General features: G+C 67.6%; 79 protein-coding genes (1 of these 79 only partly in view). 56 read left to right on the forward strand and 23 right to left on the reverse strand.

Going from position 1 to position 84,786, the window contains the following annotated elements:
- Together fdhA and ACSHSS_RS07220 are read left to right on the forward strand one after the other, a co-directional pair.
- On the forward strand, positions 1 to 427 hold the final stretch of the coding sequence (gene fdhA, locus ACSHSS_RS07215; protein WP_006396349.1) for a formaldehyde dehydrogenase, glutathione-independent. 770 nt of this gene lie to the left of the window's left edge; 427 of the gene's 1,197 nt are visible here — the last part of the coding sequence; its start codon lies beyond the left edge, outside the window; it ends in the stop codon at positions 425 to 427.
- Between the two features lie 183 nt (positions 428 to 610).
- A complete protein-coding gene (locus ACSHSS_RS07220) occupies positions 611 to 1,543 on the forward strand; it encodes a LysR substrate-binding domain-containing protein (RefSeq protein WP_006396350.1) in 933 nt (310 codons plus the stop codon).
- Here the strand turns inward: ACSHSS_RS07220 and ACSHSS_RS07225 are convergent.
- The 3 genes from ACSHSS_RS07225 to ACSHSS_RS07235 all read right to left on the reverse strand — a co-directional run bounded on the left by ACSHSS_RS07225 (position 1,532) and on the right by ACSHSS_RS07235 (position 4,891).
- Complete coding sequence (locus ACSHSS_RS07225) at positions 1,532 to 2,419, reverse strand: DMT family transporter (protein WP_060181445.1); 888 nt, start codon at positions 2,417 to 2,419, stop codon at positions 1,532 to 1,534. The genes ACSHSS_RS07220 and ACSHSS_RS07225 overlap by 12 nt on opposite strands.
- 179 nt (positions 2,420 to 2,598) lie before the next feature.
- Positions 2,599 to 3,462, reverse strand: coding sequence for a hypothetical protein (locus ACSHSS_RS07230; protein WP_175795047.1), 864 nt, complete (start codon positions 3,460 to 3,462; stop codon positions 2,599 to 2,601).
- Between the two features lie 7 nt (positions 3,463 to 3,469).
- Complete coding sequence (locus ACSHSS_RS07235; RefSeq protein ID WP_175795049.1) at positions 3,470 to 4,891, reverse strand: aminotransferase-like domain-containing protein; 1,422 nt, start codon at positions 4,889 to 4,891, stop codon at positions 3,470 to 3,472.
- Between the two features lie 258 nt (positions 4,892 to 5,149).
- On the opposite strand from ACSHSS_RS07235, the gene ACSHSS_RS07240 reads away from it, so the two are divergent.
- The gene (locus ACSHSS_RS07240) at positions 5,150 to 6,565 is read left to right on the forward strand and encodes a discoidin domain-containing protein (RefSeq protein ID WP_006417011.1); all 1,416 of its coding nucleotides are present in this window, start codon (positions 5,150 to 5,152) and stop codon (positions 6,563 to 6,565) included.
- Positions 6,566 to 6,650: 85 nt separating this feature from the next.
- Here the strand turns inward: ACSHSS_RS07240 and ACSHSS_RS07245 are convergent, their stop codons facing one another.
- Together ACSHSS_RS07245 and ACSHSS_RS07250 are read right to left on the reverse strand one after the other, a co-directional pair.
- The gene (locus ACSHSS_RS07245; RefSeq protein ID WP_006417027.1) at positions 6,651 to 7,676 is read right to left on the reverse strand and encodes a GlxA family transcriptional regulator; all 1,026 of its coding nucleotides are present in this window, start codon (positions 7,674 to 7,676) and stop codon (positions 6,651 to 6,653) included.
- 230 nt (positions 7,677 to 7,906) lie between these two features.
- A complete protein-coding gene (locus ACSHSS_RS07250) occupies positions 7,907 to 8,113 on the reverse strand; it encodes a hypothetical protein (protein ID WP_223852685.1) in 207 nt (68 codons plus the stop codon).
- A 9-nt stretch (positions 8,114 to 8,122) separates the two neighbouring features.
- Between ACSHSS_RS07250 and ACSHSS_RS07255 the strand changes: the two genes are divergently transcribed.
- From ACSHSS_RS07255 to ACSHSS_RS07305, 11 genes are all read left to right on the forward strand, one after another.
- Complete coding sequence (locus ACSHSS_RS07255) at positions 8,123 to 9,397, forward strand: serine hydroxymethyltransferase (RefSeq protein ID WP_006417023.1); 1,275 nt, start codon at positions 8,123 to 8,125, stop codon at positions 9,395 to 9,397.
- Positions 9,398 to 9,431: 34 nt separating this feature from the next.
- A complete protein-coding gene (locus tag ACSHSS_RS07260; RefSeq protein WP_006396360.1) occupies positions 9,432 to 10,403 on the forward strand; it encodes a dipeptidase in 972 nt (323 codons plus the stop codon).
- Between the two features lie 140 nt (positions 10,404 to 10,543).
- Positions 10,544 to 11,077 carry a DUF5943 domain-containing protein gene (locus ACSHSS_RS07265; protein ID WP_006396361.1) on the forward strand — a complete coding sequence of 178 codons (534 nt, stop codon included), beginning with the start codon at positions 10,544 to 10,546 and terminating at the stop codon, positions 11,075 to 11,077.
- 60 nt (positions 11,078 to 11,137) lie between these two features.
- Entirely contained in the window at positions 11,138 to 13,201 is a 2,064-nt protein-coding gene (locus tag ACSHSS_RS07270) for an NADH:flavin oxidoreductase (RefSeq protein ID WP_006396362.1), read from the forward strand.
- A 2-nt stretch (positions 13,202 to 13,203) separates the two neighbouring features.
- Positions 13,204 to 15,129 carry a (Fe-S)-binding protein gene (locus ACSHSS_RS07275; RefSeq protein WP_006409141.1) on the forward strand — a complete coding sequence of 642 codons (1,926 nt, stop codon included), beginning with the start codon at positions 13,204 to 13,206 and terminating at the stop codon, positions 15,127 to 15,129.
- 4 nt (positions 15,130 to 15,133) lie between these two features.
- Entirely contained in the window at positions 15,134 to 16,303 is a 1,170-nt protein-coding gene (locus ACSHSS_RS07280; protein ID WP_445544773.1) for an electron transfer flavoprotein subunit alpha/FixB family protein, read from the forward strand.
- Positions 16,300 to 17,085, forward strand: coding sequence for an electron transfer flavoprotein subunit beta/FixA family protein (locus ACSHSS_RS07285; protein WP_059842704.1), 786 nt, complete (start codon positions 16,300 to 16,302; stop codon positions 17,083 to 17,085). Before ACSHSS_RS07280 ends, ACSHSS_RS07285 begins: the two co-directional genes overlap by 4 nt.
- Positions 17,086 to 17,130: 45 nt before the next feature.
- Complete coding sequence (locus ACSHSS_RS07290) at positions 17,131 to 18,372, forward strand: aromatic ring-hydroxylating oxygenase subunit alpha (protein WP_006396366.1); 1,242 nt, start codon at positions 17,131 to 17,133, stop codon at positions 18,370 to 18,372.
- 29 nt (positions 18,373 to 18,401) lie between these two features.
- Positions 18,402 to 19,550, forward strand: coding sequence for a hybrid-cluster NAD(P)-dependent oxidoreductase (locus ACSHSS_RS07295; RefSeq protein ID WP_035955563.1), 1,149 nt, complete (start codon positions 18,402 to 18,404; stop codon positions 19,548 to 19,550).
- Positions 19,551 to 19,681: 131 nt separating this feature from the next.
- On the forward strand, positions 19,682 to 20,545 hold the full coding sequence (locus tag ACSHSS_RS07300) for a glycine betaine ABC transporter substrate-binding protein (protein WP_006417001.1): 864 nt from the start codon (positions 19,682 to 19,684) through the stop codon (positions 20,543 to 20,545).
- A 178-nt stretch (positions 20,546 to 20,723) separates the two neighbouring features.
- A complete protein-coding gene (locus ACSHSS_RS07305; protein ID WP_035955561.1) occupies positions 20,724 to 22,379 on the forward strand; it encodes an APC family permease in 1,656 nt (551 codons plus the stop codon).
- Positions 22,380 to 22,486: 107 nt separating this feature from the next.
- Here ACSHSS_RS07305 and ACSHSS_RS07310 read toward each other — a convergent pair whose 3' ends face one another.
- On the reverse strand, positions 22,487 to 23,551 hold the full coding sequence (locus ACSHSS_RS07310; protein ID WP_175795051.1) for a LacI family DNA-binding transcriptional regulator: 1,065 nt from the start codon (positions 23,549 to 23,551) through the stop codon (positions 22,487 to 22,489).
- Positions 23,552 to 23,758: 207 nt separating this feature from the next.
- On the opposite strand from ACSHSS_RS07310, the gene ACSHSS_RS07315 reads away from it, so the two are divergent.
- The 6 genes from ACSHSS_RS07315 to ACSHSS_RS07340 are packed head-to-tail and all read left to right on the forward strand — an operon-like array spanning position 23,759 to position 29,965.
- Entirely contained in the window at positions 23,759 to 24,751 is a 993-nt protein-coding gene (locus ACSHSS_RS07315) for a substrate-binding domain-containing protein (RefSeq protein ID WP_006396372.1), read from the forward strand.
- A gap of 52 nt (positions 24,752 to 24,803) precedes the next feature.
- Positions 24,804 to 26,366, forward strand: a complete 1,563-nt coding sequence (locus ACSHSS_RS07320; RefSeq protein WP_175795053.1) for a sugar ABC transporter ATP-binding protein — start codon at positions 24,804 to 24,806, stop codon at positions 26,364 to 26,366.
- A complete protein-coding gene (locus ACSHSS_RS07325) occupies positions 26,359 to 27,372 on the forward strand; it encodes an ABC transporter permease (RefSeq protein ID WP_060095318.1) in 1,014 nt (337 codons plus the stop codon). The genes ACSHSS_RS07320 and ACSHSS_RS07325 overlap by 8 nt, the downstream gene beginning before the upstream one ends.
- Positions 27,369 to 28,421, forward strand: a complete 1,053-nt coding sequence (locus ACSHSS_RS07330; protein ID WP_105855522.1) for an ABC transporter permease — start codon at positions 27,369 to 27,371, stop codon at positions 28,419 to 28,421. Before ACSHSS_RS07325 ends, ACSHSS_RS07330 begins: the two co-directional genes overlap by 4 nt.
- Entirely contained in the window at positions 28,422 to 29,315 is an 894-nt protein-coding gene (locus ACSHSS_RS07335) for a sugar phosphate isomerase/epimerase family protein (RefSeq protein ID WP_060095315.1), read from the forward strand.
- Positions 29,312 to 29,965: a nucleoside/nucleotide kinase family protein gene (locus tag ACSHSS_RS07340; RefSeq protein WP_105855521.1), complete on the forward strand. Its 654-nt coding sequence runs from the start codon at positions 29,312 to 29,314 to the stop codon at positions 29,963 to 29,965. Before ACSHSS_RS07335 ends, ACSHSS_RS07340 begins: the two co-directional genes overlap by 4 nt.
- Positions 29,966 to 30,022: 57 nt before the next feature.
- On the opposite strand, the gene purU is transcribed toward ACSHSS_RS07340, so the two are convergent.
- From purU to ACSHSS_RS07355, 3 genes are all read right to left on the reverse strand, one after another.
- On the reverse strand, positions 30,023 to 30,907 hold the full coding sequence (gene purU, locus ACSHSS_RS07345; RefSeq protein ID WP_105855520.1) for a formyltetrahydrofolate deformylase: 885 nt from the start codon (positions 30,905 to 30,907) through the stop codon (positions 30,023 to 30,025).
- A gap of 161 nt (positions 30,908 to 31,068) precedes the next feature.
- A complete protein-coding gene (locus tag ACSHSS_RS07350) occupies positions 31,069 to 31,986 on the reverse strand; it encodes a choline sulfate utilization transcriptional regulator (protein ID WP_006396379.1) in 918 nt (305 codons plus the stop codon).
- An 8-nt stretch (positions 31,987 to 31,994) separates the two neighbouring features.
- Positions 31,995 to 32,186 carry a hypothetical protein gene (locus ACSHSS_RS07355; RefSeq protein ID WP_230938493.1) on the reverse strand — a complete coding sequence of 64 codons (192 nt, stop codon included), beginning with the start codon at positions 32,184 to 32,186 and terminating at the stop codon, positions 31,995 to 31,997.
- Positions 32,187 to 32,214: 28 nt separating this feature from the next.
- Here ACSHSS_RS07355 and betC point away from each other — a divergent pair, with 28 nt between their 5' ends.
- From betC to ACSHSS_RS07390, 7 genes are all read left to right on the forward strand, one after another.
- Entirely contained in the window at positions 32,215 to 33,750 is a 1,536-nt protein-coding gene (gene betC / locus ACSHSS_RS07360) for a choline-sulfatase (RefSeq protein WP_445544774.1), read from the forward strand.
- 45 nt (positions 33,751 to 33,795) lie between these two features.
- Positions 33,796 to 34,758 (forward strand): choline ABC transporter substrate-binding protein, encoded by a 963-nt coding sequence (gene choX, locus ACSHSS_RS07365; RefSeq protein ID WP_006406042.1) that lies wholly within the window; start codon positions 33,796 to 33,798, stop codon positions 34,756 to 34,758.
- A gap of 264 nt (positions 34,759 to 35,022) precedes the next feature.
- Entirely contained in the window at positions 35,023 to 36,162 is a 1,140-nt protein-coding gene (locus ACSHSS_RS07370) for a porin (RefSeq protein ID WP_006396383.1), read from the forward strand.
- A gap of 202 nt (positions 36,163 to 36,364) precedes the next feature.
- Positions 36,365 to 37,615 (forward strand): MFS transporter, encoded by a 1,251-nt coding sequence (locus ACSHSS_RS07375; protein ID WP_105855515.1) that lies wholly within the window; start codon positions 36,365 to 36,367, stop codon positions 37,613 to 37,615.
- Between the two features lie 572 nt (positions 37,616 to 38,187).
- The gene (locus ACSHSS_RS07380) at positions 38,188 to 40,392 is read left to right on the forward strand and encodes a TonB-dependent receptor (RefSeq protein ID WP_105855514.1); all 2,205 of its coding nucleotides are present in this window, start codon (positions 38,188 to 38,190) and stop codon (positions 40,390 to 40,392) included.
- A 45-nt stretch (positions 40,393 to 40,437) separates the two neighbouring features.
- A complete protein-coding gene (locus ACSHSS_RS07385) occupies positions 40,438 to 41,121 on the forward strand; it encodes a Fe2+-dependent dioxygenase (RefSeq protein WP_006396388.1) in 684 nt (227 codons plus the stop codon).
- Complete coding sequence (locus tag ACSHSS_RS07390; protein WP_012216481.1) at positions 41,118 to 41,819, forward strand: PepSY-associated TM helix domain-containing protein; 702 nt, start codon at positions 41,118 to 41,120, stop codon at positions 41,817 to 41,819. The genes ACSHSS_RS07385 and ACSHSS_RS07390 overlap by 4 nt, the downstream gene beginning before the upstream one ends.
- A gap of 33 nt (positions 41,820 to 41,852) precedes the next feature.
- On the opposite strand, the gene ACSHSS_RS07395 is transcribed toward ACSHSS_RS07390, so the two are convergent.
- The 3 genes from ACSHSS_RS07395 to ACSHSS_RS07405 form a co-directional block, all read right to left on the reverse strand.
- A complete protein-coding gene (locus ACSHSS_RS07395; protein WP_006396390.1) occupies positions 41,853 to 42,221 on the reverse strand; it encodes a YbjQ family protein in 369 nt (122 codons plus the stop codon).
- A gap of 112 nt (positions 42,222 to 42,333) precedes the next feature.
- Complete coding sequence (locus tag ACSHSS_RS07400) at positions 42,334 to 43,278, reverse strand: GlxA family transcriptional regulator (RefSeq protein WP_105855513.1); 945 nt, start codon at positions 43,276 to 43,278, stop codon at positions 42,334 to 42,336.
- Between the two features lie 82 nt (positions 43,279 to 43,360).
- A complete protein-coding gene (locus ACSHSS_RS07405) occupies positions 43,361 to 44,323 on the reverse strand; it encodes a helix-turn-helix domain-containing protein (RefSeq protein ID WP_175795055.1) in 963 nt (320 codons plus the stop codon).
- 242 nt (positions 44,324 to 44,565) lie between these two features.
- Between ACSHSS_RS07405 and ACSHSS_RS07410 the strand changes: the two genes are divergently transcribed.
- The 13 genes from ACSHSS_RS07410 to ACSHSS_RS07470 all read left to right on the forward strand — a co-directional run bounded on the left by ACSHSS_RS07410 (position 44,566) and on the right by ACSHSS_RS07470 (position 56,290).
- A complete protein-coding gene (locus tag ACSHSS_RS07410; protein ID WP_175795057.1) occupies positions 44,566 to 45,723 on the forward strand; it encodes an amine dehydrogenase large subunit in 1,158 nt (385 codons plus the stop codon).
- 7 nt (positions 45,724 to 45,730) lie between these two features.
- Complete coding sequence (locus ACSHSS_RS07415; protein WP_035955539.1) at positions 45,731 to 46,327, forward strand: MauE/DoxX family redox-associated membrane protein; 597 nt, start codon at positions 45,731 to 45,733, stop codon at positions 46,325 to 46,327.
- Positions 46,324 to 46,959, forward strand: a complete 636-nt coding sequence (gene mauD / locus ACSHSS_RS07420; RefSeq protein WP_006416715.1) for a methylamine dehydrogenase accessory protein MauD — start codon at positions 46,324 to 46,326, stop codon at positions 46,957 to 46,959. The genes ACSHSS_RS07415 and mauD overlap by 4 nt, the downstream gene beginning before the upstream one ends.
- 39 nt (positions 46,960 to 46,998) lie before the next feature.
- Complete coding sequence (locus ACSHSS_RS07425; RefSeq protein ID WP_175795058.1) at positions 46,999 to 47,544, forward strand: methylamine dehydrogenase light chain; 546 nt, start codon at positions 46,999 to 47,001, stop codon at positions 47,542 to 47,544.
- Positions 47,541 to 48,041: a c-type cytochrome gene (locus ACSHSS_RS07430; RefSeq protein ID WP_105855510.1), complete on the forward strand. Its 501-nt coding sequence runs from the start codon at positions 47,541 to 47,543 to the stop codon at positions 48,039 to 48,041. The genes ACSHSS_RS07425 and ACSHSS_RS07430 overlap by 4 nt, the downstream gene beginning before the upstream one ends.
- Positions 48,038 to 48,550 carry a c-type cytochrome gene (locus tag ACSHSS_RS07435; RefSeq protein WP_105855509.1) on the forward strand — a complete coding sequence of 171 codons (513 nt, stop codon included), beginning with the start codon at positions 48,038 to 48,040 and terminating at the stop codon, positions 48,548 to 48,550. The genes ACSHSS_RS07430 and ACSHSS_RS07435 overlap by 4 nt, the downstream gene beginning before the upstream one ends.
- A 36-nt stretch (positions 48,551 to 48,586) precedes the next feature.
- Positions 48,587 to 50,092, forward strand: a complete 1,506-nt coding sequence (locus ACSHSS_RS07440) for an aldehyde dehydrogenase family protein (RefSeq protein ID WP_105855508.1) — start codon at positions 48,587 to 48,589, stop codon at positions 50,090 to 50,092.
- 111 nt (positions 50,093 to 50,203) lie between these two features.
- Entirely contained in the window at positions 50,204 to 51,427 is a 1,224-nt protein-coding gene (locus ACSHSS_RS07445) for a porin (protein WP_175795060.1), read from the forward strand.
- A gap of 362 nt (positions 51,428 to 51,789) precedes the next feature.
- Positions 51,790 to 52,743 (forward strand): choline ABC transporter substrate-binding protein, encoded by a 954-nt coding sequence (locus ACSHSS_RS07450; protein WP_006396402.1) that lies wholly within the window; start codon positions 51,790 to 51,792, stop codon positions 52,741 to 52,743.
- 73 nt (positions 52,744 to 52,816) lie between these two features.
- The gene (locus ACSHSS_RS07455; protein ID WP_006396403.1) at positions 52,817 to 53,746 is read left to right on the forward strand and encodes a BKACE family enzyme; all 930 of its coding nucleotides are present in this window, start codon (positions 52,817 to 52,819) and stop codon (positions 53,744 to 53,746) included.
- Positions 53,747 to 53,831: 85 nt separating this feature from the next.
- Positions 53,832 to 54,797, forward strand: coding sequence for an L-carnitine dehydrogenase (locus ACSHSS_RS07460; RefSeq protein ID WP_006406063.1), 966 nt, complete (start codon positions 53,832 to 53,834; stop codon positions 54,795 to 54,797).
- A 6-nt stretch (positions 54,798 to 54,803) separates the two neighbouring features.
- Entirely contained in the window at positions 54,804 to 55,292 is a 489-nt protein-coding gene (locus ACSHSS_RS07465; RefSeq protein ID WP_006416717.1) for a thioesterase family protein, read from the forward strand.
- A gap of 17 nt (positions 55,293 to 55,309) precedes the next feature.
- Positions 55,310 to 56,290, forward strand: coding sequence for an alpha/beta hydrolase (locus tag ACSHSS_RS07470; protein WP_175795062.1), 981 nt, complete (start codon positions 55,310 to 55,312; stop codon positions 56,288 to 56,290).
- Positions 56,291 to 56,480: 190 nt separating this feature from the next.
- On the opposite strand, the gene ACSHSS_RS07475 is transcribed toward ACSHSS_RS07470, so the two are convergent.
- Both ACSHSS_RS07475 and ACSHSS_RS07480 read right to left on the reverse strand, forming a co-directional pair.
- Positions 56,481 to 56,780, reverse strand: a complete 300-nt coding sequence (locus ACSHSS_RS07475; protein WP_006396407.1) for a DUF4148 domain-containing protein — start codon at positions 56,778 to 56,780, stop codon at positions 56,481 to 56,483.
- A 256-nt stretch (positions 56,781 to 57,036) separates the two neighbouring features.
- Positions 57,037 to 57,327 carry a DUF3331 domain-containing protein gene (locus ACSHSS_RS07480; RefSeq protein ID WP_006396408.1) on the reverse strand — a complete coding sequence of 97 codons (291 nt, stop codon included), beginning with the start codon at positions 57,325 to 57,327 and terminating at the stop codon, positions 57,037 to 57,039.
- Positions 57,328 to 57,998: 671 nt separating this feature from the next.
- Here ACSHSS_RS07480 and ACSHSS_RS07485 point away from each other — a divergent pair.
- From ACSHSS_RS07485 to ACSHSS_RS07525, 9 genes are all read left to right on the forward strand, one after another.
- Positions 57,999 to 58,763 carry an SDR family oxidoreductase gene (locus tag ACSHSS_RS07485; protein ID WP_105855506.1) on the forward strand — a complete coding sequence of 255 codons (765 nt, stop codon included), beginning with the start codon at positions 57,999 to 58,001 and terminating at the stop codon, positions 58,761 to 58,763.
- Between the two features lie 32 nt (positions 58,764 to 58,795).
- Positions 58,796 to 59,638, forward strand: a complete 843-nt coding sequence (locus ACSHSS_RS07490) for an ureidoglycolate lyase (RefSeq protein WP_006414023.1) — start codon at positions 58,796 to 58,798, stop codon at positions 59,636 to 59,638.
- 22 nt (positions 59,639 to 59,660) lie between these two features.
- Entirely contained in the window at positions 59,661 to 60,938 is a 1,278-nt protein-coding gene (locus tag ACSHSS_RS07495) for an L-fuconate dehydratase (protein ID WP_035955527.1), read from the forward strand.
- A 58-nt stretch (positions 60,939 to 60,996) separates the two neighbouring features.
- The gene (locus ACSHSS_RS07500) at positions 60,997 to 61,773 is read left to right on the forward strand and encodes an SDR family oxidoreductase (RefSeq protein WP_012216495.1); all 777 of its coding nucleotides are present in this window, start codon (positions 60,997 to 60,999) and stop codon (positions 61,771 to 61,773) included.
- An 18-nt stretch (positions 61,774 to 61,791) separates the two neighbouring features.
- Positions 61,792 to 63,330, forward strand: a complete 1,539-nt coding sequence (locus ACSHSS_RS07505) for a sugar ABC transporter ATP-binding protein (protein WP_175795064.1) — start codon at positions 61,792 to 61,794, stop codon at positions 63,328 to 63,330.
- A 21-nt stretch (positions 63,331 to 63,351) separates the two neighbouring features.
- The gene (locus ACSHSS_RS07510) at positions 63,352 to 64,389 is read left to right on the forward strand and encodes an ABC transporter permease (RefSeq protein WP_006414032.1); all 1,038 of its coding nucleotides are present in this window, start codon (positions 63,352 to 63,354) and stop codon (positions 64,387 to 64,389) included.
- A 68-nt stretch (positions 64,390 to 64,457) separates the two neighbouring features.
- Positions 64,458 to 65,399: an ABC transporter substrate-binding protein gene (locus ACSHSS_RS07515; protein WP_006406073.1), complete on the forward strand. Its 942-nt coding sequence runs from the start codon at positions 64,458 to 64,460 to the stop codon at positions 65,397 to 65,399.
- A gap of 72 nt (positions 65,400 to 65,471) precedes the next feature.
- Positions 65,472 to 66,362 (forward strand): amidohydrolase family protein, encoded by an 891-nt coding sequence (locus ACSHSS_RS07520; RefSeq protein WP_105855503.1) that lies wholly within the window; start codon positions 65,472 to 65,474, stop codon positions 66,360 to 66,362.
- Between the two features lie 68 nt (positions 66,363 to 66,430).
- Positions 66,431 to 67,192 carry a FadR/GntR family transcriptional regulator gene (locus ACSHSS_RS07525; RefSeq protein WP_105855502.1) on the forward strand — a complete coding sequence of 254 codons (762 nt, stop codon included), beginning with the start codon at positions 66,431 to 66,433 and terminating at the stop codon, positions 67,190 to 67,192.
- Positions 67,193 to 67,228: 36 nt separating this feature from the next.
- On the opposite strand, the gene ACSHSS_RS07530 is transcribed toward ACSHSS_RS07525, so the two are convergent.
- Positions 67,229 to 68,470, reverse strand: coding sequence for an NAD(P)/FAD-dependent oxidoreductase (locus tag ACSHSS_RS07530; protein WP_006396418.1), 1,242 nt, complete (start codon positions 68,468 to 68,470; stop codon positions 67,229 to 67,231).
- Positions 68,471 to 68,680: 210 nt separating this feature from the next.
- Here ACSHSS_RS07530 and ACSHSS_RS07535 point away from each other — a divergent pair, with 210 nt between their 5' ends.
- Positions 68,681 to 68,851, forward strand: a complete 171-nt coding sequence (locus ACSHSS_RS07535) for a hypothetical protein (protein ID WP_200117137.1) — start codon at positions 68,681 to 68,683, stop codon at positions 68,849 to 68,851.
- Positions 68,852 to 68,977: 126 nt separating this feature from the next.
- Here ACSHSS_RS07535 and ACSHSS_RS07540 read toward each other — a convergent pair whose 3' ends face one another.
- The 7 genes from ACSHSS_RS07540 to ACSHSS_RS07570 all read right to left on the reverse strand — a co-directional run bounded on the left by ACSHSS_RS07540 (position 68,978) and on the right by ACSHSS_RS07570 (position 76,967).
- A complete protein-coding gene (locus ACSHSS_RS07540; RefSeq protein ID WP_105855500.1) occupies positions 68,978 to 70,360 on the reverse strand; it encodes an amidohydrolase family protein in 1,383 nt (460 codons plus the stop codon).
- A gap of 112 nt (positions 70,361 to 70,472) precedes the next feature.
- A complete protein-coding gene (locus ACSHSS_RS07545; protein WP_060181406.1) occupies positions 70,473 to 71,846 on the reverse strand; it encodes a nucleobase:cation symporter-2 family protein in 1,374 nt (457 codons plus the stop codon).
- 60 nt (positions 71,847 to 71,906) lie between these two features.
- Positions 71,907 to 73,058: a CobW family GTP-binding protein gene (locus ACSHSS_RS07550; RefSeq protein ID WP_105855499.1), complete on the reverse strand. Its 1,152-nt coding sequence runs from the start codon at positions 73,056 to 73,058 to the stop codon at positions 71,907 to 71,909.
- On the reverse strand, positions 73,055 to 73,657 hold the full coding sequence (locus ACSHSS_RS07555) for a UbiX family flavin prenyltransferase (RefSeq protein WP_059875375.1): 603 nt from the start codon (positions 73,655 to 73,657) through the stop codon (positions 73,055 to 73,057). Before ACSHSS_RS07555 ends, ACSHSS_RS07550 begins: the two co-directional genes overlap by 4 nt.
- Positions 73,654 to 75,048, reverse strand: coding sequence for a UbiD family decarboxylase (locus ACSHSS_RS07560; protein WP_175795065.1), 1,395 nt, complete (start codon positions 75,046 to 75,048; stop codon positions 73,654 to 73,656). The genes ACSHSS_RS07555 and ACSHSS_RS07560 overlap by 4 nt, the downstream gene beginning before the upstream one ends.
- 76 nt (positions 75,049 to 75,124) lie before the next feature.
- Positions 75,125 to 76,030 carry an amidohydrolase family protein gene (locus ACSHSS_RS07565; protein ID WP_006396425.1) on the reverse strand — a complete coding sequence of 302 codons (906 nt, stop codon included), beginning with the start codon at positions 76,028 to 76,030 and terminating at the stop codon, positions 75,125 to 75,127.
- A 34-nt stretch (positions 76,031 to 76,064) separates the two neighbouring features.
- Complete coding sequence (locus tag ACSHSS_RS07570; RefSeq protein WP_105855497.1) at positions 76,065 to 76,967, reverse strand: amidohydrolase family protein; 903 nt, start codon at positions 76,965 to 76,967, stop codon at positions 76,065 to 76,067.
- 242 nt (positions 76,968 to 77,209) lie between these two features.
- On the opposite strand from ACSHSS_RS07570, the gene ACSHSS_RS07575 reads away from it, so the two are divergent.
- Positions 77,210 to 78,100 carry a LysR substrate-binding domain-containing protein gene (locus ACSHSS_RS07575; RefSeq protein ID WP_105855496.1) on the forward strand — a complete coding sequence of 297 codons (891 nt, stop codon included), beginning with the start codon at positions 77,210 to 77,212 and terminating at the stop codon, positions 78,098 to 78,100.
- A gap of 1 nt (position 78,101) precedes the next feature.
- Here the strand turns inward: ACSHSS_RS07575 and ACSHSS_RS07580 are convergent, their stop codons facing one another.
- Positions 78,102 to 78,995, reverse strand: a complete 894-nt coding sequence (locus ACSHSS_RS07580) for a LysR substrate-binding domain-containing protein (protein WP_105855495.1) — start codon at positions 78,993 to 78,995, stop codon at positions 78,102 to 78,104.
- A 123-nt stretch (positions 78,996 to 79,118) separates the two neighbouring features.
- On the opposite strand from ACSHSS_RS07580, the gene ACSHSS_RS07585 reads away from it, so the two are divergent.
- The 5 genes from ACSHSS_RS07585 (at position 79,119) to ACSHSS_RS07605 (ending at position 84,704) form a co-directional block, all read left to right on the forward strand.
- Positions 79,119 to 79,613, forward strand: coding sequence for a (2Fe-2S)-binding protein (locus ACSHSS_RS07585; RefSeq protein WP_105855494.1), 495 nt, complete (start codon positions 79,119 to 79,121; stop codon positions 79,611 to 79,613).
- Position 79,614: 1 nt separating this feature from the next.
- On the forward strand, positions 79,615 to 81,864 hold the full coding sequence (locus tag ACSHSS_RS07590) for a xanthine dehydrogenase family protein molybdopterin-binding subunit (RefSeq protein WP_175795067.1): 2,250 nt from the start codon (positions 79,615 to 79,617) through the stop codon (positions 81,862 to 81,864).
- A gap of 301 nt (positions 81,865 to 82,165) precedes the next feature.
- The gene (locus tag ACSHSS_RS07595) at positions 82,166 to 82,882 is read left to right on the forward strand and encodes a YfiR family protein (RefSeq protein WP_175795068.1); all 717 of its coding nucleotides are present in this window, start codon (positions 82,166 to 82,168) and stop codon (positions 82,880 to 82,882) included.
- Positions 82,879 to 84,147: a diguanylate cyclase domain-containing protein gene (locus ACSHSS_RS07600; RefSeq protein ID WP_105855491.1), complete on the forward strand. Its 1,269-nt coding sequence runs from the start codon at positions 82,879 to 82,881 to the stop codon at positions 84,145 to 84,147. Before ACSHSS_RS07595 ends, ACSHSS_RS07600 begins: the two co-directional genes overlap by 4 nt.
- Before the next feature lie 44 nt (positions 84,148 to 84,191).
- On the forward strand, positions 84,192 to 84,704 hold the full coding sequence (locus tag ACSHSS_RS07605) for an OmpA family protein (protein ID WP_175795079.1): 513 nt from the start codon (positions 84,192 to 84,194) through the stop codon (positions 84,702 to 84,704).
- The last annotated feature ends 82 nt before the right edge of the window (positions 84,705 to 84,786 follow it).

Raw genomic sequence — 84,786 nt, forward strand, 5'->3', positions numbered from 1 at the left:
CTGCGCGGTCGACTGCGTCGGCTTCGAGGCGCACGGCCACGGCTCGTCGGGCCATGCTGAGGAAGCGCCCGCGACGGTGCTGAACTCGCTGATGGAAATCACGCGGCCGGCCGGTGCGATCGGCATTCCGGGCTTGTACGTGACGGACGATCCGGGCGCGCAGGACAAGGCCGCGCAGCACGGCAGCCTGAGCATCCGCTTCGGTCTCGGCTGGGCGAAGTCGCATTCGTTCTTCACGGGCCAGACGCCGGTGCTGAAGTACAACCGCAACCTGATGCAGGCGATCCTGTACGACCGCCTGCCGATCGCGAAGATCGTCAACGTGACGGTGATCTCGCTCGACGACGCGCCCGAAGGCTACAAGAAGTTCGACGGCGGCGCGCCGCGCAAATTCGTGATCGATCCGCACGGGCTGCTCGCGGCCTGACGCGCAGCGCACGTACGCACCCACGACGCGGGCGGCACCGGAAACGGGCCGCCCGTTTGTTCTGTGGCGGCCGCTACGCTGCGCGGCCGCGCGTTTTACGGCGCGCCATCGCGCGCGCGATTGCTGCGATAATCGACGCCCAGTTCCCGAACCTTCTTGCGGCGGCCCGCAGCCGATACCCGGATGGCCAAGTCGATTCCCCTTGCAGCGCTGCACACGTTCGTCGAAGTCGCACGCTGCGGCAGCATGAAGCAGGCGGCCGATCTGCTCTGCCTGTCGCCCGGCGCGGTGAGCCAGCACGTGCGCCATCTCGAGGATCGCCTCGCGGTCCGGCTGTTCGAACGCAACGGCCGCGAGCTCGAACTGACCGGCACCGGCCGCGCGCTGTTCGACGCACTCGCCGGCGGTTTCCGCGAGATCGAAAGCGCATGGGCAAACCTGCACGGCGCGAACCGGCGCGTGGTGCGCCTGACCGTGACGACGACCGCGTCGTTCGCGAACACCTGGCTCGTCCAGCGGCTCGGCGCATTCAACGCGCACTATCCGGAAATCGAAATCACGATCGACACGCGGCCGCAACTGGTCGACCTGCGCCGCGACTACGTCGACGTCGCGATCCGGCACGGGCTCGGCCAATATCCGGGACACGCGTCGTTCCGCATCTGGACGCCCGAGCTGTGGCCGGTATGCAGCCCGCAACTGCTCGATCCGGCGCGGCCGATCGCGCAGCCGGCCGACTGTCTCGCGTATCCGCTGCTGCAGGATGCGGACCGCGCGGACTGGGTGCTGTGGCTGCGCGCGCAGGGCATCGAGGATCCGCGCGCGCAGCGCGGCGCGAGCTTCAGCGACGACGCGCTGCTGATCAAGGCCGCTGTCGCGTCGCAGGGCATCGCGCTCGTGCGCGACATCTATGCGCGCGACGAAATCGCGGCCGGGCGCCTCGTACGCGTGCTCGCGCGGCCGTGGCCGACGGAGCTGTCGTATTACGTCGTCTGCAACGAAGCGCGTCGCGACGAGTGGAAGATCGTCGCGTTTCGCGACTGGCTCGCGCGCGAAATCGGCGACGGCGCCGGCGAGCCGGCAGGCCGCGATACGCGCGACACGCTAGCGCCGTGACGCGCGCGCGGCCGCGGTCGCGAACCCGCTGAGCTTGCCGGTCGCGAGCGCGGTGCCGAGCAGGATGATCGCGCAGCCGGCGAGCGTCTGCGCGGTGATCGTCTCATGCAGAAACACCGCGCCCCACACGACGCCGAACACCGGAATCAGGAACGTGACCGACGCCGCATACTGCGCGCCCGCGTTGCGGATCAAGCGGAAATACAGCAGATACGCGATCGCGGTGCAGACCGCGCCGAGCAATACGACCGCAATCCAGGCGGACGCGTGAACGTCGCCGCGCGGCCATAGCGGCGCGGCGAGCGGCGCGAGCACGACGGCGGCGAACAGCTGGCTCCCGAAGGCCGACACGAAGGGCCGCACGTTCGCGAGCTTGCGTTTCGAGTAATGGGCGGCGAAACCGTACGACAGCGTCGCGAGCATCGCGGCCGCGATCGCGCCCGGCGTGCCGGCCGCGCCGGCGCCGACCGCCGAACCGGCGAGCACGACCACGCCGGCGAAGCCGACCGCGAGCCCGAGCGTCTGCGGTTTCGTCAAAGGCGTGCGCAGCCAGACGTAGGCGACGAGCGCGGTCCACAACGGCGTCGTCGCGTTCAGGATCGAATCGGTGCCGGCCGTGACGAACAGCGCCGCATACGTCAGCAGACAGAACGGCAGCGCCGAATTCGCGACGCCGACGACGAACAGCGGCCACGCATGCGTGCGGAATTCGCGCCGTGCGCTCGCGTCGCGCAGCACCGGCGACAGCAGCACGGCGGCGATCGCGACGCGCAGCGCGATCAGCGGGATCACGCCGAATTCGGGCGCGCCCATGCGCATGAACAGAAACGACGCGCCCCAGATAGCCGCCAGGGTGACGAGCTGCAATGCATTCATCGAACGGACTCCGTGGATGGTTCGGACAGCCGGCCGGCACGCTCGCGCGCCGGCGCGGCCGGGAGACCTATTGAACGTCACGGAGTGCGCGCCGCACAAACGACTTTTTGCAGCCCACGGTTTAGAAAAATGAATCGGCCGGCGCGCACGCCGGCCGAGACGCGCGACGCACGCGGGGCTCAGTGGCCGCGGTAGAGCAGCGCCATTTGTTCCTCGGTCGCCGCCGCGCGTCGCACGTGGCGCACGTGTGTGCTGACGCGGCGGACCGCCCGCGCGCGATGCGCGGAATCGCGGCCGCCGTGCCAGACGGCCGTGCGCACCGACGGCGGCGCAGCGCGCGCACAGCCGCTCGCGCTGCGCGACGCGCAGGCGCGCATGCCGCCCGATGCGCGGTTCGGCGCGACGGTTTGCGCGACCTGTGCGGTGGCGGGCGGCGACGATTGCACTCCCGCATCGACGCTGCGCGCCGCGCGGCGCGGATCGGAGGCGAGCTGCGTCGCGTCGCCCGTATGAAACGGATAGACGGGCACGGGCAGCACGGGAAGCGCGGGCTCGGCGGCCGCCGTCGCGTCGTCCGACGCCTGCGCAAGCACATGGCTCGCACGCGCACCGGTGTCGCGCGCGTCGGGCGCACGGCAGGCCGGATCGGCCTTGCACATCCGGTCGGACAGCACGTAGCCGCCGACCAGCAGCACGAGCGTCAGGATGCTCAGCAGCGGCGCGGTCGACGCACGCGGTCGTCGGAAGGCGGCGGCGCGCAGCGCGGCGGCGATCCGCGCGGCCCAGCGCTCGACGCGGCATGACGGCGCCGCCTCGACGGCTTCGTACGCGTTCGCGCCCGCGTTCGCGCTCGCGCGCGCATGCAGCGGTTCGAACGGCCAGCTTTCACGCCCGCAAGCGGGGCAGCGCTGCAGTGGATGAAAGGCGACGAACCCGCATTGCCGGCAACGGCAGACGACGTTGCGTCGTCCGGCCGCGCGTGCCTGCGTGACGCCGCGCAGCGTGTCGCGTGCATGAAGGGTCCGGTTCGGCAGGATGTGCATGGCGGTGCTACTCCGGGTGTCGTTGTCGCGCGGCGAGCGTGCCGATCGTCTGCATCGCGTTCTCGACGGCCGGCGTCCACGGCCGGCCGTAGTTGAGGCGCACGTAGCGACGGAAGCCGCCGGTTGCGGAGAAGATGGGGCCCGGCGCGATGCTGATGCCGTTTTCGAGCGCGGCGCCGAACAGGCGCAATGCGTCGACGCGCTTCGGCAATTCGATCCACAGGAAATAGCCGCCGCCGGGCGCGAACACTTCGGTTCCCTGCGGAAAATACGCGTGCACGGCGGCGACCATCTGCGCCTGGTGCGCGGCGAGATTGCGCCGCAGCTTGCGCAGGAAGCGGTCGTAGCCGCCGTGCCGAAGATAGCTGGAGATCGCGAGCTGCGCGGGCACGTCGGCCGACGGCGTGCCCATGCAGTTCGCCTGGCGGATCTGCCGCGCATAGCGGCCGGCCGCGACCCAGCCGATGCGGAAGCCGGGCGCGAGGCATTTCGAAAACGATCCGCAATGCAGCACGAGGCCGCTGTCGTCGTACACCTTCGCGGGCCGCGCGGGCGTGGGGCCGAACTGCAGCTCGCCGTATACGTCGTCTTCGATCAGCGGCACGCGGTGCGCCGCGAGCAGCTCGATCAGGGCGCGCTTGCGTTCGTCGGACAGCGTCGCGCCGGTCGGATTGTGCAGCGACGTCATGAACCAGCACGCGCGCACCGGGTGCGTGTCGAGCGCCTCGGCGAGCGCATCGAGGTCGAGGCCCGTGTGCGGATCGACCGGAATTTCGACCGCCTTCAGATGCAGCCGCTGCACGGCCTGCAGCGCCGCGGGAAACGCCGGTCGTTCGATCGCGACCACTTCGCCCGGACGCGTGAGCGCCTGCAGGCTCAGCATCAGCGCGTCGAGCGCGCCGGTCGTCACGATGATCTCGTCCATCGGCAGTGCCGCGCCGGCCGTCAGATAGCGCAGCGCGATCTGGCGACGCAGCCCGTCTTCGCCGGGCGGCAGGCCGGACAGCATCGTCACGCGGTCCATGTTGCGCGTCGCGGACTGCACGTAGCGCCACAGGCTGCTCATCGGAAACAGCGAATAGTTCGCGAACGCGGAGCCGAGCGGGACGACGTCGCCGTGTTTCAGCGAGTCGAGCAGCCGACACAGCGCGGTCTCGGCGACGTGCGGCGCGGCGGCCGGCTTGCGCAGCGGATCGAGCGTCGAGCGCAGCCGCGACGCGTCGAGATTCGCGACGAAATAGCCCGAGCGCGGGCGCGCCACGATCAGACCCTCGCTCTCGAGCTGGTAGTAAGCGCGAAACACCGTCGACGGACTGACGCGATACGCGCGGCACGCGGCGCGCACGGTCGGAATGCGCTCGCCGGGTGCCAGATCGCCTCGCCGAATCGAATCGGCAATCGTCTGCGCCAGCGCCGCATATCGTTTCATGCCCTCACTCCGGTGCATTGCTGAAAAAAAAAGAGTAGCACGCGCGCCATGCCGCGCAACCGCACGCCGCGCCCTGATCCGTACGTTTTTAACGGGCTCTGATCCTTTTCTTCCCGTCTGCGCGAAGGCATCCTTGCGCAATTTTCGTTCCCGCCCCGACCGCCCCGCGTTCCCGCCGCCGGATGCCCGCGCCGCGCGGCGTGCGCGCGTGCACGGACGCGGCTCGGCGGCCTTTCCACGTCACTCCGAAAACGCTCTGTGAAATTGAAGACCCTTGCGGCCGGCATCGCGGCCGCCGCCCTCGTTCACCTTTTTTCCGTCGGCACCGCCGACGCCGCCTGCATCAGCAATCCGCCTGCCCAGTCGAGCGCATCGTTTCCGTCCGCGCTGACCGGCAAGCTCGTGTACCACAGCTACGTCAAGTACGGCGACGGCACGAGCCAGCTTTTCCTGTACGACTTTTCCGCACACACGCTCACGCAGCTCAGCAAGAGCACGTGGGGCATCACCGATCCGATGAACGGCGTGTTCAGCCCGGACGGCAAGTGGCTCGCGTTCATGGGCATCCGCAACGGCGCCTGGAACGTGTTCATGCTGCAGCTCGGCGCCGGCACGCCGCCCGTCGACATGACGCACAGCACGGGCGCGACGCGCAACGAGGATCCGAAGTTCAGCCCCGACGGCAAGACGCTCGTATTCAAACAGAACGGCGACGTGAAGCAGGGCACGCTGTCGTTCACGAGTGCGGGGCCGGTCTTCACGTCGGTCGTGAGCCTGACCAACGCGCCGTCGGGCGCCGAATATTCGATGCCGTATCTGTCGCCGGACGCGACCGCCGTCTACTACGCGACCGGCGCCGGCGCGAACATGGGGCTGATGAAGCGCACGATCGCGACGGGCGCGACCGCCACGTTCGATCATCCGGCCGGACTGCAGACCTACTATCCGATGGTGCGCGCGGACGGCATGGTGTTCTACGCACGCTGGAAGGACAGCGGCGGGCTCGACCAGATCTATGCGAAGAGCGCCGACCCGTCGTCGACGCCGAGCGCACTGTCGATCAACGACTGCGTGAGCAACAACTCCGATCCGGCGCCCGTGAACGGCACGAACTACCTGTTCTTCTCGTCGACGACGGCCGGCGGCTATCAGCTCTACGTCGGCGACGTGACGACCGGCAAGCGCTGGAGTTTGTCGCCGTTCGGCGTGAACGCCGATTCGACGAAGGCGAAGCTCGGCGCGAACTACTACGGCGGCCCGGCCGCGGCGCAGCCGACGCTGCTGTCGCAAGGGCGACCGGCCGCGGCATCGGCGAGCTACAACGCGCAGATGACGCCGGACAAGGCGTTCGACGGCAACACGACGAGCACGCGCTGGGATTCGCCGGAAGGCACGGGCGTCGACCCGCAGTGGATCTCGGTCGATCTCGGCGCGGTGAAGACGATCAACAGCGTCGACCTGTACTGGGACGCGGGCGCGCTCGCCTACCAGATCCAGACGTCGAACGACAACGTGAACTGGACGACGATCTACTCGACGACCAACGGCGTGTCGTACCAGCACGTGACCTTGCCGAACCTCAACGGCCGCGGCCGCTACGTGCGGATGCTCGGCACGAAGCGCGCGACGCAGTGGGGCTACTCGCTGTATCAGATGCAGGTGTGGGGTTCGTGACCCGTGCAGTGCCGGCGCGGCGCGCCGGCAGCCGATGAAAAAAGCGACCTCGGTCGCTTTTTCTACGTCGCGATGCGCGGTTACGTCATGCGTGAATCGCCAGCGTCGGCAGCGCCGGGCCGCCGGGAGGTGTGCCTTGCGCGAGCGGCGCGACCTGCTTGCGGCGCTCGCGCGTCGGGGCGACGCCGAACGCATCGCGATAGCTCTTGCTGAAATGGCACGCGGACTGGAAGCCGCAGGCCATCGTGATGTGCATGATCGACATGTCGGTCTGCAACAGCAGCTCGCGCGCGCGGCGCAGCCGCAGCGTCAGATAGTAGTGCGTCGGCGTCATGCCGAGGTGCTCGCGGAACAGCCGCTGCAGCTGCCGCTGCGACATGTTCGCGAGCCGCGCGAGCTCCTCGCGCGACAGCGGTTCCTCGATATTGTTTTCCATCAGCGAGATCACTTCGAACAGCGACTTGTTCGCCGAGCCGAGGCGCGCGACGAGCGGCATCCGCTGCTGTGCGCTCGTGTCGCGCACGTGTTCGACGATGAACTGCTCGGCGATCTGCGTGACGCGCGCGGTGCCGACGCGTGCGGCGATCAGGTTCAGCATCATGTCGAGCGGCGCGACGCCGCCCGTGCAGGTGATGCGGTCGCGATCGATGACGAACAGTTCCTTCAGGAAGCGCGTGTCGGGAAACTCTTCCTTCAGCGCCGACATGTTTTCCCAGTGAATCGCGCACGCGTAGCCGGCAAGCAGGCCCGACTTCGCGAGCGCATAGGTGCCCGTGCACAGGCTGCCGAGCGGAATGCCGGCACGCGCGAAACGGCGCAGCGCCGACAGATGCGCGGGCGTCGTCGCGCGCTGCACGTCGACGCCGCCGCATACGAACACGATGTCGGGCTGGCCCGCGCATTCGGCCGGACCGGTGTCGACCGTCAGGCCGTTGCTCGCCGTGACCGGACCGCCGTCGGGGCTGATCACCGACCATCGGTACAGAGGCTGACCGCTCAGGTAGTTCGCCATCCGAAGCACCTCGATCGCATTCGTGAACGCGATCATCGTGAAGTTCGGTAAAGGCATGAACGCGAAGTGGGACAGCGACGCTGTACGGTCGGGCGACATGGGGAGCGTTCCTTGAATCTCTAATAGCTTCTGCCCGAGGCACGAATCGGGCTGCAGTATTGTGTGAGCGAGCGCAACAAGCGTGCCATACGGCTAAACCCTAGCTCCATACGTTGTCTGCGTTAAAGCGCGTTGCTGCACTGCACCGAAAGCGTGACGGCGCGCACTGCCGATGCGCGCGCCCGGCACCAGCGGCGTGCCTGTTCATAGGTGAACGGCGAACGTGCTTTTTATTGGCCATCCGAAAAAGCACGACCGATCACTTGTGTAAAACGGACGCGCATGGCGGAAAAGGCAAAGAACGCGTCTAAATTCATCAATCCGCCGAAAATCCGAACGACAAGAATAGAGCCGTCGGCAACCTTGTCTGCAACACGCTTCAAAGCCAGGCAGGGCGGGCCCTTGAGCATCGGTTGCAGCCCTTTATTCTTCGTCACGGACGCACTATGTCGAACACCCAGTCTTTCTTTTCGCAGCCCCTTGCAGAGCGCGACGCGCCGGTGCGCAGCGCCATCCTGAAGGAACTCGAGCGTCAGCAGTCGCAGGTCGAACTGATCGCGTCGGAAAACATCGTGTCGCGCGCCGTGCTCGAGGCGCAAGGCTCGGTGCTCACGAACAAGTATGCGGAAGGCTATCCGGGCAAGCGCTATTACGGTGGCTGCGAGTTCGCGGATGAAGTCGAGGCGCTCGCGATCGACCGCGTGAAGAAGATCTTCAACGCCGGCTATGCGAACGTGCAGCCGCACTCGGGCGCGCAGGCGAACGGCTCGGTGATGCTCGCGCTCGCCAAGCCGGGCGACACGGTGCTCGGGATGTCGCTCGACGCGGGCGGCCACCTGACGCACGGCGCGAAGCCGGCGCTGTCGGGCAAGTGGTTCAACGCGGTCCAGTACGGCGTGAACCGCGACACGATGCGCATCGACTACGACCAGGTCGAGGAACTCGCCCAGCAGCACAAGCCGAGCCTCATCATCGCGGGCTTCTCCGCGTATCCGCGCGCGCTCGACTTCGCGCGCTTCCGTGCGATCGCCGACAGCGTCGGCGCGAAGCTGATGGTCGACATGGCGCACATCGCGGGCGTGATCGCCGCCGGCCGCCATGCGAACCCGGTCGAACACGCGCACGTCGTCACGTCGACCACGCACAAGACGCTGCGCGGCCCGCGCGGCGGCTTCGTGCTGACCAACGACGAAGAGATCGCGAAGAAGATCAACTCGGCCGTGTTCCCCGGCCTGCAGGGCGGCCCGCTGATGCACGTGATCGCCGGCAAGGCGGTCGCGTTCGGCGAAGTGCTGCAGCCGGACTTCAAGACGTACATCGACAACGTGCTCGCCAACGCGCAGGCGCTCGGCGAAGTGCTGAAGGCGGGCGGCGTCGATCTCGTCACGGGCGGCACCGACAACCATCTGCTGCTCGTCGACCTGCGCCCGAAGGGGCTGAAGGGCGCGCAGGTCGAGCAGGCGCTCGAACGTGCCGGCATCACCTGCAACAAGAACGGCATTCCGTTCGACACCGAGAAGCCGACGATCACGTCGGGCATCCGTCTCGGCACGCCGGCCGGCACGACGCGCGGCTTCGGCGTCGCGGAGTTCCGCGAGATCGGCCGCCTGATCCTCGAGGTGTTCGACGCACTGCGCGCGAACCCGGAGGGCGACGCCGCGACCGAGCAGCGCGTGCGCCGCGAAATCTTCGCGCTCTGCGAGCGCTTCCCGATTTACTGACCCACACCGGACGAGACTGGAGCGAGAGACGGATATGAGCACGCTGCATGACGACAGCATCATCATCGACGGCCTGAACATTTCGAAGTTCGAGAAGCCGGTGTTCGAGGACATGCGCAAGGGCGGCATCACGGCCGCGAACTGCACGGTGTCGGTGTGGGAAAACTTCGCGAAGACCGTCGACAACATCGGCGTGATGAAGAAGAAGATCCGCGACAACAGCGAGCTGCTGACGCTGGTGCGCACGACCGACGACATCTTCCGCGCGAAGAAGGAAGGCAAGACGGGGATCATCCTCGGCTTCCAGAACGCGCATGCGTTCGAGGACAACATCGGCTACATCGAGGCGTTCGCCGACATGGGCGTGCGCGTGGTCCAGCTTTGCTACAACACGCAGAACCTCGTCGGCACGGGCTGCTACGAGCGTGACGGCGGGCTCTCGGACTTCGGCCGCGAAGTGATCACCGAGATGAACCGCGTCGGGATCATGGTCGACCTGTCGCACGTCGGAGCGAACACGTCGTCCGAGGCGATCGCGTTCTCGAAGAAGCCGGTGTGCTACTCGCACTGCCTGCCGTCGGGCCTCAAGGAGCATCCGCGCAACAAGAGCGACGCCCAGCTGAAGGAGATCGCCGATGCGGGCGGCTTCGTCGGCGTGACGATGTTCGCACCGTTCCTGAAGCGCGGGATCGAAGCGAACATCGACGACTACATCGAGGCGATCGACTACGTCGTGAACCTGATCGGCGAAGACGCGGTCGGCATCGGCACGGACTTCACGCAGGACTACGCGAAGGAGTTCTTCGACATGCTGACGCACGACAAGGGCCGCTATCGCCAGCTGACGAACTTCGGCAAGGTGATCAACCCCGAAGGCATCCGCACGATCGGCGAATTCCCGAACCTGACCGCGGCGATGGAGCGCCACGGCTGGAAGGAGTCGCGGATCCGCAAGATCATGGGCGAGAACTGGGTGCGCGTGTTCAAGGACGTCTGGGGCGCGTAAGCGCGCACGACGCCGGCCGCCGCCAGCGATTTACACCACAACAACAATCCGGACGTGCCCGCACACAGTGTGCGGGCACGCGGACGATGCCGTGCCTGCGCCTGTGCCGCGCGGCCACTTTTCCTCACGGAGTCACCACGATGCAACCGCAACTGCCGATCGACGTCGATCCCGTTACCGGCGTCTGGACCACCGACGCGCTGCCGATGCTGTACGTGCCGCGCCACTTCTTCACGAACAACCACGTCGCGGTCGAGGAAGCGCTCGGCGTCGAGGCCTATGCCGAGATCCTGTACAAGGCCGGCTACAAGTCCGCTTACCACTGGTGCGACAAGGAAGCCAAGCAGCACGGGATCGCCGGGATGGCCGTGTTCGAGCATTACCTGAAGCGCCTGTCGCAGCGCGGCTGGGGGCTGTTCTCGATCGTCGAGGCCGACCCGGCCACGGCACGCGCGAAGATCGAGCTGCGCCATTCGTCGTTCGTGCTCCAGCAGCCGGGCAAGGAAGGCAAGCTCTGCTACATGTTCGCCGGCTGGTTCGCCGGTGCGATGGACTGGGTGAACGACACGACGCCGGAAGGCAAGGGCGCGCCGCGCGCGCAGTCGAAGGAAGTGCAGTGCGCGGCCGAGCATCACGACCGCTGCATCTTCGAAGTGTCGCCGCTCGCGCATTGATGCACTGAAACAGAACAACACCCGCAACACGAGACATTCGAACGCCAGAGGTCGCCAGCGATGCGTTATCCCCACCTGTTCAAACCCATGCAGCTCAATCAGCTGACGCTGCGTAACCGGATCGTCAGTACCGCGCACGCGGAGGTGTATGCCGAGCCGGGTGGCCTGCCGGGCGACCGCTACATCCGCTACTACGAGGAGAAGGCGAAGGGCGGTGTCGGCCTCGCGATCTGCGGCGGCTCGAGCCCCGTGTCGATCGACAGCCCGCAGGGCTGGTGGAAGTCGGTGAATCTGTCGAACGACAAGATCATCGACCCGCTCACGCGGCTCGCCGACGCGATGCACAAGCACGGCGCGAAGATCATGATCCAGGCGACGCACATGGGCCGCCGCTCGTCGTTCCACGGCGAGCACTGGCCGCATCTGATGTCGCCGTCGGGAGTGCGCGAGCCGGTGCACCGCGGCAACGCGAAGATCATCGAGATCGAGGAGATCCGCCGCATCATCGGCGATTTCGCCGCGGCCGCGAAGCGCGTGCAGGCGGCCGGCATGGACGGCATCGAAATCTCGGCCGCACACCAGCATCTGATCGACCAGTTCTGGAGCCCGCGCTCGAACCACCGCACCGACGAATGGGGCGGCAGCCTGCAGAACCGTCTGCGCTTCGGCATCGAGGTGTTGACGGCCGTGCGCGAAGCGGTCGGCAAGGATTTCTGCGTCGGCCTGCGGATGTGCGGCGACGAATTTCACGAGGACGGCCTGGACCACGAAGCGCTGAAGGAGATTGCGCAGGCGATGGCCGAGACGGGGCTGATCGACTACCTGAGCGTCGTCGGCTCGGGCGGCGATACACACAACACGATCGCGAACTGCATGCCGCCGATGGCGCTGCCGCCGGAGCCGTTCGTGCATCTCGCGGCCGGCATCAAGTCGGTCGTCAAGATTCCGGTGATGCACGCGCAGAGCATCCGCGACGCCGGGCAGGCCGAGCGCCTGCTCGCGAACGGAATGATCGACCTGGTCGGCATGACGCGCGCGCAGATCGCCGATCCGCACATGGTGATCAAGATCCGCGACGGCCGCGAGGACGAGATCAAGCAGTGCGTCGGCGCGAACTACTGCATCGACCGCCAATACAACGGCCTCGACGTGCTCTGCATCCAGAACGCGGCGACCTCGCGCGAAGCGACGATGCCGCACATCATCGAGAAGTCGCGCGGCCCGAAGCGCAAGGTCGTCGTCGTCGGCGCGGGCCCGGCCGGGCTCGAGGCGGCGCGCGTGGCACGCCTGCGCGGCCACGACGTCGTGCTGTTCGAGAAAAACGCGGAAGTCGGCGGCCAGGTGATGATCGCCGCGAAGGCGCCGCAGCGCGAACAGATGTCGGGGATCATCCGCTGGTTCGACATGGAGACGAAGCGCATCGGCGTCGACCGGCGTCTCGGCGTGACGGCCGACGAGAAGATGATCATGGCCGAGAAGCCGGACATCGTCGTGCTCGCGACCGGCGGCTCGAGCTTCACGTGGCAGGTGCCGGCGTGGGGTGTGGCCGAAGGGCTCGCCGTCAGCTCGTGGGACATCCTGACCGGCAAGGTCGAGCCGAAGCAGAACGTGCTGCTGTTCGACGGCGTGAGCACGCATGCGGGCGCGGGCGTCGCCGACTTCATGGCGAGCCGCGGCTCGAAGGTCGAGGTCGTCACGCCCGACGTGAAGGTCGCTGACGACTGCGGCGGCACGACGTTCCCGATCTTCTATCGCCGGCTGTACGCGCTCGGCGTGATCCAGACGCCGAACACGATGCTCGATCGCGTCTACGAGGAAGACGGCAAGAAGATCGCGGTGCTGCGCAACGAATACACCGAGGAACTGGAAGAGCGCGCGGTCGACCAGGTCGTGATCGAGAACGGCTCGTCGCCGAACGACGAGCTCTACTGGAAGCTGAAGCCGGAATCGGTGAACCGCGGCCAGATCGATCCGCACACGCTGTTCGCGGCCGAGCCGCAGCCGTGCCTGTCGGAAGAACTCGGCAACGGCCGCTTCCTGCTGTTCCGTGTCGGCGACTGCATCTCGATGCACAACGTCCACGGTGCGATCTACGACTCGCTGCGTCTCGTGAAGGATTTCTGACGATGAATCCGGCATTCCTGATTACCGCGTTGCTGTGGCTGTCGGTGGCGGGGCTCGCGTTCGCGGTCGCGAAGCGCTCGTCGTACTGGCGTCTCGGGCGGGCCACGGCGCCCGGCGCGTTCGGCGTAGCGAACCTGTTCGCGATTCCGAAGCGCTACTTCGTCGATCTGCACCACGTGGTCGCGCGCGACCCGTACATCGCGAAGACGCACGTCGCGACCGCCGGCGGCGCGATCGCCGCGCTCGCGCTGGTGTTCGTCAACTACGGCCTCGCGATCTATTCGCCGTGGCTCGACAAGCTGATCTTCCTCGCGGCGCTCGCCATGCTCGTCGGCGCGGTGTTCGTGTGGCGTCGCCGCGCGGCGAAGAACGTGCCGGCGCGTCTGTCGCGCGGCCCGTGGAATACGCTGCCGTGGCTGCTCGGTTCGTTCGCGCTCGGCCTCGTGCTGTTCATGCTCGTGCCGACCGGCGCGATGTCCGGCGCGTTCGCCGTGCTCTGCGCGCTGCTGATCGGCGTCGGCGCATTCGCGATGACGGTCGGCGCCGCGAAGGGCGGCCCGATGAAGCACGCGATCGCCGGCCTGCTGCACCTCGCGTTCCATCCGCGCCAGGAGCGTTTCGCCGCATCGCGCGAATCGTTCACGGGCAACGGCACGGCTACGCCGCCGACCGCGCTGAAGCTGCCCGACATCGAGCACGAGGAGTACGGCGTCGCGAAGCCGGTCGAGTTCCGCTGGAATCAACTGCTGAGCTTCGATGCATGCGTGCAGTGCGGCAAGTGCGAAGCCGCGTGCCCCGCGTTCGCCTCGGGCCAGCCGCTGAACCCGAAGAAGCTGATCCAGGATCTCGTCGTCGGCATGGCGGGCGGCACCGATGCCGCCTATGCGGGCAGCCCGACGCCGGGCCTGCCGGTCGGCCAGCATCGCGGCGAACCGAACGGCCCGATCGTGTCGGCGCTGATCGAGGAACAGACGCTGTGGTCGTGCACGACCTGCCGCGCCTGTGTGCAGGAGTGCCCGATGCTGATCGAGCACGTCGACGCGATCGTCGACATGCGCCGCAACCGCACGCTCGTGCACGGCACGGTGCCGGGCAAGGGCCAGGAAGTGCTCGCGAACCTGCGCGAGACGGGCACGATGGGCGGCTACGACACGGCCGCGCGCTACGACTGGTCGGTCGACCTCAATGCGCCGGTCGCGCGTCCCGGCAAGCCGGTCGACGTGCTGTTCGTCGCGGGCGAAGGCGCGTTCGACATGCGCTATCAGCGCACGCTGCGCGCGTTCGTGAAGGTGCTGAACAAGGCGGGCGTCGACTATGCGGTGCTCGGCCCCGACGAAACCGACACGGGCGACGTCGCGCGCCGGCTCGGCGACGAGGCCACGTTCCAGCAGATGGCGAAGCGCCTGATCGGCACGCTCGGCGAGCTGTCGTACAAGCAGATCGTGACGGCCGACCCGCACGTGATGCACAGCCTGCGCAACGAATACCGCGCGCTCGGGCTGCGCGTGACGGTCAAGCATCACACGACCTATCTCGCGGAACTCGCGGACAGCGGCAAGATCGCGCCGAAGGCCGTCGAAGCGCTGCGCGAGAAGCGCACCACGTATCACGATCCGTGCTATCTCGGCCGCTATAACGGCGAGATCGAAGCGCCGCGCAAGCTGCTGAAGACGATCGGCATCCAGGTCGTCGAAATGGAGCGCAACGGCATGCGCGGCCGCTGCTGCGGCGGTGGCGGCGGCGCGCCGCTGACCGACATCCCCGGCAAGCAGCGCATCCCGGACATCCGTATCGCCGACGCGCGCACGGTCGGCGCGGAAGTGGTCGCGGTCGCGTGCCCGAACTGCACGGCGATGCTCGAAGGTGTCGTGGGCCCGCGCCCCGACGTGCTCGACGTGGCCGAACTCGTCGCTGCCTCGCTGGAGTGAATCGATGAACAAGATCAAACGAATCGATCCGCGCCGGCCGTTCATCATCACGGCCGCCGGCCTGAAACGCATCACGCTCGGCGAGGAAGGCAGCGCGGACGCGAGCGCCGCGCAATGGCCGGCCCACGGTCATGCGGCCGCCGCCGCGAAGCCGCGCCGCGCGGTGCAGGACCCGAAGCACGTGATGCTCGTGGTCGCGCATGCCGAACGCGGCTCGCTCGACGACCTGTCGCGCCAGGCGATCGGCGCGGCCGCGCTGCTCGCCGACGCGCAGACCGAAGTCGCGCTGCTCGCCTTCGGCGAACTGAAGGACGACATCGCCGAGCTCGGCGTCGACAAGCTCGTCGAACTCGCGGGCTTCGATCGCCGCGCGTTCGCGCCCGAGAGCGAGCTGCAGGCGCTGCAGGCCTGCGTCGCCGCACTCGCGCCGAAACACGTGTTCGTGCCCGACAACGCGACGGGCGACGGCGATGTCGGCCGCCGCTATGCCGCGGTGGCCGGCGCAAGCGTCGCGACGAACGTCGTCGAGATCGATGCGAAGCACGTCGGCACCTACGTGCATGCGAAGCGCGCGTTCGCGACGCGTGCGCTGCCCGACGTGATCCTGCTCGCGCCGAACGCGGTCGAAGCGAAGCTGCCGTTCGTCGGCGCGGGCGAGCGGCTGGCCGCCGATTTCATCCGGCCGGCCGCCGACGCCGCACAGTCGTATCGCGATCTCGGTCTCGAGGAAATCGACGCCGCGCAGGTCGCGCTCGAGGAAGCGGACTTCATCGTATCGGCCGGCAACGGCGTGACCGACATCGCCGCATTCGAGCGGCTGGCCGGCGCGTTCGGCGCAGCGATCGGCGCAAGCCGCGTCGCGGTCGACAACGGTCACTTCACGCGCGACAAGCAGGTCGGCGCGACGGGCAAGACGGTCGAAGCGAGCGTCTATATCGCGTTCGGGATCTCGGGCGCGGTGCAGCACCTGCAGGGCATCAAGGATTGCCGCCACGTGATCGCGGTCAACCTCGACGGCAGCGCGCCGATCGCGAAGCGCGCGAACTTGACGGTGGTCGGCGACGCGCAGGCGACGATCGCCGCGCTGATCGAACAGGTGCAGGCCGCGCGTGCCGCGCGCGGACAATCGCCGACCGCGGTCGGCGCCCGTGAACCGGAAGGAGTCGCAGCATGAACGCCCCTCGCCAGTTGCAACGCATCGCGGTGCTCGTGTCCGTCGGCCGGCATCCGGTCAGCGGCACCGCGCGCTATAGCCGCAACGATGCGGCCGCGCTCGAACTCGGCCGCGAACTCGCGGAACGGCATCGCGCGCAGCTCGACGTGATTCATGCGGGCGATCCCGCGAATCCCGCTCTTGCCGAATATCTCGCGCTCGGTGCGCGCACGGTCGACGTGCTCGTCTGCGACGACGGCGAAGACGTCGCGCGCGCGCTCGCCGGCCGCGTCGACGGCTACGACCTCGTACTGACCGGCACGCGCGCCGAAGGGGCGTTCGACAGCGGGATGCTGCCGTATCGCGTCGCCGCGGCGCTCGGCTATCCGCTCGTCGGATCGGCCGTCGACGTGTCGGTCGACGGCGGCCGCGCGACGGTGCGGCAATTCTTACCGAAAGGCCTGCGCCGCCGCGTCGATGCCGCGCTGCCGGCCGTCGTCGCGGTCCATCCGCTCGCGAATGCGCAGCCGCGCTACGCGTACGCGCGGCTGCGTGCCGGGACGATTCGTCCGGCGCGCACGGTCACCGGCGCCGACGCCGAAGCGGCCGCATGGAAGGTCGGCCCGATCGAGCGCAAGCCGGTGAAGCTGGCGGCCGCCGAGAAGCGCTCCGGGCATGCCCGGATGCTGTCGGCGACGACGACCGAAAGCCGTGGCGGCAACGTCGTAATTGAGGGGAGTTCGGTCGAAAAAGCACAAGTGATCCTCGCGTATTTGCGCGAGCATCAGCTCATCGACTATTGATTCTGTCGGCAAGAACCCAGGGATGCAAGGAATCCGGAGCAAACGATGAAAGTATCGGCAGACATTCGTGCACTGATCGAGCGACGCAAGGAAGGCCACAGCCTCGAGGCGCCGTTCTACACGAGCGAGGAGATTTTCGCGCTGGACATGGAAGCGATCTTCCGCCAGCACTGGATCCAGGTCGCGGTCGAACCCGACATTCCCGAACCGGGCGATTACGTGACGGTCGAGCTCGGCAGCGATTCGATCCTGATCGTGCGCGACGACGACATGGAGATCCGTGCGTTCCACAACGTGTGCCGTCACCGCGGCGCGCGCCTGTGCAACGAAGACAAGGGTTCGGTCGGCAACATCGTGTGCCCGTACCACAGCTGGACCTACAACCTGACGGGCCAGCTGATGTTCGCCGAGCACATGGGCGAGAAGTTCGACCGCTGCAAGCACAGCCTGAAGCCGGTGCACGTCGAGAACCTCGCGGGCCTGATCTTCATCTGCCTCGCCGAGGAGCCGCCCGCTGATTTCGCGCAGATGCGCGCCGCGATGGAGCCGTATCTGCTGCCGCACGATCTGCCGAACACCAAGATCGCCGCGCAGATCGACATCATCGAGGAAGGCAACTGGAAGCTCACGATGGAGAACAACCGCGAGTGCTATCACTGCGTCGCGAACCACCCGGAGCTGACGATCTCGCTGTACGAATACGGGTTCGGCTATCAACGCTCGGAGGCGAACGCCGAAGGGATGGACGCCTTTGCGGAAACCTGCATCCGCCGCGGCAAGGAATGGGCCGAGATGGGGCTGCCGTCGGTCGAGATCGAGAAGCTGCTCGACGTGACGGGCTTTCGTACGCAGCGACTGCCGCTCGATCGCAGCGGCGAATCGCAGACGCTCGACGCCAAGGTCGCCTCGAAGAAGCTGCTCGGCGAATTCCGCCAGGCCGATCTCGGCGGGCTGTCGTTCTGGACGCAGCCGAACTCGTGGCATCACTTCATGAGCGATCACATCGTGACGTTCTCGGTGATTCCGCTGTCGGCCGGCAAGACGCTCGTGCGCACCAAGTGGCTCGTGCACAAGGATGCGAAGGAAGGCATCGACTACGACGTGAAGAACCTGACGGCCGTGTGGAACGCGACCAACGACCAGGACCGCGCGCTCGTCGAATTCTCGCAGCGCGGCGCGAACAGCAGCGCGTACGAGCCCGGCCCGTATTCGCCGTTCACGGAAGGGCTCGTCGAGAAGTTCTCGGCGTGGTACATCGGCCGGCTCGCCGAAAAGACCGGCGCATAGCGATTAGCGATTTAGCAGCGGAGTCAAACATGATGCGAGATGCGGCCAATTTCGAGCCGACCGACAGCCGGGTCACGCGCCCGGCTTTCTGGAACGCCCTTGCCGAGCGCTGGACGAGCGACGTCGAGGAAACGCTGGTGTGCTGCCACGTGCGGCAGGAAACGCACGACGTGAAGAGCTTCTTCTTCCGTTCGCCGCAGGGCCGCACGTTCTCGTTCGAGCCCGGCCAGTTCATCACGCTCGAACTCGACATCGACGGCGAGACGATCAATCGCTGCTACACGATCTCGTCGTCGCCGACGCGGCCGCACACCATCTCGATCACCGTCAAGCGCGTGCCGGGCGGCAAGGTGTCGAACTGGCTGCACGACAACCTGCAGCCGGGCGCGTCGGTTCGCGTGCTCGGGCCGGCCGGCGAGTTCACCTGCGCGCGGCATCCGGCGCGCAAGTACCTGTTCCTGTCCGCGGGCTCGGGCGTCACGCCGCTGATGTCGATGAGCCGCGCGCATCACGATCTCGCCGAGGATCGCGACATCGTGTTCGTGCACAGCGCACGCACGCCGGACGACATCATCTTCGCGCGCGAGCTCGATCTGATCGCGTCGAACCACACGAATTTCCGCACGTCGTTCGTCGTCGAACGCGTCGGCACGCGCACGAACTGGCCGGGCGTCACGGGCTTCCTGACGCTGCCGCTGCTCAAGCTGATCGCACCGGACTTCATGGAGCGCGAGATCTTCACGTGCGGCCCGGCGCCGTACATGAAGGCCGTGCGCGACCTGCTCGACGAGGCCGGTTTCGACCGCAAGCGCTATCACGAGGAAAGCTTCTCGTTCGAGACGCTCGCGCAGACGGCCAGCGACGAGCTGCTCGCCGAGCTCGCGCCGGTGGCCGACGAGGCCGAAGTCGCGACGAAGCAGTTCACGGTCAGCTTCGCGAAGAGCAACCGCGAGGTGTCGTGCGGCGCCGACCAGCACGTGCTCGATGCGGCGCGCCGCTCGGGCGTTCGGCTGCCGGCCTCGTGCACGCAGGGCATGTGCGGCACCTGCAAGGTGAAGCTCGTGTCGGGGCAGGTCGACATGAAGCACAACGGCGGGATTCGCCAGCGCGAGATCGACCAGGGCATGGTGCTGCTGTGCTGCAGCAAGCCGCTTTCGGATCTCGTCATCGATAAATAACGACCGGCCGCGATGCGACGCGCCGCGTCGCATCCGGACAAGCATCTGTCGGAAAAAAACGCTACCGCGGATTTGTGGTTGAAGAACCTAGAGAGACAACGCGCAGGGTGCGCATATCAAGGAGATCGACCATGAAGCTACTCGGAAAACTGTTGTGGACCGGCGCACTGTCGGCGATGGTGGCGTTGAGTGCATCCGCGCTCGCGGATACGAAACCGACGCTGAAGATCGGCTACGTCGAAGGCTGGGACGACAGCGTCGCGACCTCGAACGTCGCGGCCCGCGTGATCGAGAAGAAGCTCGGCTACCAGGTGCAGCTCGTGCCGGTCGCGGCCGGGATCATGTGGCAGGGCGTTGCGCGCGGCGATCTCGACGCGACGCTGTCGGCCTGGCTGCCGGTCACGCACGGCTCGTACTGGAGCGAATACAAGAGCAAGGTCGTCGACCTCGGCGCGAACTTTCCCGACGCGAAGATCGGCCTGATCGTCCCGGATTACGTGAAGGCGAAGAGCATCGAGGATCTGAACGCCGAAAAGAGCAGTTTCGGCGGCCGCATCGTCGGCATCGACGCCGGTGCGGGCGTGATGCGCAAGACCGACGAAGCGATCAAGAACTACGGGCTCAGCTATACGCTGATGCCGAGCTCGGGCAGCGCGATGACGGCCGAACTGTCGCGCTCGGTCAGCGCGAACAAGCCGGTGATCGTGACGGGCTGGGCGCCGCACTGGATGTTCGCGAAATGGAAGCTGCGCTTCCTCGAGGATCCGAAGAAGGTGTTCGGCGGCGCCGAGCACGTCGACAGTGTCGTGAATCCGCAGCTCGAAACGAAGGCGAAGCCGGTCGTTGCCTTCCTGAAGAAATTCCAGTGGAAGCCGGGCGAGATCGACAGCGTGATGCTCGCGATCCAGAACGGCTCGAAGCCGGAAGCGGCCGCCGACGCGTGGATCGCCGCGCATGCCGACCGCGTCAATGCATGGACGGAAGGCGCGCAGTAAACGGCTGACGATTCGTCAGCCGAAACATCAAAACAATACGCCGGGAATGGCGAGCAGGAATCCGAAACAATCGCGATGACCTGCTCCCATATCCCGGAATTTTTTTACCGATTCTGCAAGAAAGTGCGTATGTTGTTACACTACGGCGCTTGTGCGGAGTCATCACAGGAGGATTTGGATGAGTCAAGCAGGACTGCGTGCAAGCCGCACCAGTGATGTCGAGGCAACCATCTCACATGATTCGACAGGCCATACGCTGCATCGTGGCCTGACATGGAAGGACGCATTTTGGGTGACGAGCGGCGTGCCGGCAGGCGTGCTGTTCACGATCGGCGGCGTATGTGCGACGATCGGCCAGCCCGCGTGGGCGATCTGGATCGCCGCGATCACGATGGGGCTGATTCAAAGCGCGACTTATGCGGAAATATCGGGGCTATTTCCTCATAAATCGGGCGGCGCGTCGGTATACGGCGCGATCGGTTGGGTTCGCTACAGCAAGCTGATTGCCCCGGTTTCCGTGTGGTGCAACTGGCTCGCATGGTCTCCGATGCTTGCGCTCGGCTGCGGTCTCGCCGCGAGCTATGCGCTCACGAGTCTCTTTCCCGCCGATGCAGCGGTGCTGCACTGGCAGTTCAAGGTTGCGGATCTCGGTTTCATCAAGCCGGGTCTGTCATTGCGGATCAACGCGACGTTCATCATCGCGACGATCCTGCTTCTGATCACGTTCAAGCTTCAGCACAGCGGTGCGTCGAAAGCCGCGCGCACGCAGCGCATTCTCGGCATCGCGTCGCTGACGCCGCTGCTGATCGTCGGCATCGTGCCGTTCGTCACCGGCGACGTGCCGATGTCGAACCTGCTCCCGCTGCTGCCGCTCGGCCACGACGCGCACGGCAATCTGACGGCCGCGACCTTCGGTACGTGGAACGGGCAGGGCGTCGTGATGGCGCTCGGCGCGATGTTCATGGCGGGCTGGGCGTCGTACGGTTTCGAGACGGCCGTCTGCTATACGCGCGAATTCCGCGATCCGCGTCGCGATACCGCAAAGGCGATCTTCTGGTCGGGCGCGCTGTGTCTCGTCGTGATGACGCTCGTGCCGATGGCGTTCCAGGGCGCGCTCGGCACGCAGGCGATGCTCGATCCGGCGATCGGCGACGGCACCGGCGTCGCGGCCGCGATGGCGAGGATCGTCGGCGGCGGCGCGTGGGTCGCGAATGCGGTCGTCGTGATGCTGATGCTGTCGATCCTGCTGATCGTGATGACGTCGATGATGGGCTCGTCGCGCACGCTCTATCAGGCATCGGTCGACGGCTGGCTGCCGAAATTCCTGTCGCACGTGAACGAGCACGGCGCGCCGACGCGCGCGATGTGGACCGACCTCGGTTTCAACCTCGTGTTGCTGATGATGTCGGACTACATGACGGTGCTGTCGATCTCGAACGTCTGCTACATGCTGTTCGTGTTCCTGAATTTGCAGTCGGGCTGGATCCACCGGATGGATCGCGGCAGCTGGGATCGTCCGTTCCGTTGCCCGACGTGGCTGCTCGTCGCGGGCTCGATCTGCGGGTATGCGAACCTCGTGTATGTCGGCGCAGGCGCGAATCTGCAAGGCGAAGGCACGCTGCGCAACGGGCTGATCGCGATGCTGCTGATCGTGCCGGTGTTCGTGTATCGCCACTACTGGCAGGATCGCGGGCGCTTTCCCGCCCAGATGCAGCGCGACATGGAACTCGAGGTGCCGAAGCGCAGCGTGTGGCTGAATCTCGCGCCGTATGCGGCGCTGGTCGGCGCGGCGCTGACGATCTGGTTGTCGTATTACTTTGCCTGGGTGAAGTGAGCGGCTGAGGTCGCGGTCGTCGCAACGACACGCTGTCCGCAACGAAGCCCGGTCGGCCCATGCCGCCGGGCTTTCGTCATTTGGGGCCGGCGTATCGCGCATGACGTTCAGTCGGCACGCGCGTCGTCCGGCGCGGTCGTGTCGTCGTCGAGCGTGTCCATGAAGCGCGTCGGCACCATGACGGTCGGATGCGGCGTCGTGTCCGGCGCATCGAGCAGCGCGAACGCTTCCGCGATCATTTTCTGCACGTCCTGACGCAGCATCGTCACATCGAAAGGCAACCGCGCGGCGAACGGATCCCAGTCGAAGCAGCCGACGGCCGTGCGCTGCCAGATGTCCCACGGCAACCCGGACGCGAAGCGGACGAGCCCTTCGAACGCCGTGATCGAATTCATCAGCATGCCGGCCGGCAGCCGGCCGAGCGCCGCATAACGTCGCGCGAGCGCCTGTCGCGCCGCGTCGGGGCTATAGCCGCAGCATTCGATCGCGTCGGCGGCCGGCGGCGTCAGGCGTCGCGCTTCGAATGCGTCGCGGAATCCGGCGATGCGCATCTCCGTCGCGTATTCGCCGGCGAACCCGCCGAGCAGGATCAGCTCCGCGGGCGACTCGCCGCGCGCGAGCATCTTGTCGATGAGTCGTTCGGTCAGCGCGCGAGCGCCGCCGCGGTTGTCCGATACGATCGACGGCGCGCCGGGGCCGGGCAGATCGAGATTGATCGACGGTACGCCGGCCTTGTCGCACAGTGCGTTCAGCGGCGCGGGATCGCGCACGCCGGCAACGAACAGCCATTCGACTCGTTGCGCGAGCAACGTTTGCGTGACGCTCGATTCGACGGCCGGATCGCGCTGCGTGCCCACAACGATCGGGCACAGGCCGCGGCGACGTGCCTCGTCCTCGAACGTTTCGGCCAGCCCCGCGAAGAAGCGGTTGCGATAGTGCGGGATGATCATGCCGGCCAGCCCAGAGCGCGACAGCCGCAGGCCGCGCGCGCTCAGGTTCACGTTGTAGCCGAGCGCCTCTGCGCACGCGAGGATGCGGTTCGCCGTTTCTTCCTTGATCCGGTAGCGCGCCCACGTGCCGTTCAGCACCATGCTGACGGTCGACGTCGATGCGCCGGTCGTTTTTGCGATGTCGTAAATCGTGGACTTGCGTCCGGTGGTGTGGCGGGCCATCTGCGTCGGTTTCCCTGGCGTCGTGCTTATCGGTCACCCGACGGTATTCGTTTTACGCCGCGCCGCCCTATTCGGGTTTTCCCGCGCTTCTCAACGAAGCTAAATCCATTCAGCATCAGCAAAACAGATTGCTGAATGGATTTAGCAACTGGCCGGATGCGCCGCCCGACGATGGCGGCGCGACGGCCGCCTTCCGATGGAGGAGACATGTCAGGAAACTTCGTGCGCGCACTGTGCGCGGGCTTGACCGCATTCGTTCTCTCGATGGGTAGTGCGGTGGCGTCGCCCGACAAGCCGGTGATCGGCATCGTCGTGAAGATCGGCGGCATTCCATGGTTCAACGCGATGGACGCCGGCATCCGCAAACGGGCCGAGCAACTCGGCGTGAAGGCGTTCATGGTCGGGCCGACGAGCGCCGATCCGGCGCTGCAGGTGCGCGCGATCGAGGATCTGATCGCGCAGCGCGTCGACGTGATCGGCGTCGTGCCGAACGACGCGAAGGTGCTCGAACCGGTGCTGCAACGCGCCCGTGCGGCCGGCATCAAGGTCGTCACGCACGAGTCGCCGAACCAGCAGAACGTCGACTGGAATTTCGAACTCGCCTCCGCGAAGGGTTTCGGCGAAGCGTATGCGAAAAGCCTCGCGAGCGCGGTGGGCGGCAAGGGCGAGTATGCGGTGTTCGTCGGCTCGCTGACCGTGCCGCTGCACAACGCGTGGGCCGATGCGGCGATCGCCTACCTGAAGGCCAATGCGCCCGACATGAAGCTCGTCGGCGATCGCTACGGCGTTGCCGAAGACGTCGACGCATCGCGCAAGACGGCGCTCGACCTGATGCGCGCACATCCGAATCTGAAGGCGATTCTCGCGTTCGGCAGCCAGGGGCCGATCGGCGCCGCGCGCGCCGTCGCGGAGCGGCAGGCGAAAGGCAAGGTCGTCGTGCTCGGCCCGTTCTCGCCGGGGCAGGGCCGCCGGCTCGTGCACGAGGGCGTGCTGACGGGCGGCTACATGTGGAATCCCGAGCAGGCCGGCGAAGTGTTCGTGACGCTCGGCACGATGCTCGCGAAGGGGCAGCCGGTGAAGGACGGCGCGACGATTCCCGGGCTCGGCGTCGTGCATCCCGAAGGACACAACCTGATCGTCAACCAGCTCGTCGAGCTCAACGAAAAGACCGTCGACACGCTCGCGAAGCAAGGGCTCTGAGCGACCCGTGGCAAACGCGCCGTATCGACACGGCGCGCACTGGAGAGTTGCGATGATGTCAGTCCATTCAGGCGATCGCGCAGCGGTCGCACGATCGATGTCGCCACCGGCCGCGGACGCGGCGCACGCGCCGGCGTTGCTCGAACTCGAACGCGTGTCGAAGGTGTTCGGCGGCGTGCATGCGTTGCAGAACGTGCGTTTCGACGTGCAGCCGGGCGAAGTGCTGTGTCTTGCCGGCGAAAACGGCTGCGGCAAGAGCACGCTGATCAAGATCGTCAACGGCGTGTATCGGCCCGAGCCCGGCGCGTCGATCCGCTTCGACGGGCAGCCCGTTGCGGAGCTGAACCCGGCGCGGGCGCGCGAGCTCGGCATTCAGGTGATCTGGCAGGACCTCGCGCTGTTTCCGGAGATGACCGTCGCCGAGAACATCGCGTTCGAGCAGAACCTCGGCGCACGGCCGCGGCTTGTCGATTACCGCAGGATGAAGGCGGCTGCGCGGCAGATTCTCGCGCGGCTCGGCGTGACGCTGGATCTCGACCGGCCCGTGCGCCGGCTGTCGATCGCGCAACGTCAGGTGGTGGCGATCGCACGCGCGCTCGTCGCCGATGCGCGGCTCGTGTTCATGGACGAACCGACCGCGTCGCTGAGCCATGCCGAGACCGAAGCGCTGCTCGCGATCGTGCGGCGCCTGTCCGCCGACGGCATCGCGGTCGTGTTCGTCAGCCATCGGCTCGCCGAGGTGCTCGACGTGTGCAGCCGCGTGACCGTGATGCGCGACGGCCGCTACGTCGGCACGTTTCCGACTGCCGGCATGACGCAGATGCGGCTCGCGGAACTGATGACCGGCCGCACCTTCGACTATGCGGTGCGCACGACCGACTTGTCGGCCGCGCCGATCGTGTTGCGCGTGGACGGCCTGTCGCGGCGCGGCGAATACGACGGCGTGTCGCTGACCGTGCGGCGCGGCGAGATTCTCGGCATCACGGGCCGCCTCGGCGCGGGGCGTACCGAACTCGCGCTGTCGCTGTTCGGCATGTCGCGACCGCACGCCGGCACGATCGAGCTCGACGGCCAGCGTCTCACGTGCCGCTCCAATCGCGATGCGATCCGGGCCGGCATCGCGTACGTGTCGGAAGACCGGCTACAGCTCGGCCTCGTGCAGCCACAATCGATCGGCGACAACACGGTGATCACGGTGCTCGATGAACTGCTCGGCGCCGCGCGGCTGATTTCGCCGCGCCGGCGCGATGCGCTGATTCGCGACTGGATCGACCGGCTCGCGATCAAGATCGGGCGGCCCGACGATGCGGTGTCGACGCTGTCCGGCGGCAACCAGCAGCGCGTGGTACTCGCCAAATGGCTCGCGACGCGGCCGAAGCTGTTGATTCTCGATGCGCCGACGGTCGGTGTCGACGTCGGTGCGCGGGCCGGCATCTTCGCGATCATCCGCGAGCTGGCCGCGGCCGGCATGGCGATCATCCTGATCTCGGACGAAATTCCGGAGGTTTATTTCAACGCCGATCGGATCCTGCACATGCGCGGCGGCCGCATCGTCGCCGACTATGTACCGGGCCGTACTTCCATCGGCGAGATCGAGCGAGACGTCCATGCGTAACCTCCACACACTCGGCCTCGGTTCGATCGAGGCGCTGCTGCTGGCCGTCATTGCCGCAATGGCGATCGGCCTCGGCCTCTCGACGTCGACGTTCCTCACGCTGCCGAACCTGTTCGACCTGCTGAACCAGAGTTCCGTGAACCTGATCTTCGCGGCCGGACTGCTGGTCGTGCTCGTGGCGGGCGGCATCGACATCTCGTTCGCAGTCGGCGCGTCGGTGGTTCAGTATCTGACCGCGCTCGCGATGCTGCGGCTCGGCGGCGGCAACTGGGCGCTCGGTGTCGCCGCGGCAGCGGGCTTCGGGTTCCTGCTCGGCGCCGTGAATGCGACGATCATCTATCGGTTTCGCGTCGTGTCGATCGTCGCGACGATCGCGACGTTCAACGTGTTCTTCGGTGGCCTGATGTTCGCGACGGGCGGCGTGTCGATCTACGATCTGCCGGACTGGTGGATGAACCGGATTTCGCTGCTGCACGTCGATACGCCGAGCGGCGCGGCCGATCTCGCGCTGCCGGTCGCGGCGATGCTCGTCGCGGTCGGCGCGACCTGGTTCCTGCTGCAGCGCACGACGCTCGGCCGTCAGCTCTACGCGGCCGGCGACAACGCGGAGGCCGCGCGGCGCGTCGGCATCTCTCTCGGCACGATGCACTACGTCGCATACGGCTGGCTCGGGATGATGGCCGGCATCGCGGGCCTGATGCAGGCGCACTACGTGCAGGAAGTGGTGCCCAACGCGCTGTACGGACGCGAGCTCGACGTGCTGGCCGCCGTCGTGCTCGGCGGTGCGCGGCTCGGCGGCGGTCGCGGCACGGTGCTCGGCGCGATCCTCGGGATCGTGCTCGTGTCGATTGCCGCAAACGGACTGAACCTGCTCGGCGTGTCGCCGTATGCGTTCAAGATGATCGTCGGCGCCGTGATCCTGATCGCGATCACGCTGTCGAGCGATCGCGTCGCGCGACTCATCGGTTCGCGCTTTCCATCGTCGAATGCGAGGGCGCCATCATGACCACGCGTTTTCATCGGCCTGCCGCGGCGTTGCCGATTCCCGCCGACGTCGCCGGCTTGCTCGGTTTCCTCGTATTCGTCGTCGCCGCGATGAGCGTCGCGTCGGACCGGTTCCTGACGGCCGGCACGTTCGTGTCGATCGCGTTCCAGCTGCCCGAGCTCGGGCTCTTCACGCTGGCGATGCTGATGCCATTGATCTCGGGCGGCTTCAACCTCGCGGTGACGTTCACTGCCAACATCGCCGGGCTCGCGATGGCATGGGTGATCCAGTCGCACGGCGGCGTGGACGCCGGCATCGGCACGATCGCGCTCGGCATGCTCGCCGCGCTCGCGACGGGCGCGGCGGCCGGCTGGCTGATCGGCGCGGTCATCGCGCATACGGGCGCGAGCCCGATTCTCGTGTCGCTGTCGGCCATGATCTTCCTGCGCGGGCTCGGCGAATTCCTGACACGCGGCGGCGACATCTCCGGCTTCCCGCCGCTCGTGAGGACGATGGGCAATGGTCTGTGGCTCGGTGTGCCGGTGCCGCTCTGGATCTTCGCGGTTTGCGCGCTCGGCTGGCATGTGCTGATGACGTATTCGCGGCTTGGCTTCGTGACGCGCATGATCGGTTCGAACGTCGAAGCCACGCGCTATTCGGGTATCGCGACGGCGCGGGCGATCACGCGCGTCTACATGCTGTCCGGGCTGATGTGCGGCGTGGCGGGCATCGTGATGCTGTCGCGATTCAATTCGGTGCGGGTCGGGCACGGCGAAGCGTTCCTCCTGATTTCGGTCCTCGCGTGCTTCCTCGGGCGAGTCGATCCGTTCGGCGGGTTCGGTCGCGTCGTGCCGGTCGTGATCGCACTGCTGATCCTGCAGGTGATCGCGTCCGGGCTCAATCTGCTCGGCGCGAGCCAGCACCTCGCCACCGCGCTATGGGGCGCGTTCCTGCTTGCCGTGATGCTGATCCGCTGGGCATGGGCGCATGGCGTTGACGCGTCCATTCGCCGATTACGCGCGGGATTCCGCGCACGGCGGCCCGGCACACCTTCGACGAAAGGAGAATGAATGAACAAGCTTGGCGTACATGCACTGGTCTGGGAAGCCGGCTGGAGCCGCGACGAATGCGCGCGCGCAATCGCGCGCACGGCCGAAACCGGCTTCGACTTCATCGAGGTGCCGGCGCTCGATCCGGCGTCCATCGACACGGAATTCACGCGACGCGAACTCGAGCGGCACGGGCTCGGCGTCACGTTTTCGCTCGGGCTCGACGCGCAGACGGACATCTCGAGCGGCGACCCGGCGCGCGCGGCGCGCGGCAAGGCGAAGCTCGACGACGTGCTGCGCGTCGCACGCGACTGCGGCGCCACGCACGTGTGCGGGATCCTGTATTCCGCGTTCCAGAAGAACGCGGTGCCGACGACGCGCGCCGGCGTCGCAATGGCTGCCGACATCCTCGGGCAGGTCGCCGACACGGCCGCGCAATACGGGATCACGCTCGGGCTCGAGGTCGTGAACCGCTACGAATCGAACGTGCTCAATACTGCATCGCAGGGCGTCGAGCTCTGCGAGCGCATCGGCCGGCCGAACGTCAAGGTGCATCTCGACACCTATCACATGAACATCGAGGAGTCGGACATCATGTCGGCGATCCGCGATACCGGCGATCGCCTCGGCTATTTCCACATCGGCGATTCGCATCGCGGCTATCTCGGCTCGGGCAACGTCGACTTCACGGCGGTGTTTCGCGCGCTGGTGTTCAGCGGCTATACGGGGCCGATTACGTTCGAGAGCTTTTCGTCGCGCGTCGTCGGCCAGCCGCTCGAAGGCATTCTCGCGATCTGGCGCAATCTTTGGGAGGACAGCCGCGATCTCGCGTCGCATGCGCTGGCGTACACGCGCGTGCAGCTGAAGTCGGCGCAGGAGGCGTTGAAGCAGGCCGAGCGGAGCCGCTTGCCGTGAGCGATGCGATCGCCGCCGGGCAGCCCGTCACGTTCGCCGCGTTGGTCGATCATCTGCACCGGACACAGCGTGCGACGCGGCGCGTCGTCGCGATTGCGGGGCCGCCAGGCGCCGGCAAGAGCACGTTCGCGGAGCGGCTGCGCGCCGAGCTCGACGCGCGCGTGCCGAATTCGGCTGCGGTGGTCGCGATGGACGGCTTCCATTTCGACGATCGCGTGCTGAACGCGCGTGGCGAGCGCGCGCGCAAGGGCGCGCCGCATACGTTCGACGTCGACGGCCTTGCGGCGCTGCTCGGCCGGCTGCGCGCCGACGATGGCCGCGATATCGCGGTGCCGGTATTCGACCGCGATCTGGAAATCGCGCGGGCCGGCGCCGCGATCGTGCCGGCGTCGACGCGGCTCGTGCTCGTCGAAGGCAACTACCTGCTGCTCGAGACGCCGCCGTGGTGCGCGCTGCGCTCGCTGTTCGACGTGACGATAATGCTCGACTTGCCGCGGGCGGTGCTTGCCGAGCGACTGACGCGCCGATGGCAGCGGTACGGGATGGATGCCGACGCGGTGCGCGAGAAGCTCGACGGCAACGATCTCGTCAACGTCGATACGGTGCTGTCGCACAGCGCGCCGGCCGACTTTCGCGTTCGTGACGGCTGACGCGAGCCGTGCGTCGGGCGCGCGCGGCGGTTCGCGAACCTGCCGCGCGCGATCCGTTCAGGAAAACACCACCGTCCGATCCCCGTTCAAAAACACCCTTCGCTCGATAAACGCCTTCACCGCCCGCGCGAGCGTGATGCATTCGACATCGCGGCCGACCGCGAGCAGCTGCTCCGGCCGCAGCGCATGATCGACGCGCTCGACGACCTGCTCGATGATCGGGCCTTCGTCGAGATCGTCGGTCACGAAGTGCGCGGTCGCGCCGATCAGCTTCACGCCGCGCGCATGCGCCTGGTGATACGGCTTCGCGCCCTTGAAACCCGGCAGGAAGGAGTGGTGGATGTTGATTGCGCGGTTCGCGAGCTTCGCGCTCGTCTCCTGCGACAGCACCTGCATGTAGCGCGCGAGGATCACGAGCTCGGCGCCGCTCGTCTCGAAGAAGTCGAGCCACTGCGCTTCCTGCTGCGCCTTCGTGTCGGGCGTGATCGGGAAGTGGCGGAACGGCAGCCCGTGCTGCGCGGCAAGCGGTTCGAAGTCCGGATGGTTCGACACGATGCCGACGATGTCCATCTTCAGCTCGCCCATCCGCCAGCGGAACAGCAGATCCGCGAGGCAGTGCTCGAGCTTCGACACCATGATCAGAACCTTCGGGCGCGCGTTGACGTCGTGGATGGCCCATTGCGTGTCGCCTGCGCCGCCCGCGAGCGAAGCCGCGATCGGCCCGAACTCTTGTCGCAGGGCGTCGATCTGAAGGGTTTCATCCGTCGGATGAAACACGCAGCGCACGAAGAAATGGTTGCTGAGATCGTCGTCGAACACGTTCAGCGCATCGACGTAGCAGCGATGGCGCTCGAGAAAGCCGACGACGGCGGCTACCTGGCCGGCTGCGCTCGCGCACGACAGCGTCAGGACGAATTGTTCGGGACGGTGGACGTCGCTCATGGGGCTCCTCTGGTCTCGGTAGGCGATTCGCGACTGCAAATCGCGATGCCGTAGTAAATCAGGCCAGATTGCGAGCGGATAGAACCGACGCGCCGTGTGACTGGTATCGGCGCGCCAGCGGGCGGGCGGCTCGGAAATCGGGGAGGGGAACGGCGCAGGGTTTACACGCCCGCCCCCGCACACGCACACGCATCGAGCAGCCACCGCCGGAACACATGCGTCGCGTCCGGCTCCGGCCGCTGCGGCGGCCGCACCAGAAAATAACCGCGCGACGTGACGACCGGCGCGTCGACGAGCTTCACGAGCTGGCCGGCCGCGACGAGCTCGTCGACGAGCGGCGACCAGCCGAGCGCCACACCTTCGCCGAGCAGCGCCGCATGGATCACGAGCGCGTAGCTGTTGAATGTCACGCCGCGCGCCGCGGCCTGCGCGTCGAGGCCGTGCGCGTCGAACCAGCCGGCCCACGACAGCCAGCGCTCGGGGCGCGTCGGCTGCACGTGGAGCAACGGCAGCGCAGCCAGATGCTCGGGCCGCGAGACGTGCGGATGTGCATCGCGGAACGCCGGCGAGCAGACCGGCGTGACCGACTCCGCAAACAGCCGCGCGGCCGTGCACGACGGCCAGTGGCCGTCGCCGAACAGGATCGCGATGTCGGCATGGTCGCGCTGCGCGTCGTAGTCCTGCGACGTGACCACGCGCACGTCGACGTCGGGCATCACGCGCTTGAGCCCGGCAAGGCGCGGCATCAGCCAGTACGTCGCGAAACCGAAGTCGGTGACGATCGTCAGCGTGCCGTGCTCGCGGCGCGCGCGCAGCGTCGCGGTCGCGCCGCGCAAGGTGTCGAGGCTGAGCCGGACGGCCTCGTACAGGCATTCGCCGTCGGCCGTCAGCGTGACGCCGCGCGGGCTGCGCTCGAACAGCGGCACGCCGAGCTCGGCCTCGAGCTGAAACACCTGCTGGCTGACGGCCGGCTGCGTGGAGCCGAGCTCGCGCGCAGCGGCCGTGAAGCTCGCGAGCCGCGCGGCCGACTCGAACGCGCGCAACGCCTGCATCGACGGTAACGGTTCCGGTTTCGACATAAGTCCCTCTAATGGCCCCATAAGAGCCGGACGCCTTCCCGCGCGAATTCGGGCGGGAGATAGTGCATCGGACGGCGCGGCACCGCGCCGCGCAAGGCCTTCCGCGATTCTAGCCAGTCGCGGCCGGTGCGCGCGGCACTTTCTGCAGGCTGCGTCCGCGATGCCGGATGCGCAGCTGCCTGCGCGTCGATCTGCTCCATTCGAACAGCGATTTCCTCACGAACGCCGATGACGAACCCGACTCCCAACATCCTGATCCTGATGGCCGACCAGCTGACGCCGTTCGCGCTGCCGGCATACGGCAACCGCGTCGCGCGCACGCCGACGCTCGACCGGCTCGCCGCGCAAGGCGTGGTGTTCGACGCCGCCTACTGCGCGAGCCCGCTCTGCGCGCCGTCGCGCTTCTCGCTGCTGACGGGCAAGCTGCCGTCCGGGATCGGCGCCTACGATAACGCCGCCGAATTGCCGGCGCAAACGCTGACGTTCGCGCACTATCTGCGCGCGGCCGGCTATCGGACGATGCTGTCCGGCAAGATGCACTTCTGCGGGCCCGACCAACTGCACGGCTTCGAGGAGCGGCTGACGACCGACATCTATCCGGCCGATTTCGGCTGGGTGCCCGACTGGGATCGTCCGACCGAGCGGCCGAGCTGGTATCACAACATGAGCTCGGTGCTCGACGCGGGCCCGTGCGTGCGCACGAACCAGCTCGACTTCGACGACGAAGTGACGTTCGCCGCGAAGCAGAAGCTGTACGACTTCGCGCGCGAGCGTGCCGCGGGCCGCGACGAACGGCCGTTCTGCATGGTCGTGTCGCTGACGCACCCGCACGACCCGTATGCGATCACGCGCGAATACTGGGATCTGTACAGCGACGACGAGATCGACATGCCGGCCGTGCGGCTCGGCGCATCGGACAGCGATCCGCATTCGCAGCGGCTGCGCTTCGTCTGCGAGAACGACCGCACGCCGCCGAGCGACGCGCAGATCCGCGCGGCGCGGCGCGCCTACTACGGCGCGACGTCGTACGTCGACGCACAGTTCGGCAGCGTGCTCGCGGCGCTCGAGCAGTGCGGGTTCGCCGACGATACGATCGTGATCGTCACGTCCGATCACGGCGACATGCTCGGCGAGCGCGGGCTCTGGTACAAGATGACGTTCTTCGAAGGCGGCTGCCGCGTGCCGCTGATCGTCCATGCACCGCAGCGCTTCGACGCCGCGCGCGTGCGCGGTCCCGTGTCGCATCTCGATCTGCTGCCGACGCTCGTCGACCTCGCGAACGCGACGCCGGAAGGCGGCTGGCCTGATGCGGTGGACGGCGCCAGTCTCGTCCCGCATCTGCGCGGCACGGCCGCACACGATGTCGCGCTCGGCGAGTATCTGGCCGAAGGCGCGATCGCGCCGATCGTGATGATCCGGCGTGGCGACTGGAAGTACGTGCATTGCCCGGCCGATCCGGAGCAGCTGTACAACCTGTCCGACGATCCGCGCGAACTGACGAATCTCGCGGGCGCGCCGGAGGCGGCCGACGTGCTGGCCGCCTTCCGCGCGGAAGCGGCACGGCGCTGGAACCTGCCGGAACTCGACCGGCAGGTGCGCGCGAGCCAGCGTCGGCGCCGCTTTCATTACGCGGCGACGACGCAAGGGTGGATCCAGCCGTGGGACTGGCAGCCTTTCACCGATGCGAGCCAGCGCTACATGCGCAATCACATCGAACTCGACACGCTCGAAGCGATGGCGCGCTTTCCGCGCGTCGGGCACTGAACGTATCGCATCGCGATCACTGATAAACGACGGAGGAAGCGGACGATGAAACGGCAACGGCAATGCAATGCAGCAATCCGGATCGGTGCGGCGCTCGCCGCGGCCGCGTGCATGACGGCCGCGCATGCGGCCGAACCGCAGACGTGCCGCGACGTGCGGATGGCGGCGCCCGGCTGGACCGACATCGACGCGACGAACGCGATGGCGGGCGTCGTGCTGAAGGCGCTCGGCTATCGGCAGGACGTGGCGAACCTGTCGGTGCCGATCACGTATCAGGGGCTGAAGAAAGGGCAGGTCGACGTGTTCCTCGGCAACTGGATGCCGGCGCAGGCGCCGCTCGTGAAGCCGTTCGTCGACGAGAAATCGATCGACGTGCTGCACGCGAACCTGAGCGGCGCGAAGTTCACGCTCGCGGTGCCCGACTACGTCGCGGCTGCCGGTGTCCATACGTTCGCCGATCTCGCGCGCTACGCGGACCGCTTCGGCGACAAGATCTACGGGATCGAGCCCGGCGCGCCGGCGAACCAGAACATCAAGCGGATGCTGTCCGACCATGCGCTCGGCTCCGCGAACTGGTCGCTCGTCGAATCGAGCGAGACCGGGATGCTCACGCAGGTCGAGCGTGCGGTGCGCGACAAACGCTGGATCGTGTTCCTCGCGTGGGAGCCGCACCTGATGAACACGAAGTTCAAGCTGACATACCTCTCCGGCGGCGACGCATACTTCGGCCCGAACTACGGCGGCGCGACGGTCAACACGGTGGCGCGCGCCGGCTTCGCCGACCAGTGCACGAACCTCGCGCGCCTGTTCCGGCAGATGACGTTCTCGGTCGACGTCGAGAACCGGATGATCGCCGACATGCTGGAAAAAAAGACGTCGCCTGCGCTCGCCGCGCAACACGCGCTGAAGGCCGACCCGTCGCTCGTCGCCGGCTGGCTGGACGGCGTGACGACGGCTAGCGGCGCACCGGGCCTGCCGGCCGTGCGCGCGGCGCTCGACGGCCATTGACCGCTTCGCGGGCGGCCGGTTGCACCGTGCCGCCCGGCATCCGTGTTTTCCCGAGCGGTCGCAACGAGACCATTTGGTGTCGCGTTCAGACGGGTCACAGGAAATATGGGTTTGTATTTTTCGGCCATGGCTGCGCTATTGCGGAAAACGAAATACCGAAGCCATCCGATTTACCGAATTACATATCAACCCTGAGCCGGCGTATCGCGGCGCGCGCCGGACAGCGGTTATTTCCATCGAACGGGTCAGGGAGGGTGGTCGACAATGAAGCAATCGAAAGTTGCCGTGGCAGTCGCGCTCGCATGCGCGGCGTGTGTTCCCGCGATCGGTCATGCACAAAGCAGCGTGACGCTGTACGGGATCATCGACGCAGGCGTCACGTACGTGAACAACACCGGCGGCTCGCACGTGTTCAAGTTCGACGACGGCGTCGCATATGGAAACCGCTTCGGCCTGAAGGGCACCGAGGATCTGGGCGGCGGCCTGAAGGCCGTGTTCGCGCTCGAAAGCGGCTTCCGTCTCGGCAACGGACAGCTCGGCTTCGGCGGCGCCGAATTCGGCCGCCAGGCTTACGTCGGCCTGCAGAACAACTGGGGTACGCTGTCGTTCGGCAATCAGCTCGACATCACCAACGAGCTCGTGTCGATCTACAACATCTCCGCGTGGGGCAGCGGTTACGCGATCCACCAGGGCGACTTCGACCGCTTCAACGGCGATCGCCTGCCCAACTCGGTCAAGTTCCTGTCGAGCGACCTGAGCGGCTTCAAGTTCGGCGCGATGTACTCGTTCGGCAACGTCGCCGGCAACTTCCACCGCAACAGCGCATGGAGCGCGGGCGCCAGCTTCACGAAGGGCGACTTCTCGATCGGCGCCGCGTACACGCGCCTGAACAACCCGAACGGCATCTATGCGTTCGATCCGTACGCGATGATCGGCACGCACACGTTCCTCGGCCAGCAGACGGTGACCGTCGATCCGGCGACCGGCCAGCGGACCGACCTGTTCGCGAACACGGCGATGAACGTCGACAGCCAGGGCACGTTCGGCGTCGGCGCGAGCTACACGATCGGCAAGCTGACGCTCGATGCGAACTACTCGTACACGACGATCAAGGGTTTCGGCCAGTCGTCGCACATGCAGGTGTACGAAGGCGGCGGCCTGTATCAGTTCACGCCGGCACTGAGCTTCATCGCGGGCTATCAGCACACGCGCTTCGAAGGCCACCACTGGAACCAGGGCACGGCCGGCCTGCATTACCTGCTGTCGAAGCGCACCGACGTCTACATCTCGGGCGACTACCTGCGTGCATCGCAGGGTGTCGATGCGGTGATCGGCTACAGCTTCACGCCGTCCACGACGCAGACGCAGGCGGACGTGCGGATCGGGATGCGGCATTCGTTCTGACCGGCGCACCGGCTCGTTCGACGTCTTCAGCGAGGTCTCTCTTTCGCGCGAACTGCGGTTCGCGCTTTTTTTTTGTGCGCGGCACGGCGCGCAGCGCAGGCCGGCTGCGCGCGCGCATTTGTCTTATCATCGCGGCTTGGCCGCGATCGGGCCGTCCGGTCATGCGGCCGGCGGCACGCCGCGCCGCCCAGCCGAGAGACCGATGACCGCTCCGTTGCCCGACGCCCGCACCGCTTCCGAACTGCCCGCCAATCTGTTTCGTCACGCTCCGTTCCGACGGTTCTGGGGCACGCGCGTGATGTCGTCGCTGGCTTTCCAGATCCTGTCGGTCGCGATCGGCTGGTACGTGTACGCGCTCACGCACAGCGCGTTCGCGCTCGGCCTCGTCGGCCTCGCGCAGTTCGTGCCGATGTTCGCGCTGACGCTCGTCGTCGGGCAGGTCGCCGACCGCTTCGACCGGCGGCGCATCGCGACGATCTGCCAGAGCATGGAAGCGCTGGCGTCCGGCGTGTTTCTGCTCGGCGCCGCGCAAGGATGGCTCGCCGCGCCCGGCGTCTATGCGCTCGCGGCGATCGTCGGCACCGCGCGCGCATTCGAGTCGCCGTCGGTCTCGTCGCTGCTGCCCGCCGTCGTGCCGCGCGCCGAGCTGCCGCGTGCGACTGCGTTGTCGACGTCCGCAAATCAGGCCGCGCAGATTCTCGGGCCGGCATTCGGCGGGCTGTTGTACGGGCTCGGTGCGCCGGTCGCGTTCGGCACGAGCGTCGCCGCGTTCGCGATCGCCGCGCTGCTGAGCGGCACGATTCCGCTGCGCAGCGCGCCGCCGGCGCGCGAGCCCGTGACGCTGCGCTCGGTGTTTTCCGGCATCGCGTTCATCCGGCGCGAGCCGGCGATACTCGGCGCGTTGTCGCTCGATCTGTTCGCGGTGCTGTTCGGCGGTGCCACCGCGCTGTTGCCGATCTATGCACGCGACATCCTCCAGGTCGGGCCGTGGGGGCTCGGCGCGTTGCGCGCGGCGCCCGCCGTCGGCGCGCTCGCGGGCACGCTCTGGCTCACGCGTTTTCCGTTGAAGGCGCGGCCCGGCCGCGCGATGTTCGGCGGCGTGATCGCGTTCGGCATCGCGACGATCGTGTTCGGCCTGTCGCGGCATGTCGCGTTGTCGCTCGTCGCGCTCGCGGCGCTCGGCGCGTCCGACGTCATCAGCGTGGTCGTGCGGCTCTCGCTCGTGCAGCTGCGCACGCCCGACGACATGCTCGGCCGCGTCAGCGCCGTCAATGCGCTGTTCATCGGCACGTCGAACCAGCTCGGCGAATTCGAATCGGGCGTCACGGCCGCGTGGTGGGGCGCGCCCGCGGCGATCGTCGTCGGCGGCGCGGCCACGATCGCGGTCGCGCTCGCGTGGATGCGGCTCTTTCCGACGCTGCGCAACATGACGTCGCTCGAACGCGATCGGTGACGCGCGAGAGTCACGTGTGCGGCGACCGCCGCGGACATATTGCGTGCGGTTTATTTCAAATAGCCTTCTTGTTTCTGTCGAATCAACAACGTTTTCGGCCCGTGCAATCTTCCGACCGATAAAAAACGCCGGCAGCCATGCAACTGGATGCGGAATGTCGATTCGGCAGAACGTTGTCGGAAGCGCTCGAATGCGCGTGCGGACTTCAAAACGGCATATGCGTCAAAGCCTTTCTGGTCAAGGCTGACACGATTCTTTTCCTCGGATGAATCGGCGCACGATCATTACATAATCATTATTAAAATTACGCTATCCTTTCTGTAATTTTCCGAAACATCTCGCTTTCGTCTGACGATGCGGTTATCAATTGAAACAAAAAGAAATACATGGAATGATACCGATTCTCATTTGCATGACCGCTGCGGCGCTGTCGTCGGTCACCTGTCAACCGTAGCCAGCCAGCCTCGTCGGCGCTGATTCCGAGCGTCCGCGGCCGGCAAGCCAACGCATCGTGCCTCGTGCGCGCGTATCGCCGCGCGTCCACGCGGCCGGTTCATCCACACTGAATTGCCATGCCGAACAGGACCCCGTTCGCGAGCGCGCTCGCGTTGGCCTTTGCTTTGCCTATTGCTTCGCCCGCCGTCGCACAGAGTGCGCGTGTCGACGCTTCGCCCGCTGCCGCCGCACCCGGCGATTCGACGCCGGCCGCCTCCGGCGCCGTGCGCGACGCGCTGCCGACGATCAGCGTATCGGGGCAGGCCGTGCAGCAGGACTTCCAGGCCGAGCGCTCGACGGTCGGCGCGAAGACGCCCACCGCGCTGCGCGACATTCCGCAGTCGGTCACGGTGATCAACAAGGCGCTGATCGAGTCGCAGGGGCTCACGTCGTTCCAGGATGCGTTGCGCAATGCGCCGGGCATCACGATCGGCGGCGCGGAAGGCGGGCAGATCGGCAACAACATCAACCTGCGCGGCTTCACCGCGCAGAACGACATCTATCTCGACGGCTTTCGCGATCGCAACCAGTACTACCGCGACACCTTCGATCTCGATGCGGTCGAGGTGCTGTACGGCCCGTCATCGATGCTGTTCGGGCGCGGCTCGACGGGCGGCGTGATCAACCAGGTATCGAAGAAGGCGAACCTGAAGCCGTCGGCGGAAGTGTCGACGACGATCGGTACCGACGACCGCTATCGCACGAGCGTCGATCTGAACCGGCCGCTCGGCGCGACCTCGGCGTTGCGCATCAACGCGTTCGGCCAGTCGCTCGGCTCGACGCGCGACGTGATGAAGAACAAGGACTACGGGATCGCGCCGGAACTGCGCTTCGGTATCGGCACGCCGACCGAGATCACGCTGTCCGCGCTGATCCAGCACAACTACGACATGCCCGATTACGGCGTGCTCGCCGTGAACGGCCATCCGGCGCCCGCATCGAAGCACACGTTCTACGGATTGACCGACGACCGCACGATCCAGGACGTGCAGACGGTGTCCGCGCGGATCGATCATCGCGTGAACGACGCGCTGACGATCAGCAACCGCACGTCGTTCTCGCATTCGATGACGGACGCGCGCGAGACGGCCGCGAACGCGGTGCTGACGGGGCCGCTGTCGTCGAGCACCGCGTTGACGAACGGCAACTACACGTCGCTGCCGATGTCGGCGCTGTACGTGCGGCTCGCGAGCCACGATCGCGTGATCGAAAACCATTCGATCGACAACGATACGATGGCGCGTTTCAAATTCGACACGGGCTTCATCAAGCACGACCTGATCGCGGGCGTCGAAGTCGGCCACGACAGCTATACGAATCAGGCATACACGCGCAGCGGGCTACCGATCCTGTCGCTGATCGATCCGGCGTATCTGTCGTCGAGTGCGGCGAACGCGACGCAGACGCCGGCCAACCACACGGAATCGGGCGCGACGACGCTCGCCGCGTATCTGAACGACACGGTATCGATCGGCCGCGACTGGAAACTCGTCGGCGGGCTGCGCTGGGATCGCTTCCGCGCGCATCTCGCGAACACGATCAGCGCGCCCGGCTACGCGTCGCAGACGAACAACTTCACGAGCGTGCGTGCCGGCGTGATCTATCAGCCGACCGAATCGCAGTCGTACTACTTCTCGTACGGCACGTCGTTCAACCCGTCGCTCGAGACGCTGACGGTCACGAACAACACGCAGAACCTGTCGCCCGAACACACGAAGTCGTACGAGGTCGGCGGCAAGTGGGATCTGCTGAACGACAATCTGTCGGTCACGTCGGCGCTGTTCCAGCAGGAGAAGAGCAATGCGCGCACGCAGACCTCGACGGGCGAGTACCTGCTCGAAGGCGACATTCGCGTGCGCGGCTTCCAGGCGAGCGTGACGGGCCATATCACACCGAAGTGGCAGCTGTTCGGCAGCTATACATACATGAACGGCACGATCCTCAGTGCGCGCGACGGCACGCAGGGCAAGACGCTCGCGAACACGCCGCGCAACACGTTCACGTTGTGGACGACGTACGCGTTCACGCCGCACTGGGAAATCGGCGGCGGCCCGACCTACATGTCGGGGCGCTACGCGGCCAACACGAACTACGTGCAGGTGGGCGGCTACACGCGCTGGGACGCGACGGCCGCGTATCACGCGAAGCGGTGGGACCTGCGGCTCAACGTGCTGAACCTGACCGACAAGTTCTATTACGATGCGCTGATCCAGTCGGACGGCGGCCGCGCGGTGCCGGGCATCGGGCGCACGTTCCTCGCGACGCTCGACTACCGGTTCTGAGCGGCGCGTGCGGCCGGCGTGCCAATCGACGAAACAGGTGAGACGATGCTTGTACACATTCCGAACGTGCTGACGCCCGAGCAGGTGCGCATGATCCGCGACCGGCTCGATCAGGCGGGCGACGCCTGGGTCGACGGCCGCGCGACGGCCGGCTACACGGGCGCGCCGGTCAAGCGCAACCAGCAGATCGCCGAGCATTCGCCGATCGCGCGCGAGCTCGGCGACGTGATCCTGGCGGCGATCGAGCGCCATCCGCTCTTCATCAGCGCGGCGCTGCCGAATCAGGTCTATCCGCCGCTGTTCAACCGTTACGAAGGCGGGATGACGTTCGGCAGCCACGTCGACGGCGCGGTGCGCGTGCTGCCGAACGGCGTCAAGCTGCGCACCGACGTGTCGGTCACGCTGTTCCTGTCCGCGCCCGACGAATACGATGGCGGCGAACTCGTGATCGAGGATGCGTACGGCGTGCAGCAGGTGAAGCTGCCGGCCGGCGACATGATCGTCTATCCGGCGACGAGCCTGCATCAGGTCACGCCGGTCACGCGCGGCGTGCGCGTCGCGAGTTTCTTCTGGGTGCAGAGCCTCGTGCGCAGCGATGCGCAGCGCGCGCTGCTGTTCGACATGGATACGGCGATCCAGCGGCTCAATGCCGGTGGTGCCGATCCGCAGGCATGCCGCAGCCTCGTCGGCTGCTACCACAACCTTTTGCGAATCTGGAGCGAGATGTGAGCGTGATCGATTCCGTCGAAATTGCAGCGACGCCCGTGTCGCGGACGGCGCCCGGCGCGCGGACCGGCAGCGCGCGCTCGCGTCGCGGCACGTTCCTCCAATGGCTGCGCAAGATACACGGCTGGGTCGGGCTGTGGGGCGCGGCGCTCGGGCTGCTGTTCGGCACGACCGGCTTCCTGCTGAATCATCGTGCGCCGCCGCTGCGCATCCAGACCGGCGCGCCGCGCGTCGACACGCTGCGGCTCGCGGTGCCCGTCCCGGCACCCGCGTCGCCGCGTGAACTCGCCAAGTGGTTGCACGCGCAACCTGATCTGCATCTGCCGGCACGCATGGGCCGCGTGCAGCAGGAACCCGCGCATCCGGTCGCATGGGGCGATCGCGAGACCGTGCAGCCCGAGCACTGGCAGCTCGTGTTCGCGTCGCCGCGCGAGAACGTCGCGGTCGACTACTGGGTCGGCAGCGACGCGATCACGCTCAAGCGTACCGGCAACGGCACGCTCGCGTGGCTGACGAATCTGCACAAGGGCGTCGGCATGAGCATCGGCTGGGTCCTGCTCGTCGATACGCTGGCCGGCGCGCTGATCCTGTTGTCGCTGACGGGCGTGCTGCTGTGGACGGGGCTCAACAAGCGCAAGACGGTCGGTGCGCTGCTCGTGATCGGCTCGATCGTCGCGATCGTGTGTACGGCGAGCGTCTGAAGCGCGCCCGGCGCGTATTGCTTCGAGCCGGCGCTAGCGGCCCGCGTCCGGCGCGACCTGCACGGCCGTGCCGTAGCAGATGACTTCGGTGACGCCCGAGCCGATCTCGGTCGAGTCGTAGCGCATCGCGACGACGGCGTTCGCGCCGAGCCGGCGCGCGTCGTCGAGCATCTTGTCGAACGCGTGCTGGCGCGCTTTTTCGCACAGCGACGTATAGAGCGTGATGTTGCCGCCGAACAGCGTCTGAAGCGACGCGCCGAACGTGCCGACGATCGAGCGCGAGCGCACGACGATGCCTTGCGCGACGCCGAGCGCGCGCACCGTCGTATGGCCGGGCAGGTCGAATGCGGTCGTGACGCGATCGGGCGACAGTGCGTCGGGAGAGCGGGGAGCGTCGGTCATCGGGAAAGCCGTCCATCGGTTGCGGGTCGAACGGCGATTGTAGCCGGCCCGCCATACGTTCCGATGCCGGCGCCGGCGCCGGTGCCGGTACGCCGTGCAAGTGCCGGCCGCTTCAGCGCGTCGCGCACCGGTCGTTGCGCGGGCTCATCCCGAAGCGCGCGCGATACGCGCGCGAGAAATGCGACGGCGATTCGAATCCGCACGCGACGCACACCGACGTGATGCTCATGTCCGTCTGCTGCAGCAGTTCGCGTGCGCGGTCGAGCCGCAGGTTCTGATAGAAGCGCGTCGGCGTGTCGTTGAGCGTCGCGCTGAACAGCCGTTCGAGCTGGCGGCGCGTGATCGACACTTCCTGCGCGAGCGCGTCGGAGCCGAGCGGGTTCTCCATATGGCGCTGCATCGTGCCGATCACCTGGATCAGCTTGCGGTTGTGCACGCCGTAGCGCGCGGCGATTTCGAGCCGCTGGCTGTCCGAGCGCTGCCGGATCCGGCTGACGACGAATTGTTCGGAGATCACGGCCGCGAGTTCGGCGCCGTGCCGGCGGCCGATCAGGTCGAGCATCATGTCGATCGACGCGGTGCCGCCCGCGCACGTGATGCGGCGCGCGTCGATCTCGAACAGCTCCTGCGTTGCCTTCAGCCGCGGATAGCGCTCGCGAAACGCGGCGAGCGCTTCCCAGTGCACGGTCAGCGGCTGCGACGCGTCGAACAGCCCGGCTTCCGCGAGCACGAAGCTGCCCGTATCGATGCCGCCAAGCGTCGCACCGTGCCGATGCTGGTGGCGCAACCAGTCGCCGAGCGCGCGCGTGTAGCAGGCGAGCGGTTCGAAGCCGGCGACGACGAAGACCGTATCGACGCGCTCGACGTCCGCGCAAGCGGCTTCGGCGGCGACCGGGATGCCGTTGCTCGCGCGCACGGGGGCACCGTCGATGCTCAGCACGTGCCAGCGGTAAAGCTCGGTGCGAAACCGGTTCGCGACGCGCAGCGGCTCGACCGCGGACATGAAGCCGAGCGCGGAAAAGCCGGGCAGCAGCAGGAAGTGGAAATCCTCGGGCATGAGAGCGTAGGAAGAAATCGACGATAGGTCGCGTGCGACGGCGCAACGGTCTGCCGCAGATTATCGCGGGTTTCGGGCCGGCTCAGTGCGATTTTGCACCGCGCGCCGAGCGGCGCTGCGTCGTCGACGGCAATTCGCCGAACTGTGCCTTGTAGGCGTTCGCGAAATGCCCGAGATGGATGAAGCCCCAATGCGCGGCGGCATCGGCGATCGACAGATCGGACTGCCGCGTATCGAGCAGCATCCGGCGCACCTGCGCGAGGCGCAGCGAGCGGACGTAGTTGAGCGGACTCGTCTGCACGACCGACTGAAAGCTGTTCTGCATCGTGCGGCGGCTCACGCGCAAATGCGCGCACAGGCTCAGGATGTCGACCGGCGCTTCCGGATGCGCGATCACGTAGTCGTGCACGCGCCGCACGATGTCGGCGCGGCACGCCTGCGTGAGACCACTGGACGCGTCGGGCATCCAGTACGTGAGCAGATCGACGAGCACGTTGCCGACTTCGCCGCGCAGCTCGCACTGCACGCGCGCGTCACGCAGCGCCTCCGGCGCGGCGAGCGCGCGTTCGAGCAGCGTCGCGAGCTGCACGCCCGCGCGCATGCGTGCGGCCATCGGCAGATCGATCACGCCGCGCCGCAGCGTGCGTTCGTCGATGCGCAACTCGGCGGCATCCTCGATCTGCGCCATCAGCGCGGCATCGACGAGCACGCCGATCAGCGACATGTCGTCGGGTGAATGCAATTCGAAAGGGGCGCCGCCTCGCGCCAGCACGATGGTCCCGCGTTCGATGCGCGCGCCGCCGAATGCGAATGCGCCGGCGCCGGTGAGCGGCATGCCGAACACCGTGTGACCGGCGGGCAGCCAGCCGCGCTGTGTGATGCGGACGTTCGCGGTTTCCTGAAACAGCTCGAGGCCCTCGAGCGCCAGATGCTTGACCGCGCTGCGATACGCGCCCGGCCCGATCTGGTCGTAGCGCTGATTCCAGCCGCGCAGCGCCTCGGCATGTCGGTCTGCGTCGTCGAACGTCTGGTGAAACACCAACACAGCGCCTCCCGGTAGCGTGCAAACGGCGCAAGATTAAACCGGCCGCCCAGCCGGCGCAATAAGGCCGAGGGTTATTCCGGGCGCGGCGCGCCGAGGGTCGGAGCGTGCGCGCGATGCGCGGCTTTCAGGCGGTTTTCCAATATCCCGAATCGGCACGCACGCGTTGCCGGTCCGGGTGCTGACGCGATTTATTGTCGAACTACAGTCGCCCCACATCACACGATTTTCCGACTGGAGGCGACATGAGGACAACGCGACGAGCCGCGGCGCTCGCAGCGACGCTGGCGCTCGCTGCGACATCGGCCGGCGGCGCGCACGCAGCAGAGAAACCGGAGGAACTGGTCGTGCAGAAGATGCCGCCATGGCATCCGCACGAGATCTACATCGTCGACATCTCGATGCCGTCGATGACCGACGGACGCATCTACGTCTACGACGCCGACGCGAAAAAACTGCTCGGCCAGATCGACGCGGGCTTCGCGCCCGGCCTGGCGATTTCGCCCGATCACAAGACCAGCTACGTCGCGACGACCTACTTCTCGCGCGGCTCGCACGGCGCCCGCACGGACGTCGTCGAGCTGACCGACAACACGACGCTCGATCATGCCGGCGAGATCGCGATTCCGGCGAAGCATGCGCAGCACGTGCCGTCGCCGTACAACACGGCGTTCAGTGCGGACGGCAAGCGGCTGTACGTCGCGAACATCACGCCGGCGGCATCGGTGACGGTGATCGACGCAGTCTCGAAGAAGGTGCTCTCCGAGATCGACACGGCCGCCTGCGTGCTCGCGTATCCGAGCGCGGACGACCGCTTCACCGCGCTCTGCGAAAGCGGCAAGGCGTTGACGGTCACGCTCGACGCGAACGGCCGCGAAGTGAAGCGCACGATGTCGGACGCGTTCATCGACGTCGATCGCGATCCCGCATTCGTGAATGCATCGCCGTATCGCGGCGGCTATCTGTTCACGACGTTCGGCGGCAATGTGCGGCGTGCGGATTTCGCCGGCGATCAGCCGTCGTTCGGCCGGCCGTGGTCGCTGCTGAGCGCTGCGGAGCGTGCGCAGGGGTGGCGTCCGGGCGGCATGCAGCAGACCGCGGTGCACGCGAAGCTCGACCGCTACTACGTGCTGATGCACCAAGGCGACGCGCACTCGCACAAGGATCCCGGCACGCAGGTGTGGGTGTACGACCTGAAGACGAAGCAGCGCATCGCGCGCTGGGATCTCGCGCAGCAGAAGATCGAGCCGCTCGTGTCGATCCAGGTCAGCGACGACGATGCGCCGCTGCTCTACGGGCTGACGGCGACGTCCGATCTCGTCGTGATGGACGCGCGCAGCGGCAAGCTGCAGCACGTCGAGAAGCAGATCGGCAACACGTCGACGCTGCTCGTCAACCCGTGAGGTCGCGATGACGATCGATCCCGTACTTGCCACCAGTGCACAGGCCGGCGCGGCCGCCGTCGTGCTGCTCGGCGCGGTTGCGAAGCTACGCGCACCGGTCGCGTTTCGTGACGCGCTGGCCGGCTACCGGCTGTTGCCCGACGCACTCGTCGCGCCGGCCGCGCTCGCGATCCCGCTTGCCGAAGCGCTCGGCGCCGCCGCGCTGCTGTTCCCCGATACGCGCACGGCCGCCGCGATCGGCCTGATCGCGCTGCTGCTCGCGTTCGCGGCCGCGCTCGCCGCCAACATCCTGCGCGGCCGCACCGACATCGACTGCGGCTGCACCGGGTTCGCCGGCGTCCGCGCCGCGCCGGGCGCCGATGCGTCGGGCGCCGCTGCGTCGGGCGACGGCACGCCGCGCCGCATCGGCTGGCTGCATGTCGCACGCGTGCTGCTGCTCGTCGCGCTGGTCGCGACGGCGCTGATCGCGCCCGACACACGCGCCGTCGTGTGGTTCGACTATCTGACGCTGTTCTTTTCCGTACCGCTGATCGTCTGCGCGTTGCTCACCGTCGACGTGCTGCTCGCCAACGTACCGCGCCTGACCGCTATGAGGAATTCATGATGCAAACCGCTCTCGCCGTTTCCACCGCCCTGTTGTGGGTTGCCGTCGTCGCGCTCGGCGCGATCTGTCTCGCGCTCGTCCGTCAGATCGGCATCCTGTACGAACGGATCATGCCGGCCGGCGCGCTGATGATCGACAAGGGGCCGGCCGTCGGTGCGATCGCGCCGACGTTCGAGCTGACCGACATTCGCGGCACGCGCGTGAAGGTCGGCGGCATCGACACGGCGGGCCGCTCGACGCTGCTGTTCTTCCTGTCGCCGACCTGCCCGGTGTGCAAGAAGCTGCTGCCGCTGCTGCCGTCGCTGCAGGCGAGCGAAACGACGCCGGTCGACATCGTGCTCGCCAGCGACGGCGATCGCGACGAGCATGCGCGCTTCGCGCAGAAGCACGACCTCGCACGCTTCCCGTACGTGCTGTCGCAGGAGCTCGGCCTTGCCTATCAGATCGGCAAGCTGCCCTACGCGGTGCTGCTCGACGAAACGGGCACGGTGCGCGCGAAGGGGCTCGTCAATACGCGCGAGCATCTGGAGAGCTTGTTCGAAGCGAAGGAGCGCGGCGTCGCATCGCTGCAGCAGTTCGTGCACGGCGATCGCGATCGTCACGGCCACGAAGAACACGCGCAACACGCGTGAGCGACCGAACCTTTTTCAACGTCACGGGAGAACAACGAGATGGGGCTGTTTGATTCATGGTTCGAGCGCTCCGCGCGCGGCGTCGCGCAGCATAGCTCGCGGCGCAGCGCGATGGCGAAGCTCGGCAAGGTGCTCGTCGGATCCGCGATGCTGCCGCTGTTGCCCGTCGACCGCACCGCGTATGCGGCCGATGCGGCGTCGGGCGCGTCGAGTGCGGGCGGTGCCGCTGCCTCGGGTGCGAGCGACGATCCGACGAGCTGCGACTACTGGAAATACTGCGCGATCGACGGGTGGCTCTGCAGCGGCTGCGGCGGCACGTCGAGCAGCTGCCCGCCCGGCACGACGCCGTCGCCGATCACGTGGATCGGCACCTGCCGCAATCCGCACGACGGGTCGGACTACATCGTGTCGTACAACGACTGCTGCGGAAAAACCTCGTGCGGCAAGTGCTTCTGCAACCGCAACGAGCGCGAGAAGCCGCTCTACAAGCTGTCGCTGAACAACGACATCAACTGGTGCATGGCGAACGGCAACGCGAACTATCACTGTTCGGTTTCGGTCCTGTTGGGAGCGGCAAGGCAATGAAGGCGATCGATGCAATCAAGTGGGGGGGCGCATGCATGACGGCGGCCGCCGCATTCGCGTGGCCCGGTGCAGCCGGCGCGCAGCAGGCCGTGCACTACCCGGCGGGCAAGAGCCTGTTCGATGCGCAATGCGCGGTGTGTCATCAGGCGGGCGGCAAGGGGCAGGACGGACTCGCGCCGCCGCTGACCGACTATCCGGGCAAGTACGCGACGGTCGAGCAGGGCCGCGCGCAGCTCGTCGCGACGCTGCTGCACGGCATGTTCGGCGAGATCGCGGTGCGCGACAAGCACTACAACTTCAAGATGCCGTCGTTTGCGAGTGCGAGCGACGACGATATCGCGCACGTGCTGAACTACATCGTGTTCGATCTCGGCGCGCAGCACGGCGATGCGAAGCCGTTCACCGCCGCCGAGATTCGCGCGGGCCGCGCGAAGGAGATGGACGGCGCGGCCGTGCACGCCCAGCGCGCGGCGGTGACGAAGGGGCTCGGGCTGTGACTGCCGCGCGTGCACGGGGCCGCCGCGGCGCGGCGCGTCGCATCGGTACGCGCGTGGCCGCGCGGTGGCTGTCTGCCGCTGCCGTCGCGTGTGCGATGGCGGCACACGCGCAGGCCGGCGACGTTGCCGATGCCGCGCTCGCGCGGCAGCACTGGGTACTCAACTGCATGGGCTGCCACACGGCAACGGGCGGCGGCATTCCCGGCAAGGTGCCGCCGCTTGCGAACTCGCTCGGCTATTTCACGCATGTGCCGGCCGGACGCGAGTACGTGATGCGCGTGCCCGGCGCATCGAATTCGGCGCTGTCCGATCAGGAACTCGCCGACGTATTGAACTGGGTGCTGACGACGATGAATCGCGATGCGCTGCCGCGCGACTTCAAGCCCTATACGGCCGACGAAGTCGCCGCGCATCGCCGTCCCGCCTTGTCCGACGTCGCGACCGTACGCGCAGGGCTCGTTCGCGCGTTGCACGAGCGCGGCATCGACGGCGTCGCCGACCGCTACTAACCACTCACGGCTGTGACCGATTCCAGGAGAACCAGGATGGAGACGAACGACAACTTTGCGCTGCTCGACGCCACGCGCGCCTTCCTCGCCAAGCCGAAACGCATGCTGATCGGCGGCGAGTGGAGCGACGCCGCGTCGGGCCGCACGATCGAGGTCGTCAATCCGGCCGACGGCAGCACGATCGCGCGCGTGCCCGAAGCGGACGCGCACGACGTGCAGCGCGGGGTCGCGGCCGCGCGACGCGCGTTCGATACGGGCCCGTGGCGTGCCGCGAAGACGACCGACCGCGAGCGTCTGCTGCTGACGCTGGCCGACCTGATCGACGCGAACGCGCGCGAACTCGCCGAGATCGAATCGCTCGACAACGGCAAATCGGTGAGTGTCGCGCAAGGGCTCGACGTCGCGATGGCCGCGCAGTGCTTCCGCTACATGGCCGGCTGGGCGACCAAGATCGAGGGGAGCGTGGTCGACGCCGGCATGCCCTATCTGCCGGGCAGCGAGACGTTCACGTATACGCGCAAGGAGCCGGTCGGTGTGGTCGGCGCGATCATTCCGTGGAATTTTCCGTTGCTGATGGCCGCATGGAAGCTTGCGCCCGCACTCGCGACCGGCTGCACGGTCGTGCTGAAGCCGGCCGAAGATACGCCGCTGACCGCATTGCGGCTCGGCGAACTGATCGGCGACGCGGGCTTTCCGGACGGCGTCGTCAACATCGTGACCGGCTACGGTCATACGGCGGGCGCGGCGCTGTCGCGCGATCCGCGCATCGACAAGATCGCGTTCACCGGTTCGACGCAGACCGGCAAGGCGATCGGCCACGCGGCGCTCGACAACATGACGCGCATGTCGCTCGAGCTCGGCGGCAAGTCGCCGGTCATCGTGCTGCCCGATGTCGACGTCGACAAGGCGGCCGAGGGCATCGCGAATGCGATCTTCTTCAACCAGGGGCAGGTCTGCACGGCCGGTTCGCGCGCCTACGTCCACACGAAGGTGTTCGACCGCGTGATGGAGCGCGTCGCGCGGATTGCCGCCGGCCTGAAGATCGGGCCCGGCATGGACCCGGCCACGCAGATCGGGCCGCTCGTGTCGGCAAAGCAGCGTGCGCGCGTGTGCGACTACATCGCGTCCGGCTTCGAGGACGGCGCACGCGCGATCGCGGGCGGACGCGCGCGCGACGGCGCGGGCTTCTTCGTCGAGCCGACCGTGCTCGTCGGCACGACGCATGCGATGCGCGTCGTGCGCGAGGAGATCTTCGGGCCGGTGCTCGTCGCGATGCCGTTCGACGACATCGACACGGCCGTGCAGCTCGCGAACGATACGCCATACGGGCTCGGCGCGAGCATCTGGTCGAACGATCTGTCGGCCGTGCACAAGCTCGTGCCGCGCATCGCGGCCGGCACCGTGTGGGTGAACTGCCATTCGCTGCTCGACAACGCGATGCCGTTCGGCGGGATGAAGCAGTCGGGCTTCGGCCGCGAACTCGGGCGCGCGGTGATCGACCAGTACACGGAAACGAAGTCGGTGATGATGAACTACGCGTGAGCGCTGCGGCACGCACGCGCGTGCCCGCTCGCTTCAGCAGTGCGCCGCGCGACGGCAGGCCGATGCATGCGCGGTCCGTCGCGCGCGACACGAACGCGATCGATCAGGGGGATGACGATGAACAGTCTGACGACGCCGCGCCGGATCGCGGCGGCGGTGGCGGCGCTCGCCGTCGCGCAGGGCGTGCAGGCATCGAGCAGCGTCACGCTGTATGGCGACATCGATGCCGGCATCACGTATACGAACGATCAGCAGACGACGAGCGCCGACGGCAGCGTGCGCGGCGGCCGCGCCGTGCAGCTCGGCGGCGGCAATCTCGCGCCGTCGCGCATCGGCTTGACGGGCAGCGAGGACATCGGCGGCGGCACGGCCGTGACGTTCAAGCTCGAGAACAGCTTCTGGACGGGCAGCGGCAGCCTGCTGCAGGCCGGTACGCTGTTCAATCAGAACGCGTGGGTCGGCTTGACGAACGAACGCTACGGCACGCTCACCGTCGGCCGCCAGTTCGACGCGTACACGACGACGCTCGCGCCGTACGCATCGAGCATTCCGTGGGCGACGCTGTACGGCTCGCATATCGGCGACGTCGATAACCTGAACGCGGCGCTCAACCTGAACAGCGCGATTCAGTACGCGAGCCCGACCTTCGCGGGCTTCTCGTTCAGCGGCACGTTCTCGTTCGGCGGCGTGGCCGGCGACTTCTCGCGGCAGCGCGGCTGGGCCCTCGCCGCGAGCTACAACCGCGCGCCGTTCTCGTTCGGCGTGGGCGTGCTCGATCTGAACCGGCCGCTCGATGCGGCACTCGGCGGCGCGAGCGGCTATATCGGCGATTTCGCGTGCTCGAACCCGGCCGCGATGTATTGCACGCTGCAGAACGCGCGATCGTTGACGGCGATCGGCGCGGGCGGCGCGTACACGATCGGGCCGCTGACGCTCGGCCTCGTCTACACGCATACGGCGCTCGACGACAGCCGGTACTTTGCCGATGCCGCGCACCCGCACGGCGCCGACGCACGCTTCGACATCGTCGAGGTGAATGCGGCGTTCGCGCTGTCGCCGGCGCTGACGCTCGGTGCCGCGTACATCTACAACGCGATGAAGACCGACGCGAGCGGCTCGCCGACCTTCCATCAGGTCAATCTCGGCGCGACCTACAACCTCTCGAAGCGCACGGCGCTGTATGCGGTCGGTTTCTTCCAGCAGGCCGCGGGGCACGGCATCGGCCGCGATCCGGCGACGGGCGCGCCGGTCAACTATGCGCAGATTCCAAACCTGCCGAATGCGAACGGCAACCGGCAGCTGGCATTGACGATGGGGGTGAGGCACAACTTCTGAGCAGCCACGCCGCGCGCCACACGCCGCGCTCGCGGCATGCCGGCGGCGGTCGCCGATCGTCTTCGCCCCGGCGCGCCGCGCACCGCGCAGGCACACGGCGCCGCAGCCCGACACGGACCGCCCGCCGCAACTCGCCCGACGCCGCATCCAAACAAACCCGCATCCGCGAAAACCACGCGCAAACCGCCGTGCGGCAAGCATCCGGCGAAACATAGTGGTTTCCACTCATAGTCGCAGCCAGTCAAGAAAAGGTCGCCGCCGGGCTTCTCGCCGCCAATATGGCTCGTTACTTTTGAGTCCACGATGCAGGCCGGGACGCAATCCTGCGCACCCGCGGCCCATCGGTTGAACCGGGAGAGACCATGAAGTCGACGAAGATCGCCGCGCTGGCCGCGGTCATGCTGACGACAGGCGCATTCATGCAGGCGGCGCACGCCGATGCGGATGCCGCCTCCTGCCGCAACGTCCGCTTTGCCGATATCGGCTGGACCGATATCACCTCGACGACGGCGCTCGCGTCGACCGTCTTCGAAGCGCTCGGCTACAAACCGACGACGACGATCTCTTCCGTGCCGATCTCGTTCGCAGGCCTGAAGAGCAAGCAGCTCGAGGTGTCGCTCGGCTACTGGTGGCCCGTGCAGCAGAAGCAGCTGCAGCCGTTCCTCGACAGCAAGTCGATCAACGTCATCGAACCGCCGAACCTGTCCGGCGCGAAGGCGACGCTCGCGGTGCCGAGCTACGAATATCAGGCGGGCCTCAAGACATTCGACGACATCGCGAAGCACCGCGCGGAACTCGACGGCAAGATCTACGGGATCGAACCGGGCAGCAGCGCGAACGCGACGATCCAGAAGATGATCGACACGAACCAGTACGGGCTGGGCGGGTTCAAGCTCGTCGAGTCGAGCGAGGCGGGCATGCTCGTGACGGTCGAGCGCGCGATCCGCGAGAAGAAGTGGGTCGTGTTCCTCGGCTGGGAACCGCACCCGATGAACATCCAGATCAGCATGAACTACCTGTCCGGCGGCGACGCGGCGTTCGGCCCGAACTACGGCGAAGCGCGCGTCTACACGCTGACCGCGCCCGACTTCCTGACGCGCTGCCCGAACGCCGGCAAGCTCGTGACGAATCTGCGCTTCACGACGCAGCTCGAGAACCAGCTGATGCAGGCCGTGATGAACAAGACGAAGCCGGCCGACGCCGCGAAGGCGTATCTGAAGAAGAATCCGCAGGTGCTCGATCCGTGGCTCGCGGGCGTGAAGACGTTCGACGGCAAGGACGGCCTGCCCGCGGTGAAGGCGTATCTCGGCCTGTGACGGCCGGTGCGCGCGCCGCGCGCAACGATTTCCGCGCAATGCGACACAACCCGTTTCAAGCGAGGCATACAGCATGAACCACGAAGTCATCGTCACCTGCGCGGTCACCGGCGCAGGCGACACGGTCGGCAAACACCCGGCGATTCCGGTCACGCCGAAGGAGATCGCGGCCGCCGCGATCGAGGCCGCGAAGGCCGGCGCGACGGTCGCGCACTGCCACGTGCGCGATCCGCAAACGGGCCGCGGCAGCCGCGACCCGAACCTCTATCGCGAAGTCGTCGACCGCATCCGCTCGGCCGACGTCGACGTGATCATCAACCTGACGGCCGGCATGGGCGGCGATCTCGAGATCGGCCCCGGCGAGGATCCGATGCGCTTCGGCAAGGGCACCGATCTGGTCGGCGGCCTCACGCGGCTCGTGCACGTCGAGGAACTGCTGCCCGAGATCTGCACGCTCGACTGCGGCACGCTCAATTTCGGCGACGGCGACTACATCTACGTGTCGACGCCCGCGCAGCTGCGTGCCGGCGCGAAACGGATCCAGGAACTCGGCGTGAAGCCGGAACTGGAAATCTTCGACACGGGCCATCTGTGGTTCGCAAAACAACTGCTGAAGGAAGGGCTGCTCGACGATCCGCCGCTGTTCCAGCTGTGTCTCGGCATTCCGTGGGGCGCACCGGCCGACACCGGCACGATGAAGGCGATGGTCGACAACCTGCCGCCGGGCGCGCACTGGGCCGGCTTCGGTATCGGCCGCATGCAGATGCCGATGGTCGCGCAGGCGATGCTGCTCGGCGGGCACGTGCGCGTCGGCCTCGAAGACAACCTGTGGCTCGACCGCGGCGTCCACGCGAGCAACGGCACGCTCGTCGAGCGCGCACGCGAAATCGTCGAGCGGCTCGGCGGCCGCGTGCTGACGCCGGCCGAAGGCCGCCGCAAGCTCGGGCTGCCGCCGCGCGGCGAACGTCCGCTCGAGCGCCGCGCGATCGCCGAATTTGCGTGAGTGCGCCGAACGACCGATATGACATGGCGGCGCGCACGATGCGCGCGCGCCGTCCGATTTCTCTCGAATTGAAGGATGCGTTGACATGGCAGTGATAACCGACATCAAGACGTTCGCCGCCATCGGCACCGGCGTGATCGGCAGCGGATGGATCGCCCGCGCGCTCGCGCACGGTCTCGACGTGGTGGTATGGGATCCGGCGCCGGGCGCGGAAGCGCGGTTGCGCGCGAACGTCGCGAACGCGTGGCCCGCGCTCGAACGCGTCGGTCTTGCAGCGGGCGCCGATCCCGCGCGGCTGCGTTTCGAATCGACGATCGAAGCCTGCGTCGCCGACGCCGACTTCATCCAGGAAAGCGCGCCCGAGCGCGAAGCGCTGAAGCTCGAGCTGCACGAGCAGATCAGCCGCGCGGCGAAGCCCGACGCGATCATCGCATCGTCGACGTCGGGGCTGCTGCCGACCGATTTCTATGCGCGCGCGACGCATCCGGAGCGCTGCGTGGTCGGCCATCCGTTCAATCCCGTGTATCTGCTGCCGCTCGTCGAAGTGCTCGGCGGCGCGCGCACGTCGCCCGAAGCGGTCGAGGCCGCGATGGCGATCTATCGGAAGCTCGGCATGCGGCCGCTGCACGTGCGCAAGGAAGTGCCGGGCTTCATCGCGGACCGGCTGCTCGAAGCGCTGTGGCGCGAGGCGCTGCATCTCGTCAACGAAGGCGTCGCGACGACCGGCGAAATCGACGACGCGATCCGCTTCGGTGCAGGCATCCGCTGGTCGTTCATGGGGACGTTCCTGACCTACACGCTGGCCGGCGGCGACGCAGGCATGCGACACTTCATGCAGCAGTTCGGCCCCGCGCTCGAACTGCCGTGGACGAAGCTCGTCGCGCCGACGCTGACCGACGAACTGATCGATCGCGTCGTCGACGGCACGAGCGAGCAGCAGGGCAAGCGCAGCATCAAGGAACTCGAACGCTATCGCGACGAGTGCATTACCGAGGTGCTGAAGGCGATCGCCGCGGTGAAGGCGCGGCATGGGATGCGATTCGAGGACTGAACGAACATGACCGGCGATACCCCGCTGACGCTCTACCGCGACGTCGTGCGGCCCGAGTGGGTCGACTACAACGGCCATTTGCGCGACGCGTTCTATCTGCTGATCTTCAGCTTCGCGAGCGATGCGCTGCTGGACCGCATCGGTCTCGACGACGCCGCGCGTCGCGAGCGCGGCCGCTCGATCTATACGCTCGAAGCGCACGTCAACTATCTGCAGGAGATCAAGGAAGGCACGCGCGTGCGCGTCGATGCGCGCGTGCTCGCGCACGACGCGAAGCGGCTGCACCTGTATCTCGAGCTGTTCGCGGACGGGCACGACGGTGCGGTGTCGGCGAGCGAGCAGATGCTGCTGCACGTCGATACGCGCGGCGGCGCGAAATCGGCGCCGTTCGACGACGACGTCGCCGCGCGCGTGGCCGAGCTTCACGCGTTGCAGCGCGATTGCGCGGCGCCCGCGTATGCGGGCCGCGTGATCGCGCTGCCGCCGCGCCGCTAGCGTACGCGGGCCGCGCGATGCTCGAAGCGGAAATCGCGGCGTTCGTCGCGGCGGTCGATGCGTGGTATCCGCCGGGCGCGGCAGCGCGCGCGCCCGACGAGCAGCGTCGCCTGTACGACCGCTTCGCGGCCGCGTGGACGCCCACGATGCTGCCGGCCGGCATCGCACGGCAGGACGCGGTATGGCACGCGCCGCACGGCCAGCCGATCGCGCTGCGGCGCTACGCGCCGACGCACGGCGCGCCGCGCGGCACGGTGCTGTTTTTTCATGGCGGCGGGTTCGTCGTCGGCTCGCTCGACAGTCATCAGCTGATCACCGCGCAGCTCGCGGCCGATACGGGCCTCGCGGTGATCGCGGTCGACTACCGGCTCGCGCCCGAGCATCGTGCGCCGGCCGCGCTCGAGGATTGCGCGGCCGTTGCGCGCGCGGCACGCGATGCGCGCCTGCCGTTCGGCCCGTGCGCGGCGCCGTTGACGCTCGCCGGCGACAGCGCGGGCGGCAATCTCGCGGCGGCCGTCGCGACCGTGCTGCGCGATGCGGACGCGCGCGGCATCGAGGGCGTCGACGGCGTCGCGCTCGTCTATCCGATGCTCGGCTTCGAACCGCAATCGCCGGCGCGCGAGACGGAAGCGCATGCGCCGATGCTGACGCTCGACGACGTGCATCGCTATCGCGCGTGGTACTGGGGCGAAGGCGAGGCAACGGCGCGCAGCGGCGATCGCGCGTCGCACGCCGATCCGCTGCTGCGCGCATCGCTGCCGCTGGAGGCCGCCCGTTTCGACGGACTGCCGCCGGTGCTCGCGATCGGTGCCGAGCACGATCCGCTGCGCGACGATGCGCGCGTGTACGTCGAACGGATTCGCGCGGCCGGCGGCCGTGCGCGCTACTGGATGGGCGAGGGGCTCGTGCACGGCTGCTGGCGCGCACTCGCGACGAGTCCGCAGGCCGCGCGCCTGCACCGCATGGTCGGCGCGTTCCTGCTCGCGCCCGATACCTAGCCGGCCTGCGCGCGCAGTGCGCGTACCGCCGACGAAAAAGCGCCCGGACGCGATGCGCCCGGGCGAAGCCACCCGTTGCCGGGCGGCGGAGGTATGCGGTGCTTCGCAAAAAAAGACGAGCCCGTATGACGGGCTCGTCCGGATACAGCTTCATCGCGCAACGCGCGGCGCCCGCTCGGGGCGCTTCGGCTTACTGGCCGAAGAAGATCGAATCGCGTGCGTTCGACGTCGCGGCAGCGGGCGCGCCCGAGTGGACGACCGGCGCCGGCTGTGCGCCGTAGCCGCTTGCGTCGGCGCCATGCACGCGTGCTTCGGCGGCCTGGATGTCGTTCGGGTAGTACGGGCTTGCCAGACCCGGCTTGTAGCCGGCCTTTTCCAGCTGAACCAGTTCGTTGCGCACTTGCGCACGCGTCACGGTGCTTTGGGCGAACGTGCTGAACGAAGCGGACAGGGCGGCAGCGGCAGCCACGGCGATAACGAGCGATTTCATGATGACCTCCGGTGTTTTATTCGGTTCGCTCGCGACACCATGTCTTGAGCGATTGACTCCATGGTAGTGACCGGTGGTCTCAGGGTAAACGCTGATTTTGACGATAAATTGTTTCCTGGGTCGTAACAGTCGGCGCAAGAATCAATCTTTCATTCGCCTTTCTTTGCAACTGACGCAATAAGTATGAAGAAAAGCGCGCGGCGGCTGCGGCGTGCCGGCATGGCGCGACCGCGCTGCCGGTGCGCGACGAAGCGCGTTACTTGCCGCTCGACAGCCCGAGCACTTCGGCCGCGGAGATCATCGCGCCGGCATTCGCGGGCGCCGGACGCTCGGCGGGGCGGAACACTTCGTCGCCGCGATGGATCACCTGGCGCGACAGCGCGCAGGTGCCGGTGCGCTGCGCGAAGCGGCGGCGCCAGCGTTGCTCGCCGTAGTGGCAGCGGCCGGGTTCGACCCAGCGGACGACGAGCAGCGTATCGGACTGTTCGAGGATTTCGACGTGGACGTCGGCGGGATCGAGCGCAGGCAAAGATTTGGAAGCCTTCATTGTGCCGTTTCCTAAAGCTCGTGCGGTGTGCGCCCGGGCAACAGGTCTCAGTGCCCGGTGGCGTTTCCGTTAGGGTTTCCATGAGTGGTGCGGTAAATGTAAGCGTCTGTGACGTGAAAAAACATCCTGTCTGGATTGAATTACCTTTTGCCGATTCAGAAACAATCCACGCTTATTTTCTTGCGCAAGCACGCACAAAAACGCCCCGGACGCGAACGTCCGGGGCGGCAAAACGGGCCCGCGCAACCGTGTCTGCTCGCCCAGTCACGGGGTGCGCCGCCGGGGGACGGAGACGCCCGCGGGGATCGGCGGCGGGCGCTGGCGACGCACCGCGCGGCCCGGTCTTCGGATGATCGCGCGCGCGGCCCGTTGAGACCCTGACGCGAAGATGGCGATTCGGTCAGTTTCGACGAACGGGCCCGCGACGCGGCCTGCGGCGACGGCCTGAAAGCCGTGCCGGTATTGGCTGTGCGGCGAATGATGCGGGTCGGTCGCCGTGCCGCGGAGGGCAGCATCGCGGCGCCGCCGCGCGATCCGTTCGCTCGGGAAAACACTGAATTGCCGGTCCGTGACAAACGCGGAATCGCTTCCTATGATTGGTTGGACCTTTGGTCCATTGCGCCAATGTACGGCGGTCGACGGGCGTTGGCGACGTCATCGGAGAGCGGCTCATGAGATTGCAGGGCAAACGCGCGCTGGTCACGGCCGCCGGTCAGGGCATCGGCCGAGCGACCGCGCTGCGCTTCGCGCGCGAAGGCGCCGACGTACTGGCGACGGACATCGACGAAGCCGCGCTCGCGCGGCTCGCGGCCGACGCCGACGCGGGCGGCACGCGCGTCACCACGCGCCGGCTCGACGTGACCGACCCGACCGCGATCACGGCGCTGGCGGCAGCCGAACCCGCGTTCGACGTGCTGTTCAACTGCGCGGGCTACGTCCATCACGGCTCGATCCTCGACTGCGACGACGCGGCATGGACCTTCTCGTGGCAGCTGAACGTCACGTCGATGTACCGGCTCGCTCGCGCGCTGCTGCCCGCGATGATCGCGGCCGGTGGCGCGTCGATCGTCAACATGGCCTCGGCCGCGTCGAGCGTGAAGGGCGTGCCGAACCGCTTCGTCTACGGGACGACGAAAGCGGCCGTGATCGGCCTCACGAAGTCGATCGCCGCCGATTTCGTCGAGCAGCGCATTCGTTGCAACGCGATCTGCCCGGGCACGATCGCGTCGCCGTCGCTCGAGCAGCGGATCGCCGAGCAGGCGCGCGCGCGGCAGGTGCCGGTCGACACCGTGCGACAGGCGTTCGTCGCGCGTCAGCCGATGGGCCGCATCGGCAGCCCGGACGAAGTCGCGGCGCTCGCGCTGTATCTGGCCTCCGACGAATCGTCGTTCACGACGGGCGCGATTCATCTGATCGACGGCGGCTGGTCCAACTGACCGTTCCCCTTCTCCTTTCCTGTTGACGCGACATGAAACTGCTCAGATTCGGCGACAAACATCGTGAAAAACCGGGCTTGCTCGATGCGCACGGACAGATCCGCGATCTGTCCGGCGTGGTCGACGACATCGCCGGCGACGTGCTGCTGCCGGAGTCGCTCGTGCGGCTGCGCGACATACCGCCGTCGTCGCTGCCGCTCGTCGAAGGCACGCCGCGCATCGGCGCCTGCGTGGGCCGCGTCGGCAAGTTCATCTGCATCGGGCTCAACTATTCGGATCACGCGGCCGAGTCGGGCATGGACGTGCCGAAGGAACCCGTCGTGTTCGGCAAATGGACGAGCGCGATCTCGGGGCCGAACGACGACGTCGAGATTCCGCGCGGATCGGAGAAGACCGACTGGGAAGTCGAGCTCGGCGTCGTGATCGGCCGCGGCGGCCGCTACATCGCCGAAGCCGATGCGCTGTCGCACGTCGCGGGCTACTGCGTCGTCAACGACGTGTCGGAACGCGAATATCAGCTCGAACGCGGCGGCACGTGGGACAAGGGCAAGGGCAACGACACGTTCGGCCCCATCGGGCCGTGGCTCGTGACGGCCGACGAAGTGCCCGATCCGCATGCGTTGCGACTCTGGCTCGAGGTCGACGGCCATCGCTATCAGAACGGCACGACCGCGACGATGGTGTTTCGCGTGCCCTACCTGATCAGCTATCTGAGCCGCTTCATGAGCCTGCAGCCGGGCGACGTGATCTCGACCGGCACACCGCCCGGCGTCGGGCTCGGCCAGAAGCCGCCCGTCTATCTGCGTGCCGGGCAGGTGATGACGCTCGGCATCGACGGGCTGGGCGAGCAGCGCCAGCGCACGGTACAGGCCTGATCTTTTTCGCGGACGGTTCCTCATGACGCTCATTCGATCGATACGCGTGCTCGACGTGCGCTTTCCGACCTCGCGCCAGCTCGACGGCTCCGACGCGATGAATCCCGATCCCGACTACTCGGCCGCCTACGTCGTGCTCGAAACCGACCGCGACGGGCTCGAAGGGCACGGGCTCACGTTCACGATCGGGCGCGGCAACGAGATCTGCTGCGCGGCGATCGCCGCGATGCGGCATCTCGTCGTCGGTCTCGATCTCGACTGGATCCGCGAGGACATGGGCCGCTTCTGGCGGCACGTGACGTCGGACAGCCAGCTGCGCTGGATCGGCCCCGACAAGGGCGCGATTCATCTCGCGACCGGCGCCATCGTCAACGCGGTGTGGGACCTGTGGGCGAAGGTCGAAGGCAAGCCGCTCTGGCGGCTCGTCGCCGACATGAGCCCCGAGCAGCTGGTACGTGCGATCGACTTCCGCTATCTGACCGACTGCCTGACGCCGGACGAGGCGCTCGACCTGCTGCGCCGCCAGGCGCCCGGCAAGGCCGACCGGATCGCAGTGCTCGAGCGCGAAGGCTATCCGTGCTACACGACGTCCGCGGGCTGGCTCGGCTACAGCGACGACAAGCTGCAGCGGCTCTGCCGCGAAGCGGTCGATGCGGGCTTCGATCACGTGAAGCTGAAGGTCGGCGCGAATCTCGACGACGATATCCGCCGCGTGTCGATCGCGCGCGACGTGATCGGCCCGGACCGCAAGCTGATGATCGACGCGAACCAGGTGTGGGAAGTCGGCGAAGCGATCGACTGGGTGCGTGCGCTCGCGTTCGCGCGGCCGTGGTTCATCGAGGAGCCGACGAGCCCCGACGACGTCGAAGGGCATCGCAAGATCCGCGAGGCGATCGCACCGGTGCAGGTCGCGACCGGCGAAATGTGCCAGAACCGCGTGCTGTTCAAGCAGTTCATCGAGCGTCGCGCGATCGACGTCGTGCAGATCGACGCGTGCCGGCTCGGCGGCGTGAACGAGATTCTCGCGGTGATGCTGATGGCCGCGAAGTACGGGCTGCCCGTGTGCCCGCATGCGGGCGGCGTCGGGCTCTGCGAGTACGTGCAGCACCTGTCGATGATCGACTACGTATGCATCGCGGGCACGAAGGAAGGGCGCGTGACCGAGTACGTCGATCATCTGCACGAGCATTTCGTCGCGCCGTGCATCGTGCGCGACGCGGCGTATCTGCCGCCGAGCGCGCCGGGCTTCTCGATCGAGATGAAGCCCGCCTCGCTCGAGCAATACCGGTTCCGCGGCTGACGCAAATGCGGCCGACAGACGGCCTGCGCGGCCGCGACATGAACGACGGAGACGCGAAGTGGATCTGAATCTGCAGGACAAGGTCGTGATCGTGACGGGCGGCGCGTCGGGCATCGGCGGCGCGATCTCGATGCGGCTCGCCGAAGAACGCGCGATTCCGGTCGTGTTCGCGCGCCACGCGCCCGACGGCGCGTTCCTCGACGCGCTCGCGCAACGCCAGCCGCGCGCGACGTATCTGCCGGTCGAACTGCAGGACGATGCGCAATGCCGCGACGCGGTCGCGCAGACGATCGCGACGTTCGGCCGCCTCGACGGGCTCGTGAACAACGCAGGCGTCAACGACGGCATCGGCCTCGACGCGGGGCGCGACGCGTTCGTCGCATCGCTCGAGCGCAACCTGATCCACTACTACGCGATGGCGCATTACTGCGTGCCGCATCTGAAGGCGACGCGCGGCGCGATCGTCAACATCTCGTCGAAGACGGCCGTGACCGGGCAGGGCAATACGAGCGGCTATTGCGCATCGAAGGGCGCGCAGCTCGCGTTGACGCGCGAATGGGCGGTCGCGCTGCGCGAGCACGGCGTGCGCGTGAACGCGGTGATTCCCGCCGAGGTCATGACGCCGCTCTACCGGAACTGGATCGCGACGTTCGAGGATCCCGAGGCGAAGCTCGCCGAGATCGCGGCGAAGGTGCCGCTCGGCAGGCGCTTCACGACGCCGGACGAGATCGCCGATACGGCCGTGTTCCTGCTGTCGCCGCGCGCGTCGCACACGACGGGCGAGTGGCTGTTCGTCGACGGCGGCTATACGCATCTCGATCGTGCGCTCGTCTGAACGCGACGGATACGCCTCATGCAAACCGATCCGAACGCCGAAGCCGCCGTGCCGCTGATCGCGCTGCGCGGCATCTGCAAGCGCTTTCCGGGCGTGCAGGCGCTCGACGATTGCCGCTTCGAGCTGTACGCCGGCGAAGTGCACGCGCTGATGGGCGAGAACGGCGCCGGCAAGTCGACGCTGATGAAGATCCTCGCGGGCGTCTACCCGAAGGACGCCGGCGAGATCCTGATGGACGGCCGCGACGTCGACATCGCCGATCCGCGCGCGGCGCAGGCGCACGGCATCGCGATCATCCATCAGGAACTGAACCTGATGAATCATCTGAGCGTCGCGCAGAACATCTTCATCGGCCGCGAGCCGCGCGGGCGCCTGCGCGTGTTCGTCGACGAGGACAAGCTGAACCGCGACGCGGCCGCGATCTTCGCGCGGATGCGGCTCGATCTCGACCCGCGCACGCCGGTCGGCCGGCTGACGGTCGCGAAGCAGCAGATGGTCGAGATCGCGAAGGCGCTGTCGTTCGACTCGCGCGTGCTGATCATGGACGAGCCGACCGCCGCGCTGAACGACGCCGAGATCGCCGAGCTGTTCCGCATCATCCGCGAGCTGCGCGCGCACGGTGTCGGCATCGTCTACATCTCGCACAAGATGGACGAGCTGCGTCAGATCGCCGATCGCGTGACGGTCATGCGCGACGGCAAATACGTCGCCACCGTGCCGATGGCGCAGACCTCGACGGACGCGATCATCGCGATGATGGTCGGCCGCCAGCTCGACAGCGCGTTTCGCACGCCGCCCGATACGTCGGCGAATGCGGTCGCGCTCGACGTGCGCGGCCTCACGCGCGGCCGCACGATTCGCGACGTCGGCTTCACCGTGCGGCGCGGCGAGATTCTCGGCTTCGCGGGGCTGATGGGCGCGGGGCGCACGGAGGTCGCGCGCGCGGTGTTCGGCGCCGATCCGGTCGACGCGGGCGAGATCCGCGTGCACGGCAAGCGCGTGACGATCCGCACGCCGGCCGACGCGGTCGCGCACGGCATCGGCTATCTGTCCGAGGACCGCAAGCACTTCGGGCTCGCGCTCGGGATGGACGTGCAGAACAACATCGCGCTGTCGAGCCTGCGCCGCTTCGTGCGCCGCGGCTTGTTCGTCGATGCGCGCGCGCTGCGCGACACCGCGCACGCATACGTGCGCCAGCTCGCGATCCGCACGCCGTCGGTCGCGCAGCCGGTGAGACTGCTGTCGGGCGGCAACCAGCAGAAGATCGTGATCGCGAAGTGGCTGCTGCGCGACTGCGACATCCTGTTCTTCGACGAGCCGACGCGCGGCATCGACGTCGGCGCGAAAAGCGAGATCTACAAATTGCTCGACGCGCTCGCCGCGGACGGCAAGGCGATCGTGATGATCTCGTCCGAACTGCCCGAGGTGCTGCGCATGAGCCACCGGATCCTCGTGATGTGCGAAGGGCGCGTGACCGGCGAGCTGAGCGCCGCCGACGCGACGCAGGAAAAGATCATGCAGCTCGCGACGCAGCGCGAGTCGACCGTTTTGTCGTGAGTCAGCCGTTCAGGGTCCGTCATGTCCAACGATACGCATCCCGTTCCGCCCCTTGCTTCCGGCGACGCGCCGGCCGCCGCGTCGGGCCTTCGCGCGCGCCTGTTCAATCCGGCGACGCGGCAGCGCCTGCTCGCGTTCGCGAGCCTCGTGCTGCTGATCGTGTTCTTCGGCGCCGCATCGCCGAACTTCCTCGAAGTCGACAACCTCGTCGCGATCCTGCAGGCCACCGCGGTGAACGGCGTGCTGGCGGTCGCGTGCACGTACGTGATCATCACCTCGGGCATCGATCTCTCGGTCGGCACACTGATGACGTTCTGCGCGGTGATGGCCGGCGTCGTGCTGACGAACTGGGGGATGCCGCTGCCGCTCGGGATCGCGGCCGCGCTCGGCTTCGGCGCGCTGTCGGGCTGCGTGTCCGGTTTCGTGATCGCGAAGATGAAGGTGCCGCCGTTCATCGCGACGCTCGGCATGATGATGCTGCTCAAGGGGCTGTCGCTCGTGATCTCCGGCACGCGGCCGATCTATTTCAACGACACGCCGGGCTTCACCGCGATCGCGCAGGATTCGCTGATCGGCCATCTCGTTCCGGCACTGCCGATTCCGAACGCGGTGCTGATCCTGTTCGTCGTCGCGGTCGGCGCGTCGATCGTGCTGAATCGCACGATCTTCGGCCGCTATACGTTCGCACTCGGCAGCAACGAGGAGGCGCTGCGGCTGTCCGGCGTGAACGTCGACGCGTGGAAGATCGCCGTCTATACGTTCAGCGGCGCGGTATGCGGGATCGCGGGCCTGCTGATCGCGTCGCGCCTGAACTCCGCGCAGCCGGCGCTCGGGCAGGGCTACGAGCTCGACGCGATCGCGGCGGTCGTGATCGGCGGCACGTCGCTGTCGGGCGGCGCGGGCAGCATCGTCGGCACGATCATCGGCGCGTTCATCATGAGCGTGCTGACCAACGGGCTGCGCATCATGTCGGTCGCGCAGGAATGGCAGACCGTCGTGACGGGCGTGATCATCATCCTCGCCGTCTACGTCGACATCCTGCGCCGGCGACGCCGCTGACGCACGCAGGCTGCGCTTCACCGCCGGCCGGGCCGGCATTCCAGCGGATATAACCAAGGAGACGCGAAGTGATCAGGAGCAAGGTGTTGAACGCGATCGTCGGGCTGACGTTCGCCGCGGGCATCGCGACCGGCGCGCACGCGCAGGAAAGCTACATCCCGCTGATCTCGAAAGGCTTCCAGCATCAGTTCTGGCAGGCCGTGAAGTCGGGCGCGATGCAGGCCGCGAACGACTACCACGTGAGGGTGACGTTCGAAGGTCCCGAAACCGAGGCGATGGTCGACAAGCAGATCGACATGCTGTCCGCCGCGATCGCGAAGAAACCGGCCGCGGTCGGCTTTGCCGCGCTCGATAGCAAGGCCGCGCTGCCGCTGCTGAAGAAGGCGCAGGCCGAGAAGATTCCGGTGATCGCATTCGACTCGGGCGTCGACAGCGACATCCCCGTGACCACTGCGACGACCAACAACAAGGCGGCCGCCGCGCTCGCCGCCGACAAGCTCGCCGCGCTGATCGGCGACGAAGGCCAGGTCGCCGTGGTCGCGCACGACCAGACGAGCCGTACCGGCATCGATCGGCGCGACGGTTTTCTCGACCGGATGAAGGCCGCGCATCCGAAGGTGCAGGTCGTCACCGTGCAGTACGGCGAAGGCGATCAATTGAAATCGACCGAGGTGACGAAGTCGATCCTGCAGGCCTATCCGAAGCTCAAGGGGCTGTTCGGCACCAACGAAGGCTCGGCGATCGGCGTCGTCAACGGCGTGCGCGAGATGAAGCGCAAGGTCGTGATCGTCGGCTACGATTCGGGCAAGCAGCAGAAGGACGCGATCCGCAGCGGGCTGATGGCCGGCGCGATCACGCAGAATCCGATCGGCATCGGCTACAAGACCGTCGAGGCCGCCGTGAAGGCGATCAAGGGCGAGAAACTGCCGAAGGTCATCGATACCGGCTTCTACTGGTACGACAAGACCAACATCGACGACCCGAAGATCAAGGCGGTGCTGTACGACTGAACGTTAGGGCGACGTCGCGCGCGCGGTCGGACACGCGTGCGGCCGCGCCGGACGACGGCATACGAGGACATCATGGGCGCACTGCGTATCGATTCCCATCAGCACTTCTGGCGTTATCGGGCCGCCGACTATCCGTGGATCGGCGCCGGGATGGGCGTGCTCGCGCGCGACTATCTGCCGGACGCGCTGCACCCGCTGATGCATGCGCAGGCGCTCGGCGCATCGATCGCGGTGCAGGCGCGCGCGGGCCGCGACGAAACCGCGTTCCTGCTCGAGCTCGCGCGCGACGAGGCGCGTATCGCGGCGGTGGTCGGCTGGGAGGACTTGCGCGCGCCGCAACTGGCCGAGCGTGTCGCCGAATGGCGCGGGACGAAGCTGCGCGGGTTTCGCCATCAGCTGCAGGACGAAGCCGACGTGCGCGCGTTCGTCGACGATGCCGATTTCGCGCGCGGCGTCGCGTGGCTGCAGGCGAACGGCTATGTGTACGACGTGCTCGTGTTCGAACGCCAACTGCCGGACGTGCAGGCGTTCTGCGCGCGGCACGACGCGCACTGGCTCGTGCTCGATCATGCGGGCAAGCCGGCACTCGCCGAATTCGACCGCGACGATACGGCGCTCGCGCGCTGGCGTGCCGCGTTGCGCGAACTGGCCGCGCTGCCGCACGTCGTATGCAAGCTGTCGGGGCTCGTAACCGAGGCCGACTGGCGGCGCGGGCTGCGCGCGTCGGACCTCCGGCACATCGAGCAGTGTCTCGATGCGACGCTCGACGCGTTCGGCCCGCAGCGGCTGATGTTCGGATCGGATTGGCCCGTGTGCCTGCTGGCCGCGTCGTACGACGAAGTGGCGTCGCTCGTCGAGCGATGGGCCGAGTCGCGGCTGTCCGCGGCCGAGCGCAGCGCGCTGTGGGGCGGGACGGCCGCGCGCTGCTATGCGCTGCCGGAACCGGCCGACGCGCGCCTATAAAATACGCGCGCACGATTCGCCCGCTTCGCCGGCCCGTTCGCCACGCAACCGATTTTCCGCATCGACGTATGTCCATCCAGCCGATTCAGAACCGCCGCCTTTACCAGCAGATCGCCGACCGGCTCACCGCGATGATCGAGTCCGGCGATTTTCCGCCGGGCAGCTATCTGCCGCCGGAGCGCGAGCTGGCCGAGCAGTTCGGCGTGTCGCGCACGTCGGTGCGCGAGGCGCTGATCGCGCTCGAAGTGGGCGGGCGCGTCAGCGTGCGCGTCGGCGACGGCGTGAAGGTGCGCCATTCGGAGGCCGCGACGGCACCGGCGCCTGCGGCCGCCGCGAAGGCCGCGCCGCTTGCGGTCGTCGAGATCGATCCCGAGCTGGGGATCGCGCTCGATCTCGATACCGAAATCCCGCCGTTCGCGCTGCTGCAGGCACGGCGCCTGATCGAGCCCGAAGCCGCGTCGCTCGCCGCGAAGCATGCCTCGGACGCGCAGATCGAAGCGATCGGCGCCGCGTTCGAGCGCAATCAGGCGGACAATCGCAGCGGCTCGGTCACGCATCCGGGCGACCGGCTGTTCCATATCCGCATCGCGGAGGCGAGCGACAACGCGGCCTATGCGCTGATGGTCAAGCAACTGCTCGCGCATAAATACGATCCGATGTTTCAGCGATTGCAGTCGCTGTACATGCCGCACGACATGCCGCATCGGTCGGAGCTTGAACATCGCGCGATCCTCGACGCGATCCGCGCGCGCGACCCCGAGGCCGCGCGCCGCGCGATGGCCGAGCATCTGGACGAAGTGATCCGGATCTTCGGGCGCGCGCTCGACTGACGCGCGGCGCGGCGCGGTGCGCGTGCGCGCGCCGCGTCAGAAGCGATCGGCGCGATACGGCGCCGGATCGGTGAACGGCGTGTCGCCCGTCATCATTTCGGCGAGCAGCCGGCCCGTGACGGGGCCGAGCGTCAGCCCGTGGTGGTTGTGGCCGAACGCGAACCACATGCCGCGATGCGCGGGCGCCGGGCCGATCACGGGCCGCATGTCGGGCGTGCAGGGCCGGAAGCCGAGCCACGGTTGCGGATCGAGCCGTTCGCCGAAGCCGAACACCGGTCGTGCGATGCGCTCCGCGCGTTCGAGCTGCACGCCGGTCGGCGGCACGCGGCGGCGTGCGATCTCGACGCCGGTCGTCAGCCGCAGCCCGCGCCGCATCGGCGCGATCACGTAGCCGTATTCGCGATCGACGATCGGCGCCGACGGCACGCCGCGCGCGGACGGCGCGTAGTGCATGTGATAGCCGCGCTTCTCGCGCAGCGGGATGCGGTAGCCGAACTTCGCGAACACCGTGTCGGACCACGGGCCGAGCGCGACGACGACGGCCGGTGCGGCGACCGTGCCGTGCTCGGTCGCGACCGCCCAGCCCGGCGAGCGTGCGGAGAGGCTTGCGGCGTCGCCCGACAGCAGCGTGCCGCCGCCCTGCTCGAACAGCCGCGCATACGCTTTGACCAAGGCGGACGGATCGACGACGCTTTTCGGGTCGCGCCAGTGCAGCGCACCGCAGAAGCCCGGCGCGAGGCTCGGCTCCTGTGCGAGCAGCGCCGCCGCGTCGAGCGGCGTGACGCCGAGCCCGTGGCGGCGCGCGGTGAGCTGCGCCTCGGCCGCGCCGCGCTCGAATGCGGCCGGCGTGCGGAACGCTTCCATCCAGCCGCTCGCACGCACGAGCTCACCGGCGCCGGCGCGGGCGATCAGCGCGTCGTGTTCGACGATGCAGCGCTCGATCAGCGGCAGCATGTCGCGCGCGGCAGCTGCATGACGCTGCGGCGCCGACTCCCACCAGAAGCGCGCGAGCCACGGCGCGAAGGCGGGCAGCGATGCACTGTGCCAGTACAGGTCGGTCGATCGGTTCAGCGCATAGCGCATCAGCGTGAACGGGCTGCGCGGGAACGGATACGGTTCGACCGACGAGCGCTCGATCAGGCCCGCGTTGCCGAAGCTCGTCCCTTCGCCGGGGGCCGAACGATCGACCAATGCGACCTTGCGGCCGCGGTCCTGCAGATGCAGCGCGACGGACACGCCGACGATGCCCGCGCCGAGAACGATGACGTCGAAATCCATGAACGCGTGGTAATAGACGGAAGAGGCGGTTGGCCGGCCAGCACGTGGGCGCCGTTGTGCGGCCCCGTGCCGGGATTCGTTTGAACTGCAAGCATACTCGCGAGCGGGTGCGGCACCAAGGGGCGCGGGGGCGAGTGCGTAGGTCGTTGGCGAAGCGCGGCGGGCGAAGGGTGCGAATGGAGAGCGTGCGCGATGCGTCGATCGGGCCCGGTGATGCTCGGTCAGATGATTCCGAATCGCCTTTACGTGGCGCACAACGGCGTACGTTTCGACGCCGATGAGCCGAAGCGCTTGCTGGGCGGTCGTGAATACGGCGTCGTACGTGGAAACGGCGCACGGATTGATGTGCAGCGTCACGTTGGCGTCGCGCCGCGCCCGTGATGCTGTTTGGCATCGGCGCGACACTCCACCGGTCTCGCATCGCCGTGAATGGTTCGTCTTTGCGCAGCCCGAGATGCCGTTACGCGGCACGAACGATCTCGAACTGCGCGCACCGGCGATCGACGGTCAGTCGATCAATTGCCGTACCGCATCGATTGCATCGCGGCGCAGCGCGTGCAGATCGAGGCCCGGAATCTCGCCGTCGTCGACGACGACGCGCCCGTTCACGATGCTGTACTTGACCGGCGCCGGCTCGCCGGCCGTGACCGGCGCGACGGCCGCGTCGTGAAAGCCGGCGAAGCGCGGCCCGCTGACGTCGTACAGCACGAGATCGGCGGCCTGTCCGACGTCGAGCGTGCCGACCGCGTCGAGCCCGAGCACGCGCGCGCCGCCCTGCGTGCCCCAGTGCAATACCTGTTCGACGGTCGTCGCCGACGCGCCGTGCGCCGCACGATGCACGAGCCACGCGAAGTTCGCTTCGTGCGTCATGCTGCCCGATTCGTTCGACGCGACGCCGTCGACGCCGAGCGACATCGGCACGCCGGCGGCCGCCATCCGCGGCGCGGGCGCGATGCCGCTGCCGAGCCGCGCATTGCTGACGGGGCAGTGCGCGCAGCCGGTGCCCGTATCCGCGAGCAGTGCGATCTCGGTCGGCTCGAGATGGACGAGATGCGCGAACCAGACGTCGGGCCCGAGCCATTCGCGTTCGGCGACGAACTCGACCGGCAACTGCCCGTAGCGCTCGCGGCAGAAATCGACGTAGCGCGTCGTCTCCGACAGATGCGAGTGCAGCCGCAGCCCCATCCCGCGCGCCGCACGCACGACTTCGGGCAGCAGGTCGGGCGGCAGCGAGAAGGTCGGCGTCGTCGGCGCGACGACGACGCGGCGCATCGATGCATCGCCCGCATCGTGATAGCGCGCCTTCAGCCGCTCGATGTCCGCGAGCATCTGGTCGAGCGTCTCGGGCTGCAGCGCGGTGCCCGCGAAGCCCGGATGATCGCCCGCCGCCTGCAGTGCACCACCGCGGCACAGCACGAAGCGCATGCCGAAGCCGGCCGCTTCGTCGAACAGCAGGTCGCCGGTCTCGGTCGTGCCGCCCGCGTGATACAGATAGTGATGATCGGCGCAGGTCGTCACGCCCGACAGCAGCAGCTCGGCGAAGCCGAGCCGCGCGGCGATGCGCGCGAGCGTCGGCGTGAAGCGTGCGACGCGCGGATAGGGCACGGCCGCGAGCCATGCCTGCAGATCGGCGTTGATGCCGGCCGGCACCGCTTTCAGCAGGTTCTGGAACAGATGGTGATGCGTGTTGACCCAGCCCGGATAGACGACGCAGTCGCGCGCGTCGATCACGCGCTCGCCGGGCTGCGGCGCGAGATCGGGCGCGATCGCCTCGATCCGGCCGTCGAGGACGCGCAGGTCGGCGCGGCCGAGCCGCGCGGCGGCGCCCGTGCGGCCGCTCATGATCGCGAGCGGACGGCGAATCAGCAGGGAAGCAGACGGAAGGCTCACGATTCGGTTTCCTCGTAAAGGTAGGAGCAGTCGCACGCCGCACGCGAGCCCGCGCCCGCGCGCAGCGCGCTGCAATTCAGTCGCTTAGTCAGTCGCATAGTCAGTCGCATAGTCAGTCGCATTCGCGCGCCATCGGGCCGCCGTGCGCCGCGTCGGCGGCGACGTGCGCCGGTGCGGGGTCGGCCGCCTGCACGCCGTTCAGCAGCGCGTTCAGCACGACCGACACGATGCAGGCGATGACGACGCCGCTGTGCAGGAACGGCTGCGTCCAGTCCGGCATGTGCGCGAACACTTTCGGCGCCATCACGGGGATCAGCGCGGTCGCGATCGTGAAGCCGACGATCAGCACGTTGTAGCGGTTGTTTTCGAAGTCGACCTTCGCGAGCGTTTGCACGCCGGCCGCGACGACGACGCCGAACATCGCGATGCCGGCGCCACCGAGCGCGGCGGACGGTGTCGATGCGACGACCGCGCCGATCTTCGGCACCAGCGCGACCACGCACATCAGCACGCCGCTGACCGCGACGATCCAGCGGCTGCGCACGCCGGTCAGGATCACGAGGCCGACGTTCTCCATGAACGCGATGAACGGAAACGCGGCGAACGTGCCGGCGATCGCGCTCGCGACGCCGTTGGCGCGCAGCCCGCGCACGACGTCGTCCTCGCTGACGTGCTTCTCGACGATGTCGCCGATTGCGACGAACAGCCCCATCGACTCGACCATCTGCACGATCATCACGACGACCATCGTGAGCACCGGCACGACCGCGAACACCGGCGCGCCGAAGTGGAACGGAATCGGCACGGTGAACCACGGCGCCGCGGCGACGTTCGTGAAATTGCCCATCCCGAGCGCATAGGCGAGCAGGCTGCCGGCGACGAGCCCGATCAGCACCGACAGGTTGCGCAGGAACGCGTTCGCGAAGCGGTTGATCGCGAGGATCGAGACCGCGACGACGAGCGCGACCGCGAGAAACGACAGCTCGCCGAACTGCAGCTTCGCCGCGTCGCCGCCGCCCGCCCACTGATAGGCGACCGGAAACAGTTGCAGGCCGATCACGGTCACGATGCAGCCCGTGACGACCGGCGGGAACAGCCGGCGCAGCCGGCCGATCAGCGGCGCGGCGAGCGTCGTGACGATGCCGGCGCCGATCACCGCGCCGCACACGCCCGCGAAGCCGACGCCCGGCGTGAGGCCGATCGCGATCACGGGGCCGACGCTGCTGAATGCGACGCCCTGCAGGATCGGCAGGCGCACGCCGAGCTTCCAGACGCCGACCGTCTGCAGGATCGTCGAAATCCCCGAGCAGAACAGCGCGGTGCTGATCAGCACGGTCGTATCGGCGGCCGACATCTTCAGTGCGGATGCGACGATCAGCGGCACCGCGATCGCGCCGATATACGCGACGAGCATGTGCTGCAGGCCGAGCGTCAGCATCTGACGGCGCGGCAGTATGCGGTCGACGGGATGTGAGGCAGAGTGCATGGGCGTGTCTCCTGATGTTCGTGATCCGGCGCGCGCGGCATGCGCGCGCCTGGCGCCCCGTCAGGCCGCGACCGGCGCGGCGAGACAGGCATGGAAACGGTCGGTCAGCGCGGCGCGATCGAGATCGCGGCCGATGAAGACGATGCGCGACGCACGCGGCTCCGTGCCCCACGCCTGCGCGGCGCGCAATTCGATCACGCCGTGCACGCCCTGCAGCACGTAGCGCTGCGCGCGGCCGTGCACCGCGAGAATCCCTTTCATCCGGAACAGGTTCGCGGTGTCGGCGTCGCGCAGCTCCGCGAGCCACGCTTCGAGCGCGTCGAGATCGACGTCGGCGTCGACTTCGATCCCGACCGACGACACGCTCGGGTCGTGTTCGTGTTCGTGGTCGTCGTGATCGTCGTGGTTGGGGTGGCTGTCGTGGCCGGGGTGGTCGCCCTGCGCGTGCGTATCGTGGCCACCGTGCGCGTCGTGCGCCGCGTGTTCGTCCGCATGGCCGTCGGCATGCGCGTCCGTGTCCGCGTGCAGCCCGTCGCTCTCGACGAGAATCTGCGCGAACTCGTTCGCGCCGACGCCGAGAATGCGATCGAGGTCGACCTGCGCATAGCTCGACGTGACGATCTCGGCCGTCGCGTTCAGTTCGCGCAGCCGCGCGCTCAGCGATTCGACGTCGGCCGCGTCGACGAGATCGACCTTGTTGATCACGATGCGGTCCGCGCAGACGATCTGGTCGACCGCCTGGTTGTCGCGGCCGTCGAGCACGAGGTCGTCGAGATGCGCGCGAATGTGTTTCGCATCGACCATCGTGACGACCGCATCGAGCGCGACTTCCTTGGCGATCGGATCGTCGAGAAAGAACGTCTGCGCGACCGGATACGGATCGGCGAGGCCGCTCGTCTCGACGATGATGTGATCGAGCCGGTCGGGCCGCGCGACGAGCATCCGCACGATGCGCACGAGATCCTCGCGCACGGCGCCGACGCAGCACACGCAGCCGTTCGTCATCTCGTAGATTTCCTCGGTCGATTCCAGCACGAGGCCGCCGTCGATGCCGATCTCGCCGAACTCGTTCTCGATCACCGCGATCTTGCGGCCGTGCTTTTCGCGCAGGATGTAGTTGAGCAGCGTGGTCTTGCCCGCGCCGAGAAAGCCGGTGAGCACGGTGACCGGGATCTTCTCGACGTCGCTGTGCGTGGTGTGGATATGCGTCATGATGCGTCTCCGTTGAGTCGGTGGGGCTGCGAATCGTTGTCCTTCCAGCGATGGACGGTGCGGGAATCGATGTCGAACAGATCGAGCACGCGGCCGAGCGTGTGATCGATCATCTGGTCGAGCGATGCCGGGCGCGCGTAGAACGCGGGCACGGGCGGCGCGACGATCGCGCCCATTTCGGTGACGGCCGCCATGTTGCGCAGGTGCGTGAGCGTGTACGGCGTTTCGCGCGCGAGCAGCACGAGCCGGCGGCGCTCCTTCAGCGCGACGTCGGCCGCGCGCGAGATCAAGCCGGACGTCAAACCGCTCGCGATCTCCGCGAGCGTCTTCATCGAGCACGGCGCGACGATCATGCCGAGCGTGCGGAACGAGCCGCTCGCGATCGGCGCCGCGATGTCGTCGCTGCGGTACAGGACGCCGGCGAGCGCGGCGACGTCCGCGAGCTTGCAGTCGGTCTCGTGCGCCATCGTCAGCGCGGCGGCGCGCGATACGACCACGTGCGTTTCGATGTCGAGCGCGCGCAGCAGCGAGAGCAGCCGCATCCCGTACACGAAGCCCGACGCGCCGCTGATGCCGACCACGAGGCGGCGCGCGCTCATCGCGCGGCTCCGTCGAGTTGCGCGACGAGCTGCGCCACGCGCTGCATCGCGGCGTCGCCGACGCGTGCGCGCACGCCGTCGAAGCGCGCGCCGCGCGTCGCATCGAGGCCCATCCGCGACGTCGTGCCGTCGGCCGACGACGATGGATCGAGCGGGCTGCCCGGCAGGCCGTCGACGACGAACAGGTCGCGATGCGGCTGGAAGTGCGTGGCGATGGCCCAGAGCACCTGCGCGTCGTCGGTGATGTCGACGTCGCTGTCGACGGCGACGACGTTCTTCAGATACGGATCCCAGCCGAGCAGCGCGAGCATGATCTGCCGCGCTTCGCCGTCGCGTGTCTGCTTCAGCGCGACGTAGCAGTGAAAGTGCGTGCCCGAATTCGGATAGTGGATCGCGGTGACGGCCGGGAAGCGCGCCTTCAGCTTCTCGCTCATCTCGGCTTCGCGCGGCAGCCGCGCGAGCGTCAGGTGCTCCGCATACGGGCCGCCGACCACGTCGACGAGCCACGCATCGTGGCGCCGCATCATCGTGTCGACGCGCAGCACGTTGTTCGTCGATCGGTCCGACGAATAACCGGTGAATTCGCCGAACGGGCCTTCCTCGGCGTGTGCGTCGGGATCGATCGTGCCTTCGAGCACGAACTCGGCCGCGGCCGGCACGCCGATCCCGTAACGCGGCGTGCGCACGAGCTGCAGCGGCGCGCCGAACAGCCCGCCCGCGATTGCGCGCTCGTCGACGCCGAACGGCACGCGCGCAGCGGCGGCCAGCATGAACAGCGGATGCGCGCCGATCACCATCGCGACCTTCAGCGTATCGCCGCGCGACTTCGCCGCGTGCAGCATCCGCCACAGATGGCCGCGCGAATGCAGGCTCGTCGCGAGCGCATTGCGCGCGGCGCGCATCGAGCGGTGATAGCTGAGGTTCGCGATGCCCGTTTCGGGATCTTCCGCGACGATCACCGCGTTCGTCACGTACGGACCGCGATCGGTTTCGAAGTGGCGGATCATCGGCAACTGCGCGAGATCGACCGCGTCGCCTTCGAGCACGTGATCGAGCACGGGCCCGTGCGATACGAAGACCGGCGCGATCGGCGCGTTCGCGCGCCGCTGCCATGCATCGAACAGATCGTGCGTGTCGACGCCGAACAGCCGCGCGATGCGTGTGCGCGACGCAAACACGTTCGTGACGAGCGGCACCGCGAGACCGTCGACGCGCTCGCAGACGAGCATGTCGTGCCGCCCGCGCGCCGCGAGCGACGCGACGACGGCCGTCACGTCCTCGTCCGCCGACAATGGCTGCGCGATCGCGAGCACGTCGTCGGGGTAATGCGCGCGATAGGCGTTCGCGAAGTGATGAAAATCCTGCTGCTCGGCGAAAAGGCTCGACGCCATGATGCACTCCGTCGGATACGGAACAGAAATGGCCGGACCGCACGCGCATGTGTGCGCGCGGTCCGGCCGCGCGCGCTTACACGTACGTCGCCTTCAGGCGCTTCTCGGCTTCGGCGAGGTCCTTCGGCGGTTTCGTCGGCTCGATGCCGACGAGCCGTGCGATGTTGTTGCCCATGTAGTCCTCGAGCCCGTCTTCGTCGAGATCCATGCCTTGCGGGGCCGGCCCGCACAGCATCTCGAGCTCGCGCAGCCACATGCCCGGTTCGTTCGGCGGCGAATCGGTGCCGAACACGATCTTGTGGCGCGGAAGCTGGCGCGCGAATTCGACGATCCGCGACTGGTAGCACCAGCCCGATTCGCAATAGACGTTCGGCGTGTCCATCGCCATCCAGAACGCCTCGAACGAATAGTTGCCGCCCGTCTGGATCCCGAAGTGACCGATGATGAAGTTCACCATCGGGAATTCGCGGATGATCGGGTAGAACTGCGTCGGGATCGTGTACGGGCCGTCGCCGGTATGAATCAGCACGACGGTGTTGTACTTCGCGCAGACCTTCATCGCGGGGCGCAGCCAGTCGAGCGCGCGATCGGGCCGATAGCCGTGCATGTTGGCGTGCAGCTTCACCATCTTGAAGCCGTACTCCTTGATGTGAAACTCGAGTTCCGCCGCGCCGTTCTCCGGGCCCCAGCGCGGGTTGTACGTAAAGTTGCCGATGAAGCGGTCCGGGTACTTCTGCGTCAGTTCGGCGATATAGGCCATGTAGTCGCGAATGCCTTCGCGGCCGCGGCGGTTGCCGTCGCGATAGCCGGTGTTGCCGGGCGGCGGCTGGATGAAGCCCATGTCGATGCGGCGCGGCTTGCCGTTGATGATGTACGGGCCGTCCATCATCTTCAGCAGGCGTTCGCCGGTAAACGGCTCGCCGGTGTGGCGCCACGCTTCGTCGACGAGGTTGGTCGGGTGCAGGTGCGTATCGATGATCATGCAATGCTCCGGAATCGGGACAGGGAATGCGGCGTCAGGCGGCCAGCAGCGCTTTCGCTTCGTCGACGGTGCGCGGCGCGGGCGTCGGTGCGAGGCCGATCATCCGCGCGGTGTTGTTGCCGAGGTAGTCCTCGAGCGTGTCCTCGTCGAGATTCATGCCTTGCGGCGGATCGAAGCACAGCACTTCGAGCAGGCGCAGCCACATGCCCGGTTCGTTCGGCGGCGTGTCGGAGCCGAACAGGATCTTGTGTGTCGGCAGCACCTTCGCGAATTCGACGATGCGCGACTGCAGGCACCAGCCGGATTCGCAGTACACGTTCGGCAAATCCATCGCGAGCTGGAACGGCTCGAAGCAGTAGACGCCGCCCGTCTGCACGCCGAAGTGCGCCATGATGAAATTGACCGTCGGGAATTCCTTGATCATCGGCACCCATTCGGTCGGGATGCTGTACGGGCCGTCGCCCGTATGCAGCTTCACGAGCACGCCGAGCTCCGCGCATTTCTTGAGCGCGGGCCGCAGCCAGTCGAGCGCGCGGTCGGGCCGGTACGCGTGCATGTTCGCCTGGAACTGGACCATCTTGAAGCCGAGCTTGCGCACGTAGTGGTCGATCGCGTTGACGCCGTTCTCGACGCCGCATCGCGGGTTGTAGACGAAGCAGCCGATGAAGCGGTCCGGATACTTGCGCACCATCTCGACGGTGTACGCCATGTACGCGTCGATCGATTCGGTGCCGGACTTTTCGCCGTCGGTGTACGTGTAGATCGTATTGCCCTGCGGCGGCTGGATGAACGCCTTGTCGATGCGGCGCGGCTTGCCGTTGATGAGGAACGGGCCGTTCATCGTGTCGATCAGGCGCTCGCCGGTGAACGGCTCGCCGTCGTGGCGCCACGCGAGGTCGACGAGGTTCGTCGGATAACAGCTTGTGTCGATGATCATCTACTCGATCTCCTTGAGAGGAACCGGAAGGGCCGGTTGCCGGGTCGCGGGCAGGCACGTCGATGAAGCGACCGTTCCGGTCGGATTCACGCGGCCCTTTTCAAGGCGTCCTTTTTTGGCGCCTTCCCCTCGCCGGCATCGAGTGACACACTGCGACGTGCACTGCTGCTTGGGACCGAGTGTCACAAGCCAAATGCGCTCTGTACAATATTTTTTACTGACGCTCTTGATACGTTTCCGATATGGACATGCGTGTGTTGCGTTACTTTGCGGTGCTTGCGGACGAGCTGCATTTTGGGCGCGCGGCCGCGCGGCTCCATATCTCGCAGCCGCCGCTGAGCCAGCAGATCCGGCTGCTCGAGGAACAGCTCGGCACCGCGTTGTTCGTGCGCTCGCAGCATCGCGTCGAGCTGACCGAGGCAGGGAAAACACTGAAGGAGCAGGTGCCGCTGATCGTCGCGCAGTTCGGCCGCGCGATCGATCTGACGCGCTGCGCGGGGCGCGGCGAAAAAGGCCGCGTCGCGGTCGGCATCATCAGCTCCGCGATGGTCGCGCCGATTCCGCGCGCGCTGCGCGTGTTCGCCGAGCGGCACCCGCACGTGCAGTGGTCGCTGCACGAGATGACGCCGGCCGCGCAGATCGATGCGCTCAAGGAGAAGCGGCTCGACGTCTGTTTCTTCCGGCTGTTCCAGCACGATCCGGCGATCCGCAGCGAGGTCGTCGTGCGCGAAACGGCGGTGGCCGCGCTGCCGCTCGATCATCGGCTCGCGTCGCGCGATGCGATCGCGCTCGGCGAGCTCGCGAACGAGCGCTTCGTGTCGTTCGGGTTGCGCCATTCGCAGCTCGCGCGCTTCCTGCAACAGTGTTGCGTGGACGCGCGCTTCACGCCGCGGATCGAGCACGAGGTCGTCGAGGTGCACACGCTGCTGTCGCTCGTGCGCGAGGGGCTCGGCGTCGCATTGCTGCCGGCGTCGGCGCGGCAGATCTCGACGGGTGGCGTGTCGTTCGTGCCGCTGCTCGCGCCCGAACTCGAAGTGTCGCTGCAGGCGCGCTACCGCGCGGACGACACGTCCGCCGTGCTCGGCGCGTTTCTCGATACGGTGCGCGAAGTCGCGGCCGAATACCGCGCGTGACTCAGCGCGCGAGCGTTTGCGCGACCAGCGCGCCGATCGCATCGAGCAGCGGCTTCACGCGCGCGTGCTGCTCGCGCGGCCAGATCGCATGGAGGTTGTAGTGCGTCGGAATCGCGATCGTGCACAGCTCGACGAGCCGGCCGTCGCGGCGAGCGTCGGCGGCGAGCAGCCCGCGTGCGAGGCCCGCGCCGAGCCCTGCGGCGAGCGCGGCGACGAGCCCGGCCGCGTTGTCGAACACCGCGATCGTATCGGGTTCGACCGGCGCGAGTCCGGCCGCTTCGAGCCACGGAATCCACGAGCGTTTCGTATAGCCGAGCAGCGGCAGCGTCAGCACGCCGGCCGGTGCGAGCGGCGCGCGCAACCCGTAGCGTTCGAGCAGCGCCGGCGAGGCCATCGCGGTCAGCCGATCCGGGCCGACCAGCGCGCTGTCGACGCCTTCCCATTCGCCGTAGCCGTAGCGCAGTGCGACATCGACGCGATCGAACGCATCGCGATCGTGGCGCGGCGCCGACAGCACCGTCAGCGTCGTGCCGCCGAGTACGCGCATCAGTGCCGGCATGCGCGCCGGCAGCCAGCCCTGCATCAGTTCGGGATCGACGTCGAGCCGCAGTGACGGCGCGCTCGGGCGACCCTTCACGGACGACAGCGCGCGATCGATCTGCTCGAGGCCGTCCGACAACTGGTTGGCGAGCAGCGTGCCCGCATCGGTGAGGCTCACGCGGCCGCCCGTGCGCACGAACAGCGGCTGGCCGATGAATTCCTCGAGCGAGCGGATCTGCTGACTGATCGCGCTGTGCGTCAGCGCGAGCTGGCGTGCGGCGCTTGAGAAGCTGCCGACCCGCGCGGCCTGCAGAAATGCCTGCATCGACTGGATCGAAGGGTATCGCTTGAGCATCTGTTAGTCCGACTGACAGGGAATCGACGAAATGATCGCTGGCGCGCGAGCGCGCCGCGTTTCGATAATGCGATACCGCGCACGGCGATGCGCGACCCCACGACCCGACTCAGGAGACCGCGCATGATCGACATCGTCGTGAACGATACACGCCATTCGCTCGACCAGGTACCGGACGATATGCCGTTGCTCTGGGTGCTGCGTGACCGGCTCAAGCTCACCGGCACGAAATTCGGCTGCGGCAAGGGATTGTGCGGCGCATGCACGGTGCATGTCGACGGGCAGGCCGTGCGGTCGTGCGTGATGCCGGCCGTCGCGGTGCAGGGCCGCAAGGTGACGACGATCGAGGGATTGTCGCCGGACGGACGGCATCCGTTGCAGTTCGCATGGGTCGCCGAAGACGTGCCGCAATGCGGCTATTGCCAGCCGGGCCAGCTGATGCAGGCCGCCGCGCTGCTGAACGGCGGCCGGCCCGTCGACGACGCGGCGATCGTGTCCGCGATGTCGGGCAATGTGTGCCGGTGCGGCACCTATGCGCGCATCCATCGCGCGATCAAGCGCGCGGCGTCGGGCGACCCCGCGCTCGACGCGGTGGCCGGCGCCGCCAAGGAGGCATGAGATGCGACACGATCGAACCGCACCGATGCCGCCCATCGACGACACCCCGCGGCGCCGCTTTCTGAAGCAGAGCGCCGCGCTGCTCACGGCCGGCGTCGCCGTCGGTTTCCGGCTGGCCGATGCAACGGCGGCTGGCCCACGCGCGAGCGGCGACCCGCATCCGGCCGCCGGCGAATTCGAGCCGAACGCATGGGTGCGCGTGCTCCCTGACGACACGATCAAGCTCGTCGTGCACAAGCACGATTCGGGCACCGGCACGCGCACCGCGCTCGCGGCGCTCGTCGCGGAGGAACTGGACGTCGATCCGTTCAGGGTCGAGGTCATCACGCCGGAGGATCCGTTCTTCGCCGACTACATCCATCCGTTGTGGAAGGTGTTCTCGACCGGTGGCAGCACGAGCGTCGCGATGGAGTACGACCGGCTGCGCGAGGCGGGCGCGACTGCGCGCGCGATGCTCGTCGAAGCGGCCGCGCGGCAATGGAACGTGCGCGCGTCGACATGCACGACGGCCGACGGCGCCGTGCAGCATGCGGCGAGCGGACGCCGCGCGACGTACGGATCACTTGCATCGGCTGCCGCACGGTTGCCGGCGCCGCAGCGTGTCGCGCTGAAGGACCCCGCGCAATTCCGCTATATCGGCAAGCTGCGGCGCAAGCGCGGCGCCGCGCAAAAGGCCGACGGATCGTTTCCGTACAGCATCGACGTATCGCTGCCGGGGATGCTGGTCGCCGTCGTCACGCGCGCGCCGGTGATCGACGCACGCGTGCGCAGCGTCGACGCGAAGGCCGCGCTCGCGATGCCCGGCGTGCGCGACGTGCTGCAGATTCCGCCGCGCCCCGACGTGCTCGGCGGCAATCAGGCGGGCGTCGCTGTGCTGGCCGACGACTACTGGTCCGCGCACCGCGCGCAGGCCGCGCTGAAGATCGAATGGGAGGACAGCCTGTTCGAGACGTTCGACAGCAGTAGGCTGGCCGCGCGGCAGGCCGCGTGGGTCGACGATGCGGCCGCGCGCGTCGTGCCGACGATCCGCGACGGCGATCCCGCGAACGCGTCGCTCGCGGGCGCGCCCACGGTCGATGCGACCTATGCGATGCCGTACAAGGCCGCGAATCCGCTCGAGCCGATCAACGTGACCGTATGGGCGCGCGACGGCGGAATCGAATACTGGGGCGGGCTGCAGGTGCCGTCCACGGCAATGGAGGCCGCTCAGGTGATCGGCGGTATTCCCGCGCACCGCGTGACGCTGCATGAGCGCGTATCGGGCGGCAGTTTCGGCGCGCGCGAATCGAAGTACTGGCTGTTCGAGGCGACCTGGCTCGCGGTGAAGACCGGCAAGCCGGTGAAGCTGATGAACAGCCGCGAGGACGAGATGCGCGCGCTGTTCTATCACGCGGCAAGCTGTCACCGTGCACGCGCGGTGCTCGACGCGCGCGGCAATCTCGCGTCGCTGTGGCTGCGCGGCGTGATGCCCGCTTCGCCGCAGCAATGGGAGCCCGGTTATCTCGAGCGCGCGGACCGCATGGACTTCAGCACGACCGAGGCGCTCACGAAATGGGAGTTCGCCTATGCGGCGCCGCATCGCGACATCGGCTGGATTCGTCTGGAGACCGGCGTGCCGACCGGCTGGTATCGCGCGGTCAGCTATATCCCGAACGTATTCGCGGTCGAGTCGCTGATGGACGAGGCGGCGCATGCGGCCGCGCGCGACCCCGTCGAGTTCCGGCTCGCGCACATGCGCGACCGCCCGCGGCACGCGGCCGTGCTGCGCGAGGCCGCGACGCGCGCCGGCTGGGGGCAGCCGCTGCCGGACGGCGTCGCGCTCGGCGTCGCGACGAATCAGGCCTACGACAGCTACGTCGCGGTGGTCGCGCGGGTCGCTCGCGACGCCGAGGGCGCGGTGCGGGTCGCGAAGCTCACGTGCATCGCCGACTGCGGGATCGCGGTGTCGCCGGCCGGCGTCGAGGAGCAACTGTACGGGGGGCTGATGTGGGGGCTCGGCCACGCGACGGCCGACCGCATCGACATCGGCAACGGCCGCGTGCAGCAGTCGAACTTCGACGCGTATCGCGTGATGCGCATGAACGACATGCCGGAAACCGACATTCACATCGTGCAGGGCGACCGCGCGAAGCCGGGCGGTGTCGGGGAACTGTCGAGTCCTGCCGTTACGCCGGCGATCGCGAACGCGGTGTTCCGATTGACCGGCAAACGGTTGCGTGAGACACCGTTCGATTTGTCGGCGGTTTCGTAGCGTGCGAAACGATCGCGGTGCATCGCGCATCGCGCATCGTGCATCGCGCGTGCGGGCGGCGCCGATGAACGTATGAAGTTTGACGTCCATCTGCGCTCAATCCGCTGAACAATTGCGCGTGCATCGTGATGCACGTGACGGCTGCCGCACACTTTCGATTTTTCGCGGGTGTTTCCCACTGCTGGCCGCACGCGTTTCTACCTAAGATGGAAGCAACCGTGCGCGCGATACGGTGCCGCTGCACGCGCATGGCGACGTGCAGTCGGCTGCGCCGGGAAGGACGCCAGCGGATGTTTCGATCATGGTTGCGACAGTGTGCGCGCCGGCTGCAGATTGCCCGACTGCACCGGCGCCGGCGGGCGCGGCAGCGACGGCCGCGCGGACGACGTTCGGCCGCTGCGGCCGGGCCGCGTCGTTGCGCCATGTGCTGCTCGCGCTCGCGCTCGCGTGCGCGCTCGGCGCCGTGCCGGCCGCGCTCGCCGGATTTGCCGCATACGCGGGCGCGCCCGACGAAGCGGCGAGCATCGCCGCCGCGCCGCCCGCAAGCGCCGCCGAGGCTGAGGCGGCCCTGCCGCCGCACGACGCCGCCGTGCGGCGCGTCGTGCTCGGCATCGTCAGCTTCACGCGCTGGCCGACGCAGCCGGCCCGGTTGCGTCTCTGCATCGTGGGCCGGCCCGACTATGCGGGCGGACTGATCGACACGCTGCAGGCCGGCGCGACACCGCTCGACGTGCAGCGCATCCGCTTCGACGAACGCGCGCTCGGCAGCGCGTGCGACGTCGTCTATCTCGGCGTGCTGAGCGACGACGAACGCGCGCAGGTCCGGCATGCGGTCGCCGGGCATCCGGTGCTGACGATCGCGGAACACGATCCGTCGTGCATCGCGGGCGGCATGTTCTGTCTGAACGTCGACGGCGAGCCCGTCACGTTCGACATCAATCTCGATGCGGTGGCGCGCAGCGGCGTGCGCGTGCATCCGAACGTGCTCAATCTCGCGCGGCGGCCGGTGACGCCATGACCCGATCCGCGCCGCCCCTTTCGTCTTCGCGCGTGCCGCGCCCGACGCTGCAAAGCGTGTTGCGACGCGCGCATCTGCGGCTCGCGTTCGTCGCCGTCGCGATGGCCGCCGTGTCATTGATCGTCGTCGCCGTGATCGCATTGCGCGCGTATGCCGGCAACAACCTGAACCTGCTCGCGCGCTCGCTGGCCTATACGGTCGAGGCCGCACTCGTGTTTCGCGACCGCGTCGCGGCGGCGGAGGCGATCGCGCTGATTGCTGCGGACGAGGACGTCGCGCAGGTCGTCGTCACCGATGCGGACGGGCGGCCGTTCGCAACGTGGCAGTTGCGTGCGCCTAGCCGGCTCGCGCGCGTCGAACGCGCGGTTGCGGATTTCGCGCTGCCGGGGCCCGCGAGCGTAGCGGTGCTGCACGACGGCATCGTCGTCGGACATGTCGTCGTGCGCGGGCGCGGACAACAGTTCTTCGGTTTCCTGCTCGGCGGCATCGGCGGCATTCTGGGCTGCCTGATCGTCAGCGTGCTCGGCGCTTACGTCAGTTCGAAGCGGCTGATGCGCAACATCGTCGCGCCCCTGCGCGCGCTGGCCGACGTCGCGCATGCCGTGCGACGCGAGCGTGCGTTCGGGCGACGGGTCGAGCCGGTCGCGATCGACGAGCTCAATCAGCTCGGCGCGGACTTCAATGCGTTGCTCGACGAATTCGAACAGTGGCAGGACACGCTGCGTCACGAGAACGCATCGCTCGCACACAAGGCGATGCACGATGCGCTCACCGGGCTGCCGAATCGCGTGCAGTTCGAGTCGCGGCTCGCGCGTGCGCTCGGCGAGGCCGGCGCAACCGGGCAGCGTGTCGCGATTCTGTATCTCGACTGCGACGGCTTCAAGGAGATCAACGACTGCTTCGGTCATGAGGCGGGCGACGCGGTGCTGATCGGGATCGCGGCGCGGCTGCGCGCGCAGTTGCGCGACGCCGATCTGATCGCGCGGCTCGGCGGCGACGAGTTCGCGGTGATGCTTGAGGCCGTGCGCGAGGCGGGCAGCGTCGGCCGGATCGCGGATGCGATCCTGTCCGGCATGGCGCCGTCGATCGAGCTGTCCGACGGGCGCATGGTCGCGACGATGATGAGCGTCGGGATCGCGCTGTATCCCGATCATGCGTCGGACGCGACCGGTTTGCTGCGCGCGGCGGACGCCGCGATGTATCGCGCGAAGCGCACGCGACCGGGATCGTGGCAGTCGGCGGGCGGGGCGGCGGGATCGGCGTGATGCCGATGGCGTCGCGCGCATATTCGTGTGGAAAGGGGGCGATGATGGGACACTCGTTGCCTGTGCGCCGGGGGCGCATGTGGGTCGGCGGCGCGACGCTGCTGGGAGTGCTGCTGAGCGCGGGCTGCCATACGGCGCCGCCGCATCGCGGCCTGACCGAGACGCAGGTGACGACGCTCAAGTCGGCCGGCTTCAAGGAGACCGAGCAGGGCTTCGAATTTGGCGCGGCCGGCCCGATTCTGTTCGATTTCGATCGCTACAACCTGAAGCCCGACGTGCGGCGGATCGTCGAGCGGATCGGGCGCACGCTGCACTCGGCGGGGATCGATGGCGTGCGGGTGTACGGATACACGGATGATGAAGGCGCTGACGGCTACGATCTCGAGCTGTCGCGTCGGCGTGCGGAGGTGGTCGCGATCGAACTGATCGACGTCGGGCTCGATGCGCGACGCATCGCGATCGTGGGGAGAGGGAAGCACGATCCGGTCGGCGATAACCGAATGCCGATGGGCAGGGCGCAGAATCGACGGGCGGCGATTGTGGTTTCGCCGAGGTAGGGAGGGCGGGGTCGGGCAAGGGCGTGTCATGGGGAGGTATCCGGAATTTCGTGTGTGAGGCGGGTTGAGATTCAGATTCCAA

Source organism: Burkholderia sp. BC1, from assembly GCF_052683555.1.

Bases quoted from the DNA above. Each gene is read 5' to 3' on its own strand.
- ACSHSS_RS07285 (WP_059842704.1), top strand. From the start codon at position 16,300: ATGAACGCCCCTCGCCAGTTGCAACGCATCGCGGTGCTCGTGTCCGTC.
- ACSHSS_RS07260 (WP_006396360.1), top strand. From the start codon at position 9,432: ATGAGCACGCTGCATGACGACAGCATCATCATCGACGGCCTGAACATT.
- ACSHSS_RS07290 (WP_006396366.1), top strand. From the start codon at position 17,131: ATGAAAGTATCGGCAGACATTCGTGCACTGATCGAGCGACGCAAGGAA.
- ACSHSS_RS07585 (WP_105855494.1), top strand. From the start codon at position 79,119: ATGATCGACATCGTCGTGAACGATACACGCCATTCGCTCGACCAGGTA.
- ACSHSS_RS07410 (WP_175795057.1), top strand. From the start codon at position 44,566: ATGAGGACAACGCGACGAGCCGCGGCGCTCGCAGCGACGCTGGCGCTC.
- ACSHSS_RS07550 (WP_105855499.1), bottom strand. From the start codon at position 73,058: ATGACGCATATCCACACCACGCACAGCGACGTCGAGAAGATCCCGGTC.
- ACSHSS_RS07355 (WP_230938493.1), bottom strand. From the start codon at position 32,186: ATGGAGCAGATCGACGCGCAGGCAGCTGCGCATCCGGCATCGCGGACG.
- ACSHSS_RS07495 (WP_035955527.1), top strand. From the start codon at position 59,661: ATGACGCTCATTCGATCGATACGCGTGCTCGACGTGCGCTTTCCGACC.
- ACSHSS_RS07265 (WP_006396361.1), top strand. From the start codon at position 10,544: ATGCAACCGCAACTGCCGATCGACGTCGATCCCGTTACCGGCGTCTGG.
- ACSHSS_RS07275 (WP_006409141.1), top strand. From the start codon at position 13,204: ATGAATCCGGCATTCCTGATTACCGCGTTGCTGTGGCTGTCGGTGGCG.
- ACSHSS_RS07570 (WP_105855497.1), bottom strand. From the start codon at position 76,967: ATGATCATCGACACAAGCTGTTATCCGACGAACCTCGTCGACCTCGCG.
- ACSHSS_RS07475 (WP_006396407.1), bottom strand. From the start codon at position 56,780: ATGAAATCGCTCGTTATCGCCGTGGCTGCCGCTGCCGCCCTGTCCGCT.
- ACSHSS_RS07350 (WP_006396379.1), bottom strand. From the start codon at position 31,986: ATGTCGAAACCGGAACCGTTACCGTCGATGCAGGCGTTGCGCGCGTTC.
- ACSHSS_RS07480 (WP_006396408.1), bottom strand. From the start codon at position 57,327: ATGAAGGCTTCCAAATCTTTGCCTGCGCTCGATCCCGCCGACGTCCAC.
- ACSHSS_RS07440 (WP_105855508.1), top strand. From the start codon at position 48,587: ATGGAGACGAACGACAACTTTGCGCTGCTCGACGCCACGCGCGCCTTC.
- ACSHSS_RS07385 (WP_006396388.1), top strand. From the start codon at position 40,438: ATGCTTGTACACATTCCGAACGTGCTGACGCCCGAGCAGGTGCGCATG.
- ACSHSS_RS07430 (WP_105855510.1), top strand. From the start codon at position 47,541: ATGAAGGCGATCGATGCAATCAAGTGGGGGGGCGCATGCATGACGGCG.
- ACSHSS_RS07305 (WP_035955561.1), top strand. From the start codon at position 20,724: ATGAGTCAAGCAGGACTGCGTGCAAGCCGCACCAGTGATGTCGAGGCA.
- choX (WP_006406042.1), top strand. From the start codon at position 33,796: ATGAAACGGCAACGGCAATGCAATGCAGCAATCCGGATCGGTGCGGCG.
- ACSHSS_RS07505 (WP_175795064.1), top strand. From the start codon at position 61,792: ATGCAAACCGATCCGAACGCCGAAGCCGCCGTGCCGCTGATCGCGCTG.
- ACSHSS_RS07425 (WP_175795058.1), top strand. From the start codon at position 46,999: ATGGGGCTGTTTGATTCATGGTTCGAGCGCTCCGCGCGCGGCGTCGCG.
- ACSHSS_RS07380 (WP_105855514.1), top strand. From the start codon at position 38,188: ATGCCGAACAGGACCCCGTTCGCGAGCGCGCTCGCGTTGGCCTTTGCT.
- ACSHSS_RS07580 (WP_105855495.1), bottom strand. From the start codon at position 78,995: ATGCTCAAGCGATACCCTTCGATCCAGTCGATGCAGGCATTTCTGCAG.
- ACSHSS_RS07325 (WP_060095318.1), top strand. From the start codon at position 26,359: ATGCGTAACCTCCACACACTCGGCCTCGGTTCGATCGAGGCGCTGCTG.
- ACSHSS_RS07545 (WP_060181406.1), bottom strand. From the start codon at position 71,846: ATGCACTCTGCCTCACATCCCGTCGACCGCATACTGCCGCGCCGTCAG.
- ACSHSS_RS07450 (WP_006396402.1), top strand. From the start codon at position 51,790: ATGAAGTCGACGAAGATCGCCGCGCTGGCCGCGGTCATGCTGACGACA.
- ACSHSS_RS07565 (WP_006396425.1), bottom strand. From the start codon at position 76,030: ATGATCATCGATACGCACCTGCACCCGACCAACCTCGTCGACGAAGCG.
- ACSHSS_RS07270 (WP_006396362.1), top strand. From the start codon at position 11,138: ATGCGTTATCCCCACCTGTTCAAACCCATGCAGCTCAATCAGCTGACG.
- ACSHSS_RS07530 (WP_006396418.1), bottom strand. From the start codon at position 68,470: ATGGATTTCGACGTCATCGTTCTCGGCGCGGGCATCGTCGGCGTGTCC.
- ACSHSS_RS07255 (WP_006417023.1), top strand. From the start codon at position 8,123: ATGTCGAACACCCAGTCTTTCTTTTCGCAGCCCCTTGCAGAGCGCGAC.
- ACSHSS_RS07230 (WP_175795047.1), bottom strand. From the start codon at position 3,462: ATGCACATCCTGCCGAACCGGACCCTTCATGCACGCGACACGCTGCGC.
- ACSHSS_RS07220 (WP_006396350.1), top strand. From the start codon at position 611: ATGGCCAAGTCGATTCCCCTTGCAGCGCTGCACACGTTCGTCGAAGTC.
- ACSHSS_RS07465 (WP_006416717.1), top strand. From the start codon at position 54,804: ATGACCGGCGATACCCCGCTGACGCTCTACCGCGACGTCGTGCGGCCC.
- ACSHSS_RS07560 (WP_175795065.1), bottom strand. From the start codon at position 75,048: ATGGCGTCGAGCCTTTTCGCCGAGCAGCAGGATTTTCATCACTTCGCG.
- ACSHSS_RS07510 (WP_006414032.1), top strand. From the start codon at position 63,352: ATGTCCAACGATACGCATCCCGTTCCGCCCCTTGCTTCCGGCGACGCG.
- ACSHSS_RS07415 (WP_035955539.1), top strand. From the start codon at position 45,731: ATGACGATCGATCCCGTACTTGCCACCAGTGCACAGGCCGGCGCGGCC.
- ACSHSS_RS07470 (WP_175795062.1), top strand. From the start codon at position 55,310: ATGCTCGAAGCGGAAATCGCGGCGTTCGTCGCGGCGGTCGATGCGTGG.
- ACSHSS_RS07445 (WP_175795060.1), top strand. From the start codon at position 50,204: ATGACGATGAACAGTCTGACGACGCCGCGCCGGATCGCGGCGGCGGTG.
- ACSHSS_RS07520 (WP_105855503.1), top strand. From the start codon at position 65,472: ATGGGCGCACTGCGTATCGATTCCCATCAGCACTTCTGGCGTTATCGG.
- ACSHSS_RS07335 (WP_060095315.1), top strand. From the start codon at position 28,422: ATGAACAAGCTTGGCGTACATGCACTGGTCTGGGAAGCCGGCTGGAGC.
- ACSHSS_RS07300 (WP_006417001.1), top strand. From the start codon at position 19,682: ATGAAGCTACTCGGAAAACTGTTGTGGACCGGCGCACTGTCGGCGATG.
- ACSHSS_RS07280 (WP_445544773.1), top strand. From the start codon at position 15,134: ATGAACAAGATCAAACGAATCGATCCGCGCCGGCCGTTCATCATCACG.
- ACSHSS_RS07315 (WP_006396372.1), top strand. From the start codon at position 23,759: ATGTCAGGAAACTTCGTGCGCGCACTGTGCGCGGGCTTGACCGCATTC.
- mauD (WP_006416715.1), top strand. From the start codon at position 46,324: ATGATGCAAACCGCTCTCGCCGTTTCCACCGCCCTGTTGTGGGTTGCC.
- purU (WP_105855520.1), bottom strand. From the start codon at position 30,907: ATGAGCGACGTCCACCGTCCCGAACAATTCGTCCTGACGCTGTCGTGC.
- ACSHSS_RS07235 (WP_175795049.1), bottom strand. From the start codon at position 4,891: ATGAAACGATATGCGGCGCTGGCGCAGACGATTGCCGATTCGATTCGG.
- betC (WP_445544774.1), top strand. From the start codon at position 32,215: ATGACGAACCCGACTCCCAACATCCTGATCCTGATGGCCGACCAGCTG.
- ACSHSS_RS07490 (WP_006414023.1), top strand. From the start codon at position 58,796: ATGAAACTGCTCAGATTCGGCGACAAACATCGTGAAAAACCGGGCTTG.
- ACSHSS_RS07225 (WP_060181445.1), bottom strand. From the start codon at position 2,419: ATGAATGCATTGCAGCTCGTCACCCTGGCGGCTATCTGGGGCGCGTCG.
- ACSHSS_RS07605 (WP_175795079.1), top strand. From the start codon at position 84,192: ATGGGACACTCGTTGCCTGTGCGCCGGGGGCGCATGTGGGTCGGCGGC.
- ACSHSS_RS07375 (WP_105855515.1), top strand. From the start codon at position 36,365: ATGACCGCTCCGTTGCCCGACGCCCGCACCGCTTCCGAACTGCCCGCC.
- ACSHSS_RS07575 (WP_105855496.1), top strand. From the start codon at position 77,210: ATGGACATGCGTGTGTTGCGTTACTTTGCGGTGCTTGCGGACGAGCTG.
- ACSHSS_RS07245 (WP_006417027.1), bottom strand. From the start codon at position 7,676: ATGTCGCCCGACCGTACAGCGTCGCTGTCCCACTTCGCGTTCATGCCT.
- ACSHSS_RS07310 (WP_175795051.1), bottom strand. From the start codon at position 23,551: ATGGCCCGCCACACCACCGGACGCAAGTCCACGATTTACGACATCGCA.
- ACSHSS_RS07485 (WP_105855506.1), top strand. From the start codon at position 57,999: ATGAGATTGCAGGGCAAACGCGCGCTGGTCACGGCCGCCGGTCAGGGC.
- ACSHSS_RS07460 (WP_006406063.1), top strand. From the start codon at position 53,832: ATGGCAGTGATAACCGACATCAAGACGTTCGCCGCCATCGGCACCGGC.
- ACSHSS_RS07455 (WP_006396403.1), top strand. From the start codon at position 52,817: ATGAACCACGAAGTCATCGTCACCTGCGCGGTCACCGGCGCAGGCGAC.
- ACSHSS_RS07295 (WP_035955563.1), top strand. From the start codon at position 18,402: ATGATGCGAGATGCGGCCAATTTCGAGCCGACCGACAGCCGGGTCACG.
- ACSHSS_RS07395 (WP_006396390.1), bottom strand. From the start codon at position 42,221: ATGACCGACGCTCCCCGCTCTCCCGACGCACTGTCGCCCGATCGCGTC.
- ACSHSS_RS07555 (WP_059875375.1), bottom strand. From the start codon at position 73,657: ATGAGCGCGCGCCGCCTCGTGGTCGGCATCAGCGGCGCGTCGGGCTTC.
- ACSHSS_RS07370 (WP_006396383.1), top strand. From the start codon at position 35,023: ATGAAGCAATCGAAAGTTGCCGTGGCAGTCGCGCTCGCATGCGCGGCG.
- ACSHSS_RS07600 (WP_105855491.1), top strand. From the start codon at position 82,879: ATGACCCGATCCGCGCCGCCCCTTTCGTCTTCGCGCGTGCCGCGCCCG.
- ACSHSS_RS07400 (WP_105855513.1), bottom strand. From the start codon at position 43,278: ATGCCCGAGGATTTCCACTTCCTGCTGCTGCCCGGCTTTTCCGCGCTC.
- ACSHSS_RS07590 (WP_175795067.1), top strand. From the start codon at position 79,615: ATGCGACACGATCGAACCGCACCGATGCCGCCCATCGACGACACCCCG.
- ACSHSS_RS07330 (WP_105855522.1), top strand. From the start codon at position 27,369: ATGACCACGCGTTTTCATCGGCCTGCCGCGGCGTTGCCGATTCCCGCC.
- ACSHSS_RS07320 (WP_175795053.1), top strand. From the start codon at position 24,804: ATGATGTCAGTCCATTCAGGCGATCGCGCAGCGGTCGCACGATCGATG.
- ACSHSS_RS07595 (WP_175795068.1), top strand. From the start codon at position 82,166: ATGGTTGCGACAGTGTGCGCGCCGGCTGCAGATTGCCCGACTGCACCG.
- ACSHSS_RS07525 (WP_105855502.1), top strand. From the start codon at position 66,431: ATGTCCATCCAGCCGATTCAGAACCGCCGCCTTTACCAGCAGATCGCC.